We start from the raw sequence: 115,343 nt of genomic DNA on the forward strand, positions 1-115,343 counted from the left end.
GTACCTGCGTCGGCGCAACCCACCCGCCCGTTTGTCCAAAGGCCCGTGGATGCGCCTGCCGAAAAGCCTGTTGGCCTTCTCCGCATCGTTCTTCCTGGTGACCCTGCCGGTGGCGGGCATCCTTCCGGAAAACTTCGGTGGGTGGCTGTTGGCCGTCATTCTTGGCATCGGTGTGCTGTGGGGCGTCTCGGAGTTGTTCTTCGGCATGACGTGGGGCGGCCCAATGAAGCACGCCTTCGCCGGTGCGCTGCACCTGGCCTGGCACCGTCGCGCCGAACGCTTTAACGGAGGACGCTCCACCGGTTTGAAACCGTTGGATCTGAACGACCCGACCGCGCCGCTGGGCGTGGAAAAGCCCAAGGATTTCACCTGGAACCAACTGCTCGGTTTCGACGCCTGCGTGCAGTGCGGTAAGTGTGAGGCGGCGTGCCCGGCATTCGCCGCCGGCCAGCCGCTGAACCCGAAAAAACTGATTCAGGACATGGTGGTCGGCCTGGCGGGCGGCACCGATGCCAAGTTCGCCGGCAGCCCGTATCCGGGCAAAGCCATCGGTGAGCATGCCGGCAATCCGCATCAACCGATCGTCAACGGCCTGGTAGACGCGGAGACACTGTGGTCGTGCACCACGTGCCGCGCTTGCGTCGAGGAGTGCCCGATGATGATCGAGCACGTCGACGCCATCGTCGACATGCGCCGCCATCTGACCCTGGAAAAAGGCGCGACCCCGAACAAGGGCGCCGAAGTCCTGGAAAACCTGATCGCCACCGACAACCCTGGCGGCTTCGCCCCGGGCGGTCGGATGAACTGGGCGGCGGATTTGAACCTGAATCTGCTCAGTGACAAGAAATCCGTCGACGTGCTGTTCTGGGTCGGCGACGGTGCCTTCGACATGCGCAACCAACGCACCTTGCGCGCCTTCGTCAAAGTGCTGAAAGCGGCCAAGGTCGACTTTGCCGTGCTGGGCCTCGAAGAGCGCGACAGCGGTGACGTGGCCCGCCGTCTGGGCGATGAAGCGACATTCCAGCTGTTGGCCAAACGCAACATCCAGACCTTGGCCAAGTACAGCTTCAATCGCATCGTCACCTGCGACCCGCACAGCTTCCACGTGCTGAAAAACGAGTACGGCGCCTTCGATGGCAACTACCTCGTGCAGCACCACAGCACCTACATGGCGGAAATCATCGGCGCTGGCGCGCTCAACCTCGGTCAGCACAAAGGCAGCAGCGTGACGTATCACGATCCGTGCTACCTGGGCCGCTACAACGGCGAATACGAGGCGCCGCGTGAAGTGCTCCGTGCCCTGGGTATCGAGATCAAGGAAATGCAACGCTCCGGTTTCCGCTCGCGCTGCTGCGGCGGCGGCGGCGGTGCCCCAATCACCGACATTCCGGGCAAGCAACGGATTCCCGACATGCGCATGGAAGACATCCGCGAAACCGGCGCCGAGCTGGTGGCCGTGGGTTGTCCACAGTGCACAGCGATGCTTGAAGGCGTGGTCGAACCCCGGCCGCTGATCAAGGACATCGCCGAACTGGTGGCGGACGCGTTGCTCGAAGACGCGGCCCCAAGCAAGCCGAGCACACCGGCCCAACGTGAACCTGCGGAGGCTCACTGATGAGCGACATTATCCGCCGCGACCCTCGCGCCGAATGGATTGCCCGTAACCGCTTGCACCCGCTGCACGCGGCCATGCAACCGGCGCAACACAGCTGGATGGGCCCGAACGGCCTCATCCGCAAGAACGTGCATGGCCTCGGTTTTATCGGCCCTAACGGTATCAAACGGATTGACCGCAGCGGCGCTCAACAGGGCGGGGCGACCAAACGCTCGGCCACCGTTGAAGTGCAATTGCCACTGCATCAAGTGCCGCAACCCGCGTTCTACATCAGCGTGGTGCCGGACATGGTCGGCGGCCGTTTGAGCAGCCACGACCGCGACTTGCTGGGCCTGGCGCATCAACTGGCCGGCAAGGAAGGCGCGGTATTGGCTGTGGTCTTCGGCGAACACAAAGAGAATGCCTTTGCCACGGCGGGCGTCGATCGCCTGTTGGTACTGGCGGGCGAAGAATTCAGCGGTTATGCACCGGAACAACGGGTCCAGGGCCTGCGGGCTGTGGATAACCAGTTCAGCCCCCGTCACTGGCTGCTGCCGGACAGCCGCAGCGGTGGCGGCGAACTCGGTCGGCGCTTTGCCGCCGCACTGGGTGAGCGCCCGGCCACGCGGGTCTGGCAGGTCAAGGATCAGGAATGCATCGGCCGCGCCGGTGCCGGCCTGCAGGACCTTGCACGCCCGGTAGCGCGATTGATTCTGGCGGCTGCCGAATGCGCCGAACCGGTCAGCGAAACCCGTCACGAAGCGTTGCCGGTGGAGTTATCCACAGCCGTGGCTCGCAGTCTGTCGCGCATCGAGGATCTGGGCGCTGTGGCAGTGGACCCGGCGGCGATTCCAATGGCCGAAGCCGAGTTCATCTTCTCCGGCGGCAATGGCGTCAAGGACTGGGGACTGTTCCACAGGACGGCCGAAGCGTTGGGCGCCACCGAAGGCGCCTCCCGCGTGGCGGTGGACGATGGCTTCATGGCGCGCGACCGTCAGGTCGGTGCGTCCGGCACCTGGGTCACCGCGCGGGTTTATGTGGCGGTGGGTATTTCCGGGGCGATCCAGCACCTGCAAGGCATCGGTGCCTGCGACAAGGTGGTGGCCATCAACCTGGATCCTGGCTGCGACATGATCAAACGGGCCGACCTGTCGGTGATTGGCGAGAGCGCCGAGATTCTTCAAGCCTTGATCGATGCGGTAGCGGCTTACCGCGACGACGCCAAGCGCGATGCGGCTTAAGGGAAGGAAAGGGTTATGAGCACGAAAATCATCAGCCTGGTGTCCATCGGTGCCCACCCGACCTCCGGCCGGGCACGTCGCGCCGAGCAAGATGCACGGGCCGTGGAGCTGGGCTTGCAACTGGCTGGGGATAAGTTGCAAGTGCTGCATGCCGGCGATGTCGCGGAACCGGCATTGCGCGCGTATCTGGGCATGGGCCTGGACCAGTTGCATGTGCTGGAACAACCCGCAGGCGCCGATGCGCTGCCGGCGTTGACCGCGTATTTGCGTGACGCCGGGGCTCAGGTCGTGCTGACCGGTAGCCAGGCGGAAACCGGCGAAGGCTCGGGCATGCTGCCGTTCCTGCTGGCGGAAAGCCTCGGCTGGCCGCTGGTGGTGGGGTTGGCCCAGGTCGAGTCCATCGACGGCAGTTCGGCCCTGGTGCTGCAAGCCTTGCCACGTGGTCAGCGGCGTCGCTTGAAGGTTCGCCTGCCGTTTCTGGCGACTGTGGATAACGCCGCGCCCAATCCTCGGCAAAGCGCCTACGGCCCGGCCCGGCGCGGGGTATTGCAGGCTGACGACGTGGAGGTCGTCGACGATGAATTGCTCGCGGTGGCGACCCTGCAACCGGCCAAGCCACGGCCCAAACGCTTGAAGGTGATCAAAGCCAAGAGCGGCGCGGACCGGATGAAAGCTGCAACGGCCAAGGCCAGTGGCGGTGGCGGCCAAGTGCTCAAAGGTGTGACGGCACAAGCGGGAGCTGAAGCGATTCTCAAGTTGTTGATTGAAGAAGGCGTGGTTCGCTAACGCTTTTTGTAGGAGCTGCCGCAGGCTGCGATCTTTTGATCTTGTTTTCAAAAGTCAAAGTCAAAAGATCGCAGCCTGCGGCAGCTCCTACATAAATCTGAAAGCGAGGCTGCATTCGCGAGCAGGTTCGCTCCCACAAGGAAAAATAATGGCAGTTGAATTTCGTTTGGCCCTGCGCGCCGATGCGCGGGAGATTGCGCGTTTGTTTCAGATTTCATCAGAGGGCGCTGCGGATTACATCTGGAGCCAACTGGCTCAGCCCGGTCAGGACCTGTTGGACGTAGGCGCCAGTCGTTACGCCCGTGAGGGCGTCGATTTTTCCTATCAGAACTGCGTGATAGCGCAGGCAGAAGGGAAGGTCATTGGAATGATGCACAGCTACGTGATGCGTTACGATCCACAGGCGGCTCCCGTCACCGATCCAGTCCTGGCGCCGTACGCCACGATGGAAATCCCCGACACGCTTTATATTTCGAGCCTGGCGTTGCATGAGGGCTGGCGCAATCAGGGCCTGGGCCAACAATTCCTCGCCTACGCTTACGACCGTGCCAACCAGTTGGGACTCAACGGCTTGAGCCTGATCGACTATGCAGCTAATACCGGCGCCTGCCGGTTTTATCAACGGCATGGCTTCCGTATCGTCGATACCTGCCAGATCACGCCGCATCCGATGATTCGGGTGACGGGTGAAGCCTATTTGATGTATCGGCCGTAAGGCATAAGCAATTCCCTGTGGGATCGCCGCACCGCCGCTCCCACAGTTGTTATGAATTTACCCACAATCCCTGTTAGCGCTTCTGTGGATAACATGTTCGCCCTTCGCTGCACCCCCTGCAAACCAAGCCCTGCAAGCCTTCGTATAAAAAACAACCAGCCTAACACTCGGTTTTTTCGAGCTTTTTCCAGAGGATAAGTTTTCTGGGGCGCCCATACTTGCCCCCAATCTCTGTTGGCGCTTCTGTGGATAAGATGTTTGCTGTCCGCTGCAGGCCATATAAACCGGGGCTGTCAGGTTTGTGGTTGAAAAATGACCAAAGAGCCGTTTTAACCGGATAAATCTTGTGTAAGCCTTGATTTATCGCGGCTTGAGGTGGTTTTCCACAGAACCACCGAAGTTGCCCCCAAAGTCTGTTGGCGCTTCTGTGGATAAGGTGTTCGCCATCCTCTGCAGCCCACGCAAACCGTGCCTTACAAGCTATCGATCAAAAAACAGCCAATCGCCGTTAAAAACCCTGGTTCTGGATAAGTCACGGATTTTCTTCAGTTTCTGTGGAGAAATTTTTCAGCAAAACCACACTTGTCCCCATTAGCTGTGGGTGGAGGTGTGGATAACTTGTTTGCTGAAGGCTGGAAGCCACGTTGCGTATAGGCCTGAACGGAATAGATCATATTTCGTACAGTTCTAAAACGAGCAAGCCCCTGTAGGAGCGAGCTTGCTCGCGATGGTCGTTAACGATAACGCGTCAAGTCTGATACCCCGCGGCGCTCTGGGGTTTTTCGCGAGCAAGCTCGCTCCTACAGGGGGAGTTAACCCTGAACCGGAACGCCTTTCAGGTACGGCGCAGGCTCGGCACCGAGGTTGTTCAGCAGGCGCTCGCTGTACCAATCCACGAAATTCACCACACCAAACTCATAGGTCTTGGAGTAAGGCCCTGGCTGGTACGCAGTGGAGTTGATGCCGCGCTGATTCTCTTCGGCCAGGCGACGGTCCTCGTTGTTGGTTTCGTCCCACACCTTGCGCATGCGGTCGACGTCGTAATCCACGCCTTCGACCGCGTCCTTGTGCACGATCCACTTGGTGGAGACCATGGTTTCCTGCGCGCTGATCGGCCACACGGTGAACACAATGATGTGATCGCCCATGCAGTGGTTCCACGAGTGCGGCAGGTGCAGGATGCGCATTGAGCCCAGGTCCGGGTTCTGGATCCGGCCCATGAGTTTCTTGCAGGCTTGCTTGCCGTCCAGGGTCATCGACACGGTGCCCTTGAGCAGCGGCATGCGCACGATGCGGTTACGCAGGCCGAAGCTGGCGTGCGCGTATGGAATCTTCTCGGCTTCCCAGGCAGCGGCAGAGGCGGCCACGTGGTCCTTGAACGCCTGGTCGGCGCGTGGGTCGGTAACGTCGTCCCATTCCAGCAGGGTTTTCAGCAGTGCCGGGTGCGACGCGTTGCAGTGGTAGCACTCGCGGTTGTTTTCCAGCACCAGTTTCCAGTTGGCCTGTTCCACCAAGGTGGTTTGCACCGCCACCTTGGTGTTTTCCATGTCGTACGGTTCCATGTAATGGCTCAGCGTCGACAGGAAGTCATCAATGGCCGGCGGGTTCTCCGACAGGCTGATGAAGATGTACCCACCGGCGGTCTTCACGTTGACCGGTTTGAGGCCGTACTCCTTCATGTCGAAGTCGGCGCCCATTTCGGTGCCGGCGAACAGCAGGCGACCGTCCAGTTCGTACGTCCACTGGTGGTAGTGGCAAACCAGTTTGGCGACTTTGCCTTTTTCACTGGTGCACAGCCGCGAACCGCGATGGCGGCAGACGTTGTGGAACGCATGCACCACGCCGTCGGCGCCGCGAATCACGATGATCGGGTTCTTGCCGACTTGCAGGGTCAGGTAGTTGCCCTTGGTCGGGATCTCGCAGGTCATGCCGGCGATCAACCACTCTTTCTGGAAGATTTCCTGCATGTCGATATCAAACAGCCGCTCGTCAGAGTAAAACGGCTGCGGCAGCGAGAAAGTACGCTCGCGCTCTTGCAGCATCTGCGCGGTGGCCTTGCGTGCGGGTTCCAGTGGATCGCCCAGGCTCAGGGTAGTGGTGACGTCCATCGTTTAATCCTCAAGGCCATCTGCGTGGCCGGCGAAAGTGGCTGATCAGGGTTGCTACGCAAGGTGTAAAGGTTGTGTCTTGGTATGAGGCGAGTGTGGGGCCGACGCTGACCAGAACCTTATCCATGGGCGACATGGCCCAATCTGATCCCGACGCGCAACCCCCGGTAGTTGCGGGCTGGTCGCGATAAGTATGTGAATGTCGCAGATAGGTAAATGGGTGATCTGCGCTATACGCAGAATCGCCATCATAAGGCCGACCATCGGCGGTGGAGAACAGCATGTCCAACAGCTTCCTGAATCCGGTAACCACCCAGACCTGGGCCAATGGTCGACACATTGTCCGTTGCGTCAAAGTCATCCAGGAAACCTGGGATGTGCGCACCTTCTGCTTTATGGCCGATCAGCCGATCCTGTTCTTTTTCAAGCCGGGGCAGTTTGTCACCCTGGAGCTGGAAATCGAAGGCGTGCCGATTATGCGTTCCTACACGATCTCCAGCTCTCCGTCGGTGCCCTACAGCTTTTCGGTGACGATCAAGCGCGTCCCGGGCGGCAAGGTCTCCAACTGGCTGCACGACACGCTGCATGAAGGCCAGGAGCTGGCGGTGCACGGGCCGGTCGGGCTGTTTAACGCGATGGATTTCACGGCGCCGAAGGTTCTGTACCTCAGCGGCGGTGTCGGCATCACGCCCGTCATGTCGATGGCTCGCTGGTTCTACGACACCAACGGCAATGTCGACATGGTGTTTATCCACAGCGCCCGTTCGCCCAAAGACATCATTTACCACCGTGAGCTGGAACACATGGCGTCGCGGATCGATAACTTCAGCCTGCACCTGATTTGCGAGAAACATGGTCTGGGCGAACCTTGGGCCGGTTATCGCGGTTACCTTAACCACAAGATGCTGGAGTTGATGGCGCCTGATTTCCTTGAGCGTGAGGTGTTCTGCTGCGGTCCGACGCCGTACATGAACGCGGTGAAACGCATGCTCGAGACCGCTGGTTTCGACATGTCGCGTTATCACGAGGAGTCTTTCGGTGCTACACCTCCGGAAGCCCGTGCCGATGCGGTGGAACAAGCAGAAATTGCCGCAGACGCCCCGGAAATCGATCTGGCGGATCTGCATCAGGTGGAATTCACCGCGTCCGGCAAGAGCATTCGTGTGGCACCCGGTGAAACCGTGCATGCGGCGGCGGCCAAGCTGGGCCTGCTGATTCCGAAAGCGTGCGGGATGGGGATTTGCGGGACGTGCAAGGTGATGAAGCTGGGTGGCGAGGTCGAGATGGAGCACAACGGCGGAATTACCGAGGAAGACGAAGCAGAAGGTTTCATTCTTTCTTGCTGCAGCGTGCCGAAGGGCGACGTGCGGATCGAGTTCTAATCGGTATCTACGCATCCTTGATGGCTGCTGAGTAACCCCTGTAGGAGCTGCCGCAGGCTGCGATCTTTTGACTTTGCTTCTTAAGGCAAGATCAAAAGATCGCAGCCTCCGGCAGCTCCTACAGTGGTCGTGTCACTTAGTCGACAAACAGATCCGGCATCAGCGGGTCGGTGGTGTCCGGCGTGAAACGGTACGGTTCAAAATCCGTCACGCCGTGTTCACCCAGAATCTCTTCATCAATCAGCAACCGCCCGGTAATACTGCGGCCGCTGCTGTCCAGAATGACGTGGGCGGCATCCGCCATGATCGCCGGCGTGCGCGCATGCTTGAACGACTCGCGTGAACCCAGCTGAAATTCAATGGCGGCGGTGGCGATCATCGTCTGTGGCCACAACGAATTGACACTGATGCCGTAGTTCTTGAATTCCTCGCTCATGCCCAGGGTCAGCATGCTCATGCCGTATTTAGTCACGGTGTAAGGGCTGTACTGCGCGAACCATTTTGTCGCCAGATTCAGCGGTGGGGAAATGCTGAGGATATGGCCGCTGCTTTTCTTCAGATAAGGCAACGCTGCCTGGCTGCACAGCAACACGGCGCGGGTGTTGATCTGGTGCATCAGGTCGAAGCGTTTGAGTTCGAGGTGTTGAACACCGGTTAACTTGATCGCGCCGGCATTGTTGATCAGCGCATCAATGCCGCCGAAATGTTCGTTGGCCTGGGCCAATGCTTCACGTACCGCCATTTCATCGCGCACATCCACCTGCAACGCCAGTGCCTTGCCGCCCGTGTCTTCGACTTCTTTCGCCACGCTGAAAATCGTGCCCGGTAACTTGGGATGCGGCTTGGCACTTTTGGCCGCAATCACAATGTTGGCCCCATCCTGCGCGGCCCGTATCGCGATCTCGCGCCCAATGCCACGGCTGGCGCCAGTGATGAATAGGGTTTTGCCTTTCAATGACATGCGTACGCTCCTGATTATTGTTATCTGAAAGGAGGCTCGACAAACAATGTAGACCAAGTCTTTCAGGACGAACGATCAGGGGAGGGCGCGCGGCCCCTGTAGGAGCTGCCGCAGGCTGCGATCTTTTGATCTTAAAAATTAAAATCAAAAGATCGCAGCCTGCGGCAGCTCCTACAGGTGGGGATTAGCGGGACATTACTTCGCGAATATCCGCCGCCAATTCACGTACTCGCTCTTCTTCGGTGTCCCACGAGCACATGAAGCGTGCGCCGCCGTTGCCGATAAAGGTGTAGAAGCGCCAGCTCTTGGCGGTCAGTGCGGCGATGGCCGGTTCCGACAGTTGCAGGAACACGCCGTTGGCCTGCACCGGGAACATCAGCTCCACGCCGGGAATGTCGCTCACCAGCTCCGCGAGCAACTGCGCGCAGCGGTTGGCGTGGCGGGCGTATTTGAGCCAGGCGTCGTTTTCCAGAATCCCGACCCACGGCGCCGACAGGAAGCGCATCTTTGACGCCAGCTGACCGGCCTGTTTGCAGCGATAGTCGAAGTCTTCGGCCAGTTTGTGGTTGAAGAACAGAATCGCCTCACCCACGGCCATGCCGTTTTTCGTGCCGCCGAAGCACAACACGTCGACGCCAGCCTTCCAGGTCAGGTCCGCCGGGGAGCAGCCGAGGAATGCGCAGGCGTTGGAGAAACGCGCACCGTCCATGTGCAGGTTCAGGCCCAGCTCTTTGCACGTAGCGCTGATGGCGCGGATTTCTTCCGGGGTGTAGACGCTGCCGACTTCAGTGGCTTGGGTCAGGGTCACGACGCGCGGTTTCGGGTAGTGAATGTCCTGACGCTTGAGGGCGACTTCGCGGATCGATTCCGGGGTCAGCTTGCCGTTTTCGGTGCGGGCGACGAGCAACTTGGAACCGTTGGAGAAAAATTCCGGTGCGCCGCATTCGTCGGTTTCGACGTGGGCGGTTTCCGAGCAGATCACGCTGTGGTAACTCTGGCACAGCGACGACAGGGCCAGGGAGTTGGCGGCAGTGCCGTTGAAGGCGAAGAATACTTCGCAGTCGGTTTCGAACAGTTTGCGGAAATCGTCGGACGCGCGGGCGGTCCATTCGTCGTCGCCATAAGCGCGTTGGTGGCCGTGGTTGGCCTGTTCCATGGCCGCCCAGGCTTCAGGGCAGATACCGGAATAGTTGTCGCTGGCGAATTGTTGGCTCTTATCGGTCATGGCCCTGCTTTCCGTAATCGAGACGCCTATGGTGAAGCGTCCCGTGGTCAATGATGGTGCGCACTTTACCGAAGATCATCCGGGGAGCACACGCGATGTGTCTGACAGAAAAATACAAAGACGACGGGCAATTATGCACGTGACTCAACGGGACGGTGCACTGGATCTGCTCAAGTGGCTGGCATTGTTGAGCATGGTGCTCGATCACCTGCGATATATTGGTTATTCCATTGATCTGCTGTATGTGCCCGGCAGGCTGGCGTTTCCCTGGTTCTGTCTGGCGATGGCGGCGAACCTGGCGCGGGCCCGCGCAGCCGTGCCCGACGAGCCGTGGCGCTATCTGGGCTGGCTGTTGCTGTTCAGCGCCGTCAGCGAAATCCCTTACCGGATGTTCATTCTTGAGCACGACACCTTAAATGTGCTGCCCACGTTGGCGATGGGGCTGCTGGTGGCGCGCGGCTGGCAGCACAAGACGCTGCAGTCGCGACTGCTGGCGATCGGCGCTCTAACGTTGGCGGCGCTGTTCTCGGAACGACTGATGTTCGGCTTCTTTGGTGTTTTGTTGCCGCTGGCGATGCTGCTGGTGATCAACCGCCCTTGGTATTTCGGCCTGTTGCCAGGGGTGATCTGCCTGGCGGCCAATCAATGGCACGTGTTGATTTACGCCGCCAGGCTCGGCAACAGTTCCGCCGTCCCCGGCATCGCCGCGTGCCTGATCGCGCCACTGCTTGGACTGTTGCTATTGCGACACGCCCGAGGCATCCAGCCACCACCCATGCGCCGCTGGGCGTATGCGCTCTATCCCGTGCATTTCCTCGCTCTGTTGGCATTACGTCAGGTTCTCGCGTGACCCCCTGTAGGAGCTGCCGCAGGCTGCGATCTTTTGATCTTCAAAACAGCAAAATCAAAAGATCGCAGCCTGCGGCAGCTCCTACAAGTGCGTGTCAAACCGTGTGAAAGCGGGCTATGTCGTAAACGCACCTTTGCGTGGCGTCCATAGGCATTTGACCTGTCTGCGCCGGTCATACCATCGCATCAAAGGGCACGACCGCAAGGTACGTGCCTCACCGAGACGAAAGGCGCACCGCCGCCGCTGGGAGAGACGCGATGTTCAGCAAGCAAGACCAGATCCAGGGTTACGACGATGCACTGCTGGCGGCGATGAATGCCGAGGAGCAACGCCAGGAAGATCACATCGAGCTGATCGCGTCAGAGAACTACACCAGCAAACGCGTCATGGAAGCGCAAGGCAGTGGCCTGACCAACAAGTACGCCGAAGGCTATCCGGGCAAGCGCTACTACGGTGGCTGCGAGCACGTCGACAAGGTTGAAGCCCTGGCCATCGAGCGCGCCAAGCAACTGTTCGGTGCTGACTACGCCAACGTGCAACCGCACTCCGGCAGCCAGGCCAACGCCGCTGTTTACCTGGCGCTGCTGAATGCTGGCGACACCGTGCTGGGCATGAGCCTGGCCCACGGCGGTCACCTGACCCACGGCGCCAAAGTCAGCTTCTCCGGCAAACTCTACAACGCTGTTCAGTACGGCATCGACACCACCACCGGCCTGATCGATTACGACGAAGTCGAGCGTCTGGCGGTCGAGCACAAGCCGAAAATGATCATCGCCGGGTTCTCCGCTTACTCCAAGACCCTGGACTTTCCGCGCTTCCGTCAGATCGCTGACAAGGTTGGCGCGTACTTCTTCGTCGACATGGCGCACGTGGCCGGTCTGGTCGCTGCCGGCCTGTACCCGAACCCGCTGCCATACGCCGACGTGGTCACGACCACCACCCACAAAACCCTGCGCGGTCCACGTGGTGGCCTGATCCTGGCCAAGGCCAACGAAGAGTTGGAAAAGAAATTCAACGCGGCGGTGTTCCCCGGCGGCCAGGGCGGCCCGCTGATGCACGTGATCGCCGGTAAAGCGGTGTGCTTCAAGGAAGCGCTGGAGCCTGGTTTCAAGGCTTACCAACAACAAGTGATCGACAACGCCCAGGCCATGGCCGGCGTATTTATCAAACGCGGCTACGATGTAGTGTCCGGCGGTACCGATAACCACCTGTTCCTGGTCAGCCTGATCCGTCAGGGCCTTACCGGCAAAGAGGCGGATGCAGCACTCGGTCGCGCCCACATCACCGTGAACAAGAATGCTGTCCCGAACGATCCACAGTCGCCGTTCGTGACCTCCGGCCTGCGTATCGGCACCCCGGCGGTCACCACGCGCGGCTTCAAGGTGACCCAGTGCGTCACGCTGGCCGGCTGGATCTGCGACATCCTCGACAACCTCGGCGACGCCGATGTCGAGGCCAATGTCGCCGAGCAGGTTTCGGCCCTGTGCGCGGACTTCCCGGTTTATCGCTGAGCGCGGTTTTGGAGTAAATGACTATGCAACGCTACTCGGGCTTCGGCCTCTTCAAACACTCCCTCAGCCATCACGAAAACTGGCAGAAGATGTGGCGCACGCCGACCCCGAAAAAGGTCTATGACGTGGTCATCGTCGGCGGTGGCGGGCATGGTCTGGCGACCGCCTACTACCTGGCCAAAGAGCACGGCATCACCAACGTGGCCGTGGTCGAAAAGGGCTGGCTGGGCGGCGGTAACACCGCGCGCAACACCACCATCGTTCGCTCCAACTACCTGTGGGACGAGTCGGCGCACCTGTACGAACACGCGATGAAACTGTGGGAAGGCCTGTCCCAGGACCTGAACTACAACGTGATGTTCTCCCAGCGCGGCGTTTACAACCTGTGCCACACCCTGCAGGACATTCGTGATTCCGAGCGTCGGGTCAGCGCCAACCGCCTCAACGGCGTGGACGGCGAACTGCTCGATGCCAAACAAGTGGCCGACGAGATTCCGTACCTCGACTGCTCTAAGAACACCCGTTACCCGGTGATGGGCGCAACCGTCCAGCGCCGCGGCGGCGTGGCACGTCACGATGCCGTGGCGTGGGGTTTTGCCCGTGCCGCTGACGCCTTGGGCGTGGACCTGATCCAGCAGACCGAAGTGATCGGCTTCCGCAAGGAAAACGGTGTGTGCATCGGTGTTGAAACCAATAAAGGCTTCATCGGCGCCAAGCGCGTCGGTGTAGTGACCGCCGGTAACTCCGGGCACATGGCCAAGCTCGCCGGTTTCCGTCTGCCGATCGAATCCCACCCGCTGCAAGCGCTGGTGTCTGAGCCGATCAAGCCGATTATCGACAGCGTGATCATGTCCAACGCCGTACACGGTTACATCAGCCAGTCCGACAAGGGCGACCTGGTGATCGGCGCCGGTATCGACGGCTACAACGGCTACGGCCAGCGGGGTTCGTACCCAGTGATCGAGCACACCATTCAAGCCATCGTCGAGATGTTCCCGGTGTTGTCCCGCGTACGCATGAACCGTCAGTGGGGCGGCATCGTCGACACCACGCCAGATGCGTGCCCGATCATCTCGAAAACCCCGGTACCGAACATGTTCTTCAACTGCGGTTGGGGCACCGGTGGCTTCAAGGCAACACCTGGCTCGGGCAACGTCTTTGCCGCGAGCCTGGCCAAGGGTGAAATGCACCCATTGGCCGCACCTTTCTCCATCGACCGTTTCCACAACGGTGCGTTGATCGATGAACACGGCGCTGCTGCGGTTGCCCACTAACAGGAGAAATCCCCATGTTGCATATCTTCTGTCCTCACTGCGGCGAACTGCGCTCCGAAGAGGAATTCCACGCATCCGGCCAGGCGCACATCCCGCGTCCACTGGACCCGACCAACTGCACCGACGAGGAGTGGGGCGACTACATGTTCTTCCGCGATAACCCTCGTGGCCTGCACCACGAGCTGTGGGATCACGTCGCCGGTTGCCGTCAGTATTTCAACGCCACCCGTGACACCGTGACTTACGAGATTCTCGAAACCTACAAGATCGGCACCAAGCCGCAGTTCACTGACAAGACCGATAGCCCGAAAGCGGCCACGACGGCTCTGGGAGAGAAGGTATGAGCCAGATCAATCGCCTGTCCAACGGCGGACGGATCGACCGCAACAAAGTGCTGAGCTTCACTTTCAACGGCCAGATCTACAAAGGCTTTGAAGGTGATTCCCTGGCCGCAGCCTTGCTGGCCAACGGTGTCGACATCATCGGTCGCAGCTTCAAGTATTCCCGTCCGCGCGGCATCTTCGCCGCCGGTGCCGAAGAGCCGAACGCCGTGCTGCAGATCGGCGCGACCGAAGCCACGCAAATTCCGAACGTACGCGCCACGCAACAAGCGCTGTACCAAGGGTTGGTCGCTACCAGCACCAACGGCTGGCCGAGCGTGAACAACGACATGATGGGGATTCTCGGCAAGGTCGGCGGCAAGCTGATGCCGCCGGGCTTCTACTACAAAACCTTCATGTACCCGCAATCGTTCTGGATGACTTACGAGAAGTACATTCGTAAGGCTGCCGGTCTTGGCCGCTCGCCGACCGAGAACGATCCGGACACCTACGACTACATGAACCAGCACTGCGACGTGCTGATCGTCGGCGGTGGCCCGGCAGGTCTGGCCGCTGCACTGGCAGCCGCTCGCAGTGGTGCCCGCGTGATCCTCGCCGATGAGCAGGAAGAGTTCGGCGGCAGCCTGCTCGATTCCCGCGAAAGTCTCGACGGCAAGCCTGCGACCGAGTGGGTTGCCAGCGTGATCGCCGAACTGAAAGACACCCCGGACGTGCTGCTGTTGCCGCGCGCCACGGTCAACGGCTACCACGACCATAACTTCCTGACCATTCACGAGCGCCTGACCGATCACCTCGGCGACCGCGCCCCGATTGGCCAGGTGCGTCAGCGCATCCACCGTGTTCGTGCCAAACGCGTGGTGCTGGCGACCGGCGCTCATGAGCGTCCACTGGTTTACGGCAACAACGACGTGCCGGGCAACATGCTCGCTGGCGCTGTCTCGACTTACGTTCGTCGTTACGGCGTGGCACCGGGCAAGAAACTGGTGCTGTCGACCAACAACGACCACGCCTACCGCGTTGCTCTGGATTGGCTCGACGCCAGCCTGCAAGTCGTCGCCATCGCCGATGCACGCAGCAATCCGCGCGGCGCGCTGGTTGAGGAAGCGCGCGCCAAAGGCATCCGCATCCTGACCGGCAGCGCCGTGATCGAGGCCCGTGGCAGCAAGCACGTCACCGCCGCTCGCGTTGCCGCGATCGATGTCAAAGCGCACGCCGTGACCAGCCCTGGCGAGTGGCTTGAATGCGACCTGGTTGCCAGCTCCGGTGGTTACAGCCCAGTGGTTCACTTGGCATCGCACCTGGGCGGCAAGCCGATCTGGCGTGAAGACATCCTCGGTTTCGTACCGGGCGAAGCACCGCAGAAACGCGTGTGCGTCGGCGGCATCAACGGCGTCTACGGTCTTGGCGATTCCCTGGCCGATGGTTTTGAAGGTGGCGCTCGTGCCGCCAGCGAAGCCGGTTTCAGCGTGGTTGCAGGCACACTTCCGAAAGCCCTGAGCCGTCTCGAAGAGTCGACGCTGGCGCTGTTCCAGGTGCCGCACGAAAAGAACACCGCACGTGCGCCGAAGCAATTCGTCGACCTGCAAAACGACGTCACCGCGGCGGCCATCGAACTGGCAACCCGCGAAGGCTTCGAGTCGGTCGAGCACGTCAAGCGCTACACCGCACTGGGCTTCGGTACTGACCAGGGCAAACTCGGCAACGTCAACGGCCTGGCCATCGCCGCCCGTTCGCTGAACGTGACCATCCCGCAAATGGGCACCACCATGTTCCGCCCGAACTACACGCCGGTGACCTTCGGCGCCGTAGCCGGTCGTCACTGTGGGCACATCTTCGAGCCTGTCCGTCACACCGCGCTGCATCACTGGCACGTGAAGAACGGCGCCGAGTTCGAAGACGTCGGTCAGTGGAAACGTCCGTGGTACTTCCCGAAAAACGGTGAAGACCTGCATACCGCGGTCAAGCGCGAATGCAAAGCCGTGCGCGACAGCGTCGGCCTGCTGGACGCGTCGACCCTGGGCAAGATCGACATCCAGGGCCCGGACTGCCGCGAGTTCCTCAACCGCATCTACACCAACGCCTGGACCAAGCTTGATGTGGGCAAGGCCCGTTATGGCCTGATGTGCAAAGAAGACGGCATGGTGTTCGACGACGGCGTGACGGCATGCCTGGCCGACAACCATTTCGTGATGACCACCACCACCGGCGGCGCTGCACGCGTGCTGCAATGGCTGGAAATCTACCACCAGACCGAATGGCCAGACCTGAAGGTGTACTTCACTTCCGTGACGGACCACTGGGCAACCATGACCCTGTCCGGGCCGAACAGCCGCAAGCTGCTCAGCCAGGTCACCGACATCGACCTGAGCAACGAAGCCTTCCCGTTCATGACCTGGAAAGAAGGCCTGGTCGGCGGTGTGCCGGCACGGGTATTCCGGATTTCGTTTACCGGTGAACTGTCGTACGAAGTCAACGTGCAGGCCGACTACGCCATGGGCGTGCTGGAAAAAATCGTCGAGGCGGGCAAGCAGTACAACCTGACCCCTTACGGCACCGAAACCATGCACGTTTTGCGCGCCGAGAAGGGCTTCATCATCGTCGGCCAGGACACCGATGGCTCGATGACTCCGGACGACCTGAACATGGGCTGGTGTGTGGGCCGCACCAAACCGTTCTCGTGGATTGGCCAGCGTGGCATGAACCGCGAAGACTGCGTGCGTGATCAGCGCAAACAGTTGGTCGGTCTGAAACCGATCGATCCGACCAAATGGCTGCCGGAAGGTGCGCAACTGGTGTTCAACACCAAGCAAGCCATCCCGATGAGCATGGTCGGTCACGTCACCTCCAGTTATGCCCATAACTCCCTTGGCTATTCGTTTGCCATGGGCGTGGTCAAGGGCGGCTTGAGTCGCATGGGTGAGCGCGTGTTCGCACCGCTGGCCGACGGCAGCGTGATCGAGGCGGAAATCGTTTCTTCGGTGTTCTTCGATCCGAAGGGTGATCGCCAGAACATCTGACACCACAACCCCTGTAGGAGCGAGCTTGCTCGCGAAGGACTTGAGGGCGACGCGTTAAACCAGAAAGTACGCGTAATCGTTGGCCTTCATCGCGAGCAAGCTCGCTCCTACAGGTGAGATGCAAGAATTCAGGAAAGGTGCTTTATGACCGCAGCCAATGTTTACCAACAACGCCCAACCACTGGGGCCAAGGCCGAGTCGTCGCTGCATCATGCCGACCTCGCCAGCCTGGTGGGCAAGGGCCGCAAAAACGCCGGCGTGATCGTGCGTGAGAAAAAACTCCTCGGCCACCTGACCATTCGTGGCGATGGCCACGATGCGGCGTTCGCCGCGGGTGTGCACAAGGCACTCGGCATCGAATTGCCGGGCGCACTGACTGTCATGGTCAAAGGCGAAACCAGCCTGCAATGGATGGGGCCGGATGAATGGCTGCTGATCGTGCCGACCGGTGAAGAGTTCGCTGTCGAGCAAAAACTGCGTAAAGCGCTGGGCGACCTGCACATCGCCATCACCAACGTCAGTGGCGGCCAGCAACTGCTCGAACTGAGCGGCCCGAAGGTGCGTCAGGTACTGATGAAATCCACCAGCTATGACGTCCACCCGAACAGCTTCCCGGTGGGCAAGGCTGTCGGCACGGTGTTCGCCAAGTCGCAACTGGTGATCCGCCATACCGCTGAAGACACCTGGGAACTGCTGATCCGTCGCAGCTTCTCGGATTACTGGTGGTTGTGGTTGCAGGATGCGGCGGCTGAGTACGGCCTTAGCGTTCAGGCTTGATCACAACCTTCCTGTAGGAGCGAGCTTGCTCGCGATGGGCTTGAGGACGACGCGTTAACCCAGGCAGTACGCGTTATCGTTGACGCCCATCGCGAGCAAGCTCGCTCCCACAGGAGGTAGCGTCGTTTAAAGACCACTCAGGAGTCACCGCACTATGAGCCGCGCCCCAGACACATGGATTCTGACCGCCGACTGCCCAAGCGTTCTCGGCACCGTGGACGCGGTGACGCGCTTTCTGTTCGAGCAGGGCTGCTACGTCACGGAACACCATTCCTTCGATGACCGGCTCTCGGGCCGTTTCTTCATTCGTGTGGAGTTCCGTCAGCCTGATGGCTTCGATGAACAGTCGTTCCGCACAGGCCTGGCCGAACGGGGTGAAGCCTTCGGCATGGTTTTCGAACTGACCCCGCCACACCACCGGCCGAAAGTGGTGATCATGGTGTCCAAGGCCGATCACTGCCTGAACGATTTGCTCTACCGTCAGCGTATCGGCCAACTGTCGATGGACGTGGTCGCCGTGGTGTCCAACCACCCGGACCTCAAGCCGTTGGCGGACTGGCACCAGATTCCGTATTACCACTTCCCGCTGGACCCGAATGACAAACCGTCCCAGGAGCGTCAGGTCTGGCAGGTCATCGAAGAGTCCGGCGCCGAGCTGGTGATCCTTGCCCGCTACATGCAAGTCCTGTCGCCGGAGCTGTGCCGGAAACTCGACGGCAAGGCCATCAACATTCACCACTCCCTGCTGCCGGGTTTCAAGGGTGCCAAGCCGTATCACCAGGCCTACAACAAGGGCGTGAAACTGGTGGGCGCCACGGCGCACTACATCAACAACGACCTGGACGAAGGGCCGATCATCGCCCAGGGCGTGGAGGTGGTGGACCACAGTCATTACCCGGAAGACTTGATCGCCAAGGGGCGCGATATCGAAGGGCTGACGCTGGCGCGGGCGGTGGGCTATCACATTGAAAGAAGGGTTTTCTTGAACGCGAACAGAACCGTCGTTCTGTAGATCGCCATCGCGAGCAGGCTCGCTCCCACAAGGGATTTGTGCCGTACACAAATTCCGGTTACACCCCGATCCACTGTGGGAGCGAGCCTGCTCGCGAAGAGGCCCTCCCAGGCAACACAAGACACACAGGCAATAACCCGAGCAATCAACGCGCCGCCGATCCAGGGCGACGCGACCGCTACATAAAAACAACAGCGAGGTGAAAGCATGTCTGGTAATCGTGGTGTCGTGTATCTCGGCAATGGCCAGGTCGAAGTACAGAAAATCGACTATCCCAAAATGCAGGACCCGCGCGGCAGGAAGATCGAACACGCTGTCATCCTGCGCGTGGTGTCCACCAACATCTGTGGTTCCGACCAGCACATGGTGCGTGGCCGTACCACTGCTCAAACCGGCCTGGTACTGGGCCACGAAATCACCGGTGAAGTGATCGAGAAGGGCCGCGACGTCGAAAACCTGCAGATCGGCGACCTGGTATCGGTGCCGTTCAACGTCGCTTGCGGGCGCTGCCGTTCCTGCAAGGAAATGCACACCGGCGTCTGCCTCAGTGTTAACCCGGCGCGTCCGGGCGGTGCCTACGGTTATGTCGACATGGGCGACTGGACCGGCGGCCAGGCTGAATACGCGATGGTGCCGTACGCTGACTTCAACCTGCTGAAACTGCCGGATCGCGATCGCGCCATGGAAAAAATCCGTGACCTGACCTGCCTCTCCGACATCCTGCCGACCGGTTACCACGGCGCAGTGACGGCTGGAGTTGGCCCAGGCAGCACCGTGTACATCGCTGGCGCCGGCCCGGTCGGTCTGGCGGCTGCCGCTTCCGCTCGCTTACTGGGCGCAGCCGTGGTGATCATCGGCGACGTCAACACCGTCCGCCTGGCACACGCCAAGGCCCAAGGTTTCGAAATCGCCGACCTGTCCCTGGACACCCCGCTGCACGAACAAATCGCCGCACTGCTGGGCGAACCCGAAGTGGATTGCGCCGTCGACGCCGTGGGCTTCGAAGCACGCGGTCACGGCCATGACGGGGTGAAACACGAAGCTCCGGCCACTGTGCTCAACTCGTTGATGGGCGTGGTCCGTGTGGCGGGAAAAATCGGTATCCCTGGCCTGTACGTGACTGAAGATCCAGGTGCTGTGGATGCCGCCGCGAAAATGGGAAGCCTGAGCATTCGCTTCGGTCTGGGCTGGGCCAAATCCCACAGCTTCCACACTGGCCAGACGCCTGTGATGAAGTACAACCGCCAGTTGATGCAGGCGATTATGTGGGACCGCATTCATATTGCTGACATCGTTGGCGTGGAAGTCATCAGCCTGGATGACGCGCCACGTGGGTATGGCGAGTTTGATGCGGGCGTGCCGAAGAAGTTTGTGATTGATCCGCATAAGTTGTTTAGTGCGGCGTAGTTTTGTTTGAGTCAATAGGAGGGCGACTTAATGTCGCCCTCTTTAGGTGTGAGTTTTAGTGTTACGAGAGTTTCAGCTCATTTTTTCGCCTAATAATTTGCTCTATAGTTGCTTTCTGAATTGCATGATCCCGTGGCTAATAGATTCTTGTTCTGACATGAATCGGTTGAGGTTTGAGCTTACGTATCCGCTGTTTGTAATTTCGAACTTTAAAGAGGTGTGTGCTGCTTTTGAAATTTTTACTTGCTCTATCTGTATCGTGCCTGCCTTCGCCGTTCCACGTGCAGAGTTCGAGTAAGTCATATCGAAATCATCAGTATAAACAGCAACCACTGCTCCTTTTTTGTGGAGGTTGGCGTAGCTTTGTGCTCCCTCAAATGTATTGGTTATAAAGAAGGAGTTACTGCTGTCATGAACTCCTGTGCTTAACATGTTGGTTGCCTTTTCCATGCTTGTGCCGTGAAATCCAAGGAAATTAGATTTTTTATCACTCAGGCTGAACGCCGGGTATTGAGATAGTGCGGTACTTATAGTTTTTTGTGCGGGATCTATAACTCCAGCAATATTTTTAACTTTAGGAGACGATTTCATTATTCCCGCCCCGCGTAGGAAGGATTTTAGAAAAACCGGCGTATGGCCGTTGCGATCTCGTCGATTGATAGGATCCCCCACGCAATACGCATACGCATTCAACCCACCCTCCCCAAACGGACTCCAACTGTCTGGGCTGTTAAACCGCATCAACACCGGGTTAAACGCTCGATAGCCATTCCCCAACAAATAACACCCCGTCACCGGGTCCGGCCATTCGCCGTTGAAGCCGAGCAGGCTGAGCAAGCCGTTTTCTGGTGGGCGATGACCGTAGGGTGTGTAGGCAAGGAAATGAGTTCGGGTTGCGTCGATCACTTTCAACACCGAGCGTTGCTGGTCGGTGGCGAGCAGGCGGGTTTCCACGGTGCCGCTCTGGCGCTGTTGTTGCGCCAGCAGTTGATCGTCGTGCTGCATGATCGAACGCTGCACCGCGCCCTGAATCTCGGTGGCGAGACGATCTTTCAGGTAGAAGTGCCAGATTTTGGCTCGTTCTGACGGTTCGCAATCAACCAGTCGATCCAGCGGGTCGTAGCGATAGCGGCAGAGCAAGGTTTCGTGGTTGGGGTGCATGGGACGGGTTCCCTGAGATGTGCGTCGGTTCAGGATTTTACTGTGGCGTAATGATCTGGGTCTGGGTACTACAGAACTGATAGGGATGAGCGGATCGGGAAGCGGACGTGACGCGGAGCCTCATGGGTGGCACTCCCAGGCAGGACGTGGAAATGCTCAATTATTGGCGTAATGCCTTACCCGTTTTTTGCAGGGCATGATCCTGTACTCCGCTCAACAGAGTCCCTCCAAGGCCATTGAAAACAACGCCGACGACGCCGCTGGGTCTTCGGTCTGTAACGTATTTTTCGGCCCACATAGATGCGGAAGCAGCGTGAGCGCCAGTGTTACTGAGTTCCCCGGAACTCACTTTCGTGACGAGTTGTTCATAACGCAAGGCGTGCTCCATCGTTAGCGTGCCATTCCCATGACTGGCTAAATTTGCATTGACTGATCCAAGTCTTTGAACGAACGGTTGAGGGTCAGCAACGTTACTAACCACTTGGTCGACATGATGTCTTGCAGACGATATTGGTTCGATCGAAGGTGCCGAATTTCGTCGTAGTGATTGCTTGGTAGTTGTCCAAATACCCTTGAGAAAACCCGAATTGGTGTTAGTCGGGGGGAAGAGAGGCGTACTACTTAGAAGGGAGGGCCGTGTGACCGGAACATTAACCGCATTGGAGGCGCCAAACAGCTTTGCAAAAAATGGTGGAACATGCCCCGTTGGATCGCTCCGATTCACCGGATCCCCCTTGCAATACGCATACGCATTCACGCCCCCCGCCCCAAACGGACTCCAACTGTCCGGGCTGTTAAACCGCATCAACGCCGGGTTAAACGCTCGATAGCCATTACCCAGCAAATAATGCTCCGTCACCGGATCCGGACGTTCGCCGTTGAAGCCGAGGAGGCTGAGCAAGCCGTTCTCTGGTGGGCGATGACCATAGGGTATGTAGGCGAGGAAATGAGTTCGGGTTGCATCAATTACGTTCAACACGGAGCGTTGCTGGTCGGTGGCGAGCAGACGGGTTTCCACGGTGTCGCTCTGGCGTTCTTGCTGCGCCAACAATTGATCGTCGTGCTGCATGATCGAGCGCTGCACCGCGCCTTGCACCTCGGTGGCGAGGCGATCCTTGAGGTAGAAGCGCTGAGTGCTTGCCTCCTTTGAAGGCGTACAAGCGGTTAGCCGATCCAGCGGATCGTAGAGATAGTGACAGAGCAGCGTTTCGCGGTTGGACTGCATGGGCTGGGCTCCCTGAAAATCCTTTGGTTCAGGGTTTCACTGTGAGGTAATCGGGCGGGGCTGGCTACTATCAGAACTGATAGGGGCGGGTGAGGGGGCAAGCTTAAGCCGCAACGCAATCCGTAGCAGCTGGCGAAGCCTGCTGCTAAAAAGGGTGGTTTTCGTTCCCTGGCTAAAATCGATTACAGAGCTGCCAGCGCACCTTGATACAACACCGGCCCCGTCGGTTGCCCGGTTGGCGATCCCCCCTTCGGTTCAAGACTGACCGCCAGCGCAATCGGTTTGCCGATCAGCGCTTTCTGCGTATCGCTCAGCTCAACCTTGCCACTGCCGCCCACCGGAATCACCCCGAGGGAAATCGGTTTACCGTCCGCCGGAATGGCCCACAATTCCAGACTGCGCCCCTGATCAACCGCGGCCAGCGCCAGCGCTTCGACTTTCAGATAATCCTCGTGCGCTTCGACCTTCAGCGCAGGCTGTGCGTCGGCGCTGAGCAGCGTGGCGCTGTAACGGGCGTTGTCGCGGTTGTAGATCACGCCCAAGGCCACCGCGACCACCAGCGAACACACCGCCGCCGTCAGCCGCAACCAGTTCCAGAATGGACGTTTCTCAGGTACGTGCAGCATTTGCGGTTCTATCCGCGCAGCAATCCCTTGCCACACGCGATCCGGCACCGGTTGCTCGGGCAGCGCCTCGGTCAGGCTGGCGAGGCTTTCCTGCCACTGCGCCAGTTCCACACGAAGCGCCGCGTCTTCCAGTAACAGCTGTTCAAAACGTCGACGCGCGGCAGAGGGCATCAAGCCAATGGCGTAGTCGGCGGCGAGGGCGCGGCGCAGGGTCGGGGTTTGATAGTTCATGATTCAAGGCACCTGCGCAGGCGCTCCATGCCGCGACGGATCCAGGATTTCACCGAGCCCAGCGGCGCGGCCAGGTGTTCGGCCAGTTCGGAGCACGACAACCCCTGAAAGTAGGCGACGGTGATCGATTGACGCTGCATGCCTTCGAGGCTTTCCAGGCAGCGGTTCAAGGCACTGGCCTCGCGGGCACTGCTTAATTGTTCGTCGGCCGAGGGACTTTCATCCTCCAGCGCCTGTTCTTCGAGATCGGTCAGCGGCCGGTCGCGGTGTTTGCGCAATTGATCGATGGCTTGGTTGCGGGTGATGTTGATCATCCACGTCAGCGGCGCCGACAGATGCGATTCGTAGCGCGAGGCGTTATTCCAGATGCGCACGAAGCTTTCCTGCAGCACTTCTTCCGCCAGATCCGAACGTCCCATGAAACGCAGAGCCACGCCATGCAAGCGCGGGCCGACGCTGCGGTAAAGCGTCTCGAAAGCGCGGCGGTCGCCCAGTGAGCACTGGGCCAGAAGCTGCCTGAGCTGATCGGCGTCGGCGATGGAAATAAGGGTTCTCCTGGCAGTCGAGGCAGTGACGGTAGGCGGCGTGCGGTGCCGGTTGCAGGCAGAGGTTAGTTCACGGCGCGCCGTTGTTCCATTCACGGGTGGACACCTCGGAACACCGTCGCCCCCGCTGTGCGAGGGCGACGGCATTGCTCAGCTTTTTGGCATCAACACTTTGTCGATGACCTGAATCACGCCGTTGGACTGGTACACGTCGTAGGTGGTGATGTCGGCGACGTCACCTTTTTCATCCTTGATGGTGATGTTATGCGGGCCGTTCATCATCGCCCACAGCTTGCCGCCCGCGACGGTGGTGAGTTCGGTCTTGCCGCCACCGGCCTTGATCTTCTCGGCCAGGGTCATCATGTCGAGTTTCCCGGCGACCACGTGGTACGTGAGGATTTTGGTCAGGGTGGCTTTGTTTTCCGGCTTCAGCAGGGTATCGACGGTGCCAGCGGGCAGGGCGGCGAAGGCCGAGTTGACCGGGGCAAATACAGTGAATGGGCCTTTGCCCTTGAGGGTGTCGACCAGGCCGGCCGCTTTCACCGCTGCCACCAGTGTGGTGTGGTCGGAGGAGTTCACCGCGTTATCGACGATGTCCTTGCTCGGCAGCATGGTTTGGCCGCCGACCATGACGGTGTCGTGGCTCAGGGTTGCCGCTTGCACGGTGTTCAGGGCGAATCCGCCGCCAAGGGCCAGGGTCAGCAGGCTGGCAATCAACGGGGTTTTGATCGAAGTGCGTTTCATGGTGATGATCCTTTGTGGGGAGAATCGGCCAGGAATGTCTGTCCGTGCTTGATATACGTGGCGGGGACTAGACCGGATGCAGCAGAGGAAAAATTCTTTTGATTGCTCGTTTTGGCGGGCCTGGCACAACACTTGACCCTGTAGGAGCTGGCGCAGCCTGCGATCTTTTGATCTTGATTTTGATTGTTAGCGGGAGTGAAGGCTCTAAAGATCAAAAGATCGCAGCCTTCGGCAGCTCCTACAGGGGTTGGGAACAATCCCCCGGGATACCAGTCCAACGGACAGTTTTTTCGCCGCCCATCGATGGGCGGTTTTCATGACACAAGAGGATGTCTGGATGAAGATTTCACGCGGTTTTGCACTGGCTTCGCTGATGAGTCTGGCGGCCAGCCCGGTCTTCGCCGGTTTCAGCCTGGACGATGTGACCAAGGCAGCCTCGAGTATGCAGGGCGGCAACGCAGCAACAACCGCCGCACCCACCTCGGAAACGGCAGGTCTGCTCGATGTGCTGACCTCGCAACTGAACATCACTCCAGAGCAGGCCATTGGCGGCACCGGGGCGATGCTGGGCCTGGCGAAGAATCAATTGAGCTCCACTGACTACTCGCAATTGGCCAAAAACGTGCCGGGGCTGGACATGCTGTCGGGGGTCGGTCAATTGGGGGCACTCAGCGGTTTGCTCGGATCGTCCGGCCAGTCGACTGGCCTGGAGAACGCACTGGGCAACGTGAAAAACACCAGTGACCTGGACAGCGCGTTCGGCGCTCTGGGCATGGACGACAGCATGGTCGGCCAGTTTGCCCCGGTGATCCTCAAATACCTCGGCGATCAGGGCCTTGGCGGTTCACTGCTGGAAAACCTTGGCGGAATCTGGGGCGCCGGTACCGGCAGCTGATTCAATGACTTCGGCGCGCAACGCGTCGATGCGCTGGTCCTTCTCGATCCAGAGCTGGTTGACCCAGTTCTGGATGGTTTCGCGAAACACCGGGTCGTTTTCATAATCGCCCTGCCACAGTGCCGGGTCGAGTTCGCGAGTCTTGATGTCGATGATGATCCTCGGCACATTGCCGCTGAGCAAATCCCAGAACCCCGGAATCTGCTGTTGCGGATACACCACCGTCACATCAAGGATGGCGTCCAGCTGTTCACCCATTGCCGCCAGCACAAACGCTACGCCACCGGCCTTGGGCTTGAGCAAGTGAGTAAACGGTGATTGCTGCTGAACGCTTTTCGCCGCAGTGAACCGGGTGCCTTCCAGGTAGTTGACCACCGTCACCGGTTGACGCTTGAACAACTCGCAGGCCTCTTTGGTGATCTCCAGATCCTTGCCCGCCCATTTGGGATGCTTCGCCAGAAACGCCTTGGTGTAGCGCTTCATGAACGGATAGTCCAGTGCCCACCAGGCCAGGCCCAGGAACGGCACCCAGATCAGCTCTTTCTTGAGGAAGAATTTGAAGAACGGCGTGCGCCGGTTGAGGGTCTGGATCAACGCCGGAATGTCGACCCAGGATTGATGGTTGCTGATCACCAGATACGACGTGTCGCAGCGCAAGTCATCGCCGCGGCGGATGTCCCATTGCGTGGGGATGCACAGGCGGAAGATCAGCTTGTCGATTTCGGCCCAGGTCTCGGCGATCCACATCACTGTCCACGAGGCGTAATCCCGGAAACGACCGGGCAGGACCAGTTTGAGCAAGGCAAACACCATCAACGGCCCGAACAGGACCAGAGTATTGAGCAACAGCAGCAGGGTAACGAAACAGCCGGTGAGCAGGCGGCGCATAAGTAACTCTTGTAAGCATTTGGGCGCGCCATGATAAGCAGCTTCAGGCAGCAGGCCAAATCGGTGGTGACGAATGTTTCACTTCTGCAGCGCTATGCTGGAAAAGCCATACCGGTAGGAGCTGCCGAAGGCTGCGATCTCTTGATCTTGATTCTGAAAAGCAAGATCAAGAGATCGCAGCCTTCGGCAGCTCCTACAAGGCTGCGGTTTTCTGATCTTCATTTTCGCCGAACGAATTCGAAGGCAACGGTCTAAAATTCCGCTGCCCATTTCCCAAGGATGCCCATTACGTGAAATCCCTTCTTGCACTGCTTTCCCTCGTAGCCTTGCCCATCATGGCCGCCGAGCCGACCCTGTACGGGCGCTACGAATACATCGCGTTGCCGGAAATCGGCGGCGAAGTGCTCAAGGCCAAAATGGACACCGGCGCCCTGACCGCGTCGCTGTCGGCCAAAGACATCGAAACCTTCACCCGCGACGGCGAGAACTGGGTACGTTTCCGCCTCGGCACCAAGGACGCCAGCAATAAGGTCTACGAACACAAGGTCGCACGGATCAGCAAGATCAAGACCCGCTCCGAAGAAGAAGAGGATGACAGCGAGGTCATCGCGCCCACCAAGCGTCCGGTGGTCGATCTGGAACTGTGCCTGGGCAACGTCAAGCGCACGGTCGAGGTCAACCTGACGGATCGCAGTAGTTTTAATTACCCGCTATTGATAGGTGCCAAGGCGTTGCGCGAGTTTGGCGCGGCGGTGAATCCGGCTCGACGGTTTACGGCGGATAAGCCGGATTGTTGAGGGTTTTGGCGGATATGGGTTTCACCTCCGTAAATTGATACCCGGATTCCGCCTTATTCGTCTTATTAATATTTAAGGCCTCAATTGGCTAGGTAAGCTGGCGGTCTATGTTTTTCCTTATCTTGTTTAGTGTGTAGTTGGTTTTTTCTGCTAGGCGGGATGGTCCGGGAGTTTCAGTTAGCCAGGTGTGGTTAGTGAGAAGCTCATCGATAGGGGCAGTGGTTGCGCTGCCCATTGCGTTATTTAGATAGTTGTCATATTGAAGCGGGCCAAGCGGGTGTGAAGAAAAAATACTTTCCTCTGGGTGCGAAGAAATGGAAGCACGCCTTCCTGGTTGTGGAATGGACTGCGATGGATGATTGGGAGGAGCTAGCTCATTCCATCTATTTGTTTGTTCGATTCTCTGAAACTCTGATGCTTGCGCGTTGATCTCTTGTTGTGTGAATTTTTTTATGTCGACCTTAGAAGGTTCTTGGCGCAATGGTACGTGTTGATTAGCCTTAGGCTTAGTTCCCATTGCGACAGTTTTTGATACTGCAGTTTTTGTCTGAGGGATTTTTGGCTTCATGCCAAATAGCTGCCTGAAAAATTTCCCTATTCCCCAAAAATGCCCAGTCGGATCTACTCGATTCCTTGGATCCCCCCCACAATACCCATACGCATTCAACCCACCCTCCCCAAACGGACTCCAACTGTCCGGGCTGTTAAACCGCATCAACACCGGGTTGAACTGCCGATACCCATTCCCCAAATGATAGTGCCCGGTCACCGAATCCGGCTGCTCGCCGTTAAACCCAAGCAGGCTGAGCAAGCCGTTTTCGCGTGGTCGATGACCATAGGGCGTGTAGGCGATCGGATGAGGTCGATTTGCGTCGAGGGCGATCAACACCGAGCGCTGTTGATCGGTTGCCAGGAGGATTGTTTTGCTTGAATGGGTAGGCATTGGCTGAGCTCCGAGCAAGATCCATAAAGCCGGACCCTCAGCATCGGAGTTTTCTCAGTCTTTGCCTACTATCAGAACTGATAGGGTTGTTGCGCTGAATCAAAAGATCGCAGCCTTCGGCAGCTCCTACAGGTGTACACATTCCAATGTAGGAGCTGCCGAAGGCTGCGATCTTTTCAGGCCGGTAAACCTGCGAAGATCTAAACTTTCGGCATCGTCGCCAGCATCGAAGGTCGTTGACTCACCTCGAAATACCACGCTGCCAGCTGCGGATTTGCGTCACGCCATGCCAGATCCGGATGGCGCAAATCCAGGTAACCCAGCGCACAGGCGACGCTAATTGCCGCCACGTCGAAATGGCTGGTCAGCTCGGCAATCGCGTCTTTCTCCAGCAGTGCCAGGGCACGGCGGATCTTGTCACGCTGGCCGTCGAGCCATTGGTCCCACTGTTTCTCCGGGGCGCGCAGGACGACTTCGTAACGCACCATCACTGAGGCATCCATGATCCCGTCGGCCAGGGAGGCCAGGGTCAGACGGCGCCAGCGGGCGGAGCCTTCGCGGGGGATCAGCGGGTTACCGACGTGCTGGTGATCAAGGTAATCGAGGATCACGCGGCTGTCATGGATGACGCTGCCATCAGCCAGGCGCAGGGCGGGGATTTTGCTCAGCGGGTTATCGTCGATCAGCGTCTGGTCCGGGTCGACCGGTGTGAGTACGCAGTTTTGCAGGGCGACGCGGTCCTGTTGACCGGTTTCGTGCAACAGCACCATGACTTTGCGAACGAAAGGCGAGAGTGAGTTGTGGTACAGGGTCATGCTCGGGGTGGACATGGCGGCGTCTCGGTCGATAACAGTGTCGGCAGCATAGCGCGTTGATGCGAGAGCTCAAGATGGCAAATAAACCCTGAACCCTGTGGGAGCGAGCCTGCTCGCGAAAGCGGTGTCTCAATCAACATTGATGTTGAAGGTGACGGCCTCTTCGCGAGCAGGCTCGCTCCCACATTTTTTTGCGTTTTAGCTGACGGGTTGCAGCGTTTGCTGTCCGGATTGAGGACCTGGAACCGCCTGAGACTTCAGTTCACGGGCGACGGTCCAGACGATGAACGCGGCGACGATGTCGAAAATCGCCAGCACCACGAACAACGGGCTGTAGCCGATCTTGGTCACCATCACACCGAACACCAGGGTGAAAGCGGCGGCGCCGAGGTAGCCGAACATTCCGCCCATGCCCGTGGCGGTGGCCACTTCATTTTTGCCGAACGAGTCGGAGGTGATCGCATACAGCGCGCCGGACAATGTCTGGTGGGCGAAACCACCGATGCACAACAGCGCAATGGCGGTGTACGGGCTGGCTACCAGGCCGATGCAGGCCGGGCCGATCATGCACGAGGCGCCGAACAGCAGGACCATTTTGCGCGAAGTGAACAACGATACTTTCAGGTGCTTGTGGAACAGCGGGCTTAAATAACCGCCGAGTACGCAGCCAAGGTCGGCGGCGAGAAACGGCAGCCAGGCAAACATCGCGATCTCTTTGATGTTCATGTGCCGTTCCGTCATCAGGTACAGCGGAATCCACGCGTTGAAGGTCTGCCAGGCAGGTTCGGAGAGCATCCGGGCGCTGGCGATGGCGTAGAAATTTCGGCTGCCGATGATCTTTTTCCAGCTGCCTTTTTGGGCCGTTGGGTCTTTGAAGTGTTCTTCCTGGCCGTTGAGGATGTAATCCCGTTCTTCTTCGCTCAGGCGCTTTTGGTCGCGCGGATGCTTGTAGAGGATCACCCACAGGAAACTCCAGGCTACGCCCAGACCGCCGACGATCAGGAACGCCAGTTCCCAGCCGCTGTGCAGAATCGCCCAGACCACCAGTGGCGGCGCCAGCAGTGCGCCAATCGAGGAACCGATGTTGAACCAGCCGATGGCGACCGAACGCTCCTTGGCCGGAAACCATTCGGTAGAGGCTTTGACCGCCGCCGGCAGCCCCGCGGCTTCGGTCAATCCGAGCAGGCCCCGGACAAACGCCAGCCCTTGCCAACCCGTCGCCAGCGCCGCGAGTGCGCAGGCAATCGACCAGGCGAACGCGAAAATCGCAAACCCCATCTTCGTGCCAATGGCATCAATGATGTACCCGGCCACCGGTTGCATCAGCGCGTAGCACACCTGCCAGGCGACCACGATGTGCGAGTACTGCTCGGTGGAGATGTTCATTTCGCTCATCAGGGTCGGAGCGGCCACTGACAAGGTATTACGAGCGAGGTAGTTAACCATCAGGCCAGCCGTCACGAGGCCGACCATCCACCAGCGGATGCCTTTGACTTTCATCATTTCACCATGATTGTTTTTGGATTTTTGGTGTAAATCATTTGTTGTAGGTTGTCGTACAACATGCGCCTTTATAGGAGTACAAGGGTAAAACTGTCAATGAATATGTCAGGGATTTTGCGGGGTGAGGTGACAGGTGGGGGAAGTGGTCGTCATATGACTACTGTGACGACGGGTTCTGTAGCAGCTGCCGAGCCCGCGAGGCTGCGTCCGGTCGCGCAGCGGCCGCAGTCCGGCAAACACGGTTTGCCTGAAACAGTACGGTTGCAGGATTGACGACTGCTACGCAGTCGAACGCAGCCTCGCAGGCTCGGCAGCTGCTACAAGTCAGTGGTGTTGCAGCAGGCCTCGCAGGCTCGGCAGCTGCTACAGAAGTCCGCGTATCGATTTAGACCAGGGGCGTTGCAGCAGGCCGCGCAGGGCGAGGACAGCAGGGACGCCGAGGCCAAGCCAGCTCAAGGCGTCCCACACGCCATCCCCCAGCAACGCGGCAAACAATCCCGCTGCGCTGAACAGGGCGATGACGATCGGGGTGGCGAAGACATTCCAGGCATTCGACTGGCGGGGCTTCATGCCAGTGCCTGCGCTTTTTCCAGCACAGGTTTTGTAGCCTTGCGCCGTACCACCCAGAGGTAAACCCCACTGCCGAGCACGATGATGGTCAGCCCATCCAGGGTTGCCCAGAGGATCTTCATCGGCATGCCACCGTAATCACCGAAATGCAGCGGCTGCGACATGCCCATGGCGTCCATGTACCACGGCCGTTCGGCCACGGCAGTGACTTGCAGGGTGAGGGCGTCGATCAGCACCGGCGTCAACAGGTGCGACGTCAGGTGGGTGCTGCCTTTCATGAACACGGCGTAATGGTGTTCGCTGGAGAACCGCGTGCCGGGGAAGGCGATGAAGTCTGGCTGCATGTCGGGTGCAACTTCTTTGGCGATGTCGAGCAATCGGGTGGCCGGCGCCCGTTGCGTCAGGGGTGGCGCATCGCGGTAGGGCGCGATCATCGCGCTCAGGCTGTCATTGCGCCACGCGTCGATCAGCAGGTCGGCGCAGGCACTAATGACGCCCGTCACGCCCACCACCAATGCCCAGGTCAGTGTGACCACACCGATCAGGTTATGCAGATCGAGCCAGCGCAGGCGGGTGGATTTGTCCTGGCGCACGGTGGCGAATTTCAATCGGCGCATGAACGGCAAGTACAACACCGTTCCGGAAACGATCGCCACCACGAACAGGATTCCCATGAAGGCCAGCAACAACTTGCCTGGCAGACCGGCAAACAGGTCCACGTGCAGGCGCAGCATGATCATCATGAAACCGCCATTGGCCGACGGCATCTCCAGCGCTTCACCGGTGCGAGCGTCGAGCATGAAGGTGTGAGACGAATTCGGCTCGGTCCCAGCGCTGGGCGCCATGATCGCGATGATGCCGTTGGGGTCTTCTTCGTCATAGCCAAAATACTGCACGACCTCACCCGGACGATGCAGTTGCGCGGCCAGAACAAGCTGCTGTAAATCCAGCGACGGAGTGTCCACCGGCATCTGCTTCAGCTCGGCGACATCGCCCAGCAAGTGGTCGATTTCGTGGTGGAAAATCAACGGCAAACCGGTCAGCGCCAGCATCAGCAGAAAGACGGTGCAGATCAGGCTGGTCCAGGTGTGGACGAACGACCAGCGACGAATTGTTTTACTTTTCATTTCATTGCCTTCAGAAAAACCAAAGCCGTCCTCGAAGGGCGGCCGGGTCATAGGGCGTGTCAGGTCAAGCCATTACCACTTGTAAGTTGCGCTCGCGACGACGCTGCGTTGGTCGCCGTAGTAGCAATAGAAACTGTCACAAGTGGAGATGTAATCCTTGTCAAACAGGTTGGTGGCATTCAGCGCCAACGAGGCGCCTTTCAGGCTGTTGTCCAGACGGCCGAGGTCGTAATGGACGGCAGCGTCGAACACGGTGTAGGCGTTGGCTTTGCCCAGAAAGGTGTTGCCCTGGTCGCCGTAAGTGTTGCCGGTGTAACGCGCGCCGGCACCGATGCCGAAACCGTCCAGCACGCCGTTGTGCCAGGTGTAATCGGTCCACAGCGAAGCCTGTTGGTTCGGCATCAGTTGCAGGCGATTGCCTTTGAAATCGCCTTTTTGCACGTCGGACTTGGCCAGGGTGTAAGCGGCGATGACCTTGAGGTTCTCGGTCACGTCGGAAACGGCCTCCAGTTCCAGGCCCTTCACTTTCACTTCGCCGGTCTGGCTGGTGATCGGGACGTTGTCCACGGTGGTGGTGACGGAGACGTTTTTCTGGGTCAGGTCGTAGATCGCAGCACTCAGCAGAGTGTTGCTGCCCGGCGGCTGGTACTTGATGCCCAGTTCCCACTGCTTGCCTTGCGTGGGTTTGAAGGATTGATCTGGCGTGGCGGTGGCGTTGCTGGTCGGCTGGAACGACTCGGCGTAAGACAGATAAGGCACGAAGCCCGAGTCGAATACGTAGCTGATCGCTGCGTTGCCGCTGAAGTTCTTGTCCCGCTCGGTGTTGGTGGCATCGCCTTTATTGAAGAACGTGGTGCCGGTGTGAACCCAGTCCTCACGGCCACCCAGGGTCAGGCGCCATTGATCGAGGGCCATCTGGTCCTGGAGATACAGACCGGTCTGATGGGTTTTCTGGTCATAGTCGAAGAAGGCAGCGGAGCGCGGTGGGCGAGTGATTGGCAAGCCATACACCGGGTGGTTGACGTTGATGCTCGGCGCGGTACCGAAGATTGAGGTGTAGTTGGTGTTGTTGCGCTGATGGTCCAGCCCGATCAGCAGGGTATGGCGCAAATCACCGGTGGAAAAATCGCCCTGGAAGTTGTTATCCACAGCGAACTGACTGATGTCTTCGTCCACATTGGTGGTGCCTCGCCCGGTATTGCCTTCATCGTCGACAACAAAACCGATCGCCGGGAAGTAGCTGTTGACCGTCACGGCCTGGAACGACAGGTCCGACTTGGTGTACCGCAGGTTTTGCCGGAATTGCCAGACATCATTCAGGCGATGTTCAAAGGCATAACCCAGCGCGTAGTAGGTGCGGTCGTAGTAGTCGTAGTCCGGATCACCCAGGTTCTTGTGGTGGGAGACCTTGCCGAATGGCATGTCGATCTTGGTGCCCTGAATCGGGTAGAACTGGCTGGTAATCCCGGTATCGTCACGGGTGAATTGCGTGAGCAGCGTGAGGGTAGTGTCGTCGTCGATGTTCCAGGTCAGGCTCGGCGCGATGTTGTAACGCTTGTCATCGATATGGTCGATTTGGGTGCCGCCATCCCGCAGGACACCACTGAGGCTGTACAGGAACTGACCTTCATCGTCGACCTTGCCAGTGCTGGCGAAGTTGATCTGGCGATGATTGTCGCTGCCGTATTGCAGCTGAATTTCATTGCTGGATTCGGCACTTGGGCGGCGACTGACCATGTCCAGCAGACCGCCCGGCGGGGTCTGGCCGTACACCGACGACGCCGGACCGCGCAGCAGGGCGAGGCGTTCGAGGTTCCAGGTTTCCTGTTTCGGGTTGGCGTACACGCCCTTTGGCAGCGGCAGACCGTCGAGGAATTGAGTCGGCTCAAACCCGCGCACGCGTAACCAGTCGGCACGGGTATCGCTGCCGTAGCTACTGGCGGTGATCCCGGGCATATAGCGCACGGCATCATCCAGGGTATGCACGTTGCGGTCGTCCATCTGCTCACGAGTGGCGACCGAAATCGAACGCGGTACTTCGACCAGTGCGGTGTCGGTCTTGGTGCCGGCGGCGGTGCGCTTGGCAACGTAGCCTTCCACCGGTCCCCAGGCACTTTCGGTATTTTCCACGCCGATTACGCTGGTGGTCGGCAGGGCCAAAACACCCTCGGGCACGGCCACCAGGCTGTAGGTGCCAGCGCTGCTTTGTTCCAGTTGCAACCCGGTGCCGCGCAAGGCTTCGCGCAAGGCGCCGGCAGCGTCGAACTGGCCTGTGACCGGTGCCGACGACTTGCCTGCCGCCAAGGACGGATTCAATGACAGCGCCAGGCCAGACTGGCTGGCGATCTGGTTCAGCGTGCTGGCCAATGGCGCGGCCGGCAGATCGTAGGCACGAACGGTGGACGCCTGTTCAGCGGCAATGAGCTGAGTGCTGGCCAAAGGCGTGCAACAGGCAATGGCAACCGCCAGCAAACTGGGGCGCAACAAGGTGTCTAGCGAACGGGACATACAGCGGCTCCTGAAAGGGAATACTTCTCAATGCCTAGGTGCCGAACGAAAGTCAGAAAGTGATAGGGCTGATTGAAAATAATTTAGATTCATCATTTGCGGTGGCGCTGATGGCCTCTTCGCGGGCAAGCCACGCTCCCACAGGGTTTTATGTCGAACGGTCATTTTGCGAAGGACACAATACTTGTGGGAGCGTGGCTTGCCCGCGAAGGCGTCGTGTCAGGCACAGAAAATATCAGGGCTTGGTATCCGCCTTCGCCACGGTGACCCACCACTCCGTGTGCTGCACAATCTGCACTGGCAAAGTCGGCAGCAGGGCATTCAGGGCTTTGTCGGTGTCCTGCAACGGGAAGCTGCCGGTGATTCGCAGGTCGGCGATTTCTGGGGCAACGCCCAAATGCCCGCGGCGATAACGGCCAAGTTCGTGGATCAAATCTTCCAGCCGCGCGTTATCCACCACCAGCATGCCGCGCGTCCAGGCATCGGCGCCGAAGCCGAGTGCAGCGATTGGCCCAAGACCATTACTGCGCATCAGCACTTGCTGGCCTTCGCGCAGAATCTGTTCCTCGGGGCTCGACTCGGGATGGGCGGCCACGGCGGATTGCAAGACGCTCAGGCGCGTGCCTTCTGCCTCACGCTTGACCAGGAATCGCGTCCCCAAAGCGCGCAGGCTGCCGTCGCGGGTTTCGACGATAAAGGGCCGGGCATCGCCATGGCCGGTTTCGACGAGGATTTCCCCTTCCTGAAGAATGATCCGACGCTGCTTCTCATCGAATCGCACATCCAGGGCGCTGTGGGTGTTGAGGTTGATTAGCGTGCCGTCACTCAGGCGCAAGGTGCGCTGTTCGCCGGTGTCGGTGCGCTGGTCGGCCAGCCAATAGTCGATGGGCAGATAACGATCCCCCGCGAACAGCGCCAACCCGATCACCACGACGATGCTGGCCACGCCGCTGCCCAGTTTGCGCACGCGCCGACGAATGCTTTCGCGCGATTGCAGCAAGGCCGTGCGAGCCGGGCCGCTGGCCACGCTGAAACGCTGGTCAAGCAGGCCCAGCTGACGCCAGGCGCGAGCATGTTCTTCATGGGCAGCGAGCCATTTGGCGAAGGCTTCCCGCTCCACCGGGTTGGCTGAATCCAGAGACAATTGCCAGGCAATCGCCGCGTCCAGCACCTGTGCCGACACCGGTTTGGAGCTGACAGGGCTCATACCGGCTCACCGTACAGCGCGATGTAGCACTGACGAATGCCCTGAGCCAGGTACTGCCGCACGCGCGGCACTGACACCCCCAGGCGCTCGGCGATTTCGGCGTGGCTGAAACCGTCGAGACGGCTATACAGAAACGCAGTCCGGGCCTTGCTCGACAGCTTACCGAGCAGGCGGTCGATGGCTTTGAGGTCTTCGAGGATCAGCTGCTGTTCTTCCACCGACGGGTGTTCGTCGACGGGGATCAGCATTAATTCGGTGAGGTAGGCCTGCTCCAGCGCGGCGCGGCGGAAATAGTCGAACAGCAAGCCCTTGGCAATCGCCACCAGAAACGCCCGAGGTTCACGCGGCTCTTTCAGTTCATCACGGCCCAGCAAGCGTACGAAAGTGTCCTGACTCAGGTCTTCGGCCCGCTGTGGACACGCCACATTGCGTCGCAGCCAAGCCAATAGCCAACCGCGATGGTCACGATATAACGCACCGACGAGTTCACTGTGGGGGCTTTGGACTGACGACACGCAGCATCACCGATTGGGAAATGTTAACTAACGAGAATTATTCGCGATTGTGTCAGAGGCGGGGAAGGTAAGCAATTGGCGCTGGTCGGGTAGGAGTTCGGCGAAGGATCTGTAGGAGCGAGCTTGCTCGCGATAAACCTGAGAACGCCGTGGCGTGTCTGACTTGACGCGTTATCGTTGACGACCATCGCGAGCAAGCTCGCTCCTACATGGGGGGCGTGGATGTCAAAACGAAGGGGCTTGCTGCCGCCGCTTCCACTGATTCAATCGCTGCTGCAGATTCAACGGGCTATGAATCTGTTGCTGTCGCGCCCGGCTGAACAAAATCAATGCGAGCTCCGCCGTGGCCAGCGCATCGGCGCTGGCATTGTGGCGTTCGAACACTTCCAGCTTGAACCAGTTGATCCATTCATCCAGCCCGGCTTCACGGAAGTTCGCCTGAGGGCAAAGCATCGGCGCGATATCCGCCACGTCCAGAAACGGATGCTGCAACTTGTAACCCAGATGATCTTTCAACGCGCGCCCGAGCATGTGCTGATCGAATGGTGCATGAAACGCCAGCACTGGGCTGCCGCCCACAAATTCCATGAATTCGAGCAACGCCAGAACCGGATCGCTGCCCGCCGCAATCGCACTCGGGCCCAAGCCATGGATCAGCATGCTGGGGGCCCGTTTCATATCGGCGCATTGCAGCGTTCGTTCGAACTGCTGACTGAAGTCGATCGCGCCGTCTTCAATCACCACCGCACCGATGGACAGCACCCGATCTTTATTCAGGTTCAACCCGGTGGTTTCCAGATCGAGCACCACCCAGCGTTGCTCACGCAGGCTGCATTCGCTCAGCTCGGCAGCCGTCGGCAAGCGTTCCAGACGTTGTTGCAGTTCGCCAGAAAGGGCCGGGCCTGCCGGGCGCAGCCATGAAAACAGGCTCATAGTTGATACCGCAGGGTCAGGCTGCTTTGCAGACGTTGCGCCTGGCGCAAGGATTCACGCAGGATCCGTCGATCAAGGTGATTGAGACTGTCAGGATCGACCCGGTTGGAGTAGGGCAAGTTCTCGCGGGTCTGCAGTTGATGTTGCTGCATGCGGGTTTGCTGGATGAAGTGATAGGCCTCTTCGTACGCCGCGCCATCCAGCCGTTCGATGACCCCTTTGGCCACCAATTGGCGAAAGCGCTCCAGCGTGTTGTTGGCTTCGATGCCATGGGCCAGCGCCAACAGTCGGGCGCCGTCGACGAAAGGGGTAAGGCCCTGGACTTTCAGGTCCAGCGTGGCTTTCTCACCATTCTTGCGTGCCAACACGAACTCTCGGAAACGCCCTACAGGCGGACGGTTGCGCAGGGCGTTGTCGGCCATCATTCGCTGGAACAGCCGGTTGTCAGCCACTTGATCGAGAATCCCCCGACGCAGTTGCTCGCAACCTTGCTCATCGCCCCAGACCACCCGCAAGTCGAAATAGATGCTCGAACCCAACAGGTTCTCCGGCGTTGCTTCGCGGATAAACGCCGCAAAACGCCGCGCCCATTCGGCCCGGGACAAACACAGCTCAGGATTGCCGGCCATGATGTTGCCCTTGCACAGGGTGAAGCCGCAGAGCGCCAGGCTCTGATTGATCTGCTGGGCGATGGGCAGCAACTTGCCGCGTATTTGCGCCGCTTCGGCCGCATCCCGCGCTTCGAACAAAATGCCGTTGTCCTGATCGGTGTGTAGTGTCTGCTCGCGACGCCCTTCGCTGCCAAAGCACAGCCAACTGAACGGCACGCCGGGGTCGCCTTTCTCGGCTAAGGTAAGTTCGATCACCCGGCAGACGGTGTGGTCGTTGAGCAGGGTAATGATGTGCGTGATCTGGGTCGAAGACGCGCCGTGTGCCAGCATGCGCTCCACCAGTTGGCCGATTTCGCCGCGCATCGCCACCAGGTTTTCTACGCGTTGGGCGCTGCGAATCGTCCGCGCCAGGTGCACCAGATCGACTCGTTGCAAGGAAAACAGATCGCGTTCCGAAACCACGCCACACAGGCGTTGATCCTTGACCAGGCAGACGTGGGCGATATGCCGTTCGGTCATGGCGATCGCCGCGTCGAAGGCGCTGTGGTCCGGCGTCAGGTAAAACGGCGCTTGGATCATGTGCCGTTCGATGGCTTCGTTGAAGTCATTGGTGCCGTCGGCGACCACTTGGCGCAAGTCGCGCAAGGTAAAAATCCCCAGCGGCGCTTTGTGTTCATCGACCACTACAATGCTGCCGACCTGCTGCTCGTGCATCTGGGTCACGGCTTCACGCAGGGGCGTGGCCGGGCTGCAGGTCACCGGATGGCGCATGGCCAATTCGCCCAGACGGGTATTGAGCGAGTATTGAGTGCCGAGGGTTTCCACGGCTTTTTGCTGGACTTGCTGGTTGACCTGATCCAGCAGGCTGCTGACACCGCGTAGGGCAAAGTCACGAAACGCGTTGGAAAGTGCGAACAGTTTGATGAACGCCAGCTTGTTCAGCTGTAGGCAAAAGGTGTCTTCGGCGGCCAGGTGTTCGGTGCGTGTCGCGCGTTCCCCCAGCAGCGCGGCGAGCGGGAAACACTCGCCCGTGGTGATTTCGAACGTGGTTTCGGTCCCGCCTTTGGCAGAATGAGGCCGTTCACCCACGACTCGGCCTTGTTTGACGATGTAGAAATGCTCAACCGGGCCGTCGGCGGGTTTGATGATGCTCTCGCCGGGGGCATAAAAACGCAGCTGACATTGCTCGACCAGGTACGCCAGGTGAGCGTGTTCCATTTGATTGAAGGGCGGGAAGCGCTGAAGGAATTGCAGAGTGCCCTGAATGTTTTGCAATACCGCGGTTTTTCCTGCCTGTGTGAAGGCGTCCGCTTTACTCATAACCATGACCGCAATCTTTTATTGATTTGTTGTTGGATGTTTCGGCCATGGTCGGCCCCTACGCGTAGCGTGCCCATTGGACGTAAGTCTAGGTAGGGCGTGTAGAGGATGAAATGTCGGAAGAACCCTACGCAACTGTCAGAAAAACCTCTCTGTTCCCCTCTTGGAAAAATATCCGACGAAGTGCACATTGGAGGTCTGCTTAGCGATGTCTCACCACTGTGCTAGGGAATTGAAATTGAGAACGTAGAGATAACCATGTCCGACCACGATATTTTGAGTGACGCCGAGCGCGAAGCGCTCAGTGCCGTCATGCTGGAGCCTGACCTGCCGCCGCAACGGGTGCTGATCGTCGACGACGATAAAGATGCGCGTGAGCTGCTTTCAGAGATTCTTGCCCTCGACGGCATTCGTTGCCTGACCGCTGCCAGCGGTGAAACGGCACTCAAGATGTTGGACGAAAAGCCATCGATTGGCCTGGTCATCACCGATCTGCGGATGGGACATATCGATGGTCTGGACTTGATCCGCCAAGTGCGCAATTCGGTTCGGGCGGCGATGCCGGTCATCATCGTATCCGGCGACGCCGATGTGAAAGATGCCATCACCGCCATGCACTTGAGCGTGGTGGACTTCCTGCTCAAACCCATTGATTCCGGCAAGCTGTTGGCGCTGGTCAAGCATGAGCTGGGGATGGATGTGTGAATTGCTAAAAGATCGCAGCCTGCGGCAGCTCCTACAGGGAAACGCGAATCCCCTGTAGGAGCTGCCGCAGGCTGCGATCTTTTGATCTTGCTTGTCTAGTCCTGAAATAGGTTTACACCTGTTTCACCCCAACGCCCGATGCATCGCATCGGGCGTTTTGTATTTCAACGACAGGTGCGGACGCTCGCGGTTGTAGATCGATACCGACTCGCTCACCATTTTCTTCGCCTGCGTTAAATCCTGTGGTCGCTGGAGCAAAAGCTCCGTCTTCAATATCCCGTTGACCCGCTCTGCCAGGGCGTTTTGATAACAGTCGTAGCCGTCCGTCATCGAACACCTGATGCCGTGTTTTGCGTGCAGTTCCTGGTACATTCCCGAGCAATACTGGCTGCCTCTGTCCGAGTGATGAACCAGTGGCTGCTCCGTTCGACGGTGCTTCACCGCCCGGCGCAGCGCCTGCGCGACCGACTCGGTGTGCAGGCTTTCATGGACGTGATAGCCCACGATCTTTCGCGAAAAAGCATCCGTCACAAGGCTCAGATAGGCCACGCCTTCCTGAGTGGGCAGATAGGTGATGTCAGCCACCCAGACCTGTTCCGGGCCGCTGGGAACAACCTGTTCAGGCCCCGGTTTGAGCAGGTTCGGATGGCGTCGAAAGCGATGATGACTGTCGGTTGTCTTGTGATACGCCCGCTTACGGGCTACCAATAAACGCCGTTCGCGCAGAATCGAAAACAGGCGATCTCGCCCTACTTGCAGCTCAAGCAGCGGCTGACATTGCAGCAGGTAATGCAGCTTTCTAGTGCCCAACCGCGGCTGCCGCAGGCGCTTTTGCTGAACGAAATCGGCAACTTTCTGATCCAGAATCAGACGAGCAGCATCGGCGCGATTGCGTTTGTAGTAAGCCTGTCGGCTTATCCCCATGAACTGGCAAGCCCTGCTGATGCTCAGGTTTTGGATTCGTTTTTGCGCGAGGACTTGCCGGGACGCTTTTTTACGACAGAGAGACCGTAGTCATTTTTTAAGACGTCCACGACGGCCTCGAAAAACTGCGCTTTCTGATTGGACAGCGCCAACTGCTCTTCAAGCTCTTTGATGCGCTGCTCTGGCGTTAATGGTCGGTTTTTGTCGGGCATAGACCCCATCCTCGGCGAGCCAATGTAGGTGCCGGGGCTCCAATCTTGACGACCGTGCTTGCGTAACCATGTCAGAACGGTCGTTTTGCCTTGAATCCCGTAGCGCTCCTGAGCCTCTTTATAACTCAGCTCGCCTTTTTCGACCTGGTCGACGACCGACAATTTAAAGGTCAGCGTGTAGTCTCGCTGACTACGCCTTTTTGCGGATTCCATTACGTCCTCCTGAAAAACAGATCAGAAGGTGTAAACCTTATTCAGGACGGGACAGCTCCAACAAAAAAAGGCCCTGATCTTTCGATCAGGGCCTTTTTTTGTCCAGCGTCAGCGATCAGTTACAGGCCATTGGCAGCCTTGAACTCGCGACGACGACGGTGCAGTACCGGCTCGGTATAACCGTTCGGCTGCGTCGTGCCTTCGACCACCAGTTCGACCGCTGCCTGGAAGGCAATGTTGCTGTCGAAGTCTGGAGCCAGCGGGCGATACAGCGGGTCATTGGCGTTCTGACGGTCAACCACCGGCGCCATGCGCTTGAGGCTTTCCATCACTTGCTCTTCAGTGACGATACCGTGACGCAGCCAGTTGGCGATATGCTGGCTGGAGATACGCAGCGTTGCACGGTCTTCCATCAGGCCGACGTCGTTGATATCCGGCACTTTCGAACAGCCCACGCCTTGATCGATCCAGCGCACCACGTAGCCAAGAATGCCCTGGGCGTTGTTGTCCAGTTCGTTCTTGATCTGCTCTGCGGTCCAGCTCGGATTGACGGCCAGCGGGATGGTCAAAATGTCGTCCACCGAGGCGCGAGCACGTTTGGCCAGTTCGGCCTGACGGGCGAACACATCGACCTTGTGGTAATGCAGCGCGTGCAGCGCAGCAGCGGTCGGCGACGGAACCCAGGCAGTGTTGGCACCGGCCAGCGGGTGAGCGATTTTCTGTTCGAGCATCGCGGCCATCAGGTCGGGCATGGCCCACATGCCTTTACCGATCTGGGCACGACCCTGCAGGCCGGTGCTCAAACCGATATCGACGTTCCAGTTTTCGTACGCGCCGATCCACTTCTCGGCCTTCATGTCCGCCTTGCGCACCATCGGGCCGGCTTCCATGGAGGTATGGATTTCGTCGCCCGTGCGATCGAGGAAACCGGTGTTGATGAACACCACACGCTCGCTGGCAGCCTTGATGCAGGCCTTGAGGTTGATCGTGGTACGGCGTTCCTCGTCCATGATCCCGACTTTCAGGGTGTTGCGCGGCAGGTCGAGCACGTCTTCGATGCGACCGAACAGCTCATTGGTGAACGCGGCTTCTTCCGGGCCGTGCATCTTCGGCTTCACGATGTAGACCGAGCCAGTGCGGCTGTTCTTGCGCGAGTTGTGGCCGTTGAGGCTGTGGATGGCCGCGAGGCACGTCACCAGGCCGTCGAGAATACCTTCCGGCACTTCGTTGCCATCTTTGTCGAGGATCGCGTCGATGGTCATCAGGTGACCGACGTTGCGCACGAACAACAACGAACGACCGTGCAGGCTCAGTTCTTTACCGTTGACGCCGGTGTAGGTGCGGTCGGCGTTCATGGTGCGGGTAAAGGTCTGACCGCCCTTGGAGACTTCTTCCGACAGGTCGCCCTTCATCAGGCCGAGCCAGTTGCGGTAGATCACCACTTTGTCATCAGCATCGACGGCGGCGACAGAGTCTTCGCAGTCCATGATGGTGGTCAGCGCGGCTTCCATCAGAATGTCTTTGACGCCGGCAGCATCGGTCTGGCCGACCGGAGTGTTGGCATCGATCTGGATCTCGAAATGCAGGCCGTTGTTCTTCAGCAGGATCGCGGTCGGTGCGGCTGCATCGCCATGGAAGCCGATCAGCTGAGCATCGTTGCGCAGGCCGGTGTTACTGCCTCCTTTAAGGGCGACCACCAGTTTGCCGTCAACGATCTTGTAGCCGGTGGAATCGACATGAGAGCCCGCCGCCAATGGCGCCGCTTCGTCGAGGAAAGCGCGGGCGAAGGCAATCACCTTGTCGCCACGAACCTTGTTGTAGCCTTTGCCTTTTTCCGCGCCGTCAGCTTCGCTGATCGCGTCGGTGCCGTAGAGCGCGTCGTACAGCGAACCCCAGCGGGCGTTCGAAGCATTGAGCGCGAAACGGGCATTCATCACCGGCACCACGAGCTGTGGGCCGGCCATGCGGGCGATTTCGTCATCGACGTTTTGCGTCGTTGCCTGGAAATCGGCCGCTTCTGGCAGCAGATAACCGATGTCTTGCAAGAAGGCTTTATAAGCCACGGCGTCGTGCGCCTGGCCGGCACGGGATTGGTGCCAGCCGTCGATACGAGCCTGGAAATCATCGCGTTTGGCGAGTAGGGCTTTGTTCTTCGGCGCCAGGTCATGGATGACCTTGTCGGCACCGGCCCAGAACTTATCGGCGGTGAGGCCGGTACCGGGAATGGCTTCGTTGTTCACGAAGTCGAACAGGACTTTGGCGACCTGCAGGCCACCGACTTGAACGTGTTCAGTCATTGCTTGCCTCACTCTGCTCAGCTATTTCGCTTTTCAGCTCTTCAAATTAACAATGAAGCCTCTGGCTATTTAAACCACAAACCCCTTCCACCAGTACATGCCATTTCGGGCGGCTGGGATGGAACCGATCAACGGCGTTGAGGCCTTGCTGATAGGGCTTTCAGGGCTGCGACTGCGCCTATAGGCAGACATCGATCCAACGTTATGTAGTGCGCGCTGCGGCATACTACATGATGAATTGCGGTTGTGAAAATTAGACTAATTACGTCGTTCTGCGACCCTGTGACGCATTGCAGTCACGCCGGGGAACGGGATGTTCTCAAAAAACTATTGGATTGTTCCAGTTAAATATAAAAACTTGTACACGATTTGTTTTCGGCAGGCTTGTTGGCGGTGATCCAATCGCGAGCAAGCTCGCTCCTACAAAGGTCCGCGCAATCCCTGTGGGAGCGAGCCTGCTCGCGAAGGCGTCAGGAGATTCACCACAGGACCAACACGGAATCGCCCCTTGCCTATACTTGGTCTTCTATAACAAAAGTCATGACCAGAGGGCTGCGCCATGGACCACCTCGTACTCACTGTATTCGCACCGGACAAGCCTGGGCAGGTCGAGCGCATCGCCCAATGCATTGCCGAGCACGGCGGCAACTGGCTGGAAAGCCGCATGTCGCGCATGGCCGGACAGTTCGCCGGCATTCTTCGGGTGGGCGTGCCGGCCGAGGCCTACGACGAATTGGTCGATGCCCTGCAGGCGTTGTCCGCTCAAGGCATTCGTGTGCTGATCGCTGAAAGCGGCATCGAACAATCCTGCACCTGGAAGCCGATTGCCATGGAGTTGGTCGGCAATGATCGCCCGGGCATCGTGCGTGACATTACGCGTTTGCTCAGTGAGCAGGGGGTGAACCTGGAACGACTGGTGACCGAAGTACGGCCGGCGCCGATGAGCAGCGAGCCACTGTTTCACGCCGAAGCGATTCTTGCCGTGCCGCTGACCTTGTCACTCGACGTGCTGCAATCACGACTGGAAACCCTGGCAGACGACTTGATGGTGGAATTGGTGCTGCGCAGCGAACCCTGACAGGGTTATCCAAGTTATACGTGCACCTGCCTGTGGATAACCTGTAGAGACAGCCCGCCAGCCCACGCCGGCCGGGCTTCTTCAAGATCTGATCAAAAAACCATCAGTTTCAACAAGTTGCGCACAAACGCCGGGGATGACGTTGTGGATAACCTTGGGAGCGATGGTTGCAGGCCACGAGGGACGTGGCCTGTAGAGGTTTGTATGATTTTTGATCAGCTGCGGCGGCGCAGACTTATCCACGCATCGACGCTGTAAACCGCGAGACCGGCCCAGATAAAGATAAACGCCACCAAGGTGCTGGACGACAAGTGTTCGCCAAACAACAGCACGGCTTGCAACAGCACCAGCGTCGGCGCTATGTACTGGAGGAATCCAAGCGTGGTGTAGGGTAAATGCCGTGCTGCGGCGTTGAAACACACCAGCGGCACCAGCGTGACCGGGCCAGCGGCCACCAGCCACCAGGCTTCGGACGTGGTCCAGAATTCAGGTTGAGCGCTCGCTGCCGACGGGTTGAACAACAACCAGGCGACCGCAATCGGCACCAGCATCCAGGTTTCCACCACCAGGCCAGGCAACGCCTTGACCGGTGCCTGTTTGCGGATTAAGCCGTAGAAACCAAAGGATACCGCCAGCACCAGGGACACCCACGGCAAGCTGCCGACTTGCCACACTTGTTGCGCGACGCCAATCGCCGCCAGGGCAACCGCCAACCATTGCATGCGCCGCAGCCGTTCGCCGAGGATCACCATGCCCAGCAGCACGTTCACCAGCGGGTTGATGTAGTAACCGAGGCTGGCTTCGACCATGCGCCCGTTGTTGACCGACCAGACGTAGGTCAGCCAGTTGGCGGCGATCAGCGTGCCGCTCAAGGCCAGGATCGCCAAGCGTTTCGGGTTGTCACGCAACTCGCGCCACCAGCCCGGATGCTTCCAGACCATCAGCAGCAAGGCGCCGAACAGCGCGGACCAGAGCACGCGATGGATGATGATCTCCACGGCGGGCACGTTGGCGATGGCTTTGAAGTAAAGCGGGAACAATCCCCAGATGATGTAGGCACTCAGGCCCAGAATGTACCCGCGACGCAGGTTGGCAGCTTGCATGCAGAATCCTTGCTTAGGCAGCTAACAAAGAGGGGATTGTAGGGATATTTTGCGCGATGTGTTGATCCCTGTAGGAGCGAGCTTGCTCGCGATGGACGCGAACGATAACGCGTGCTGTCTCGAAAATGCGGCGACTTCTAATTCATCGCGAGCAAGCTCGCTCCTACAAGGGCGGCGTGGTGGTTAGAAGAGTTTCAGGGGTTCTTCGTTTAGCGCGGCCAATTGCTCACGCAGCGCCAACACCTGATCCCCCCAATACCGCTCCGTACCGAACCAGGGAAAACTGTGCGGGAACGCCGGGTCGTCCCAGCGGCGGGCCAGCCAGGCGCTGTAGTGCATCAGGCGCAACGCGCGCAGCGGCTCGATCAACGCCAATTCGCGCGGGTCGAAGTCATGAAACTCGTTGTAGCCGTCCATCAATTCCGACAACTGGCCGAGACATTCCTGACGATCACCCGCCAGCATCATCCAGATGTCTTGCACTGCCGGGCCCATGCGGCAGTCGTCGAGGTCGACGATGTGGAACATCTCGTCGCGGCACATCATGTTGCCGGGGTGGCAATCACCGTGCATGCGGATGTTCTGGTGTGGCGTGGCCTTGTAGACCTCTTCCACACGTTTGAGCAGGTCGCGTGCCACGGACTCGTAGGCCGGTAGCAGACTTTTGGGTACGAAATTGCCCTCAAGCAAGGTCGTCAGCGAGGCATGACCAAAATTATTCACGCCCAGCGCTTCACGGTGTTCGAACGGTTTGGTAGCGCCGACTGCGTGCAGGCGCCCGAGCAGCTGGCCCAGGCGATACAGCTGATCGAGATTGCCAGGCTCCGGCGCACGGCCACCACGGCGGGGAAACAGAGTGAAACGGAAACCGTTGTGTTCGTGCAGGCTCGCGCCGTTGTGGATCATCGGCGCGACGACGGGCACGTCGCATTCGGCGAGTTCGAAGGTGAATTGGTGCTCTTCGAGAATCGCTTCATTGGTCCAGCGCTGGGGGCGGTAGAACTTGGCAATCAGCGGCTCGGAGTCTTCGATGCCGACCTGGTAAACGCGGTTTTCGTAGCTGTTGAGTGCCAGAATGCGGGCATCGCTGAGAAAACCGATGCTTTCAACGGCATCGAGCACGAGGTCTGGGGTGAGGGTTGCAAACGGGTGGGCCATGCTGACTCCTGCGCGCAGCAGGCTGCCGCGTCCGGCCAAGCATGGTAGCGCAGACGGGGAGGTTTTAGTGGTTGGGCTTCATATGAGTGGTGTCTGGGCTGACGCTTTCGCGAGCAAGCCCGCTCCCACATTGGATCTTGGGTGTGCACAATCTGGGGCACACAGAAGATCCAATGTGGGAGCGGGCTTGCTCGCGAAGGGGCCTTATCAGGCGCCGACGATGCCACCATCATCACGCGTGATGGCCATCACCGAAGACCGCGGTTTGCCATTCGGCAAATGCTCAGGGAACGTTGAACCACCGTTTTCCCCCGGATGCTGAATTCCGACAAACAAGGTCTTCTGATCCGGCGAAAAACTGATCCCGGTAACTTCGCAGCCAATCGGCCCGACCATGAACCGGCGGATCTCCCCGGTCACCGGGTCGGCGCATAGCATCTGGTTATTGCCCATGCCCGCGAAGTCGCCGGCATTGCTCGCATCGCCATCGGTCAGAATCCATAACCGCCCAGCCTTGTCGAAGCCCAGGCCATCCGGGCTGTTGAACATGTTCTGCGGGGTGATGTTCGACGAACCGCCCTTCGGCGTGCCGGCATGGACGCCCGGGTTGCCGGCGACCACAAACAGGTCCCAGGCAAAGCTATTCGAGCCGTGATCGTCGCGGTCGGTGCGCCAGCGCAGGATCTGCCCGTAGATGTTTTTCTCGCGAGGGTTCGGCCCGCCTACCGGTTGACCGTCCTCTCCGCGTTTGGCGTTGTTGGTCAGCGTGCAATAGACCTGGCCATCCTTGGGGCTGACCACGATCCATTCCGGACGGTCCATGCGCGTGGCTTTCACCACGCTGGCCGCGAGGCGCGCGTGAATCAACACGTCGCCCTGATCGGCAAAACCGCTGCTGGCGTCGATGCCGTTTTTACCATGGGTCAGTTCGATCCACTCGCCCTGGCCTTTCGGGTGATCGGCATTGCTGTCGCCCGCGTCGAAGCGCGCCACGTACAAGGTGCCGTGGTCCAGCAGGTCACGGTTGGCCTTGGGGTTTTTGTGGTTGATCTTGTCGCGGCTGACGAACTTGTAGATAAATTCGCCGCGTTCGTCGTCGCCCATGTACACCACGGCGTGACCCTCACTGGTTTCGGTGAGGGCGGCGTTTTCATGTTTGAAACGACCCAGTGCCGTGCGTTTGACGGGCGTCGAGTGCGGGTCGAACGGATCGATTTCCACGACCCAGCCGTGGCGGTTGAGCTCGTTCGGGTTTGTCGCCAGGTCGAAGCGTGGGTCGTGCTGGTGCCAGTTGATCTCCTTGCTGGCCGCCACCGCGCCGTAGCGTTTCTGCGCGGCATCGAACGTTTGCTCGGCGTTGGTACTGCCGAAGCAGTCGGTGAAGTTCTCTTCGCACGTCAGGTAAGTGCCCCACGGGGTCTTACCGTTGGCGCAGTTCTGGAAGGTGCCGAGGACGTTCTCGCCGTGCGGGTCGGCGCTGGTTTTCAGCAAGGCGTGGCCGGCCGCCGGGCCGCTCAGCTTGATCGGTGCATTGCCGTGAATCCGGCGGTTGTAACGCGAGCCCTGGACGAATTGCCACTGACCGTTCTTGCGCTGCACTTCGATCACCGACACGCCTTCACAGGCCAATGCCTTGCGCACTTCCTTGGCCGACTGCGGCATGCCGCCGTGAGGGTAGAGGTAACGGTAATTGGTGTATTCGTTGTTGATTGCCATCAGCGCCCGGTCTTTTTCGCCCGGAAACTCGAACAGGCTCATGCCGTCGTTGTTGTCGCCGAACTGGACTTCCTGGTGTTCGGCGGTGCCGTTGCCACTCGGGTCGAATGCCGGGCCGTTTTTCTGCAGTGGCTGGCCCCAACTGATCAACACCGAGGAGGTGTAGCCCGGTGGCAGGCTGATGGCGTCGTGGGTGGCGGCGGGTATGCTGTCAAAACCCAACAGTTCACTGGTGCCTGCGCTGACACTGTCGGCCAGTACGCTTCGACTCAGCAGGTTGCCGCCGAGGAACATCGCTGCACCGCACAGGGCGCCGGCGCTGATGAAACCTCGACGGCTGAGGCCGACCATTTTCTCGAGGTCGGTGGATTGGTTGTCTTCTAATAGGCTCACATCAGGCTCCCTGCGGGTTTTTGCAGTCACCTTAGTGATGGTCGATGAAGGTTTTGTTTCAGTTGCCGCACACGATCCCTGTAGGAGCTGCCGAAGGCTGCGATCTTTTGATTTGTTTTTAAAAGCAAAGTCAAAAGATCGCAGCCTTCGGCAGCTCCTACACGGGTTGTGGAACGCCTGAGTTAGAGCGGTGTGCCAAGCAGAACGTTGGAGGGTGAGAACTGCACGAGTACCGGTTTATCAACGAGCAGGCCAAGGGTTCTCAAGTGCAGCGGCTCGGCCAGGGCGCAGAGTGTCTGGCCATTGGGCAGGCCGATGCGCACTTCACTGGGGCCGTCTTCTGCGTCGAGAATTTCTTCGATGATGCCCTTCAAACAATTGTTACCAGGTGTTGTCGGCTGATCGATGCCCAACAATTCAAGCCAGCCGGCTTTGATCAATGCAACCACTTCGGTGCCGGTTTCCAGTTCCAGCCGCAGCGTGCTGTCATGGGTGATCTGCGCGTCGATGCTCAAGCCTTCCGCCAATTCAAGGCGGATAAGGTCGTTGCGCCCTTGGGTATCGATGGCCAGGACCTTGCCGTGCAACTGGTTGCGCGCGCTGGTTCTGAGCATCAGCCGACCGAGCAGGTCGAGGTCGCTCGCGTCTTCCGCCGCGTCCAGCACCTGAGCCTGCAAGACTTGCAGCTTTTGATAGAGCCGCAATACACGCTCACCCTCGCTGGAGAGTTTGGCGCCACCGCCGCCCTTGCCGCCGACACTGCGCTCCACCAGCGGTTTCTGCGCCAGGTTGTTCAGCTCGTCGATAGCGTCCCAGGCCGCTTTGTAACTGAGGCCTGCGCTTTTCGCCGCGCGGGTAATCGAGCCTTGTTCGGCGATGTGTTGCAGCAACGCGATGCGCTGCGGGCGACGGACAATGTGCTGGGACAACAAGGTAGGCAAGGACATGGCGAGACGCTTTGGGCTGGGACAATGGGAGGACGTTGGCGGCTGGAGGCTTGGGAGTCAAGTCAGACCCTATCCTTGTGGGAGCGACGGTGCGACGATTCGACCTGCTCGCGAAGAGGCCATAACATTCAACTCCCATGTTGAATATTAAATCGCTTTCGCGAGCAGGCTCGCTCCCACCCGGAATACCACTAAGTCAGGTCACATCGCCGGGTTTGGGCGTGCGCGACAGGCAATACACGTCAACCCTTGCCGCGCCCGCGTCCATCAACAGTCGAGCCTGCGCCTGAGCCGTGGCGCCGGTGGTCAGCACGTCGTCGACCAGCGCCAGATGCCGGCCCTTGATGGACGCATCGGGTGCCAGGGCGAAGGCGTTGCGTAGGTTCTTTTTGCGCGCGTCGGCGTTCAGATCCTGTTGCGCGCTGGTGTCCTGAATCCTGCGCAGCAACGCTTCATCGCAAGGAATGTCGAGGCCGGCGCTCAGCCATCGGCCCAGCATTGCCGCCTGGTTGAAGCCCCGTTGGCGTAGACGCTTGGCGGCCAGCGGCACGGGAATCAACAGGTCAGGGCGTTCAAGGTCTTCATCGAAGCGATGTTGCAGGAACTGAGCGAGCAGTTCGGCGAGCAGGCGACCCAACGGCCACTTCGCGCTGTGCTTGAAGCGGGTGATCAAACCGTCTATCGGAAAGCTGTAGAGCCAGGGCGCGGCGACTCGTTCGAAGGCCGGCGGTTGCTTCAGGCATTGACCACAGGTCAGCCCCGAGGCGGGTAAGGGCAGGGCGCAGGTCTGGCAGTGGTCGCCTAGCCAGGGCAAGTCGGTTTCACAGGCCGTGCAAATGGGTAGGTCGCCGTCGGACGTTTCCGAACACAGTAAACAGAATTGATCATTGTTTAACCAGATGTAGACCGGTCCTACGCGTGGTGGTTGACAGCGCATCGCTCTTCCTTAAATATGCCGAACATCCGTGTAGCGGCTGTGGGTATTCCATTTCCGCAGCCGCAAGCCATGCATACAACAAGGAAACGCCCATGAGCGCCAGCACCACTGCAAACCTGCGTCATGACTGGTCTTTGGCCGAAGTCAAAGCACTCTTCGTTCAGCCATTCAACGACTTGTTGTTCCAGGCGCAAACGGTGCACCGCGCGCATTTCGATGCCAACCGGGTCCAGGTGTCGACACTGCTGTCGATCAAAACCGGCGCTTGCCCGGAAGATTGCAAATATTGTCCGCAGTCCGGTCACTACAACACCGGTCTGGAAAAAGAAAAACTGATGGAAGTGCAGAAGGTCCTCGAAGAGGCCGCTCGCGCCAAGGCCATCGGTTCGACCCGTTTCTGCATGGGCGCTGCCTGGAAGCACCCGTCGGCGAAAGACATGCCTTACGTGCTGGAAATGGTCAAAGGCGTGAAAGCCATGGGCCTGGAAACCTGCATGACCCTCGGTCGTCTCGACCAGGACCAGACCGTTGCGCTGGCCCAGGCTGGCCTCGATTACTACAACCACAACCTCGATACCTCGCCGGAGTTCTACGGCAGCATCATCACCACCCGCACCTACAGCGAGCGCCTGCAAACCCTGGCCTACGTGCGTGAGTCGGGGATGAAGATCTGCTCGGGCGGCATTCTGGGTATGGGTGAATCGCTGGATGACCGTGCCAATCTGCTGATCCAGCTGGCCAACCTGCCGGAGCATCCGGAGTCGGTGCCGATCAACATGCTGGTGAAAGTGGCCGGTACGCCGCTGGAAAACGCCGACGATATCGACCCGTTCGACTTCATCCGCATGCTCGCCGTCGCCCGCATCCTGATGCCGCAATCCCACGTGCGCCTGTCCGCTGGCCGCGAAGCCATGAACGAGCAGATGCAAGCGCTGGCCTTCTTTGCCGGCGCCAACTCGATTTTCTACGGCGACAAACTGCTGACCACCGCCAACCCGCAGGCTGACAAGGACATGCAACTGTTCGAGCGCTTGGGGATCCTGCCGGAGGCCCGCGAAGAGCACGCCGACGAAGTGCATCAAGCGGCCATCGAACAGGCGCTGGTTGAGCAGAAGAGCAGCGAGCAGTTTTATAACGCGGCTGTTTAACCACGCCCGGGCTTCTTCTGTAGGAGCTGCCGCAGGCTGCGATCTTTTGATTTTGTTTTTAAGGGCAAGATCAAAAGATCGCAGCCTGCGGCAGCTCCTACAGGGGGGGCGTGTTCCTTTCCTACTCGCGAGGCCTGCATGTCTTTCGATCTCGCCGCACGCCTTGCTGCTCGTCGTGCCGAACATCTCTACCGCCAGCGCCCATTACTCGAAAGCCCTCAAGGCCCGGAAGTGGTGGTCGACGGGCAACCGTTGCTGGCGTTCTGTAACAACGACTATCTGGGACTGGCCAATCACCCGCAAGTGATCGAAGCCTGGCGCGCCGGTGCGGCGCGTTGGGGAGTCGGCGGCGGCGCCTCGCACCTGGTCATCGGCCACAGCAGCCCGCATCACGCGCTGGAAGAAGCCCTGGCCGACCTGACCGGGCGCCCGCGTGCGTTATTGTTCACCACGGGGTACATGGCCAACCTTGGCGCGGTCACGGCACTGGTGGGGCAGGGCGACACGGTGCTGGAAGACCGGCTCAATCACGCGTCGTTGCTCGATGCCGGTCTGCTGTCCGGTGCGCGCTTCAATCGTTATTTGCACAACGATGCGCACAGCCTGGCCAAGCGCTTGGAGAAGGCCACCGGCAATACGCTGGTGGTCACCGACGGGGTGTTCAGCATGGACGGCGACCTCGCCGACCTGCCGGCGCTGGCTCGCGAAGCGAAAGCCAAAGGCGCGTGGCTGATGGTCGATGATGCTCACGGTTTCGGTCCGCTGGGCGCAAATGGCGGCGGAATTGTCGAGCATTTCGGTTTGAGTCAGGAAGACGTGCCGGTCCTGGTCGGCACCCTTGGCAAGGCGTTCGGCACCGCCGGCGCTTTCGTGGCCGGCAGCGAAGATCTGATTGAAAGCCTGATCCAGTTCGCCCGCCCCTACATTTACACCACAAGCCAGCCGCCGGCGCTGGCCTGCGCGACGCTGAAAAGCCTTGAACTGTTGCGCAGCGAACATTGGCGCCGTGAGCATCTGAAAACGTTGATTCGCCAGTTCCGTCAGGGCGCCGAGCAGATCGGGCTGGCGTTGATGGACAGCTTCACGCCGATCCAGCCGATCATGATTGGCGACGCCGGACGTGCCGTTCGACTGTCGCAGATGCTGCGCGAGCGCGGGCTGATGGTGACGGCGATCCGTCCGCCAACCGTGCCCGCCGGCAGCGCCCGCCTACGTGTGACCCTGACCGCCGCCCACAGCGAAGCGCAGGTGCAGCTATTGTTAAACGGACTGGCCGATTGTTTTGCACAACTGGGACCGGAGCCAAGCCATGCGTGATCGTCTGATTCTGCTACCCGGCTGGGGCCTCGGAATTTCGCCGCTGGAGCCTTTGGCAGCCGCGTTGCAGGGGCTGGATGAGCACCTGCGGGTCGAGATCGAACCGTTGCCAGAATTGGCGTCGAGCAATCTTGAAGAATGGCTCGATGAGCTGGATTCGACCTTGCCTCAGGATGCCTGGCTCGGTGGCTGGTCCCTGGGTGGCATGCTCGCCTCCGAGTTGGCGGCCCGGCGCGGCGATCGTTGCTGCGGCTTGCTGACCCTGGCGAGCAACCCTTCTTTTGTCGCCCATGAGCAATGGCCGAGCGCGATGCCCGGTGAGATCTTCGATGCGTTTCTTGCGGGCTGTAATGCTGATCCGCGCATGACGTTGAAACGCTTCTCGCTGCTCTGCGCTCAAGGCGCCGAAGACCCGCGCGGGTTGTCGCGGCTGTTGCTCGGTGGCGCGCCACACACGGCAACAGAGGTGCTGATGAGTGGCCTGGAGTTGCTCGCCCAACTGGACACCCGCGAGGCATTGCAAGCATTCCGCGGACCGCAATTACATTTGTTCGCCGGTCTCGACGGACTGGTTCCGGCCGAAGCGGCGGGGGACCTGCTGACGTTGCTGCCGGATATCGAAATCGGTCTGATTGAACAGGCCAGTCACGCATTTCTTCTGGAAGACCCCCACGGTGTGGCGGGGGCGATTCAGGCCTTTTTGCACGAGTCCGGTGATGACTGATCTATCCCTTCCCAACCTGCCCGGCGGTTTGCCTGACAAACGCCAGGTGGCAGCGTCCTTTTCCCGCGCGGCGGCGAGCTACGACAGCGTGGCCGAGTTGCAGCGTGATGTTGGCCGCCAATTGTCGAACCGTTTGCCGGAAGAATTTGTGCCGGGTCGTTGGCTGGACCTGGGCTGCGGCACCGGGTATTTCAGTCGTGCGCTAGGTGAGCGGTTTCCGACCGGTCATGGGGTGGCGCTGGACATTGCTGAAGGCATGCTCAATCACGCCCGCCCATTGGGCGGCGCCACGCATTTCATCGCCGGCGATGCCGAGCGTTTGCCATTGCAGGATTCGACCTGCGACCTGATCTTCTCCAGCCTCGCTGTGCAATGGTGCGCGGACTTTGCCTCGGTGCTCAGTGAGGCGCATCGGGTGCTGAAACCGGGCGGTATTTTTGCGTTTGCTAGTCTGTGCGTGGGCACCTTGTTTGAGCTGCGTGACAGCTGGCGTCAGGTGGACGGCATGGTGCACGTCAACCGCTTCCGCGAGTTCGGCGTTTATCAACAGTTGTGCGCGGCCAGCGGTTTAAACGTCGTCAGTCTGGAGAACCGTCCTCATGTGTTGCACTACCCGGATGTACGCAGCTTGACCCATGAACTCAAAGCGTTGGGTGCCCATAACCTGAACCCCGGTCGGCCGGGTGGTTTGACCGGCAGGGCACGCATCCTCGGTTTGATCGAGGCTTATGAGCAGTTTCGTCAGGCCAAAGGTCTGCCGGCGACTTATCAAGTGGTCTACGCCGTTTTGGAGAAACCCTTATGAGCGCAGCCTATTTCATCACCGGCACTGACACTGATGTCGGCAAAACGACGATCGCCGCCGGCCTGCTGCATGCCGCGCGGTTGGCAGGCATGAGCACGGCGGCGGGCAAGCCGGTCGCTTCTGGCTGCGAGGTGACGCCCAAGGGCTTGCGTAACGCTGATGCGTTGGCGTTGTTGGCAGAATGCTCGGTGCCGTTGACGTATGCACAGGTCAATCCGGTGGCGTTCGAACCTGCCATCGCTCCGCATCTGGCGGCGCGGGAGGCGGGCGTGGCATTGACGGTGCAATCACTGTTGACCCCGATGCTGCAACTTCTGGATATGCAGGCCGACTTTACCTTGATCGAAGGCGCGGGTGGCTGGCGCGTGCCGTTGGCGGATCAAGACAACCTGTCGGACCTGGCGATGGCGCTGGATCTGCCGGTGATTTTGGTGGTCGGCGTGCGCTTGGGTTGCATCAACCATGCGTTGCTGACCGCCGAGGCGATTGCTCAGGACGGTTTGCAGTTGGCGGGTTGGGTGGCGAACATTATCGATCCGAAGACTTCACGCCTGGAAGAGAACCTCGCGACGCTCGCCGAGCGAATTCCCGCACCGTGTCTGGGACGCGTACCGAAACTCAAACTGGTGACGGCTGAAGCGGTCGCCGAACATCTGCAACTGGATCTGCTGGACTAGGGTTTTAACTATGGCAAGGCACTGTGCCATTAGTGTTTTTGTCGAGCCTTTTGCTGGCGTGTCTGGTTCAATGGCCGCTGTTGATCCTTCTTAAGGACGAGTTTTCCCATGGAAATCTCAGGAAGCACCGCTTTTTATGCCGGTCTGAGCACTATTCAGACAGGACAGAACCGAGTCGATCAAGCCGCTGGCCAGATCGCCAATACGACGGTTGAGCGCTCAGTGACCAGCCAGTCTTCCGAGGCCCAGGTTGATCGCCTGCGTTCGGTTGATCGCAGCCAGCAGTCGGACCTGACCAGCAATGTGGTCGAGATGGCCCAGGGCAAATTTCAAGTTGAGGCCGGGGTAAAAGTCGCCAAGGCTTCCGATGAAGTGCTCGGCACGTTGATTGATACCTTCGCCTGATCCTTGCTGACATCGCACCTAAAATGCCGCGACCATTCGCGGCATTTTTTTGCCTAAGTCCTTCTCCCGGCTCTAATCTTTCCTGCACCGTCTGTGACTCCGTCAACGGCGGGGAACGGCTGTGGGCGCTGTATTCCCATGACATGATGACGAACGGAAAAAGATCGGCGCTTGACAAGATTTAGGCGTAAACGTATGTTTCAAACAACTGTTTGACCGCACAACAAATCATCGCGGTTGTTTATTCCCGGTTACATCAGCAGAGGTTTATCGCTATGCCTGACTACAAGGCCCCCTTGCGTGATATTCGCTTCGTTCGTGACGAACTGCTCGGCTACGAAGCGCACTATCAGAGCCTTCCGGCTTGCCAGGACGCAACTCCAGACATGGTTGACGCCATTCTCGAAGAAGGCGCCAAATTTTGTGAGCAGGTACTGGCTCCGCTGAACCGCGTGGGTGACATCGAAGGGTGCACCTGGAGCGAGTCCGGCGTTAAAACCCCGACGGGTTTCAAAGAAGCCTACAAACAGTTCGTCGAAGGCGGCTGGCCAAGCCTGGCTCACGACGTAGAGCACGGCGGCCAAGGCCTGCCGGAGTCTCTGGGGCTGGCGGTCAGCGAAATGGTTGGCGAAGCCAACTGGTCGTGGGGCATGTACCCAGGCCTGTCCCATGGCGCGATGAACACCATCTCCGAGCACGGCACGCCTGAGCAACAAGAGGCTTACCTGACTAAACTGGTTTCCGGCGAATGGACCGGCACCATGTGCCTGACCGAACCGCACTGCGGCACCGACCTGGGCATGCTGCGCACCAAGGCCGAACCTCAGGCTGACGGCTCCTACAAAGTCTCCGGCACCAAGATCTTCATCTCGGCCGGTGAACACGACATGGCCGACAACATCGTCCACATCGTGCTGGCGCGTCTGCCGGATGCACCGGCGGGCACCAAAGGTATTTCGCTGTTCATCGTTCCGAAGTTCTTGCCCAACGCTGACGGTTCGATCGGCGCCCGCAACGCGGTGACCTGCGGTTCCCTGGAACACAAAATGGGCATCCACGGTAACGCCACCTGCGTGATGAACTTCGATGCAGCCACCGGTTTCCTGATCGGCCCGGCGAACAAAGGCCTGAACTGCATGTTCACCTTTATGAACACCGCTCGCCTGGGCACCGCGTTGCAAGGTCTGGCGCACGCCGAGATCGGCTTCCAGGGCGGCCTGAAATACGCTCGTGATCGTCTGCAAATGCGTTCGCTGACTGGCCCGAAAGCGCCGGAAAAAGCCGCTGACCCGATCATCGTTCACCCCGACGTACGTCGTATGTTGTTGACCATGAAAGCGTTCGCCGAAGGCAACCGCGCGATGGTTTACTTCACCGCCAAGCAAGTCGATATCGTCAAATATGGCGTGGACGAAGAAGAGAAGAAGAAGGCCGACGCACTGCTGGCGTTCATGACGCCAATCGCCAAAGCGTTCATGACCGAAGTCGGCTTCGAGTCCGCCAACCACGGCGTGCAAATCTACGGCGGCCACGGCTTCATCGCCGAGTGGGGCATGGAGCAGAACGTTCGCGACAGCCGCATTTCGATGCTGTACGAAGGCACCACTGGCATTCAGGCACTCGACCTGCTGGGCCGTAAAGTGCTGATGACTCAAGGCGAAGCGCTGAAAGGCTTCACCAAGATCGTCCATAAGTTCTGCCAGACCAACGAAGGCAACGAAGCGGTCAAAGAGTTCGTCGAGCCTCTGGCTGCGCTGAACAAAGAGTGGGGCGAGCTGACCATGAAGGTCGGTATGGCCGCCATGAAAGACCGCGAAGAAGTCGGTGCGGCCTCGGTGGACTACCTGATGTACTCCGGTTACGCCTGCCTGGCCTACTTCTGGGCTGACATGGCGCGCCTGGCGGCCGAGAAACTAGCTGCCGGCACAACCGAAGAGGCGTTCTACACCGCCAAGTTGCAGACGGCGCGCTTCTACTTCCAGCGCATCCTGCCGCGTACTCGCACTCATGTTGTCACCATGCTGTCAGGCGCTAACAACCTGATGGACATGAAAGAAGAGAACTTCTCGCTGGGCTACTAAGCCTTAACGCAGTTCTTCAAAGAAACCGCTGCTCCTTCGGGAGTGGCGGTTTTTTTTTGCCTTGAACTTGAAACCCCCACTACTGGGGCTCCTTCCCCAGTAAAAACGGTGTCAAGGCACACGCAACGACGCATTGACAGGGCCAGCGCCTGACGGAAGGCCCTATTAACGGTCTGGCAGATTAATTGCAAAACACTTGATAACCGACAGCAAAGCGGAATCTTGTGCTGTTTAATATCAGGGGGAAGCGCATGAACACCTCTCAAATTGTTCGTTTGGCCTGCCTGTTCGTGCTGTCTGTCCAGAGTGCGCTTGGCGCTACGGCTCCAGCGATTAATGTCCCCGCGCTGGACGTACCCGCGTTGCAATCACTGCGCGGCATGACACCGCCGGACCCTTCGGGAACCGAAGGCGGGCGCAAAGTCGACCTGATGACCGACTACGTCCTCAACCGCGGGGCGGCGATTCTGTTGGGCAAGGCGCTGTTCTGGGACATGGAGGTCGGCAGTGACAGCGCCACCGCCTGTGCGTCTTGTCACTTTCACGCGGGCGTCGATCACCGCATCACCAACCAGATCAACCCCGGCCAGGCTCACACTAACGCGAACGTCGCGTCGATCTTCAACAAACCCTTTGTAGCGTCGGATATTCCGGGCGATGTCGCTTCCTACGCGACCCTGTCAGGCGGCAAGGGCGGCCCGAATTACACGCTCAAGAAAACCGACTTTCCAACCCACGTGCTGGCGGATCCGCTGAATCGCAATTCACCCATCCTCTATTCGACGGACGATGTGATCGGCTCGCAAGGCGTGTTCGACGCCAACTTCGTCAAACCGAATCAACCGCGCTTCGACAAGTGCACGCAGCAGCCGGACGGCATCTTTCAGGTGGGCGGCATCAATGTCCGTCGCAGTACCGGGCGTAACGCGCCGTCGGTGATCAATGCAGCGTTCAACGTGCGCAACTTCTGGGATGGCCGGGCCAATAACGTTTTTAACGGTTTCTCCCCGTTCGGTAATCGAGATCCTGACGCCGGGATCTTTGTGACCAGCGATCGCAGTGGCGTTGCGGTGAAGGTGAAACTGGCACTCAACAATGCTTCTGCCGCCTCGCAGGCTGTGGGGCCACCGGGCAGCGCAGTCGAAATGTCTTGCGGCGGGCGGACCTTCGCCGACATTGGTCGACGTATGCTCGACACATTGATGCTCAAGCAGCAGCGGATTTCATCCACCGATTCGGTCCTTGGCCCGGTTTCCGGTGCGCGTCGACCCACCTATCGTGAACTGATCAAGGCAGCCTTCCAGCCTCGGCTGTGGAACGCCACGCAGCAGGTCTCGCTGGGCGGCGCACCGTATAGCCAGATCGAGGCCAACTTTCCGCTGTTCTTCGGGCTGGCGATTCAGATGTACGAAGCCACGCTGATCTCGGATCAGGCACCGCTGGATGCCTATTTGCAGGGAGATCATTCGGCCATGAATGATCAACAGGTACAGGGCATGAATCTGTTCCTCGGCAAGGGCAAGTGTGTCAGTTGCCACGGTGGGGCCGAGTTGACCAACGCTGGCAGCCGTTTGCTGTTTCATCCTCGCGAGCGCATCGAACGAATGGTGATGGCCGACAACCTGACCACGCTCTACGACAATGGCTTTTACAACACAGGTGTGCGCCCGACGTCGGAGGATTTGGCGCTGGGTGGGGCGGACGCGTGGGGCAATCCGCTGTCCTTCACCCGTCAATACAACACCGCACTGAAAGGCGGCAAAGTACCTGACCCGCTGGACGTTGACGTGTGCACGTTTGAAGCCCCCTTGAGCGCGGCGATTCCCTGTGACGCTACGCTCACACCCAATGTCGGTTTCCGTGATGCGGTCGATGGTGCCTTCAAGACACCGACGTTGCGTAACATCGCGTTGACCGGGCCCTATTTCCACAATGGCAGCCGGGCGACACTCAAGCAGGTCATGGAGTTTTACAACCGCGGCGGTGACCGGCGCGGCGAGGATGCGAACAACACCAGTGGATTCGAACACCCTGCCGTGAATCAGCACAATACCTCCAACCTCGATCCGGACATGACCGCCCTGAACCTCACCCCTGATGAAATGGATGCGCTGGTCAAATTCATGGAAGTCGGGTTGACCGATCCGCGAGTCGCGTGGGAGCAAGCACCGTTCGATCATCCATCGCTGGTCCTGCCACAAGGTCACGTCGGTGACGAAAACGCCGTCACGCAACGGCCTGCCAGCCCCAAGATAACGACCCGGCAGGCGCTGGATGCACCTTTGGCGCTCAAACCCACTGGTGCCGAAGGCCGCAGCCTCAGCGAGGGGCCTTTGCAGCCGTTCTATAACGACCTTTGAGGGCGTAATCGGAGTCCATATTGGCGTTACTGGCTGCACCGGTTGCAGTCAGTAACGCGCTCGATAAAAAAATCTGGCAAATCATTCAGAAAATCAGCCAATCGGCCGCTAAAGTGAGGGCACAATGCCATCTATTGCTATGACGGTCGGAGCTCTACCCCTTGCCGCGTTCTTCTGCTGTACGTTTCAGTCATTTTTTGCCCTCATTACTGTTGTTGCTCGCGGGGCTTGCGGCTGCGTACGTGAAAGATCTCAACGTCTTCTTCACCTCGCTGTTCAACGTGCTGCCCACCCTGGTCCTGCTGCTCGGCGGTGCTTACTGCGCGGTTTACCGACGTCAGCGTGAACTGTTTCTGATGGTGACGGTGTACATCGCCTACTTTCTGCTCGACACCCAGACCGACTACTACCGCGACAACGGCAAGGTGCGTGACGACGCCGCCGTGGTGTTTCATTTGTGTTGCCTGTTACTGCCGCTGCTGTTTGGCATATTCGCCGCCTGGCAGGAGCGTACCCATCTGTTTCAGGACATGGTGGCGCGTTTCGCCGTGTTGCTGGCGATCGGCAGCGTTACGCTGGGGCTGGAGCAAAGTTACCCACATGCGCTGTTGATGTGGTTGTCGGAGATCCGTTGGCCCGCCTTGCACGGCGCCTGGATGAACTTGATCCAGTTGTCTTACCCGGTATTCATTGCCTCGTTCGTATTGTTGAGCTGGCAATACTGGCGTAACCCAAGGCCTCTGCACGCTGCGCAATGGGTGGGCCTGCTCGGTTTATTCTGGATGTTACCGAAAACCTTCATCTTGCCGTTCACGCTGAACATCATGTGCAGCCAAGTGATGCTGATGATCGCCGCTGCCGTGGCCCATGAGGCTTATCAAATGGCCTTCCGCGATGAACTCACCGGCCTTCCTGGCCGCCGCGCCTTGAACGAGCGCATGCAGCGGCTAGGGCGCAATTACGTGCTGGCCATGAGCGACGTCGACCACTTCAAGAAATTCAACGACACCCACGGTCACGATGTTGGCGACCAAGTGCTGCGACTGGTTGCCAGCAAACTGTCGAAAATCGGTGGGGGCGGTAGGGCGTATCGCTACGGCGGTGAGGAATTTGCGCTGGTGTTCGCGGGCAAAACCCTTGAAGAGTGCATGCCGCACCTGGAAGTCATCCGTGAGTCCATCGCCACCTACAACATTCAACTGCGCAATCAGGACAACCGTCCTCAGGATGATCAACAGGGGCGCCAGCGCCGCACGGGTTCAGGTGCCTCAAGCGTGTCGGTGACCGTCAGCATCGGTGTTGCCGAGCGCGTGGAGCAGCGTACCCCCGAAAAAGTGCTGAAGTCCGCGGACGAGGCGCTCTACAGCGCGAAGGGCGCCGGGCGAAACTGTGTGGTGGCCTTCGGTCAGACCCGTCGTGGCGCGGTGCGTATGGATGCCGCTGCGGGTTGAGTAATGATGGCGCATTCAGCGTCTGGACTGTGATTGTGGGGCACGGTCGACGGCAGTAGGTTTGAGCAATCTGCTGCCGGAGAAATGACCATGCCTGAGTACAAAGCCCCCCTGCGCGACATGCACTTTCTGATCGACCATGTCTTCGATTTCCATAGCAACTACGCCGCGCTGGGCGCCACTGACGCCAGTCCGGACATGGTCAACGCGATCCTCGAAGAAGGCGCGAAGTTCTGTGAGAACGTTCTCGCGCCGTTAAATCGCAGCTGCGACGAAGAAGGCTGCCATTTCGACAATGGCGTGGTCACCACGCCGACAGGTTTCAAGCAGGCATTTGCACACTACGTTGAAGGTGGCTGGCACGGTCTGGCGGCCGACCCGGTTTACGGCGGCCAGGGTTTGCCGAGTTCACTGGGGCTGGTCATCAGCGAGATGATCGGTTCCAGCAACACCTCTTGGGGCATGTACCCCGGACTGACCCACGGTGCGATGTCGGCGATCCATGCCCACGGCACCGAAGCGCAAAAGCAGACGTACCTGAGCAAACTCACCGCCGGCCAATGGACCGGCACCATGTGCCTGACCGAAGCCCATTGCGGCACCGACCTGGGCATCATCAAGACCCGCGCCGTGCCTGAGGGGGATGGCAGTTACGCGATCTCCGGCAGCAAGATTTTCATCTCGGCCGGCGAGCACGACCTGAGCGACAACATCATTCACCTGGTGCTGGCGAAACTGCCGGATGCTCCGGCCGGCACCAAGGGCATTTCGCTGTTCATCGTTCCCAAGTTCCTACCCGATGCCGAGGGTGAAGCGGGTGAGCGTAACGGTGTTTCCTGTGGCTCCATCGAACACAAGATGGGCATCAAGGCGTCGGCCACCTGTGTGCTGAACTTTGACGAGGCCAAGGGTTTCCTGATCGGTGAGCCGAACAAGGGCCTGAACTGCATGTTCACCATGATGAACCACGCACGCCTGGGCACCGGCATGCAGGGAATGTGTTTGGGGGAGGCGAGTTTTCAGGGCGCGATCAAGTACGCCAATGACCGGCTGCAGATGCGTTCGCTGACCGGCCCGAAAGCGCCGGAGAAAGCCGCCGATCCGATCATCGTTCACCCTGATGTGCGCCGGATGTTGTTGACCATGAAGGCCTTCAATGAGGGCAACCGCGCACTCACCTATTTCACTGCGCAACTGTTGGACGTGGCACATCTGAGCCCGGATGAGTCGGCGCGTCAGGACGCTGAAGACCTGCTGGCGTTCCTGACGCCGATCTGCAAAGCCTTCATGACCGACACCGGGCTGGAAGTGACCAACCACGGCATGCAAGTGTTTGGTGGTCACGGGTTCATTCGTGAATGGGGCATGGAGCAGTTGGTTCGCGACTGCCGGATCGCCCCGATCTACGAAGGCACCAACGGGATTCAGGCACTGGATCTGCTGGGGCGAAAGGTGCTCGGTAGCCAGGGCAAACTGCTGCGCGGCTTTACCAAAATCGTCCACAGGTTCTGCGCGGCAAACGCCGGGCATCCGCAACTCGCCAGTTATGTAGCGCAGCTCAACGACCTGAATCGACAGTGGGGCGAGTTGACCACGCAGGTCGGCATGGCAGCGATGAAAAATCCGGACGAAGTCGGCGCGGCGTCGGTGGATTACTTGATGTACAGCGGCTACATCATCCTCGGCTACTTGTGGCTGCGCATGGCGCTGGTGGCTCAGGCGCAGCTCGATTCGGGCAGTGGTGATGCCGATTTCTGCCGAGGCAAACTGGCAACCTGCGAGTTTTACTTCAAGCGTCTTTTGCCGCGCACCACCGCTCATCGGGCGGCTGTCGAGGCGGGTAGCGATTGCCTGATGAAGCTGCCAGCGGAGCTGTTTGCGCTTTAGTCTTTTAAAACCAGTCACAAAGAAGCCCGCCTGACTGCGGGCTTTTTTTATGACTGAATAGTCAGTGACTAAAGTTTACAAAATGGTCATGGGTTGACCCTATGTGTCGTAAAAGTTGTTGGGGTACACTCCGGCCCAACGAAAGCACCATTCCTACGAATCACCTGTTTAGATCTTACGAGGTTTGCCATGGCTGACTACAAAGCGCCCCTGCGCGATATGCGCTTCGTCCTCAATGAAGTTTTCGAGGTCGCCAAACTCTGGGCCGAGTTGCCGGCACTGGCGGATACCGTTGACGCGGAAACCGTTGAAGCCATTCTTGAGGAGGCCGGCAAGGTCACCAGCAAAAGCATCGCGCCCCTGAGCCGTGCAGCTGACGAAGAAGGTTGCCACTGGGCGGACGGTGCGGTCACCACGCCGGCAGGTTTCCCACAGGCTTATCAGACTTACGCTGAAGGCGGTTGGGTCGGTGTCGGTGGCGATCCGACCTATGGCGGCATGGGCATGCCCAAGGCTGTTTCGGCCCAGGTCGAAGAAATGGTCAACTCCGCCAGCCTGTCGTTCGGTTTGTACCCGATGCTGACCGCGGGCGCCTGCCTGTCGATCAATGCCCACGCCAGCGAAGCGCTGAAAGCGGCGTACCTGCCGAACATGTACGCCGGTGTCTGGGCCGGCTCCATGTGCCTGACCGAGCCGCACGCCGGTACAGACCTGGGGATCATCCGCACCAAGGCCGAACCTCAGGCCGACGGTTCTTACAAAGTCAGCGGCACCAAGATCTTCATCACCGGCGGCGAACACGACCTGACCGAGAACATCATTCACCTGGTACTGGCCAAACTGCCGGACGCGCCGGCGGGGCCAAAAGGCATTTCGCTGTTCCTGGTGCCGAAGTTCATGGTCAATGCCGATGGCAGCCTGGGTGCACGTAACCCGGCGAACTGCGGTTCGATCGAACACAAGATGGGTATCCAGGCGTCCGCGACCTGCGTGATGAACTTCGACGAAGCGGTGGGTTATCTGGTCGGCGAGCCGAACAAAGGCCTGGCCGCGATGTTCACCATGATGAACTACGAGCGTCTTGGGGTTGGTATTCAAGGCCTGGCCAGTGGCGAGCGCTCGTACCAGAACGCCGTTGAATACGCGCGTGACCGTCTGCAAAGCCGTTCGCCGACTGGCGCGCAGAACAAAGACAAAGTCGCTGACCCGATCATCGTCCACCCGGACGTGCGTCGCATGCTGCTGACCATGAAGGCCTCGAACGAAGGCGGCCGAGCCTTCTCGACGTACGTGGCCATGCAACTCGACACGGCCAAGTTCAGCGAAGACGCCACCACCCGCAAACGCGCGGAAGATCTGGTGGCCTTGCTGACCCCGGTGGCCAAGGCGTTCCTGACCGACCTCGGTCTGGAAACCACGATTCACGGCCAGCAGGTGTTCGGCGGCCACGGTTACATCCGTGAGTGGGGCCAAGAGCAACTGGTGCGCGATGTGCGCATCACGCAGATCTACGAAGGCACCAACGGCATTCAGGCGCTGGACCTGGTCGGACGCAAGATCGTCGGCACCGGCGGGGCGTTCTATAACCTGTTTGCTGACGAGATTCGTCATTTCACCGCGACTGCCAGCGCTGATTTGGCCGAGTTCACCAAACCGCTGAACAATGCCGTGACCACACTCGACGAATTGACCGCGTGGTTGCTGGACAAGGCGAAAAACAATCCGAACGAAATCGGCGCGGCCTCGGTCGAGTACCTGCAAACCTTCGGTTATGTGGCTTACGCCTACATGTGGGCATTGATGGCCAAGGCGGCCTTGGGCAAAGAAGCACAGGACGATTTCTACGCGAGCAAGTTGGGCACGGCACGGTTCTATTTCGCCCGCCTGCTGCCGCGCATTCACTCGTTGAGTGCGTCGGTGAAGGCCGGTAGCGAGTCGCTGTTCCTGCTGGACGCTGCACAGTTCTGACAACGTAACGTTATGTAAGCATTCTCCTACATAACGTACTGCTGTTCTCCCATAGAAGCAGATTGGATCCACGGCTAATCTACTGCTCATGGATGTCGCGCAGGAAGCGCAAAGCAACAACACGGACACGTAGGATTCTGCCAGGACGGCGGAGTGAAATGGATGTCAGGGAAACAGTCTGCAAAGCCCCGCTTCGGCGGGGTTTTCTTTTGCCTGCAGAAAAGTGGCCGGGCTCAGCCCATCAAGGGTTTTCGAGCCTCATCCGGTCCGTTCATCACTTCTTCCAACAGCGTGCGCAATAAGGCCAGCGAGGCTTGTTGTCGCTGCACATCGCGACACACCAATCCGACTTTGAGCGGTACCCGTGGCTCGGTCAGCGGTTTCCACAGCAGTTCGTGGGTGTCGAGGGTCTTTTGCGAGCGCCCGGGCAGCACCGTGGCGAGTCGAGTGTGAGGCAGACTGTCGAGAATCCCCGCCATGTTGTTCAGTTCCGCCTGAACGTGTGGGCGTCGACCCAGATTGGCCAGTTGTGCCTGCCAGATCTGCCGCACCTGAAACTCCTCACCCAGCAGCAACATCGGCAGTTCGGCGGCCTGGCTCATCGAGACTTTCTTGAATTCGCGTAACGGGTGGTCTGCCGGGATGACCAGCGTCAACTCATCCTCGTACAGCATCACGCCGTGCAACCCCGGCTGCCGCGGCGGCAGATAGCTGATGCCGATGTCGAGCGAGCCATTGAGCAGGCGCCGTTCGATTTCCAGCCCCGACAATTCGTAGATTTGCACCACCAGATGCGGTTGCGCCTTGCGCACCCGTTCGAGCATCTGCGGCACCAGGCTGCTGTGGACGGTCTGCAATACACCGATGGCCAGCGTGCGCAGCGCCTGTCCCTTGAAATTGCCAAGGGCTTCCCGCGCCCGTTGCAGACCGTCGAGCAATGGCAGGGCATGGTCGTACAGCGTGTGGGCCGCCAGTGTTGGCAGCAGGCGTTTGCTGCTGCGCTCGAACAGACTGACATCGAGGTTCTGTTCAAGGTGACGAATCTGTTGCGACAACGCCGGTTGGGAGATCGAAAGTCGCTCGGCAGCCCGGCCTACATGGCCTTCCTCGTAGACCGCGACGAAATAACGCAGTTGCTTGAAATCCATAAGTAACACTTATCGAAAATGCTGAAAAATCGAAATGGCTGAACGCCTCGCCTGAGCCTAGTCTAACCGCATTCACAAGGCTTACAGGGCCACAGAACGCTATGAATACCGTTTACGTCGGTGGTGTTTACATAGGTAAGGCAAAAAACCTCAGGCGAGGTGTTTTCAATTGAATCTGTTCAGTTTGCGTCGCAATCCACCCAGTCTTGATGACCTGTTCGTGGACCCTACTCAGGCGTCCTGGGGCGATAACCTTAGCAGCGAGTGCCTGATGCCCAGTGTTGAGCGGCCGAAACACATTTTTGTACGTGGCCAAGGCTCCTGGTTGTGGGACAGCGACGATCGCGCTTATCTGGATTTTTCCCAGGGTAGCGGGGCCAATAGCCTTGGACACAGCCCCTCGGTACTGGTCAACGCCATCACGGCGCAGGCGCATTCGCTGATCAATCCCGGCTTCGGCGTACATAACCGCGGCATGCTCAACCTCGCTGAACGTCTGTGCGCAAGCACCGGCAGTGACCAGGCGTACCTGCTCAACAGCGGCAGTGAAGCCTGTGAGGCGGCGATCAAGCTGGCGCGTAAATGGGGTCAACGACATCGCGGCGGCGCTTCGCGGATTATCGTTGCCAGCAAGGGCTGCCATGGTCGTAGTCCGGGGGTGATTTCGACGCCGGACTTCCACCACGTGCCATTCAATGATCTTCGCGCATTGCATGCGGCCGTCGACGCCCAGACCGTCGCGATCATGCTCGAACCCATCCAGAGCTACGCCGGTGTAATCCCCGCCACCGAACATTACCTCAAGGGTGTCGAACGCCTGTGTCGTGAGCTGGGTATCCTGCTGATCTTCGACGAAGTGCAAACCGGCATGGGGCGTTGTGGCACGTTGCTCGCCGAACAGTCCTACGGCGTTCGGGCAGACATTATTGCCCTTGGCAAAGGGCTCGGCGGTGGCGTGCCATTGGCCGCGTTGCTGGCGCGGGGCAAGGCCTGCTGTTTCGACGTCGGCGAAATGATGGGCACCCATCATGGCAATGCATTGATGACGGCGGCGGGGCTTGCCGTGTTCGACAGCGTTCAGGACAAGGGTTTTCTCGACCATGTTAAGGACACCGGTCAGCACCTGCGCGAAGGCCTGGAGCGTTTGTCCAATCGATACGGTCACGGCGAATTACGCGGGCAAGGACTGCTCTGGGGACTGACACTGTCTGAAGATTCGTCTGACGCCGTCGTAAAAGCGGCGTTGTACGAAGGCTTGCTGCTCGATACCCCACAGCCCGATTGCCTGCGCTTTACCCCGGCCCTCACTGTCAGCAAAGCCAACATCGACGAAATGCTCCTGCGCCTGGCCCGCGCGTTTTCCCGTGTACGCACCGCGCAACTGCAGTGCCGCAAAGGGATTGCGGTCTGATCGGACCTTACCTACATACATTCCCGAACCGTCTCGCGGTATAACGCGTCGCCCCACGTTTGATGTTTTCGCGTGGGGCGTTTTTTTGTCCGCGAATTCACATTCGGCGAAGATTCGTACTGAACCCTGACGAACGGCGCGGGTCGATTAGTTGTATGGCTCCCAAGAGCCCACTTCAAATCAGGAGCTGCCCCCATGGACTTTATTCGCATCATCATCGCCATTCTGTTGCCGCCATTGGGTGTGTTTCTGCAAGTCGGTTTCGCCGGCGCGTTCTGGCTGAATATTCTGCTGACGTTGTGCGGTTATATTCCGGGGATCGTGCATGCGGTGTACATCATCGCCAAGCGTTGAGTTCAGCCGCGTCAGATAGATCGCTTTCGCGAGCAGGCTCGCTCCCACACTCGACCGGGTTCTCCTGGTGGAGCACGATTAAATGTGGGAGCGAGCCTGCTCGCGAAGGGGGCGCCACAATTCCAGTACAAAACACAGCCTTCAGTCCGCCAGCTCCATCACCCGCCGATAAAACAACCACTCCTGCTCCAGCGCATGGGCCTGGTTGCCGGCCTTGCGAAAGCCGTGGCGTTCATCCGCGTAATAATGAGCTTCAACCAGCAAGCCGTTACCTTCCAGCGCCGTGACCATGTCCCGCGTCTGTTGCGGCACAACCACCGCATCCAGTTCCCCCTGAAAGAAAATCACCGGCACCTTGATATTGCTCGCGTGCAATAACGGCGTCCGTGCGGCATAGCGCTCGGCATCCTGCACCGGATCGCCAATCAGCCAATCCAGGTAATCACCTTCAAATTTGTGGGTCGACCGGCCGAGCGCAACAGGGTCGCTGACGCCATAAAGACTGGCGCCGGCGCGGAACACGTTGTGGAAGGCCAGCGCGCAAAGGGTGGTGTAACCCCCGGCACTGCCGCCGCGAATAAACGCTTTGTCGCCGTCGATCAACCCGCGTTCGGCGAGATGGGCGACAACCGCGCAGGCGTCTTCCACATCCACCTCGCCCCAACTCAAATGCAGCGCCTGGCGATAGGCCCGGCCATAGCCACTGCTGCCACGGTAGTTGAGGTCCGCGACAGCGAAGCCGCGTTGCGCCCAGTACTGGATGCGCGGATCGAGCATCGGGTAGCACGCTGATGTCGGACCCCCGTGGATAAACACCACCAGCGGCGGTTTCGCATCGCCGTTCATTGCCGGATAGAAGAAGCCGTGGGCCTCACCCGAGCCGCTGGGATAACGCAGGGTTTGCGGGACGCTGATCTGCTCGGCAGGTAACGGTGCAACCCCGCCGGCCAGTACCTTGACCTGTCGGGTATCGCGGTCGATGGCAATGACCGCCGCCGAACTGATCGGCGATGCGGCGATGCAGTAAATGAACTGCTTATCCAGTGCGAGATGGCGGAAACGGCTGTAAGCACCGGTGAAATCTTCATCGGTGTCACCGCAAAGGCTCAGTCGGCCAAACCCGCCTTCGGTCCAGCTTGCCAGATAGCTGCTTTCGCTCAGTGGCAACCAAGTGCTGCCACCCAGCTGCCACGGTGCTGGCCCATGATCAGCAGCGGCACTCGGCAGCGGGCTCAGACCGTTTGCCGATTCCATCCAGGGTTGCCAAAAACTACCGCGATCCGTCAAGCAAAACAGACGGCCGCTGTTATCGAAACGAGGTTGTTGCAGCGACTCCTGAACACTATCGCCAGCCACGCAACGCGATTGAGCAAAACTGCCATCGCTCTGGCGATCGGCAACCATCAGGCGGGTCGCTGTCCATGGCTGATCCGGACGGCTCCATTCGATCCACGCCAAGCGTTGCGCGTCCGGACTCAACGTCGGCGCAGCATAGAAGTCGGCGCCTTCGGCCAGCAGATGACGCCTGCCGTCAGCCAGATCAATAGCCACCAAGCGATGCCGATCACGGTTCTCTTCAACCGCGAGCACCTGTCCATTGGCGAACTGCAGATCGCCGTAGCGGCAATCGCTTGAAGTCAGCACCTCAGGTGTCTCGCCCTTCAGCGATTGTCGATACAGCTGCTGGTCCGCCTCGTTGACGAAAACTATCCCGTCATCGGCCAGACAAAACGCTCCGCCGCCATATTCGTACACCCGACTGCGCACACTGAAGCCCGCCGGTGTCAGGCAATGGGCCTGGCCATCACGCCAATGCCAGATGCGGCAGGCAGCATCCTCGGGACGGTATTCGTTCCAGAACAGGCCATGGCGGCCCAGCTGCAACTCGGCAAAGTCGATACCGGCGGCGACAGCCCTGATGGCGCTGAAAGGTTCAGCTTTTAGCGATGAGTCGTGAGTTTCGTTCATTGCGAAAGGCCAATTGTTTGATGGTCTGGGTCGCGTGCTCGGCTTCTTCGCGGGCCTTGAGGATCACGCCGTGATGTTCTGATTTGCTGCACACCGGGTCGGCGTTGCTCGCATCACCCGTGAGCATGAACGCCTGGCACCGGCAGCCGCCGAAGTCTTTTTCTTTCTCATCGCAGGAGCGGCACGGCTCGGGCATCCAGTCGTAGCCGCGAAAGCGGTTGAAGCCGAACGAGTCGTACCAGATGTGCTGCATGCTGTGGTCGCGCACGTTGGGAAATTGCACTGGCATCTGTCGGGCGCCATGACAAGGCAAGGCAGTTCCGTCCGGCGTGACCGTCAGAAAAATACTCCCCCAGCCATTCATGCAGGCTTTCGGGCGTTCTTCGTAATAGTCCGGTGTGACGAATATCAGCTTGCACGGATGCCCTTCGGCTTCCAGTTTGGCGCGGTATTCATTGGTGATGCGTTCGGCCCGGACCAGTTGCTCCCGGGTCGGCAACAGACCGACGCGATTGAGCTGCGCCCACCCGTAAAACTGGCAGGTGGCGAGTTCGACGAAGTCCGCCTCAAGGGCGATGCACAGTTCGATAATGCGGTCGATCTTGTCGATATTGTGCCGATGGGTCACGAAGTTCAGCACCATCGGATAGCCGTGGGCCTTCACCGCACGGGCCATGTCGAGCTTCTGGGCAAACGCCTTTTTTGAGCCGGCCAGCAGGTTGTTCACTTGCTCGTCGCTGGCCTGAAAACTGATCTGGATATGATCCAGACCGGCCTTTTTGAAGTCGCTGATTTTTTGCTCGGTCAAACCGATGCCGGAGGTGATCAGGTTGGTGTAGAAACCCAGCTTGCGCGCCTCGGCGATCAGTTCCGCGAGGTCTTGGCGCACCAACGGTTCGCCACCGGAGAAACCCAACTGCGCCGCACCCATCTCCCGTGCTTCACGAAAGACCTTGATCCACTGTTCTGTGCTCAGTTCTTTGCCTTGCTCGGCGAAATCCAGTGGATTGGAACAGTAGGGGCATTGCAGCGGACAGCGATAGGTCAGCTCGGCCAGCAGCCACAGCGGCAGGCCGATGTCCGGTTTGGGCGGTAACGTGTCTGACACGGAATCAGGCAAGTTCGATCCAGTGCTGAGCACGGGCGACCTCCATGAATTGCTCGATGTCCTCAGCGAGCTCGGGCACGCCGGGGAACTGCGCGTCCAGTTCGGCAATGATCGCCGAGACGTTGCGTTGGCCGTCGATCAAACCGCCAATCAGCGCGGCGCTTTCATTGAGTTTGATCATGCCTTCCGGGTACAGCAGCACGTGGCCTTTCTGCGCCGGTTCGTATTGGTAACGGTAGCCAGGACGCCAGGTCGGGGTCTTGCTGCGATCGAAACTCATAAAGTGATTCCTTTGTGCCAGACCCGCTGGCCGGTGACGCTGTGATACGGCGGGCGGTTCAGTTCGTAGGCCATGCTCATGGCATCGAGCATGCTCCAAAGAATGTCCAGTTTGAACTGGAGAATTTCCAGCATGCGCTCCTGGCCTTCCCGCGTCGTGTAGTGCTGCAAAGTAATGGCCAGGCCGTGCTCTACGTCGCGTCGCGCCTGACCCAGGCGGGTACGGAAATACGCGTAACCGGCCGGGTCGATCCACGGGTAATGCTGCGGCCAGCTGTCCAGGCGCGATTGGTGGATTTGTGGTGCAAACAGTTCGGTCAGCGAGCTGCTGGCGGCTTCCTGCCAACTGGCCCGGCGGGCGAAGTTGACGTAGGCATCCACGGCGAAACGCACACCGGGCAGCACCAGTTCCTGCGAGCGTAGCTGATCCGGGTCGAGGCCGACGGCCTGGCCCAGACGCAGCCAGGCTTCGATACCGCCGTCTTCACCAGGGGCACCGTCGTGGTCCAGCAGACGCTGAATCCACTCGCGACGAACCTCCCGGTCCGGGCAGTTGGCGAGGATCGCGGCGTCCTTCAGGGGAATGTTCACCTGATAATAGAAGCGGTTGGCGACCCAACCCTGGATCTGTTCGCGGGTCGCCCGGCCTTCATACATCGCCACGTGGTAGGGGTGATGGATGTGGTAGTAGGCACCCTTCGCTCGCAGGGCGGCTTCGAAATCGGCGGGGGACATTGCGGTGTCAGTCATTTCGGTTCTCCGGGAACAACCGCTAGATTCTGTGGTGTCTGGTCTGATGTCTTCGCGAGCAGGCTCGCTCCCACATTGGAATGCGATCCCCTGTGGGAGCGAGCCTGCTCGCGATAGACCGCGCAGCGGTCTCGATGTCCTACAACACAATACTCATGCCGTCATACGCCACTTCAACATCCCGCCGAACCAGCTCGGCGCGCTCCGGCGAATCCTCATCGAGAATCGGGTTGGTGTTATTGATATGGATAAGCACTTTGCGCGGTTGTGGCAGTTGTTCCAGTACCTCCAGCATGCCGCCGGGGCCGTTCTGCGCCAGGTGGCCCATTTCCCGGCCAGTGCGGGTGCCGACGCCACGGCGTTGCATTTCGTCGTCATCCCACATCGTGCCGTCGACCAACAGGCAATCGCTGCTGGCCATGATGTCCAGCAGTGGCGCATCGACCTTGCCCAGGCCCGGCGCATAAAACAGTTTGCCACCCGTGTTCAGGTCTTCGACGATCAGGCCGATGTTGTCGCCCGGGTGCGGGTCGAAGCGGTGCGGCGAGTAGGGTGGTGCGGCGCTGCGTAGCGGTAACGGGGTGAACCGCAGGTTCGGGCAGGCCGGGATGATGAAACTGCGGTCGAGCTCGATGCGGTTCCAGGTCAGCCCGCCGTTCCAGTGGGTCAGCATGGTGAACAGCGGGAAGCCGGTGCTCAGGTCTTCATGGACCATGTCAGTGCACCAGACCTGATGCGGGCAACCTTCACGCAGACTGAGCAGGCCGGTGGTGTGGTCGATCTGGCTGTCCATCAGGATGATCGCGCTGATGCCGGTATCGCGCAGGGCTCGGCCCGGTTGCATCGGGGCGAAGCCCTGGAGTTGAGCGCGGATGTCCGGCGAGGCATTGCACAGCACCCAGTTCACGCCGTCATCGGAAATCGCGATGGACGACTGGGTCCGCGCCTGGGCCCGCAGGGTCCCGCTGCGAAAACCTGCGCAGTTCACACAGTTGCAGTTCCACTGGGGGAAACCACCGCCGGCGGCGGAACCTAGAATCTGGACAAACATGGGTGCTCCATCTTTTCAACGCTGTAAATAAAAACGCCTCGGCAAACCGAGGCGCTGGACCAAGCTTTCTACCTGACGGCAGAACTCAGCGGCTTGCGAAGTACATGGTGACTTCAAAGCCGATACGCAGGTCGGTGTAAGCAGGTTTGGACCAGGACATGGGAGCGCTCCTTCAGGTGATGGGACAGTTGTGATCTATACATATAGTCCACCTCCAGCCGGAGATGTTCAGATAGTTAGGTGGCTATGTTACTCAAAACTACAGCGTGCTCGCCCGTGAAACTTTGAGAAAGCTCATTGCAGCGTCGGTAATGATCATTTTGTCACTTGCCAGGACGTGTTCGGGCAAGGCCCGCTGGCCAGGCAGCGCCAACCGCCCTCGGCGTGATTCAGACGTCGGACCGCGGCCACTAGCGCCGAGCGATCGATGAGTAGAATCGCCTGGGGCAATTGCATCAGATAATCCGACGAGTGGCCGGCCAATTTGCCCTGCCACAGCAGCTCGGCGGCCTGTGTATCAGGCAGCGCCGCGCTATCGAATTGATTGGCCAGTGCCTGGCGCTGGCCGTTGAAAGTCACGTCATCGATGTTGTCGATCATCCCTTCCAGGCCCCGCAGGAAATGTTCGATATGTCCCAGCAGGTCCAAAGTGGCGACGCCGGGTGATTGCACACCAAACACAATCCCGGTCTGGCCATGGATCTGGCGCAGGCCGCTGAATACGGCATAGCCCAGTTGCATCTCCACTCGCAGGCGCTGATAGAACGGCGTCTGACACACATGAGCGAGTAAACGCCAGGCGGCTTCATCGGCCATATCCAGGCTAGCGGTCGGACAGAAGAGCAGCAATGCATGTTCGCTGGAATCCACATCGAGTTGGGTCCAGAGGCGTTGTGAGTTGATCGAGAGGGCAGGCAACGCTTGAATACCCGCAGTACCGGGCATGCGGCTCAACGCAAACGCCATCGCCGCTTGAGTCTGCGCCGACAGGCCGGTCGCCAGACCCTCCCAGCGTGCACTGGACCAGAGCTGCTGCAAATCATCAGAGACAGCCGTGGGCGCCAGACAATAATCGGGCAGGGCCTTCAGCAGTTGTTTAATGGGCAACAGCGCAGTGCTTTTCGATGCTTCTGGTGAGAAACCGGCATCAGCGTTTGTCAGTTCTTTCAGTGCATGTTCGAGGACTGTTGGCATCGGCTCCTGCAGCCCGGTCATTTTGAGCAGCCACTCATTGCCTGATGCACTGAAGGAAAAATCCACGCCTGCCTGGCGAGCCTCTTCACGCAATGGTTGCAGGCGGTTTTCCAGGCTCGATTGCAGGCGTGGGTGAGGTTTGGACTCGAGTCGCCAACGCAGGTAAATCGCACCGTCAGCCGTGTTATCCGACAAGGCCTGATTGAACTGCATCGAAGAGTTTTCGCGACGGCTGCGCGAGCGATCCTGGGCAAATGTGCGCAGACCCCGGTGTTTGCTGGTTTGGCCGCGAATCAGCCCGGCGCTGGGCGCGGGTGTCTCGGTGCGTAAAAACGGATTGGGTGTCGGCAATTGCCATTCGCTGCTGAAGTTATCCACAGCGCCGATTTTAATCAGGATGTCCTTGAGTGCGACAACGCCCGTTTCGGATAGCCCGGCTTCAATCTGCTCCATGTCTTGTTGGGCCCGTTGCAACGCAGCGCTGACTTGCCGTTGGCGCTGGAGCACGGCGGCGTATTCTTCGCGCAGGTTTTCCCAATCGTGATGTGAGGCAAAAAAACCCAGCCAATCCAGAAGCCGTTCTTGAATCACCTTCGCGGGTTGAGTCGTTGCGAATTCGATGTGCAGCAAGGCTTGCCCGGCGAATTGATACAGCGGCACGGCTTTGAGGCTGTCAGCCAAACCGTCCTCTCGCAGTTTCGCCAGCAGCCCGCCAGACTTTGCGGCATTCAACCAATGACACAGAAATGCTAATGCTTGCGTCGATGACTCAGGCAGCGCTTCGAACGTGAACAGAAGATCGAGGCGCCGCTCGTTCACCTGTTGATAACTGGTTGCAGCAGACGCCATCAGCCGCGTAGGCGTTTGTTGCGGGACATCTTCCCCTACAGGAATCGCAGCGCCAAAGCGCTGAGCCATCGCCGTCAACTCATCGAGACTCTGCGGGCCGACGAGGCTCAAGGACATCTGGCCGGTTCGATAAAACCGCTGATAAAACTCGTCCAGCGCTTGCTGAAATTCAGATCGAAGCACCGGCAGACTGTCGCGGTTGCCGGCATGAAACCCGCGCAAGGGGTGAGCAGGCGAAAGCCCATCGAACAAGGCCAACTGCTGTTGCGCGTTAGCGTCTTGCGACCAGGCGACAAACTCAGCGTGCAGCACTTCCCGTTCCCGCTGCTGATCGTCCAGGTTCATGCGCGGATGAGCGAGCATGTCTGACAGACGCTCCAGCCCGCCGCTAAAGGCGAGAGGTGGCAGTTCGAAAAAGAAGTCGGTGGTGTGTTCGCGGGTCCGCGCGTTCACCTGCCCGCCATGCCCCTGAACGTAGGCCATCAGCGCGTTGTCGGCAGGAAAGCGCTCTGTACCCAGAAACAGCAGATGCTCAAGAAAATGCGCCAGACCGGGCCACGCCAATGACACATCGTGACTGCCAGCGTAAACCCGTAACGCGGCAGCGCAACGCTTCAACTCGGGAACGTGACGCAGCGTCACCCGCAGGCCGTTGGCCAGGGTTTCAGTGCAGGGGCGAGGGTGATTCAGCGCAGGCATGAGCACTTCCAGTACAGAGAAGCGCTAATGCTAGCGGATAACGGTGTATCAGCGCTTGTTCAGCTCGCTGTAAAGCTCGGGACGGCGGTCGAGAAAGTAGCGATTGGCGGCGCGGGAATCGATCATCAACTGGCGATCGAGTTCGCCAACAATCAATGCTTCATCCAGACCTGCCTGGGCGATGCGGTTGCCATCCGGCGCAGCGATGCTGCTCTGGCCGCAGTAGTGGATTTCGCCTTCGTGGCCACAGTAGTTGGCATACGCCACGTAGCACTGGTTTTCGAACGCCCGGGCACGGACGGTGACGTCGGCGATAAAGTCGTAGGGAATCATGTTCGCCGTCGGCACCAGAATCAGCTCGGCGCCGGCCAAAGCCAGGCGCCGGGCGTTTTCCGGGAACTCCAGGTCGTAACAGATCAGGAATCCAAGCGTCCAGCCATTGAGCTCTACCAGCGGAAAGTCATCCCCGCCTGCGCTGAACATCGAGTGATCGAGCTCGCCGAACAGGTGAGTTTTGCGGTAGTTGCACAGGCGCTCGCCGTTGGCGTCGATCAACTGCACGGCGTTGTAGATTTGCCCGTCTTCGGTGCGCTCGGGGTAGCCATATAAAATGGCGATTCCGGTGGTCTTGGCGATGCGCGCGATCTGCTGCGCCGATTCACCGTCGTGCACCTCAGCCAGCACGCTGACGGCATCGACGCCGATGTTGTAGCCGGTCAGGAACATCTCCGGCAGCACCAGCAAATCTGCGCCCTTGGCCTCCAGCGCCAGTTGATGCAGGCGTTGCAGGTTGCCAGCGACATCCAGAGGCAGCGGTGGACATTGGTAAAGGGCTACGCGCATTTCGGATTCCTCTTACTCGGGCAGGGCGATCGGACCGATCTCGTTGAACACATCTCCTGGGCCCGGGTTCTCGGCGTGAGTTTCACCGCCGAAGTGTTTCATGATGCCCCACACCGCGTTCAGCGAAGTCTGTACCGCACCTTCAACCCAGGCTGGCGTCCACGAAACGTCGTCGCCGGCGATGAAAATCCCGCGCTGCTCGGCCGGCATATCGTCCTGCATGAAGTGTGCGTACATACGCTGGTTATAACGGTAATGACCGGGCAGGGCGCCTTTGAAAGCACCGAGGAAATGCGGGTCGGCTTCCCAGGACACGGTGATCGGATCACCGATGATTCGCGCGGCAATGTCGACTTTCGGGTAGATCTTTTTCAGCGCATCCAGCGCCAGCTTCACGCGCTTTTCAACCGGGTGCGGGAGCATTTTCAGCGCATCGCTCATCCACGAGTACGACAGGCAAATAACGCCGGGCTTGTCGTCGCCATTGTCGAACAGATAAGTGCCACGGGTCAGGCGATCGGTGAGGGTCATGCTCATCAGGTCGCGGCCGGTTTCCGGATCCTTGTCCTTCCAGAATGGCCGGTCGACCATCACGAAGGTTTTCGACGATTGCATGTAGCGAGTGCGGTCCAGGGCCATCCACATCTTTTGCGAGAACAGGGTTTCGTCGCATTCAATCTGGGTGGTCAACAGCCAGCTTTGGCAGGTGGTCAGTACCGCCGCGTATTCGCGTGTGTCGCCATAGTTGTCGGTGACCGCGAAGCGGCCATTCGCTGCGTGGGCAATTTTCTTCACGCCGGAGCGCGGGGCACCCCTGTGCAGTGAACTGAGGCTGGTGCCTTCGGGCCAATGTACGCAGCGTTCCGGAACATGACGCCAGATGCCCTGCGGAACTTGTTCCACGCCACCCACAACCAGGTGTTGATGGTCATCGCAGTTGGTCATGACCACGCGGAAGATTTCCAGCATCGAGTTCGGGAAGTCCGAGTCCCAGCCACCGGTGCCGAAACCGACCTGGCCGAACACTTCGCGGTGATGGAACGAGAGCTTGGCGAAAGCTTTGGAGGTGGCAACGAAGTCGTAGAACGTGCGGTCGTCCCACAGCGGAACCAGGGTGTTCCACAACGACTTGAGGCGTGGCACGTCGCGGTCGCGTATCGCTTGCTGGATGTCGGAGAACTGCGAACCCGCTTCCAGTGCGTCTGCCCACGCGTCAGCCACTTCCTGGAACAGTGCAGGAAGATCTGCCAGTTTCTGTGCGTAATGGGTCTTGCCTTCCAGATCGATGACGGTGCTGCCGGAAGCAGGTGTCAGCGGGTTAGGAAAAGGTTTGGTTTCGAGGCCGAGCTTGTCGACGTAGTGATAAAACGCCGTGGACGACACCGGGAAACGCATCCCGCCGAGCTCGGCGATGATGCCATCGGCACCATTGAATGCCTGGGAGCGCAGACGGCCACCCATTTTCGAGGCTTCGTAGACGACGGGCTTGAGGCCCAGTTTCATCAATTCGTAGGCGGCCACCAAGCCGGCGATACCTGCGCCGACGATCGCCACTTCGGCGCCGTGGTTGTGCGCAGGAATACTGCCGAGGCCAGCCGGGTGTTCGATCCAGTCGTCGAAGGCGAAAGGAAAGTCCGGGCCGAAAATGGTGACTGGTTTTTTACCGTCTGCAGGATGGCGATTGTTCTTGTTCATGGCTGACCTTGCTGGCGACCGGACGCGGGATGCGCGTCTGAGTATAGGAAATGATGGCAGCCATTCTAGAGAGCGTAGAACACGTTAATAAGACGCAATGTGTCGTCGTTTTGCCAGTTACTTGATCAATGTGACGATCTGTCGATACACACTGTTCAATGTGGGAGCGGGCTTGCTCGCGAAGGCGGTGTGTCAGTGAACATTGAAGCTGACTGACACACCGCCTTCGCGAGCAAGCCCGCTCCCAAACTGGATTGCGCTTAAACCGGCTGCCCGCGATCAATCTTGCTGCTGAGGATGATCGACGTCGTGGTCTTCTCCACCCCATCCACACTGCCGATCTGATCCAGCAACTGATCCAGCTGCTCTGGCGAGTCCGTACGCAACCACGCCACATAATCAAATTCGCCACTGACGGCACACAACTGCTGGACCTGCGCCATCGCACTGAGGCGCCGCAGCACTTCCTTGCCGGAGCGCGGCTGTACGGTGATTCCGACGTACGCCTGCAAGCCGCCATCCACCACGCGCTGACCCAAACGCACGCCGTAACCGGTGATCACCTTGGCTTTTTCCAGCCGTGCCAGCCGCGACGTGACGGTAGTGCGGGCGATGCCCAGTTGCCGGGCGAGCATGGCCACGCTTTCGCGAGCATTGATCTGCAGGGCCGCAATCAATTGGCGGTCGATTTCGTCAAGCGCGGGCGGGCGAGTGTCAGGCAAAGGTTGTCTCCGGTAGCACAGTTCAATGGGTCAGCATGTTACAGGCACAGCCCATATAGCGGATGTTTGATCTAGTCTCAGTACCGCTCATGCCATTGTTTGCCTGCGATAAATTGCCATAAGTAACTAGGTAGTACATTATCCCGCGCTTGTCACAAATGGGGAAAACTTCCGACATGAATAATTATGGGGCTGCTGGCGGCGGCAAAGGGTGGCTGTTGGGGCTGGGTGTCCTGATTGCATTAATCGGACTCGGTCTGGCCGGTGGCGGTGGTTACCTCGTTTCACTGGGAGGCAGCTGGTATTTCCTGCTGATGGGCCTGGCGATGCTGGTGTCCGGGCTGATGATCGCCCGTCGTAAACCGCAAGGCGCATGGCTGTATGGCGCAGCGTTGATCCTGACCGCGATCTGGGCGGTATGGGACGCCGGGTTCGAATACTGGCCGCTGGTTTCGCGCGTGCTGACCTTTGCCGTGATCGGCCTGGTTGTCGCACTGATCTACCCGACGCTGGTACGTGCTTCGGGCGCGACGGCGGGCCGTGGTGCTTATGGCCTCGCCGGTATTTTGGGCGTCGGCGTTGTCGCCACGCTGGCCTACATGTTTGTGCCGACCCCTGTGGTCAAGGCCAGCAGTGAACCGCTTGTGACTCCGGTCGCACCAGGCACCGAACAGAAAGACTGGGCCCATTGGGGCAATACCACCGCCGGCAACCGCTTCGCCGCGCTGGAGCAGATCAACAAGGGCAATATCAACACGTTGCAAGTCGCGTGGACCTTCCGCACCGGCGACATCCCGCAAAGCAACGGTGCTGGTGCTGAAGACCAAAACACGCCGCTGCAAATCGGCGACACGGTCTACACCTGCACGGCCTACGGCAAAGTCTTCGCCCTCGACGCCGATACCGGCGCTCAGCGCTGGAAGTTCGACCCGCAAGGCTCCGCGCCAAACTGGCAACGCTGCCGTGGACTGGGTTATTCCGAAGTCCCCGTCTCCTTGGGCAGCAAGGCGACAGCCTGTACGAAACGTCTGTTTCTACCGACGGGCGATGCGCGACTGATCGCGATCAATGCTGAAACCGGCAAACCGTGCGAAGAGTTTGGCGCCAAGGACACCGTCGACCTGAAAATCGACATGGGCGAAATCAAGCCGGGTTACTACCAGCAGACGTCGACCCCTCTGGTCGCAGGCAACGTAGTGATCGTCGGCGGTCGTGTAGCCGATAATTACTCCACCGGCGAACCACCGGGCGTCGTCCGCGCCTATGACGTGCGTAGCGGCGAGTTGGTGTGGGCGTGGGATCCGGGCAACCCGAACACCACCAAACGTCCGCCGGCCGGTGAAACCTATACCCGTGGCACGCCGAATGTGTGGTCGGCCATGTCCTACGACGCCAAACTGGGTCTGGTGTACCTGCCAACCGGCAACGCCACCCCGGACTTTTTCGGCGGCCAGCGCACGGCATTCGATGACAAGTGGAATTCGTCCATCGTCGCCATCGACGTGAAGACCGGTCAGGTGCGCTGGCACTTCCAGACCACTCACCACGACCTGTGGGACTTCGACCTGCCGGCGCAGCCGCTGCTGTACGACGTGCCGGACGACAAGGGCGGCCTGCAACCGGCCTTGGCGCAAGTGACCAAACAGGGTGAAATTTTCCTGCTCAACCGTGAAACCGGCGTGCCGATCGCGCGTGTCGAAGAGCGTCCTGTACCGCAGGGCAACGTGCCTGGCGAACGCTATTCGCCGACCCAGCCGTTCTCGGTAGACATGCCGTCAATCGGTAACAAGACCCTGACCGAATCCGACATGTGGGGCGCCACGCCGTTCGATCAGTTGATGTGCCGGATTCAGTTCAAAGGCATGCGCCACGAAGGCGTCTACACCCCGCCAGGCCTTGACCGCGCGTTGCAGTTCCCGGGGTCGTTGGGTGGCATGAACTGGGGCAGCGTCTCGGTGGACCCGAACACGAACTACATGTTCGTCAATGACATGCGCCTGGGCCTGGCCAACTACATGATCCCGCGTGACAAGATCGCCGCCGGGGCCAGTGGTATCGAAATGGGCGTGGTTCCGCAGGAAGGCACGCCGTTCGGTGCGATGCGCGAGCGCTTCCTCTCGGCGGCCGGCATTCCCTGCCAGAAGCCACCGTTCGGCACCCTGTCCGCCATTGACCTCAAAACCCACAAACTGATGTGGCAGGTTCCGGTCGGCACGGTGCAGGACACTGGTCCGTTGGGTATCCGCATGCACTTGCCGATCCCGATCGGCATGCCGACCCTCGGCGCTTCCCTGGCTACCCAGTCCGGTCTGCTGTTCTTCGCCGGGACTCAGGATTTCTACCTGCGTGCGTTTGATACTGGCAACGGTAATGAAATCTGGAAAGCTCGGTTGCCGGTAGGCAGTCAGTCCGGGCCGATGACCTATGTGTCGCCGAAAACCGGCAAGCAGTACATCCTGCTGACGGTGGGTGGTGCACGCCAGTCGCCGGATCGTGGGGACTACGTGATTGCGTATGCGTTGCCCAAGTAAAGGCTGAATTGCAGGTAATGCCGATCAGTTAAGCCGTAATGCGATCTGTAATTGAATGGACTCGCCCAAGCCGAGGCGTCTATGCGCCACGGTGGCATTCTATGAAAGCCAACGACAGCGAGGGCGAGGCCATGAGCAAGCATACGACGTTCAACAAATCCTTGTCGCCATCCGATATTGCGACACCTTAAGTAAACGTAACTAAATACAGCGAGTGATTTTACAAAACGCTGGAGTTACTGAGCAGTTGAGTCAAACGCCTACCCCCCGCGCTGTCACGGTTACTTTTCGAGCGATTGGCGATGGGTAAACGATCTGCCGAAATCATCGTTAACAATTGTCACTGGAATCAGGGTAGTCGAACGGCCCTTGGAGCTCATACGTTTATTCCTTTGAGGTTATATTCCTTTGGTGGCATATTTGTATGAAGTGGGACGTTGAATATACCGATGAGTTTGAGGCCTGGTGGATCGCCTCAATGATGCTGAGCAGGACTCGGTCCAGGTCACGGTCATGTTGCTGGGCGATGACGGACCACATTTGGGTTTTCCGCACACCAGCGATATCAAGGGGTCGCGGCATGGCAGCCTCCGTGAGTTGCGAGTGCAACACGCTGGCAGGCCTTACCGTGTGCTGTATGCCTTTGATCCACGACGCTGCGCGATCCTGCTGATCGGCGGTGACAAAACTGGTCAGGATCGTTGGTATCTGGAGTCTGTACCGCTAGCCGAACGTCTGTACGACGAGCATTTGGAAACATTGAAGAAAGAGGGCTATGAGAATGGCTAAAAAATTCGCTGATTTGGTGGCGCGGCGCTCTCCTGAATCCCAAGAGCGTGTCGACGCGTTGTTTCAGAAACTGCGGGCGGAAATGCCGTTACACGAGTTGCGCCAGGCTCAGGCATTGAGCCAAGAAACGCTGGCCAAGACGCTGCATGTCAATCAGGCGGCAATTTCCAAGATGGAGCGACGCACCGACATGTACATCAGCACTTTGCGCAACTACATACGCGCAATGGGGGGCGAGCTGGAAATCATCGCTACCTTTCCTGAGGGACAGGTAAAGATCGAGAACTTTGCGAACTGAGAGATGCACAAAATAGTTCTACAAAAACTAGCTGACACGAAAAAGCCGCGCATTGCGCGGCTTTCTTGTTTGGTGGGCCCACACGGACTTGAACCGTGGACCAAAGGATTATGAGTCCTCTGCTCTAACCAACTGAGCTATAGGCCCTCAGTAGGCCGCGGATTATAGCGATGGTTTCTCGGCTGTGCTATCCGAAAAGTCTGAAACAGCTATACGAAGAAACGTCGCGGCGAATTCTTCCGGTGGCAAGGGCAGGCTGACGATGTAGCCCTGGATCTGCTCGCACCCTTCCATGGCCAGAAATTCCTGCTGCGCCTGGGTCTCAACGCCCTCGGCAATCACGGTAAATTGCATGCTGCGGCCCAAGGCGATAATGGCGCGGACGATCGCCGCATCATGGGGGTCATCCGGCAAGCCACGGACGAAAGACTGGTCGATCTTGAGAATGTCCAGTGGAAGGCGTTTGAGGTAACTCAGGGATGAGTAGCCGGTACCGAAATCGTCGATCGCCAATTGCACGCCCAGGCGTTTGAGTTGATGCAGCACCGCCAGCGCTTCTTCGGCCTGGCTCATGATGAAGTTTTCGGTGATTTCCAGTTGCAGGAAGCCGGGCTTGAGTCGGTTGTCCCTGAGCAACTGTTCGATCCGCACGAGCAAGTTCGGCTGGCGCAACTGTGCGCCCGCGAGGTTGACCGACAGTGGGCCGAGGCATTCGTAGAGCTGATTCCATTCGAACATCTGCCGGCAGGCCGTCTCGAGAACCCAGTCGCCGATTTGCAGAATCATGCCATTTTCTTCGGCCAGCGGGATGAAGTGTTCCGGCGGAACATCGCCAAAGGTCGGGTGACGCCAGCGAATAAGCGCTTCTGCGCCGACCAGGCGATTGTCTTCGAGGCTGATTTTTGGTTGGTAGTGCAGGTGCAACTCATCGCGCTCGATGGCGCGTCGCAGTTCATGTTCCAGCGCCACCCGCTCGCTGGCCTGTGCGGTGAGGTCACGGGTATAGCTTTCGACCCGGTTGCGGCCCTTGGCCTTGGAGCGATACATCGCCGCGTCGGCGTTCTTGACCAGTGTGGCGACATCGATCCCGTCCTTGGGATAGAGACTGGTGCCGATGCTGGCGCTGATGAAAAACTCGTGTTCGCCGGCCTGGAATGGCGCGCCGAAGCAATTGAGTAACTTAGTCGCGATGTTGTCGGCATCGCTGGACTGTTGCAGGCCGGGCAGCAGGATGATGAACTCGTCGCCGCCCAGACGCGCCACGGTGTCGATGTCGCGTAGCTGCTCCTTGAGGCGTACGGCAATGCCCTTGAGCAGCAAGTCGCCGACCGGATGGCCGAGACTGTCGTTGATGTGCTTGAAACGGTCCAGGTCGAGGAACAGCACTGCGCCCTGGCCACCGTTTTCCTGCTGGTTATTGAGTGCAGTCAGCAATCGACTCTCGAACAGCGTGCGGTTTGGCAGGCCGGTCAACGGATCGTGGTGGGCTTGATAATCGAGTTTCGCCTGGGCGTGCTTGAGGCTGGAAATGTCCGCGAACACGGCGACAAAGTGGGTGATGAACTTGTCGCGGTTGCGCACCGCGCTGATGGTCAGCCAGCTCGGATAGAGTTCGCCATTCTTGCGCCGGTTGGAAATTTCGCCCTGCCAATGGCCTTCGGCGGTCAGTTGATGCCACATGGCCGCGTAGAACGCGCTGTCATGCAGGCCCGAAGCGAGCAGACGAGGGGTGTGGCCCAGTGCTTCGCTCTCGCTGTAGCCGGTGATTTCGGTAAACGCGCGGTTCACCGCGCTGATGTGCTGTTGAGTGTCGGTGATCAAGACGCCCTCGGCCGTGCTCTCGAACACCGTGGCGGCTTGCTGCAGCTTCTCCTGCATCAGGTGTCGCTCGGTGATGTCGCGGGCGATGGTCAGCATGCAGTCTTCCTCGCCGATCGGCAGCGGACGGCTGGACACTTCGCAGAGGCGAATCTGCCCGTCGCTGCGGCGTATATGGCAAGTGAAGTCGCGGACGAAGCCGTCCCGGTGCAGCAGGTCGAGCATCTGTTTGCGTTCGTTGAGGTTGACCCAGATCCCCAGGTCCAGCGCCGAGCGATCGACAGACATGGCGCTGTTGAAACCGGTGATGCGACTGAAGCCCTCGTTGACTTCCAGCAGCAGACCGTCGCTCTGCCGGGACAGCAACAAGCCATCGGGAGAGGCATGGAAGGCCTTGGCGAATTTCTCTTCGGAGGTTTGCAGTTGCTGCTGGGTTTCCTTGAGCTGGCTGATGTCTCGTACGACCACCACCAGCGCCGGCGTGGTATCGAGATCGAACGGTTCAGCGGAGATGAGGCCGGTAAATACCTGCCCGTTGCTGCGACGAAAGGGCATCTCCAGGTTGCGGATGCTGCCGGCCTGCAATCGCTGTAATAAGCCCGGCCCTACACCGGGTATGCCCCAGATGTTCAGGTCGGTGGCGGTCTGCCCGATGACGTCTTCGGCCTTGAGTCCAATCTGTTCTTCAAATGCTTTATTGACCTCCAGCAGGCAGCCATCGGAGAGTCGCGCGATGACCAGAAGGTCTGGGCATTGCTGGAAAACCGATGCGAACTTCTGCTCTGACAGGCGCAGCGCTTCTTCGGTGCGCTTGGCTTCGCTGATGTCGATCATCAGCCCGCGCAACACCGGTTCATTTCCGTGTTCGATCAGGCTGACGATGTCACGTACCCAAATGCAGCGCCCATCGGCCGTGATGACTCGGTAATCGAGGCTGTGATCGCGGCCGGCCAATACTTCGTGGTCGCAGAAAGTCTGGGCACGGGTCAGGTCGGCGGGGTGAATGATGTTGCGCCAGAAGCCCGGAATCAGCCAATGAGACAGCGGGTATCCGAGCAAATCCTCGGCATGGGGCGACACATAGCTGTAAGTGAAATCGGTGATTCGCGCTTCCCAGGCAATAGCCGAAAGGCTCTCCACCAGCCCGCGATAATGATATTCGCTGCTGCGCAGCTCCTGTTCCAGGTCCACCCGGCGGGCGATTTCAGAGCTCAATCGACGGTTGATCCGGATGACCACCGCCAATACGGTGATCAGCAGCAACATTCCCGGCAGGCCGTAAACCAGCAGATCGGACCAGAACGTTCGATGATCGAGCACGTTGCCGACCCAGTGCTCCTGGATCGCGCTGATTTCACTTGGGCTCATGTCTGCGAGGACTTTGTCGAGGATACCGACCAGCATCTTGTTGCTCTTCGGTACGCCCATGGCCAGTTGATAGCGATAGGGGGTTTCGCCGCTGACATAGAGCCCGTCCAGCTTGAGCTGTCGCAAGCTCCAGACGCTGGAGGCGAGATCGCCAACCACGGCGTCCACTTCATCGGTTGCCAATGCTTGCAACGCTGACGTGACGTTCGGCATCGCCACCAGGTTCAGGTCGGGGTTGTGGGTGCGCAACAGTTCGTGGGGCGCGTAGTTTTCCACCACGGCGATTTTCAAGCCATACAGGTCTTCGAGTTTGCGCGGCTGGGGGCCACCGACATGAGCAAGAATGACAATCGGAAAGTCCAGGTAGGGACGGGTGAATGACAAGTAAGACTGGCGCTCAGGGGTCGACATGATGCCCGGCAACAGGTCCAGCTTCGCTTGTTTGGCTTGCTCCAGGACGACCGTCCAGCTGACCGGCTCGATAGGTGTGAGCTTGATGGCCAGGCGCCGACGGATCAGGTCGATATAGTCCGCTGCAAGGCCCTGATAGCGCCCCTGTTCGTCGCGAAACTCAAAGGGTGGCCACGACGCATCGACACCCAGGCGTAAGTCCGGGTGGGCTGTCAGCCAGCTACGTTCATCGTCGGTCAGAGTCAGCGCGCCAGCCGTTGCGGTCCAGGTCATCAGCGACAGTAAAAAAAGCACGGTCGGCAGTCTGGGCATAACGGTCTCGTTATGGCTCGGGGAATGTTTCGAGTGTAGACGGGCAATTCGGCGGAGGGGGGCGTGCGAGGGATTTAATCTGCATAAAGCAAAACCCCCGGCCTGGGCCGGGGGTTTTGTTATTACTCGTCGAGGAAGGAGCGCAAGTGCTCGCTTCTCGTCGGGTGGCGCAGCTTGCGCAACGCCTTGGCTTCGATCTGACGAATCCGTTCACGGGTCACGTCGAACTGCTTACCAACCTCCTCAAGGGTGTGGTCGGTATTCATGTCGATACCGAAGCGCATGCGCAGAACCTTGGCTTCACGGGCAGTGAGGCCGGACAGAACTTCGCGAGTCGCTTCTTTAAGGCTCTCAACAGTGGCGACATCGATTGGCGACTGCATGGTCGAGTCTTCGATGAAGTCACCCAGGTGGGAGTCTTCGTCATCACCGATCGGGGTTTCCATGGAGATCGGCTCTTTAGCGATCTTCAATACCTTGCGGATCTTGTCCTCAGGCATTTCCATGCGTTCGCCCAGCTCTTCCGGGGTCGGTTCGCGACCCATTTCCTGCAACATCTGACGGGAAATACGGTTGAGCTTGTTGATCGTCTCGATCATGTGCACCGGAATACGGATGGTGCGGGCCTGGTCGGCGATCGAGCGAGTGATCGCCTGACGGATCCACCAGGTGGCATAAGTCGAGAATTTGTAGCCGCGGCGGTATTCGAACTTGTCTACCGCTTTCATCAAGCCAATGTTGCCTTCCTGGATCAGATCGAGGAATTGCAGGCCACGGTTGGTGTACTTCTTGGCGATGGAGATCACCAGACGCAAGTTCGCTTCAACCATCTCTTTCTTCGCGCGGCGGGCCTTGGCCTCACCGATCGACATGCGACGGTTGATGTCCTTGATCTCGGCGATCGTCAAACCGGTTTCGGTTTGCAGCGCGGTCAGCTTCTGCTGGCAACGAATGATGTCCGGCTGCAGGCGACCAATGGCTTCAGCGTATTTGCCTTTGCCTTTGGCCAGTGCATCGGTCCAGCTTTCGTCGACTTCGTTGCCCGGGAACTGGCGCAGGAAGTCGGCACGCGGCATGCGGGCATCACGAACGCAGAGCTGCATGATTGCGCGCTCTTGCTGACGCAAACGATCCAGGGCACTGCGAACACGCTCAACCAGGCCTTCGAATTGCTTCGGCACCAGTTTGATTGGCATGAACAGCTCTGCCAGGGCCAACAGCTCGGCGATAGCCAGCTTGTTGCCACGACCGTGCTTTTTCAGCGCCTTGCGGGTGATTTCCATCTGATCGGAGACAGCGCCAAAACGCTGTGCTGCGATGACCGGATCCGGACCGCTTTCGGCTTCTTCTTCGTCATCAGTCGATGCTTCGGCGTCATCGTCGTCGGTGTCGTCATCCGCTTTCACGGCTTTCGGATCGACAGGCGGTGGCACTTCGGCAGCAGGTGGCGCAATGCCGTCGTCCGGGTCGATATAACCGCTCAGGACGTCGGACAGGCGGCCACCTTCGGTGGTGACGCGAGTGTATTCGGAGAGAATATGATCAACCGTGCCAGGGAAGTGCGCGATTGCGCCCATCACTTCACGGATGCCCTCTTCAATACGTTTGGCGATTTCGATTTCGCCTTCACGTGTGAGGAGCTCTACCGTACCCATTTCACGCATGTACATGCGCACTGGGTCGGTGGTGCGACCAATGTCGGTCTCGACCGCTGCCAACGCTGCTGCTGCCTCTTCGGCCGCGGCTTCGTCGGTATCGGCGTCGGCCAGCATAAGGGAATCCTTATCTGGCGCAACCTCGAATACGTTGATCCCCATGTCATTGATCATGCGGATGATGTCTTCCACCTGTTCCGGATCTGAAATATCCTCCGGCAGGTGGTCGTTGACCTCCGCGTAAGTCAGGTAACCCTGCTCACGACCAAGTGTGATCAACTCTTTGATACGAGACTGCTGTTGCGCTTTTCCGGACATAACACCCTATCCACTGAAGGTCTTGGCGGGCAAAAAACAAGCCGAGGATTATACCTGAGCTATGACCTCACGCGCCAGTTGAGGTCGGGCTTGATGCGGAAACATTGCGACTTAAAAGGTCGCGCAGTTCATTTTTCTCTTCGGTACTCAGTTCACTTTGACGTGCTTTCCTGAGAAGTTGTTCCAGGTTTCGCTCGCGTTGGCGGGCTGACAAGCTAGTAATGGTGTCGAAAAACTGTTGTTCAAGGTTATCTCCATCAATCAGCCATTCCTTTTCCGCCAGCGCCTTGAGCAAACGTCCTTGCTCCGTACCGTGCCAGCGTGCAATCAACTGAAATGAGTTTAGCTTGGGATTCTTCTGTACGGCTTCGAGCAGTGCCACCAGCAGCTGAGTGTTGGTATGGTCCTCGGCGGCGAAGTGCCCGGCATCCTCGACTTTTTCGGCCAGTTGCGGGTGATGCAGCAAGGTGCGCAAGGCGGCCAGGGTGGGCGGTTCTACAGCGGCCGGCACCCGTGGCGCGCGGGGTTGATCACGATCGCCGCCGCGCTTGCCATTCTTGTCCCAGGGTTTCTTGTCCCATTTTTTGCCGCCAGCGCCAGGCTTTTTCGGCGTCCATTCCTGCTGCGGCACATACATCTCTTGTGCCTGCGGCTGATGGTAGTCGCTGTAATCCGGCATGGCGTCGTAATCGATGCCTGGATCGTAAGCCGGAGGGGCTTCCTGGGGCGCGCTTTGCACCAGTTGGCTGACGGCTTCACCGCTGAGGCCGGTGATTTCAGTCAGGCGCTGACGCATCAGGATGCGCAGGTTTGCGCCGGGAACCTTGTCGATCAACGGCGCAGCGAGGGTGGCCATGTGGGCCTTGCCTTCGAGCGAGCGCGGATCCGATTCCTCGGTCAGTTGCTGAAAAAAATAATCGGCCAGCGGCTGCGCGTGCTGGTTGATTCGCGCGCGAAAAGCATCGGTACCTTCGGAGCGGACCAGTGTATCCGGGTCTTCGCCCTCGGGCAGGAACAGGAAGCGTGCCCGTCGCCCGTCTTGCAAGCAGGGAAGGGTAGCTTCCAGCGCGCGCCAGGCGGCGTTGCGGCCGGCCTGATCGCCATCGAAACAGAACAGCACGTTGGGCACGACGCGAAACAGTCGCTTCAAGTGCTCTTCGCTGGTGGCTGTACCTAGCGTGGCGACAGCGTTTCGCAGGCCTTGCTGGGCGAGCGCGATGACGTCCATGTAGCCTTCGACGACGATAATTTCATCGAGGTTACGGTTGTTTTTGCGTGCTTCATAAAGACCGTAGAGTTCCTGGCCCTTATGGAATACCGGGGTTTCCGGTGAGTTCAGGTATTTCGGTTTGTCGTCGCCCAGTACCCGACCGCCGAAAGCAATGATGCGCCCGCGACTGTCGCGGATCGGGAACATTACGCGGTCGCGAAAGCGATCATAGCGTTTGCCGGTTTCGGCGTTCTCGATGAGCAGGCCGGCATCGACCATGGCTTTTTGTTGCAGGGTGTCGCTGCTCAAGTGCTTGAACAGATTGTCCCAGCCGGGTGGAGCGAAGCCGAGGCCAAAGTCTCGAGCGATTTCGCCCGTCAGCCCGCGACCTTTCAAGTAATCCACAGCGGCTTTGCGCGATGGGTGGCTTTTCAGTGCCTGACGGTAAAAGTCGGCGGCGGCGGTGAGCAGCGGGTACAAGGGCGAATCGGTCGGCTGCCGCGGTTTGTGCGGTCGGCCGCTTTCTTCGCGGGGGATTTCCATGCCAGCGGCTTTGGCCAGTTCTTCGACAGCCTGGATGAAATCCAGGTTGTCGTGGTCCATCATGAAGCCGAGGGCGTTACCGCCAGCGCCGCAACCGAAGCAGTAATAGAACTGTTTGTCGGGGCTGACGCTGAAGGAAGGGGTTTTTTCTTTGTGAAACGGGCAGCAGGCAGTGTAATTCTTGCCGGCTTTTTTCATTTGCAGGCGCGAGCTGACCACATCGACGATGTCGGTGCGGTTCAGAAGGTCGTCAATGAAGCTCTGGGGAATTAGCCCGGCCATGGCGTTCTCGTCATCTGAAATGGGCCCGAAACGAAGGCGGCCATACGCGGGTCGTTGTTTGAGGCACGCAAAATGTGCGGCTCGACCAGTGTCGTCTGCGTTATCGCTGTCGGGAAGTGTATCTGCCGAAAATCCACTGACGTTAATCACATTCAGTATTCGACTATTTGAAAGTGTTTCGCTGAGTCCGCTACGGCCAGTCGATGGCCCCGGATAGCTCAATAAGCGGGCACGCAAGAAGGTGCCTTGGGCTGATCGTCGTGAGAGGAATCAGTGGGTGTGCTCGTCAGTAGCCTTGGAAGGCTCGTCAGAAAAGACGTGCACCGCTGGCAAAAGAGCCAGGTCTGACGCTGTGAAGCAGATTTGTCTCAGTCGCGTCTGCGGCTTTGACGATGAAGCATCAAGCGTATTCCGCAAATGCCATTAGCCCGGCTGAGGGCCGGGCTTGGCAGAAGCTTGCTACGAACGTCTGTGTATTAGTACAGACGAACGGCGCGGCGCTGTTCGCGCTGAACTTTCTTGGCGTGACGCTTAACAGCGGCTGCTGCTTTGCGCTTACGCTCAGAAGTCGGCTTCTCGTAGAATTCGCGGCTACGAACTTCAGCCAGTACACCGGCTTTTTCGCAGGAGCGCTTGAAACGACGCAGAGCTACGTCGAAGGGTTCGTTCTCTTTTACTTTGACGGCTGGCATCCAGAGCTACCTTCATTCATTACCGGGGTCAACATCCTCGTGGCAAAAGAGCACTTGAAGACGTCGGTTTTTAAGGGTTGCGGATGTTAACCCCTCATCGCTCGGAATGCAAAGCCTCTGATCGAAAACCGCTGGTCGGGGCATCACGTGGCGACTATTATGCGCGCCTTCGAATTCAGCCTAAACAAGGCGCAAACCCATGCTAGTACTGGGATTAGAAACCTCCTGCGACGAAACCGGTGTCGCACTTTACGACAGTGAACGCGGCCTGCTGGCCGACGCGCTGTTCAGCCAGATCGACCTGCACCGTGCCTATGGCGGTGTGGTGCCGGAGCTGGCCTCGCGCGATCATGTAAAGCGCATGCTGCCCTTGATTCGTCAGGTGTTGGCCGAGGCTGACTGTGTGCCTACCGAGATCGACGCCATCGCCTACACCGCGGGTCCTGGCCTGGTCGGTGCCCTGCTTGTGGGCGCCTCCTGCGCTCAAGCACTGGCCTTTGCCTGGGGCATTCCGGCCTTGGGTGTGCACCACATGGAAGGTCACTTGCTGGCGCCGATGCTGGAGCCGCAACCGCCGGAATTTCCGTTCGTCGCTTTGTTGGTGTCGGGTGGTCATACACAGCTGGTTCAGGTCGACGGGATCGGTCAATACACGCTCTTGGGCGAGACCCTCGACGATGCCGCCGGTGAAGCGTTCGACAAAACAGCGAAGATGATGGGCCTCAATTACCCGGGTGGGCCGGAAATCGCTCGGCTGGCGGAGCAGGGCGTTGCAGGACGTTTCCTCTTCCCGCGTCCGATGTGCGACCGTCCGGGGCTGGCTTTCAGCTTCAGTGGCTTGAAAACCTTCGCGCTGAATACTTGGCAGCAGTGCGTCAGCGCCGGGGACGACAGCGATCAAGCCCGTTGCGACATCTCGCTGGCGTTCCAGCAGGCCGTGGTGGAGACTTTGACCATCAAGTGCAAGCGTGCCCTGAAACAGGCCGGTATGAAGCGTCTGGTGATCGCTGGGGGCGTTAGCGCCAACAAGGCGTTGCGGTCTTCGCTGGAAAAAATGCTTGGCGACATGAAAGGCGATGTGTTTTACGCCCGTCCGGAGTTTTGCACCGATAATGGCGCGATGATTGCGTTTGCCGGCTGCCAGCGCCTACAGGCCGGTCAACACGAAAGCCTGGCGATCAGCGTGCAGGCGCGTTGGCCGATGGAGCAGTTGTCAGGGCTGTGATGAGCGGCGCTCACGTCGGTATTTAAAAATGCCGTTCGCGCCCGGCAAACAGGTCGCGTAGATTGCCGCGATGGCGCCAGACGATCAGGCCCGTGAGCGCGCTCATGGGCAGCAGTGCTGCCGGTTCCTGCCAGGCCAGCAGCGGTAGGATCAGCGGTGTGGCGATCAATGCGGCCAGCGAGCTGGTGCGGGTCAGGTAGAACGTCAGCAGCCAGGCACAGACCGCGAGCAAAGCAGCGGGCGGATAGAGGCCCAGCAGCATGCCGGCAGCGGTGGCAACACCCTTGCCGCCGCGAAAGCGGAAGTACAGCGGGAACAGGTGGCCGATGACGGCGCAGATGCCGATCCAGGCCTGCTCTTGAAGCGAAAGCCCTGCGAGGCCTGCGATAAGCACTGGCAGCAGGCCTTTGCAGAGGTCGCCGAGCAAGGTCAGGACGGCGAGTTTTTTGCCGGCCAGGCGCAACATGTTGGTGGCACCGGCATTGCCCGAGCCACTCATTCGCGGATCGGGTTTACCGGTCAGGCGGCTGAGCAAAATGGCGAAGGACAGAGAGCCGAGCAGGTAGGCGAGGGTCGCCAATAACCAAAACATGCTAACTATTCCGGGCGAGGACGCCCTGATTCTAACGGCGCATTGCGCCCTTGTCGTGCAGCGGAGAAAAGTGCTTGGACAGAGTGTTTATCGAGGGCCTGGAAGTCGACACCGTGATTGGTGCCTACGACTGGGAGCGAGGCATCCGACAGTGCTTGCGACTTGATCTGAGCTTCGCTTGGGACAATCGCCCGGCAGCGGCGGGCGATGACCTGACCCTGGCGCTCGATTACGCCAGTGTATCGTCGCGTATCCAGGCCTTTGCCGAGCAGGCACAGTTTCAGCTGGTCGAGACCTTTGCCGAGCGTCTGGTCGAAGTGCTGATGAGCGAATTCCAGATCACCTGGGTGCGCCTCAAACTGACCAAGCCTGGTGCAGTTCCGGCTGCCACGGGTGGCGTGGGCGTGGAGATCGAGCGCGGATGTCGCTGACTCAGGTGTACCTCGGGCTCGGCAGTAATATCGAGCGTGAAACCCATTTGCAGGCCGGCCTGGAAGCCTTGTCGGGCTTTTTGGTGGATATACGCTGCTCAGCGGTGTTCGAAAGCCAGCCCGTAGGGATCAAGAGCGGACCGTTCTTCAATTTCGTGGTGTCGGGTTTTACCGATTTGCCGCTGATGGAACTGGACCGTCGACTGAAATTCATTGAGGCAGACAACGGTCGTTATGCGCCAGACCGCAAGGGTCTGCCGCTGGATATCGACGTTTTGTTGTTCGGCGATCTGGTGGGCAATTTTGATGGTCTGATTCTGCCGCGCGCAGAAATTCTGAAAAATGCCTTTGTGCTGTGGCCGCTGTCGCTGATTGCACCGGACCGTGTACATCCGGGCGTAGGCAAAAGCTTTGCAACCTTGTGGGGCGAAGCGCAGATCGATCAGGTGTTGGCGCCAGTGGCGTTTGAGTGGCGGGGGGAGCAATTGACCCCTCTGGATTTGCAATGAATCAAAAGATCGTCCGAACGCGGCCCGAGCCTTCGGCAGCTCCTACAGATCGAACACAATCCCCCTGTAGGAGCTGCCGAAGGCTGCGATCTTTTGATCTTTGTCTTACGCTTGTTCTTTGTAAGCCTTCAGCGCCTTAAGTCGTTCGCGCTTGATCGCCTCTCCCAACTCCGGCCCTTTAAATCCCTTCTCCAGCAACGGCTGAACCGCCACGCTCCGTGCCGCTGAAGCCGCCCCGCGCAAATAATCCGCCTGTGGATAACTTCTCTGCTCCAGCCCTTTGCGCCCTCGTGCATCCATCTCGCAGGCGGCGATGAACTCCTCGAACCGCTGCGGCCGGCGGTAAACATCGAAACTCTGCAACAACTCAAGCAAGGTCGACGGCTTCAGCTCCAGGGCGCGATGGCCATGAGTGTGATATTGGCCCACCAGCAGCGCCAGCTCCTGACAATCCTTCGGAGCCTTGAAGCGCTCGTTGACCGCTTTGATCAGCTTCAGGCCTTTGTGCTCATGGGCAATATGGCGTGGCCACTCTTCTTCCGGCGTCAGTCCTTTGCCCAGATCATGCAACAGGGATGCCCAGCGCACAGTCAGCGGTTGCTGGTGCAGCGCTGCTTGTTCCAGCACGCTCAGGGTGTGCACGCCAGTGTCGACTTCCGGGTGGTGGGCTTCAGGCTGCGGAACGCCAAACAGCGCGTCGACTTCCGGCATCAGCACTTTGAGTGCACCGCACTCGCGCAGCACTTCAATAAACACCTGAGGCTGGTCTTCCAACAGTGCGCGGGAAATTTCTTTCCAGCTTCGTTCTGCAGTCAAGGCTTCGAGTTCGCCTGACTCGCTGAGCTGGCGCATTAGCTCGAGCGTTTCCGGGGCTACGGTAAAGCCCAACTTGGCATAGCGTGCCGCAAAGCGCGCAACACGCAGAACCCTGAGCGGATCTTCGGCGAAAGCAGGGGAAACGTGACGAAGCAGCCGCGCTTTGAGATCGCGTTGGCCATGGTAAGGGTCGGTCAGGTTTTGTTGATCGTCTTCGGCCATGGCATTGATCGTCAGGTCGCGGCGGATCAGGTCTTCTTCGAGGGTGACTTCAGGGCTGGCGTGAAAGGTGAAGCCGCCATAACCGCGTCCGCTTTTACGTTCGGTCCGGGCAAGGGCGTATTCCTCACCGCTTTTTGGATGGAGGAACACAGGGAAGTCTGCGCCCACCGGACGAAAGCCTTTGGCGAGCATGTCTTCGGTCGTGGCGCCCACCACAACCCAGTCGATATCGGTGACAGGTTTGCCCAGCAGGCGATCGCGTACGGCCCCGCCGACTTTATAAATCTGCATAAAAAACCTCCGTTAGCTCGACAGAATAACCTTTGCGTCGAACTTCCGGAGGCAGAAACAGAATCAAAGGTGGATGACGGCCAAGTCCAGCCGACCGTAATCGCCTTCGCCGTGTTCGCTTCTCGGTGGTACGTGGTGGGTTTTCATCACCTGGTCCCCTTGCAGGGTCTCCAGGTGAATGTCGAAGCCCCAGAGGCGGTGCAGGTGTTTGAGCACTTCCTCGGTGGACTCTCCCAATGGTTTGCGGTCGTGTTGCTGGTGACGCAAGGTCAGGGAGCGGTCGCCGCGCCGGTCGATGCTGTAGATCTGCACGTTGGGTTCGCGGTTGCCCAGGTTGTACTGCGCCGCCAGGGTTTCCCGGATGGTGCGGTAGCCATCTTCATCGTGAATCGCTGGTACAAGCAGATCGTCCTTTTGGTCGTCATCGAGGATGCTGAACAACTTCAGGTCGCGGATCACCTTCGGAGACAAGTATTGCAGGATGAAACTCTCATCCTTGAAGCTGCTCATGGCGAACTTGATGGACGACAGCCAGTCGGTGCCGGCAATCTCTGGAAACCAGCGGTAGTCTTCCTCGGTTGGGCTTTCACACATGCGCCGGATGTCCCGGTACATGGCAAACCCCAGCGTGTAGGGGTTAATCCCGTTGTAGTACGGGCTGTCGAAGCCAGGCTGATAGACCACGCTGGTATGAGACGTCAGAAACTCCATCATGAAGCCGTCGGTGACCAGTCCTTCGTCGTACAGGTCGTTCATCAGGGTGTAGTGCCAGAACGTGGCCCACCCCTCGTTCATCACCTGGGTCTGACGTTGTGGATAAAAGTATTGGGCGATCTTGCGTACGATGCGCACGATTTCTCGTTGCCATGGCTCTAGCAGTGGCGCGTGTTTTTCGATGAAATAGAGGATGTTTTCCTGAGGTTCGGCGGGGAAGCGCGCATTGTCCTTGTCGCTGTACTTGTCAGCACCCTTGGGAATGGTCCGCCACAGATCGTTGATCTGTTTCTGCAAATGCTCCTCTCGGTCCTTCTGCCGACGACGTTCTTCTTCCGCCGAAATCGGATACGGGCGTTTGTAGCGATCCACGCCGTAATTCATCAATGCATGGCAGGAATCGAGCAGGTCTTCCACCGCGTCGATGCCATGGCGCTCTTCGCACTGCATGATGTACTGCTTGGCGAACACCAGGTAATCGATGATCGAACTGGCATCGGTCCAGGTGCGGAACAGGTAGTTACCTTTGAAGAAGCTGTTATGGCCATAACAGGCGTGTGCCACCACCAGGGCCTGCATGCAGATGGTGTTTTCTTCCATCAGATAGGCGATGCACGGGTCTGAATTGATCACGATCTCGTAGGCCAGCCCCATCTGGCCCCGGCTGTAGGATTTCTCGGTGCTAAGGAAGTGTTTGCCGTAGGACCAATGGTGATATCCCAGTGGCATGCCGACGGAGGCGTAGGCGTCCATCATCTGTTCGGCGGTGATCACCTCAATCTGGTTTGGGTAGGTGTCGAGCGCGTAGCCTGCCGCAATACGACTGATTTCGCGGTCGTAGGCCTGGATCAGCTCGAACGTCCATTCGGAGCCGGTAGAAATGGGGTGGCGCTTCTGCTCTTTGGCGGTCATGTCACTAACCTGCGCTGGAAGAGTTCACGGAAGACCGGATAAATATCCCCGGCCGAGACCAGTTGTTGCTGGGCAAAAGTGTCGGAAAAGGCTTCGGCGATGCGTTCGTACTCAAACCACAAGGCCTGATGTTCGCGCGGGGTTATCTCAACATAAGTGTAGTACTGCACGAACGGCATGATCTGGTTGATCAGGATGTCGCGGCAGATCGGCGAGTCGTCGTTCCAGTTGTCGCCATCGGAGGCCTGGGCGGCGTAGATGTTCCACTCATTGCTCGGATAGCGCTCGGCCATGATTTCCTGCATCAGTTTCAAGGCGCTGGAAACAATGGTGCCGCCGGTTTCGCGAGAATAGAAAAACTCCTCCTCATCGACTTCCCGGGCACTGGTGTGGTGGCGGATGAACACGACGTCGATCTTTTCGTAGTTACGCTTGAGGAACAGGTACAGCAAGATGAAAAAGCGCTTGGCGATGTCCTTGGTCGCCTGGGTCATCGAGCCGGAGACGTCCATCAGGCAGAACATCACTGCCTTCGAGCTGGGGTTGGGTTGCTTGATGAGCAGGTTGTACTTGAGGTCGAACGTATCGAGGAACGGCACGCGATGAATACGCGCACTGAGTTTTTCGATTTCGGTTTCGATTTCCTGAATATCGCCGAAGTTGTCCGGTTCATCGCGTTTAAGTCGCAACAATTCTTCTTTGGCTTCGCGCAATTTTGCCCGGCTGCTGCCGGACAGGGCGATTCGGCGTGCATGGGCCGAGCGCAAGGTACGGATGATGTTGATCCGCGACGGATTGCCCTCGTTGCTGATCCCGGCACGGACGGTCTTGAAGGTGTCGGTACCCGCCAGGTTGCGTTTGACCAGGTTCGGTAGCTCCAGGTCCTCGAACATGAATTCCAGAAACTCTTCCTGGGTGATCTGGAAGACGAATTCGTCCATCCCCTCGCCCGAGTTACCGGCCTTGCCGGGGCCTCTGCCGCCGCCACCTCCCGGCGGACGTGCAATGTGCTCGCCGCTGGTGAATTCCTTATTGCCCGGGTGCACGACGGTCTGCTTGCCGCCGCGCCCGTGGTGAAGCACCGGCTCGTCAATATCGCGGCCGGGGATGCTGATTTGCTCGCCGTGCTCCATATCGGTAATGGAGCGGCGGCTGACGGCCTCTTCAACGGCCTTTTTGATGTGATCACGGTACCGCCGCAGAAACCGCTGACGGTTCACCGTGCTCTTGTTCTTGCCATTGAGACGTCGGTCGATCACATAGCTCATAGGCCCTCCGGGGAGCTTCGAGTCATAAGCTTCAAGCTGCAAGACAGAAGCTTCAGAAACAAGCGGCGCGCGACATATGGCCACAATTACCACGCAAACTGCGCGCTTGTGACGGTAAGTTGTCGTTTGCCGCTTGCAGCTCCCTTATTGGGACTTTCTGACCCGCAGGTACCACTCGGACAGCAGTCGTACCTGTTTGTCGGTGTAACCGCGTTCGACCATTCGTGTGACGAAGTCGTTGTGTTTTTGCTGGTCCTCTTTGCTGGCCTTGGCGTTGAAGCTGATGACCGGCAGAAGGTCTTCGGTGTTGGAGAACATTTTCTTCTCGATGACCACCCGCAGTTTTTCGTAGCTGAGCCAGGTCGGGTTTTTGCCGTTGTTGTTGGCCCTGGCACGTAGTACGAAGTTGACGATCTCGTTGCGGAAATCTTTCGGATTGCTGATGCCCGCCGGTTTTTCGATTTTTTCCAGCTCTTCGTTCAGCGCTACGCGGTTGAGGATCTCGCCGGTTTCCGGGTCGCGGTATTCCTGGTCCTGGATCCAGAAGTCGGCGTACAGCACGTAGCGATCGAAGATGTTCTGGCCGTACTCGCTGTACGACTCGAGGTAGGCGGTCTGGATCTCCTTACCGATGAATTCGATATAACGCGGCGCCAGGTATTCCTTGAGGAAGCGCAGGTAGCGTTCGCGGGTTTCGGCCTGGAATTGTTCCTGTTCGATCTGTTGTTCCAGCACGTAGAGCAAGTGCACCGGGTTGGCGGCGATTTCGTGCGGGTCGAAGTTGAAGACTTTCGACAGAATCTTGAACGCGAAGCGGGTGGACAGGCCGTTCATGCCTTCGTCGACGCCAGCGTTGTCGCGGTATTCCTGGATCGACTTGGCCTTCGGATCGGTGTCCTTGAGGTTTTCGCCGTCATACACGCGCATCTTGGAGTAGATGTTGGAGTTTTCCGGTTCCTTGAGGCGCGAGAGCACGGTGAATTGGGCGAGCATCTTCAGGGTGTCCGGCGCGCAATGGGCCTTGGCCAGCGAGCTGTTGAACAAGAGCTTGTCGTAGATCTTCACTTCGTCGCTGACCCGCAGGCAGTACGGTACTTTGACGATATAGATCCGGTCGATGAAGGCTTCGTTGTTCTTGTTGTTGCGGAAGGTGTGCCATTCCGATTCGTTGGAGTGCGCGAGCAGGATCCCGGTGAACGGAATCGCCCCCAGGCCTTCGGTACTGTTGTAGTTGCCTTCCTGGGTGGCGGTCAGCAATGGGTGCAGCACCTTGATCGGTGCCTTGAACATTTCGACGAATTCCATCAAGCCCTGGTTGGACCGGCACAGGGCACCCGAGTAACTGTAGGCGTCGGCGTCGTTCTGTGGGAATTCTTCCAGTTTGCGGATATCGACCTTGCCCACCAGTGCCGAGATGTCCTGGTTGTTTTCATCTCCCGGCTCGGTTTTGGCCACGGCGATCTGGTTAAGGATCGACGGATAGAGTTTCACTACGCGGAACTGGCTGATGTCGCCACCGAATTCGGCCAGGCGTTTGGTGGCCCATGGCGACATGATGGTGTTGAGGTAGCGGCGGGGAATGCCGAAGTCTTCCTCGAGGATCGCGCCATCTTCAGTGGCGTTGAACAGACCCAAGGGTGATTCGAAAACCGGCGAGCCCTTGATTGCGTAGAAGGGCACCTTTTCGATCAGCTGTTTCAGCTTCTCGGCCAAGGACGATTTACCGCCACCGACGGGGCCGAGCAGATAAAGGATTTGTTTCTTCTCTTCCAGGCCCTGTGCGGCATGGCGGAAATACGACACGATCTGGTCGATGCATTCTTCCATCCCGTGGAAGTCTTCAAAGGCCGGATAGCGGCGGATCACCTTGTTGGAAAAGATTCGCGACAGTCTCGAGTTGGTCGAGGTGTCGAGCAATTCCGGTTCTCCGATGGCCAGCAATAGCCGCTCAGCGGAGGAGGCATAGGCGCTACGGTCCTGTTTGCACAGCTCAAGATACTCTTGCAGCGAGAGTTCTTCCTGGCGTGTGGACTCGAAGCGTTGTTGGAAGTGGCTAAAGATACTCATGACGTCACCTCGCTCGATACGTGGAGCCGACGCCGGATCATTCAGTCGATGCTGGCAGCAACCGAACAGGCGGTCGCTGTTTACCCCCCAGAACTCTTTCGGAGCTGACGACCCCAAAAGCTACTCCCGATGATCCGTGCGCCGGTGTACCGGCTCTCCCCTGTTTTGGATGGCCTGCGCTTAAGGATAGTTCGGAATCCGGGAGGTAAAGGCGAGATACGTAATTAGTTGTGGCAGACCGTTCGTCTGCCTGCGCGCAAGCCCGCAGGGGACGGGGCTTGCACGTTACAAAAAAATTATTCGGAACTGCCTTGCGCGGTTTCCGAAGGATAAGTCGTACGCCACAGCTCAAAACCGCCATCCATGCTGTAGACGTCGGAGAAGCCCTGGCTGATCAGGTAGGCGGCAGCGCCCTGGCTGGAGTTGCCGTGATAGCAGACCACCACGGTCGGTGCATCAAGGTCTGCGCCCTGGATGAAAGCGTGCAGGGAGTGGTTGTCCAGATGTTTCGAGCCACTGATGTGCAGCGCAGCGAAGGTCGCCGGGTCGCGGACGTCGACGACAACGGCGCCTTGTTCACGCAGGACCTGGGCCTGTTCTGGGGGGATACGTTTGAATTCGCTCATGGCGGGCTCCTGTGGCTCGGCTGAATGCGCAGTCTAGCGCCGGGCGTCGGCTGACGTTTGTTCGGAAATAGAGGGTGCGACTGGCGGTAGAGTTCGGCCGTGATCGTCGCATTTGCACTGCAGGCGGACGCCGGTGTCGACGTTCATCAGGGTCATCGCGCCACCCCAGACACAACCGGTATCGAGGGCAAAAATGCCTGGCTCGTCGCACTGGCCTTCAAGGGCTGCCCAATGGCCGAAGATGATTTTCAGACCCTTGGTCTTGCGTTCCTTGTACTTGAACCATGGCGCATAACCCGGTGGCGCGGTGTCGATGCCTTCCTTGCCCTTGAGGTCGAGTTTGCCTTCGCGGGTGCAGAAACGCATCCGGGTGAAATAGTTGGTGATCACTCGCAGGCGCTCGACACCCGTGAGGTCACTGTTCCATTTCGTGGGCTCGTTGCCGTACATGCCATCGAGGTAGGGGGTGATACGGTTATCGTCACGCAGGGCGTCTTCGACTTCGGCGGCGCATTTCAATGCTTTGCGCAGCGACCACTGTGGCGGTATGCCCGCATGCACGAGGACAATGTTTCGTTGTTCGTCGTAATGCATGAGCTTTTGCCGGCGCAGCCAATCCAGCAGTTCCGGGCGATCCGGGGCGTCGAGAATCTCACGCAGGGTGTCGGCTTTCTTCAGGCGTTCAATGTTATGCCCGACGGCCAGCAAGTGCAGGTCATGATTGCCGAGAACGCACACCAGGGACTCGCGAATGCTATAGAGGAAGCGCAAGGTTTCCAGCGACTGCGGGCCTCGGTTGACCAGATCGCCCACCAGCCACAGTTTGTCGTGGGCAGGGTCAAAGGCGACTTCCTTGAGCAGGCATTGCAGAGGTTCGAGGCAACCTTGCAAATCACCGACGGCATACGTCGTCATTAGTGCAGCGCTCCGGGCACCGCCAGGCGAAATGGCGCGATGATGGCGTCGAAGTGCTTACCGTCGTCGGCAAGCATTTGATAGGTGCCCTGCATGGTGCCGACTTTGGAGGTCATTACGGTGCCGCTGCTGTAAGTGTGGCTCTCACCCGCTTGAATCACTGGCTGCTGGCCAACGACACCGGCACCGCGAACTTCCTCGACATGCCCGTCACCATCGGTGATCACCCAGTGCCGCGACAACAGTTTGGCCGGTAACTCGCCATTGTTGTGCACGGTAATGGTGTAGGCGAAGGCAAAGCGGTCATGCTCGGGTTGCGATTGTTCTGCCAGATAGCGGGTGACGACGCTGACGTCGACCTGATAACGAGGATCGGACATGCAAGAGGCCTTAAAAACGAAGCGGGACGCGGGGCGTAGCTGATGAGACTCAGTCTAGGCCAAGTATCGGGTAGTAAACCAGACATGGGCGCTGGTGTCCTACCCGATAACGCCTGCGGTCTGTCAGATATCCGCAGGCTTCTGTAGGACCTGTTCGCTGAGCTTGTCGGCCAGGCGCACGAAGGCTGCCAGATCAAGTTGCTCAGGACGCAAGCTGCCATCGACGCCGGCGGCTGTGATCTCGTCATTGCTCAGCAGCAGTTTGAGGGTGTTGCGCAGGGTCTTGCGGCGCTGGTTGAAGGCTTCGCGAACGACGCGTTCCAGCACTTTGTGATCTTTGGCTGGATGCGGCAGTACCGCGTGGGGCACCAGACGCACGATGGCGGAGTCGACTTTCGGCGGCGGATTGAACGCGCCCGGGCCAACGTTGAACAGGTGCTCAACCCGGCAGTGGTACTGAACCATGATCGACAAGCGACCCCAGTCCCCACCGCCAGGGCCTGCCGCCATCCGCTGGACCACTTCCTTTTGCAGCATGAAGTGCATGTCGCGAATCAGCCTGGCGTTATGCAGCAGGTGGAAAATCAGTGGCGTAGAGATGTTGTACGGCAGGTTGCCAACGACCCGAAGGCTGCCTGGCGCTGCGTTCAGGCTGTTGAAGTCGAACTTCAGTGCGTCGCCCTGATGCAGGTTGAAGTTGCTCTTGCCGGCGAACTGCTGATTGAGGATCGGGATCAGGTCTTTGTCCAGTTCCACCACGTCGAGCTGGGCACCGCTGTTGAGCAGGCCTTGGGTCAGCGCGCCCTGGCCCGGACCGATTTCCAGCAGGCGGTCTTCGGGTTTGGCATGGATGGAGCGCAGGATGCGGTCGATAACACCGGCATCATGAAGGAAGTTCTGGCCGAAACGCTTGCGCGCCCGGTGTTGGTAATGCTCGGTCATAAACGGGTCTCGGCCATCTGGTAGGCGGTTTCCAGGGCGACTTGCAGGCTGCCGGTGTCGATTTTGCCGCTACCGGCCAAATCCAGGGCGGTGCCGTGGTCGACCGAAGTGCGGATGATCGGCAAGCCCAGGGTCACGTTGACGGCTGCGCCGAAGCCTTTGTACTTCAGCACGGGCAAGCCCTGGTCGTGGTACATCGCCAGCACCGCGTCGCAGTGCTCCAGATATTTGGGGGTGAACAGAGTGTCGGCGGGCAGGGGGCCGCGAAGGTCCATGCCCTCGCCACGCAGGCGCTCTAATGTAGGTTCGATGATGTCGATTTCTTCATGGCCCAGGTGGCCGCCTTCACCGGCATGGGGGTTGAGCCCACAAACCAGGATACGTGGCTGGGCAATGCCGAATTTTTGTTGCAGGTCGTTGTGCAAAATTCGCGTGACCCGTTCCAGTCGCTCCGGCGTGATCGCATCGGCAATCTCGCGAAGGGGCAGGTGTGTGGTGACCAGCGCCACGCGCAATCCGCGTGTGGCGAGCATCATCACCACTTGTGCGGTATGGGTCAGGTCAGCGAGAAATTCCGTGTGCCCGGAAAAGGCGATACCGGACTCGTTGATGACACCCTTATGCACCGGAGCGGTGATCATGCCGGCGAAATGCCCGTCCAGGCAGCCTTGGCCAGCGCGTGTCAGGGTTTCCAGAACGAAAGCCGCATTGGCTTTGTCCAGTTGCCCGGCGATGACTGGCGCATTCAGCGGCGTATCCCAGACATACAGGCTGTTAGCCGGCGCGGGAACATCCGGCCAGGCGTCCGGCGTTACCGCTAGCAAGTCGACAGACACGCCCAGTTGCGCGGCCCGCTCAAGGAGCAGGTCGCGGCTGGTAATGGCAATCAGGGGATGAGGCTGGGCTTGCGAGGCGAGCAGCAGGCACAGGTCAGGACCTATGCCGGCCGGTTCGCCGGGCGTCAGCGCGAAACGTTTGGGTTTCACTGCGCTGCCTGGTTTGCACCAGGGAGTTTGATCTCTACGTACGCTTCGTCACGGATCTGACGCAGCCAGGTTTGCAGCTCTTCGTCGTATTTGCGGTTACGCAGTACGGTCATGGCTTGCTGCTCACGGGCCTGGGTGGTGCTGTCAGTGGCGCGGCGGCCAAGGACTTCCAGGACGTGCCAGCCATATTGGGTCTTGAACGGCTTGGACAGCTGGCCCTGTGGGGTCTTGGCCATCACTTCGCGGAATTCAGGCACCAGTGCGTTCGGGTCGACCCAGTTCAGGTCGCCACCGTTGAGGGCGGAACCCGGGTCTTCCGAGTAGTTTTTCGCCAGATCGCCAAAATCTTCGCCCGCTTCGATACGGGTGTAGAGCGATTGAGCCAGGGCCTTGGTTTTTTCTTCGTCGCGAATCGGGCTCGGTTTGACCAGGATGTGACGAACATGCACTTCGTCACGCATCTGAGTCTCGCCGCCACGCTTCTCGAGGATCTTCAGGATGATGAAACCACCCGGGGTGCGCATTGGCTGAGTGACGTCGCCGACAGCCATGGTGCTCAGCATGCGGTCGAACGGAGGTGGCAACTGAGCGGCTTTACGCCAGCCCATTTCGCCGCCTTCCAGTGCGGTTTCGCTGGCGGATTTGGCGATTGCCAACTGACCGAAGTCAGCGCCTTGCTTGAGCTGCTGGTAAACAGCGTCTGCTTGTTTGGCGGCATTCTGAATGGCGTCGGAGTTGGCGCTTTCCGGGGTAGGAATCAGGATGTTGGCCAGACGGAACTCTTGGGACAGCTGCATTTTGCCCAGGTCGGAAGCGAGAAAGTTTTTCACTTCCTGCTCGGAGACCTGAATGCGCTCGGCCACGCGACGCTGACGCACACGGCTGATGATCATCTCGCGACGAATCTGGTCACGGGCGTCGTCGTAAGACAGACCGTCGTGAGTCAGCGCGGCGCGGAATTGATCCACCGTCATGTTGTTGCGCTGGGCAATGGTGCCGACAGCCTGGTTCAGTTCCTCATCGGTAATGCGGATGCCCGAACGTTCGCCGATCTGCAGTTGCAGGTTTTCGACGATCAGACGCTCAAGCACCTGCTGATCCAGGACGTCAGTCGGCGGTGCCGCAGCACCGCGTTTGGCGATGGTTTGCTGAACTTCATGGACGCGTTGGTCCAGTTGGCTCTGCATGACCACGTCGTTGTCGACAATGGCCACCACTTTATCGATGGACTGTACCGCGGCGTTGGCGGCGGTACCCAGGAACAGCGCGCCCAGCATCAGCGGGCGCAGACAATCAGAAAGCTTGGTCTTCACGTTCACGATAACCTTGGATGCCTTTGTCGAGGAAGCTCTCTACTTTGGCGCCGGTGAGGCCGCCGAGTCCCTTCAGTACAATTTGGAGGAATACGCCGTGGTCGCCTTTTTCGTTTTGCGGAGCTTCCTGACTGAATTCGTCATAGGAAACCCAGTAACGGTTGATCAGGCGCAATTTCCAGCAGCAGTTGTCGTACTCGAAACCACCAAAGGCCTCAAGTGTACGGTTGCGGTTGTAGTCGTACTGCCAGCGGCTGATGGCGTTCCATTGCGGCACGATCGGCCACATCACCGAGAAGTCGTGCTGTTCGATTTTGTAGTAGTCCTTTACGAAGCCAGGCGTGCCAGGGGTGCCGTAGTCACCGCCGAACTGCCATTGACCGGTGCTTTGGTTGTAGATCACCTGATCGTTACGATAGCGATAGCCGGCGTTGACGATCTTGTTCGGATTGTCTTCAGGCTGGTAGTGGAACATCGCGCTACCCGAGCGAGGGCTGTGGCTGTCCGGGTCCCAGTTGTAGTCGGCGGTAGTACGCCAATCGCGGTTCCAGCGATACTCGTATTCCAGCGCATAAGGCGAAACGTTGGCGTTCCCATCGGCGCGGGTTTTTGGGTCGACACCTGGCAACTGGACTTCGCGGTCCTTGAAGTACATAGCCTGACCTACGCTGATGCGTTGACGTTCGAAACCGTTGTCTTCGATCCAGCGGTTAGTCACGCCCAGCGACAGTTTGTTCTCGTCACCGACGCGGTCGGAGCCAGAGAAGCGGTTGTCACGGAACAGCGACGCGTAGCTAAAGGTGTATTCGCCTGTGTCGAACACAGGAATATTTTCCTGGTTCTTCTCAGGGACATAGAGGTAGTACAGACGCGGCTCAAGGGTTTGGCGATAGTTTTTGCCGAACCATTGGGTGTTGCGATCGAAATACAGGCCGCTATCGATGCTGGCGATCGGCACGGCACGATTCTGGTTGCTGCCGAACTGACCATTGATATTTTCAGTCCCGGCTGCAGCTGCCGCTTGATCTTGAGCCACGATTTGGCTCTTGCCAATGCTGTCCAGATCCAGTTGGTACTGCGTGTACTGGTACTTGAGTTTTGGTGTCAGGAAACCATACGTCCAGTTCATCGGCAGGCTCATGGACGGCGCAAGGTTGAGGCGGTCGCCGTTGGCGCGCGCCAGGCCTTGAACGTTGGTGTCCAGTTGCGGCGAGACATTGCCGTCTACGTCGGTGAAGGTGCCGTTTTTCAGATCCCGATCAAATCGCACGATTTCAGTTTCGTAGGCGAAATTCAACCCGTCCGGGTGAGTAGGCAGCTGACCGTTGAAGGTGATCTGCGGCAAGCGGTCATACGGCGTGATGTTGGAAACGGTCGCCAGCTGATAAGCCTGAGCGTTCACGCGAGCGGTGTAGCTGTCGCCACGGTAGGTGACGGAGCCCTGCTGATTCACGTAATCGGCGCTTTTCACACCAATTTGATCGGTCTGCAGATCCTGGAAGTAGTACGGGTCGCTGATCTTGGTGTAGTCGACTTGCGTGAAGACCCGAGAATCAAGGCCACCCTTGTGCTGCCAGTTGTACATGTAGCGGGTTTTTTCGTAGTCGGTCTGCTGGCTGCGCTCGGTGTCTTCGTCGTTGAGGTACGCGGCGCCGAACTGACCTTCGCTGGACTTGGTCAGGTAACGGAACTCGCCTTCCATCAGCAGGCCGTGCTTGCTCATGTAACGCGGGTACAACGTGGCATCGTAGTTCGGGGCCAGGTTGAAGTAATACGGTGTAACCAGCATAAAGCCGGTGTCGCTGCCGGTGCCGATGGTCGGTGGCAGGAAACCCGACTGGCGACGGTCGTCGATCGGGAAGTAGATGTACGGCGTGTAAAGAACCGGAATGTCCTTGACCCGCAGCGTCACGTTGGTCGCGGTACCAAAACCGGTGGCCGGGTTCAAGGTGATGTTGTTGCCCTTGAGCTGCCAGGCGTTGCTGTTTGGCTCGCACGTGGTGTACGTACCATCCTTGAGGCGGATGATCGCGTTTTCGGCACGCTTAGCGTACAGCGCGTTACCGCGAATACGGGATTTGTGCATCACGTATTCGGCGTTGTCGACCTTGGCTTCACCGGTGTCGAGTTGCACGTCGGCATGGTCACCCACGATCAGTGCGCCGTTGTCGCGAACACGGACGTTACCGCTCAGTTCGCCACGGCTCTCGGCCTGATACAGGCTTGCTTCGTCGGCTTCGACCTGCATGCTGCCCTGACGCATAACCACGTCACCGGCCAGCGTGCCGACCTGGTTTTCCGTGTCATAGCGGGAGGCCTTGGCACCCACAAAGGTCGGCGCGTCACTTTTATTCGTCTTGTCATTCATGCCAGGACGATTCGGTTCGATATAGGAACCAGAGCAGTAAGGTCCGGTTTCGGCCAATTGCGCTGCAGTAAGATTCTCGCGTGGAACCCAGTCGAGGTGACTGTAGTCTGCACTACGCGATTTCAGGCCGCGGCCTTTGGCCTCAGTAACGAGCGCAGGTTTTGCGCCGGTGTCTTCGCTGGAGCCGCTCTCGGCTGCAGTTTCGCCAGTGGCGCTGACGGCGTTGCCGTCATGGACAGGACGCGGTGGCAGTGCCGCCGCTGGCGCTTTTGGGGCACAGTCCCAGGCACCCGAAGCAGAGACTGAGCAGTCATACTGTTCCGCGGCGACCACGAATGAGGTGGCTAGAGGTTGCAGTGCCAGCAGACTGCCGGTTACTAACAACGGAAATTTTTTACGAAACGCGGGGGATTTCAATGCCATCTTATTAGTCCGGGCTTCCTGCGTGCCATCTGCCCGCGGTGTGGGCCGCACGCCTCTCGATGGTCTGAAAAAGATGCTGGATAATAAAGCATGACCCGCTTGACGGCTAGCGCCGTCGGAGACCCTTGCAATGCCTGACCAAGATGTACGTTTGCAACACCTGAAAGTTTGGCTCGATGAGCAATTGGCGACCCTCTATGCCGAGCAAGGCTGGGGCGCCGTCCCCCCGGCCACGTTGACTGCGGCCAGTAGCGATGCGAGTTTTCGGCGCTATTTCCGTTGGGAAGGCGAGGGCAAAAGCTTTGTCGTGATGGACGCGCCACCGCCACAGGAAAACTGCAAACCCTTCGTGGATATCGCCTTTTTGCTGGCGAAATCTGGAATTAATGTGCCGAAAATCTATGCCGAAGACCTCGAGCGTGGTTTTCTTTTGCTTAATGACTTGGGCAACAAGACTTACCTGGACGTGATCGACCGCGAAAATGCGGACGATTTGTTCAAGGATGCTCTGCAAGCGCTGCTGGCTTTTCAGCAGTTGCCGATGGTTGCACCGCTGCCGAGTTATGACGTGGCGTTGCTGCGTCGCGAGCTGGAATTGTTCCCGGAGTGGTACGTGAAACGTGAGCTGGGCATCGAGTTCGATTCCGCTCAGCAAATGCTCTGGCAGCAGGTCACCGACTTGCTGATCGACAGTGCCCTGGCCCAGCCAAAAGTGTTGGTTCATCGCGATTACATGCCGCGCAACCTCATGCTCAGTGAACCGAATCCCGGCGTGCTGGATTTCCAGGATGCGGTCTATGGCCCCGTGACCTACGACGTGACTTGCCTGTTCAAGGACGCTTTCCTCAGCTGGCCCGAAGAACGAGTACGCGGCTGGCTGGAAGACTATTGGCAGCAAGCGGGCGCGCTAGACATTCCGGTGCAGTCCGACTTCGAGGATTTCCTGCGCGCCAGCGACTTGATGGGCGTGCAGCGCCACCTGAAAGTGATCGGCATCTTCGCTCGCATCTGTCATCGTGACGGTAAGCCGCGCTACTTGGCCGACGTACCGCGGTTCTTTGCTTATATAGATGCGGTGGTCGTCCGTCGTCCCGAGTTGGCGGGACTGGATGTGTTGCTGCTGAGTTTGCGCGCTGGAGCGAATGCATGAAGGCAATGATTCTGGCGGCGGGGAAAGGCGAGCGCATGCGCCCGTTAACCCTGACGACACCCAAACCGCTGGTTCGCGCAGGCGGTGTTCCACTGATCGAGTATCACCTGCGCGCGCTGGCCGCTTGCGGCTTTACCGAGATCGTGATCAACCATGCCTGGCTCGGTCAGCAAATCGAAGACTATCTGGGCGATGGTTCGCGCTATGGCGTGAGCATCCAGTATTCGCCGGAAGGTGAGCCGCTGGAAACCGGCGGCGGCATTTTCCGCGCGTTACCTTTGTTGGGTGACAGCGCCTTCCTGGTGGTCAACGGTGACATCTGGACCGACTACGATTTCAGCGTATTGCACCAGCCGATTGCCGGTCTGGCTCACCTGGTGCTGGCGGACAACCCTGCTCACCACCCGACTGGCGATTTCAGTCTCGTCGACGGGCAGGTCCATGACGGTCAGCCGGACACCCCCAAGCTGACCTACAGCGGTATCGCAGTCCTTCATCCGCACCTGTTTGAAGGGTGTGCTGCCGGGGCGTTCAAGTTAGCCCCCCTGTTGCGTACGGCGATGGCGCAGGGGCAAGTGACGGGCGAGCACCTGAGTGGGCATTGGGTGGATGTCGGTACTCACGAACGTCTGGCTGAAGTTGAAACTCTGATAGAAGCGAGTCGCTGACATGCTGTGGCCAGGGACTCTGATTGGAGCCGGAGCAGGCTTTGCATTAGCCAGCATTCCGGGGGCCATGCTCGGCGCGTTACTGGGGCAGGCGCTGGATCGGCACCTGCGCCTGCAGAGCTGGGAGCATTTGCGTGAAAAGCTCGGCGGTCGCCCAGTGCTCCGCAACGATGAACTGTTGTTCGTGTTGCTGGGGCGGCTAGCCAAGTGCGATGGACGGGTGGTGGATGGCCATATTCAGCAGGCCCGTCAGGAAATGCACTCGCTGGAAATGAATGAACAGGCGCAGCTCCGCGCGATTGCCGCGTTCAATCGCGGCAAGTCGGGAAATGACCGGCTGCGCGGTTACCTGCGGCGTTTGAGTGCTCAGCCTTTTGCGGCTGAAGGCGTTTTGCGCGCCTGCTGGCGGATGGTGTGGGCGGATGGTCGCGCGGGGAGCAATGAGCTTCAACTGATCGCGCAATGGGGGAAATGGTTGGGTTGGACGCGACGTCAAGTGCAAGCACTGGCGACGGACTACGAACCGCAGAAGCGCTCATTGGTTAACAACGCACCTACCTATCAGGATGCCTTGCGGCTTTTGGGCGTGTCAGCCACCACTGAGCCCGCGCAGATCAAACGTGCCTATCGGCGCCTGCTCAGTCGTCATCACCCGGATAAAATTGCCGGCAGCGGTGCGACAGCGTTGCAGGTCCGTGAGGCTACCGACAAAACGCGCGAATTACATAACGCCTACAAGCTGATTCGTGATCGACGGGATTTTCGGTAGCAGGGCAGGGTTGTGTTGCCTGTGAAGCCGCCTTCGCGAGCAGGCTCGCTCCCACAGGGGGGATGCATTTCAACTGTGGGAGCGAGCCTGCTCGCGAAGGCGGCAACTCGGTCTATCAGTACGCCGCGTGCTGCGGATTCAACCAACCACGCACCCGGCGAACCAGCTGTTCTTGCTCTGCCTTGGCATCACCCGGCAATGCCTTCAGTGATACCTGACTGAACGCCGACGTCTTCAAGCGTTTGCTCGCTTGCAAGCGTTCCAGCGCCGCGCTGCGATCCAGCGGTTTGTCCATGTAGAAGAGGTCGGCGGTCGGCAGCTTCAATGTCGGGGTCAGTTCCGCCAGCGCGGGTGTCCCTGTCACCGGCGTCTGTGCCGCAATCATCACGAACTTTGCCACTTGCGATGGCTGCTTCTCGCTCAAATACCGCGCCGCCCAGTAAGCGCCGGTGCCATGACCCAATACGACAATGCTGCGAGCACTCTGCTGTTCGGCGAAAGCAATGGCAGCGTCGATGCGGGCAAAAATTCGCTCGGCATCGGCCTTGGCCTGTTCCTCGGTGGTTTCGGCGATCGCTTTGTCCGTCACATCCGCTTCACCGCCGGCAACTTGCTCGATGGGGGCGGCGGTGGTCGAATCTTTGCTGGCGGTAGTGGCGGCCTTGGGGGCTGGTGCCACGTCGACGACGCGTGGCGCAATGGCATCGCTTTGCAGGTCCGGCAAGGTGATACTCAGGCTGCTCCACTCGATGTCCGGTAATTTGCGGCGCAATGGACCGATTGCTTGCGGCCAGTCAACGGTTTCGCCGGCACCTGGGATGATAATCACCACGCCTTTGGGTTCGGCGGTATTGGCCGGTTTCCACAAGGCCAGGAATGTATCGGCGCCCGCTTGTAAGGGTTGCTGTTCCTGGGCGGGGATTTTTCGCTCAAGAGCGGTCGCTTCTTCCTGACTACGCTCAAGCAGCGGCTGGCGTTCGACTGGTTTTTCTGCTGCAGCTTTTTCCGCAGTGACCGGTGTCGGGACGGCCGCCTCGACGGAAAAGGCGCAAGGCAGGATCAGCGACAGGCACAATGCTGGCAGTGCCAGGCGGTAGACAGGGGGCATCGGATATTCCAGGCCAGAAGTTATTCCGGCAGCCTAATGGGTTGGTCAGTATTTGTCAGTGTGTGAGACTTCAATGATGCGTTTTCGCTGCCTATGGGTTATCGGCTGTTTGTGGTTCCCCTTGATGGGCTGGGCGGCTGCCGCGCCACCGGCACACGCCGCACAATTGTCCGCGGACCAGCAGCAATGGCTGGCGCAACATGACGAATTGCGGGTCGGGCTGGTGCTGCAAGCGCCCTACGCCCAATACGATCGCCGTTTACAGCGCCTGTCCGGGGTCAACGTCGAGCTGATGAAATGGCTGGCCAAGGCGCTTAACGTCGAGCTGAGTTGGCGCAATTTTCCTGATCTCGAACAGTTGGAAGCCGCTGCGCGCGAGGGTGAAATCGATATCGCGCCGGGACTGACCCAAACGCCCGGCGGTCTGCGCTTGTGGCAGTTTTCCGACCCGTATATGCGGGTGCCACAGCTGGTGGTCAGTGATCAGAAAAGCACCGGCGCGGTAGAGCTGGAAAAACTCGACAGCCAGACCCGCGTTGCCGTGCGCATGCCCAGCGCCACTGCCGACTACCTGCGCAGCACTTATCCGCACCTGAACCTTCAAGGCGTACCCATCGAGCGTCAAGCCTTACAGTTGCTGCTCAGTCAGCAGGCGAGTTACGCCGTGGTCGATGAGGCGCAGTTGGGGCGGTTGTCCATCGAGCCGGAGTTTTCCGAGCTGTTGGTGGTCGGCGATATTGGCTTGCCGCAACTATTGCGCGTCGCCACTCGCCGGGACTGGCCAGAACTCGCCGGCATCGTCGAAAACGCCCTGCGAGCCATCCCGGCCAAGGACCTGGAGCAATTGCACAGCCAGTGGCTGCAACCCAAATATCCAAGGCTGACCGAGTCCCTGGTGTTTTGGAAAAATCTCTGTCTACTCCTGGTGGTGTTGGGGTTGAGCAGCATGGCCATCGTCATCTGGCAGCGTCGGCAGCAGCACAGTCTGGAGCAGCGACTGCTGGCGGCGCGGGCGGACATTGCCCTGCGTGTCGCCAGCGAAGAAGCGTTACGCCTTACTCAGTTTTCCATCGATCAGAGTACCGTCGGCATCCTCTGGGTCAACTGGGACAGCCATGTGCGCTACGCCAACCGTGCGGCCGAAACCATGCTGGGTTATTCGGCGGGAGGGATCATCGACCGGCCACTGATCGACTTCGAACCCGGTCTGCACATGGACCGCTGGCTGAACCTGTGGAAGCGCGCCCGTGCCAGCGATGACGGGCCGCAAAGTTTCGAAACCAACTGTGTGCGTGCGGACGGCAGCATCCTGCCAACGGATGTTTCGTTGAGCTTTTTGCGATTTCGCGGGGGCGAATACCTGGTGGTCTACCTCAACGACGTCACCGAGCGTCGTCGCGCGTTGGCCGCGTTGCAGGAAAGCGAGGCGCGGCTGCAAGGGATCGCCGCCAACGTTCCCGGATTGGTCTTTCGATTGGAGCGGGCACCGGTGACAGGGCAAATCGATTTTGCCTACATCAGTGAAGGCAGCGAGAGCCTGTCGGGATATTCGCCGGCCACCCTGGCCCATCGTGACAAAGGCCTGCGCAGCCTGGTGCATCCAGATGACAAGGCCAGCTATCACCAAACGCAGGACCATGCACTGGATACCGACAGTGACTGGTCTTGGCAGGGACGGATTCTCACCCGTTCGGGCGAGCAACGCTGGGCGGAGATCAAAGCCATCACCCGTCGGCTTGAGGACGGCGCCTACGTCTGGGACGGTATCGTCTGGGACATCAGCGAGAGCAAGCGCATCGAACTGGAACTGGCCAGCTCCCGGGAACAGCTGCGTGAGTTGTCGGCTCATTTGGAGAGCGTCCGGGAAGAGGAAAAAGCCCGCATCGCCCGGGAAGTTCACGACGAACTGGGTCAGATGTTGACCGTGTTGAAGCTGGAAACGTCGATGTGCGAACTGGCCTACGCTCAGCTCGACCCTGGTCTGAACGAACGCCTGAACAGCATGAAGCGCCTGATCGCTCAGCTGTTTCAGCTGGTGCGCGACGTGGCCACGGCGCTGCGACCACCGATTCTCGATGCCGGGATCGCTTCGGCCATCGAATGGCAGGCCCGTCGTTTCGAGGCGCGCACGCAGATTCCGTGCCTGGTGCAGGTGCCGGACAATTTACCGGCGCTCAGCGATGCCAAGGCGATTGGCTTGTTCCGGATCCTTCAGGAAGCGCTGACCAATGTCATGCGCCATGCCCAGGCGCATACTGTTGAGCTGACACTGGCACTGGAAGGCAACGAGCTGAGCCTGACCGTCAGCGATGATGGCGTAGGATTTGTCGCCACCACTGGCCGGCCAACATCCTTTGGGGTTGTGGGCATGCGCGAGCGGGTGCTGATCATGGGTGGTCAGTTGTCGCTTGAAAGTGAGCCGGGTGAAGGCACGACGTTGAGTGTGCGAGTGCCTCTGGATTGATAAAAGATCGCAGCC

At 59.1% G+C, this 115,343-nt stretch carries 92 protein-coding genes, 1 tRNA gene and 2 pseudogenes (1 of these 95 cut by a window edge); 40 read left to right on the forward strand and 55 right to left on the reverse strand.

Annotated features, from left to right (window positions below):
* The 4 genes from dgcB to JFU37_RS14640 form a co-directional block, all read left to right on the forward strand.
* Nucleotides 1-1,615, forward strand: the 3' portion of a protein-coding gene (gene dgcB / locus JFU37_RS14625) for a dimethylglycine demethylation protein DgcB (RefSeq protein ID WP_201115944.1). It extends 335 nt beyond the left edge of the window; only the last 1,615 of its 1,950 coding nucleotides appear in the window; its start codon lies beyond the left edge, outside the window; the stop codon is at nucleotides 1,613-1,615.
* Nucleotides 1,615-2,835: an electron transfer flavoprotein subunit alpha gene (gene etfA / locus JFU37_RS14630; protein ID WP_201115945.1), complete on the forward strand. Its 1,221-nt coding sequence runs from the start codon at nucleotides 1,615-1,617 to the stop codon at nucleotides 2,833-2,835. The genes dgcB and etfA overlap by 1 nt, the downstream gene beginning before the upstream one ends.
* Nucleotides 2,836-2,850: 15 nt before the next feature.
* A complete protein-coding gene (gene etfB, locus JFU37_RS14635) occupies nucleotides 2,851-3,621 on the forward strand; it encodes an electron transfer flavoprotein subunit beta (protein ID WP_201115946.1) in 771 nt (256 codons plus the stop codon).
* A 148-nt stretch (nucleotides 3,622-3,769) separates the two neighbouring features.
* A complete protein-coding gene (locus JFU37_RS14640) occupies nucleotides 3,770-4,336 on the forward strand; it encodes a GNAT family N-acetyltransferase (protein ID WP_201115947.1) in 567 nt (188 codons plus the stop codon).
* 812 nt (nucleotides 4,337-5,148) lie between these two features.
* Here JFU37_RS14640 and gbcA read toward each other — a convergent pair.
* On the reverse strand, nucleotides 5,149-6,444 hold the full coding sequence (gene gbcA, locus JFU37_RS14645) for a glycine-betaine demethylase subunit GbcA (RefSeq protein ID WP_201115948.1): 1,296 nt from the start codon (nucleotides 6,442-6,444) through the stop codon (nucleotides 5,149-5,151).
* Between the two features lie 281 nt (nucleotides 6,445-6,725).
* On the opposite strand from gbcA, the gene gbcB reads away from it, so the two are divergent.
* Nucleotides 6,726-7,826: a glycine-betaine demethylase subunit GbcB gene (gene gbcB, locus JFU37_RS14650; protein WP_201115949.1), complete on the forward strand. Its 1,101-nt coding sequence runs from the start codon at nucleotides 6,726-6,728 to the stop codon at nucleotides 7,824-7,826.
* Between the two features lie 136 nt (nucleotides 7,827-7,962).
* On the opposite strand, the gene JFU37_RS14655 is transcribed toward gbcB, so the two are convergent.
* The gene (locus JFU37_RS14655) at nucleotides 7,963-8,787 is read right to left on the reverse strand and encodes an SDR family oxidoreductase (RefSeq protein WP_201115950.1); all 825 of its coding nucleotides are present in this window, start codon (nucleotides 8,785-8,787) and stop codon (nucleotides 7,963-7,965) included.
* 184 nt (nucleotides 8,788-8,971) lie between these two features.
* A complete protein-coding gene (locus tag JFU37_RS14660) occupies nucleotides 8,972-10,012 on the reverse strand; it encodes a threonine aldolase family protein (RefSeq protein ID WP_201115951.1) in 1,041 nt (346 codons plus the stop codon).
* 133 nt (nucleotides 10,013-10,145) lie between these two features.
* Here JFU37_RS14660 and JFU37_RS14665 point away from each other — a divergent pair, with 133 nt between their 5' ends.
* The 8 genes from JFU37_RS14665 to fdhA all read left to right on the forward strand — a co-directional run bounded on the left by JFU37_RS14665 (nucleotide 10,146) and on the right by fdhA (nucleotide 20,201).
* Entirely contained in the window at nucleotides 10,146-10,862 is a 717-nt protein-coding gene (locus JFU37_RS14665) for a TraX family protein (RefSeq protein WP_201115952.1), read from the forward strand.
* A gap of 257 nt (nucleotides 10,863-11,119) precedes the next feature.
* Entirely contained in the window at nucleotides 11,120-12,373 is a 1,254-nt protein-coding gene (glyA, locus tag JFU37_RS14670; protein ID WP_201115953.1) for a serine hydroxymethyltransferase, read from the forward strand.
* Between the two features lie 23 nt (nucleotides 12,374-12,396).
* Nucleotides 12,397-13,647: a sarcosine oxidase subunit beta gene (locus JFU37_RS14675; protein WP_007947735.1), complete on the forward strand. Its 1,251-nt coding sequence runs from the start codon at nucleotides 12,397-12,399 to the stop codon at nucleotides 13,645-13,647.
* A 14-nt stretch (nucleotides 13,648-13,661) separates the two neighbouring features.
* Nucleotides 13,662-13,991 carry a sarcosine oxidase subunit delta gene (locus JFU37_RS14680; protein ID WP_046045315.1) on the forward strand — a complete coding sequence of 110 codons (330 nt, stop codon included), beginning with the start codon at nucleotides 13,662-13,664 and terminating at the stop codon, nucleotides 13,989-13,991.
* Nucleotides 13,988-17,005: a sarcosine oxidase subunit alpha gene (locus JFU37_RS14685; protein ID WP_201115954.1), complete on the forward strand. Its 3,018-nt coding sequence runs from the start codon at nucleotides 13,988-13,990 to the stop codon at nucleotides 17,003-17,005. The genes JFU37_RS14680 and JFU37_RS14685 overlap by 4 nt, the downstream gene beginning before the upstream one ends.
* 144 nt (nucleotides 17,006-17,149) lie before the next feature.
* Complete coding sequence (locus tag JFU37_RS14690; RefSeq protein WP_201115955.1) at nucleotides 17,150-17,782, forward strand: sarcosine oxidase subunit gamma; 633 nt, start codon at nucleotides 17,150-17,152, stop codon at nucleotides 17,780-17,782.
* Nucleotides 17,783-17,936: 154 nt separating this feature from the next.
* Complete coding sequence (purU, locus tag JFU37_RS14695) at nucleotides 17,937-18,794, forward strand: formyltetrahydrofolate deformylase (protein ID WP_201115956.1); 858 nt, start codon at nucleotides 17,937-17,939, stop codon at nucleotides 18,792-18,794.
* A gap of 207 nt (nucleotides 18,795-19,001) precedes the next feature.
* Complete coding sequence (gene fdhA / locus JFU37_RS14700; protein WP_201115957.1) at nucleotides 19,002-20,201, forward strand: formaldehyde dehydrogenase, glutathione-independent; 1,200 nt, start codon at nucleotides 19,002-19,004, stop codon at nucleotides 20,199-20,201.
* Between the two features lie 102 nt (nucleotides 20,202-20,303).
* Here fdhA and JFU37_RS30670 read toward each other — a convergent pair whose 3' ends face one another.
* The 5 genes from JFU37_RS30670 to JFU37_RS14725 all read right to left on the reverse strand — a co-directional run bounded on the left by JFU37_RS30670 (nucleotide 20,304) and on the right by JFU37_RS14725 (nucleotide 24,733).
* A complete protein-coding gene (locus JFU37_RS30670; RefSeq protein ID WP_242485730.1) occupies nucleotides 20,304-21,362 on the reverse strand; it encodes an RHS repeat-associated core domain-containing protein in 1,059 nt (352 codons plus the stop codon).
* Between the two features lie 160 nt (nucleotides 21,363-21,522).
* Nucleotides 21,523-22,587, reverse strand: a complete 1,065-nt coding sequence (locus tag JFU37_RS30675; protein WP_242485731.1) for an RHS repeat-associated core domain-containing protein — start codon at nucleotides 22,585-22,587, stop codon at nucleotides 21,523-21,525.
* A gap of 182 nt (nucleotides 22,588-22,769) precedes the next feature.
* On the reverse strand, nucleotides 22,770-23,444 hold the full coding sequence (locus tag JFU37_RS14715; RefSeq protein WP_201115958.1) for an anti-sigma factor: 675 nt from the start codon (nucleotides 23,442-23,444) through the stop codon (nucleotides 22,770-22,772).
* Nucleotides 23,441-24,085 carry a sigma-70 family RNA polymerase sigma factor gene (locus tag JFU37_RS14720; protein WP_201115959.1) on the reverse strand — a complete coding sequence of 215 codons (645 nt, stop codon included), beginning with the start codon at nucleotides 24,083-24,085 and terminating at the stop codon, nucleotides 23,441-23,443. Before JFU37_RS14720 ends, JFU37_RS14715 begins: the two co-directional genes overlap by 4 nt.
* A 54-nt stretch (nucleotides 24,086-24,139) precedes the next feature.
* The gene (locus JFU37_RS14725) at nucleotides 24,140-24,733 is read right to left on the reverse strand and encodes a fasciclin domain-containing protein (RefSeq protein WP_201115960.1); all 594 of its coding nucleotides are present in this window, start codon (nucleotides 24,731-24,733) and stop codon (nucleotides 24,140-24,142) included.
* Between the two features lie 337 nt (nucleotides 24,734-25,070).
* Between JFU37_RS14725 and JFU37_RS14730 the strand changes: the two genes are divergently transcribed.
* Nucleotides 25,071-25,628 carry a DUF2780 domain-containing protein gene (locus tag JFU37_RS14730; RefSeq protein ID WP_201115961.1) on the forward strand — a complete coding sequence of 186 codons (558 nt, stop codon included), beginning with the start codon at nucleotides 25,071-25,073 and terminating at the stop codon, nucleotides 25,626-25,628.
* On the opposite strand, the gene JFU37_RS14735 is transcribed toward JFU37_RS14730, so the two are convergent.
* On the reverse strand, nucleotides 25,578-26,516 hold the full coding sequence (locus JFU37_RS14735) for an acyltransferase (protein WP_201115962.1): 939 nt from the start codon (nucleotides 26,514-26,516) through the stop codon (nucleotides 25,578-25,580). The two genes, JFU37_RS14730 and JFU37_RS14735, sit on opposite strands and share 51 nt — an antisense overlap.
* A gap of 290 nt (nucleotides 26,517-26,806) precedes the next feature.
* Between JFU37_RS14735 and rloA2 the strand changes: the two genes are divergently transcribed.
* Nucleotides 26,807-27,313 (forward strand): retropepsin-like aspartic peptidase RloA2, encoded by a 507-nt coding sequence (gene rloA2, locus JFU37_RS14740; protein WP_201115963.1) that lies wholly within the window; start codon nucleotides 26,807-26,809, stop codon nucleotides 27,311-27,313.
* A gap of 88 nt (nucleotides 27,314-27,401) precedes the next feature.
* Here the strand turns inward: rloA2 and JFU37_RS30680 are convergent, their stop codons facing one another.
* From JFU37_RS30680 to JFU37_RS14790, 10 genes are all read right to left on the reverse strand, one after another.
* Complete coding sequence (locus JFU37_RS30680) at nucleotides 27,402-28,256, reverse strand: RHS repeat-associated core domain-containing protein (protein WP_242485732.1); 855 nt, start codon at nucleotides 28,254-28,256, stop codon at nucleotides 27,402-27,404.
* Nucleotides 28,257-28,456: 200 nt separating this feature from the next.
* Complete coding sequence (locus JFU37_RS14750; protein ID WP_201115964.1) at nucleotides 28,457-29,086, reverse strand: glutathione S-transferase; 630 nt, start codon at nucleotides 29,084-29,086, stop codon at nucleotides 28,457-28,459.
* 183 nt (nucleotides 29,087-29,269) lie between these two features.
* Nucleotides 29,270-30,571 (reverse strand): MFS transporter, encoded by a 1,302-nt coding sequence (locus tag JFU37_RS14755; protein WP_201115965.1) that lies wholly within the window; start codon nucleotides 30,569-30,571, stop codon nucleotides 29,270-29,272.
* A gap of 366 nt (nucleotides 30,572-30,937) precedes the next feature.
* On the reverse strand, nucleotides 30,938-31,144 hold the full coding sequence (locus tag JFU37_RS14760; RefSeq protein WP_201115966.1) for a hypothetical protein: 207 nt from the start codon (nucleotides 31,142-31,144) through the stop codon (nucleotides 30,938-30,940).
* Nucleotides 31,141-32,271 carry a PepSY-associated TM helix domain-containing protein gene (locus JFU37_RS14765; protein WP_201115967.1) on the reverse strand — a complete coding sequence of 377 codons (1,131 nt, stop codon included), beginning with the start codon at nucleotides 32,269-32,271 and terminating at the stop codon, nucleotides 31,141-31,143. Before JFU37_RS14765 ends, JFU37_RS14760 begins: the two co-directional genes overlap by 4 nt.
* Nucleotides 32,272-32,343: 72 nt before the next feature.
* Nucleotides 32,344-34,779 (reverse strand): TonB-dependent siderophore receptor, encoded by a 2,436-nt coding sequence (locus JFU37_RS14770; RefSeq protein ID WP_201115968.1) that lies wholly within the window; start codon nucleotides 34,777-34,779, stop codon nucleotides 32,344-32,346.
* A 235-nt stretch (nucleotides 34,780-35,014) separates the two neighbouring features.
* Nucleotides 35,015-35,986 carry a FecR domain-containing protein gene (locus tag JFU37_RS14775; protein WP_201115969.1) on the reverse strand — a complete coding sequence of 324 codons (972 nt, stop codon included), beginning with the start codon at nucleotides 35,984-35,986 and terminating at the stop codon, nucleotides 35,015-35,017.
* Entirely contained in the window at nucleotides 35,983-36,501 is a 519-nt protein-coding gene (locus JFU37_RS14780) for an RNA polymerase sigma factor (protein WP_201115970.1), read from the reverse strand. The genes JFU37_RS14775 and JFU37_RS14780 overlap by 4 nt, the downstream gene beginning before the upstream one ends.
* 225 nt (nucleotides 36,502-36,726) lie before the next feature.
* On the reverse strand, nucleotides 36,727-37,434 hold the full coding sequence (locus JFU37_RS14785; protein ID WP_201115971.1) for a 3'-5' exonuclease: 708 nt from the start codon (nucleotides 37,432-37,434) through the stop codon (nucleotides 36,727-36,729).
* Complete coding sequence (locus JFU37_RS14790) at nucleotides 37,431-39,371, reverse strand: putative nucleotidyltransferase substrate binding domain-containing protein (protein WP_201115972.1); 1,941 nt, start codon at nucleotides 39,369-39,371, stop codon at nucleotides 37,431-37,433. The genes JFU37_RS14785 and JFU37_RS14790 overlap by 4 nt, the downstream gene beginning before the upstream one ends.
* A gap of 252 nt (nucleotides 39,372-39,623) precedes the next feature.
* Here JFU37_RS14790 and JFU37_RS14795 point away from each other — a divergent pair, with 252 nt between their 5' ends.
* Nucleotides 39,624-40,070, forward strand: coding sequence for a response regulator (locus tag JFU37_RS14795; RefSeq protein ID WP_201115973.1), 447 nt, complete (start codon nucleotides 39,624-39,626; stop codon nucleotides 40,068-40,070).
* Between the two features lie 95 nt (nucleotides 40,071-40,165).
* On the opposite strand, the pseudogene JFU37_RS14800 reads toward JFU37_RS14795, so the two are convergent.
* Nucleotides 40,166-41,419 (reverse strand): annotated as a pseudogene (locus tag JFU37_RS14800) (IS3 family transposase).
* A gap of 119 nt (nucleotides 41,420-41,538) precedes the next feature.
* Nucleotides 41,539-43,716 (reverse strand): malate synthase G, encoded by a 2,178-nt coding sequence (locus tag JFU37_RS14805; protein ID WP_201115974.1) that lies wholly within the window; start codon nucleotides 43,714-43,716, stop codon nucleotides 41,539-41,541.
* A gap of 559 nt (nucleotides 43,717-44,275) precedes the next feature.
* Here JFU37_RS14805 and JFU37_RS14810 point away from each other — a divergent pair.
* Nucleotides 44,276-44,794, forward strand: coding sequence for a glycine cleavage system protein R (locus JFU37_RS14810; protein ID WP_046029919.1), 519 nt, complete (start codon nucleotides 44,276-44,278; stop codon nucleotides 44,792-44,794).
* Between the two features lie 215 nt (nucleotides 44,795-45,009).
* Here the strand turns inward: JFU37_RS14810 and rarD are convergent, their stop codons facing one another.
* The 5 genes from rarD to JFU37_RS14835 all read right to left on the reverse strand — a co-directional run bounded on the left by rarD (nucleotide 45,010) and on the right by JFU37_RS14835 (nucleotide 51,048).
* A complete protein-coding gene (gene rarD / locus JFU37_RS14815; protein WP_201115975.1) occupies nucleotides 45,010-45,897 on the reverse strand; it encodes an EamA family transporter RarD in 888 nt (295 codons plus the stop codon).
* Between the two features lie 183 nt (nucleotides 45,898-46,080).
* Nucleotides 46,081-47,055, reverse strand: coding sequence for a serine/threonine protein kinase (locus tag JFU37_RS14820; RefSeq protein WP_201115976.1), 975 nt, complete (start codon nucleotides 47,053-47,055; stop codon nucleotides 46,081-46,083).
* Between the two features lie 207 nt (nucleotides 47,056-47,262).
* Nucleotides 47,263-49,164, reverse strand: coding sequence for an alkaline phosphatase PhoX (locus JFU37_RS14825; protein ID WP_201115977.1), 1,902 nt, complete (start codon nucleotides 49,162-49,164; stop codon nucleotides 47,263-47,265).
* Between the two features lie 182 nt (nucleotides 49,165-49,346).
* Entirely contained in the window at nucleotides 49,347-50,111 is a 765-nt protein-coding gene (locus tag JFU37_RS14830) for a TOBE domain-containing protein (protein WP_201115978.1), read from the reverse strand.
* Nucleotides 50,112-50,307: 196 nt separating this feature from the next.
* On the reverse strand, nucleotides 50,308-51,048 hold the full coding sequence (locus JFU37_RS14835) for a ComF family protein (protein ID WP_201115979.1): 741 nt from the start codon (nucleotides 51,046-51,048) through the stop codon (nucleotides 50,308-50,310).
* Between the two features lie 92 nt (nucleotides 51,049-51,140).
* Here JFU37_RS14835 and bioB point away from each other — a divergent pair, with 92 nt between their 5' ends.
* The 11 genes from bioB (at nucleotide 51,141) to JFU37_RS14890 (ending at nucleotide 65,871) form a co-directional block, all read left to right on the forward strand.
* A complete protein-coding gene (bioB, locus tag JFU37_RS14840) occupies nucleotides 51,141-52,196 on the forward strand; it encodes a biotin synthase BioB (RefSeq protein WP_201115980.1) in 1,056 nt (351 codons plus the stop codon).
* A gap of 138 nt (nucleotides 52,197-52,334) precedes the next feature.
* Nucleotides 52,335-53,513 (forward strand): 8-amino-7-oxononanoate synthase, encoded by a 1,179-nt coding sequence (gene bioF, locus JFU37_RS14845; protein WP_201115981.1) that lies wholly within the window; start codon nucleotides 52,335-52,337, stop codon nucleotides 53,511-53,513.
* On the forward strand, nucleotides 53,506-54,237 hold the full coding sequence (locus JFU37_RS14850) for an alpha/beta fold hydrolase (protein WP_201115982.1): 732 nt from the start codon (nucleotides 53,506-53,508) through the stop codon (nucleotides 54,235-54,237). Before bioF ends, JFU37_RS14850 begins: the two co-directional genes overlap by 8 nt.
* A complete protein-coding gene (gene bioC, locus JFU37_RS14855) occupies nucleotides 54,230-55,042 on the forward strand; it encodes a malonyl-ACP O-methyltransferase BioC (RefSeq protein ID WP_201115983.1) in 813 nt (270 codons plus the stop codon). Before JFU37_RS14850 ends, bioC begins: the two co-directional genes overlap by 8 nt.
* Entirely contained in the window at nucleotides 55,039-55,719 is a 681-nt protein-coding gene (gene bioD / locus JFU37_RS14860) for a dethiobiotin synthase (protein WP_201115984.1), read from the forward strand. Before bioC ends, bioD begins: the two co-directional genes overlap by 4 nt.
* 108 nt (nucleotides 55,720-55,827) lie before the next feature.
* Nucleotides 55,828-56,124, forward strand: coding sequence for a pyrroloquinoline quinone biosynthesis protein PqqE (locus JFU37_RS14865; RefSeq protein WP_201115985.1), 297 nt, complete (start codon nucleotides 55,828-55,830; stop codon nucleotides 56,122-56,124).
* Between the two features lie 275 nt (nucleotides 56,125-56,399).
* Nucleotides 56,400-58,205, forward strand: a complete 1,806-nt coding sequence (locus JFU37_RS14870; RefSeq protein WP_201115986.1) for a phenylacyl-CoA dehydrogenase — start codon at nucleotides 56,400-56,402, stop codon at nucleotides 58,203-58,205.
* Between the two features lie 251 nt (nucleotides 58,206-58,456).
* Nucleotides 58,457-60,565, forward strand: coding sequence for a cytochrome-c peroxidase (locus tag JFU37_RS14875; RefSeq protein WP_201115987.1), 2,109 nt, complete (start codon nucleotides 58,457-58,459; stop codon nucleotides 60,563-60,565).
* Between the two features lie 161 nt (nucleotides 60,566-60,726).
* The gene (locus JFU37_RS14880; protein ID WP_201115988.1) at nucleotides 60,727-62,016 is read left to right on the forward strand and encodes a GGDEF domain-containing protein; all 1,290 of its coding nucleotides are present in this window, start codon (nucleotides 60,727-60,729) and stop codon (nucleotides 62,014-62,016) included.
* Between the two features lie 90 nt (nucleotides 62,017-62,106).
* Nucleotides 62,107-63,903, forward strand: a complete 1,797-nt coding sequence (locus tag JFU37_RS14885; RefSeq protein WP_201115989.1) for an acyl-CoA dehydrogenase C-terminal domain-containing protein — start codon at nucleotides 62,107-62,109, stop codon at nucleotides 63,901-63,903.
* Nucleotides 63,904-64,092: 189 nt separating this feature from the next.
* Complete coding sequence (locus tag JFU37_RS14890; protein WP_201115990.1) at nucleotides 64,093-65,871, forward strand: acyl-CoA dehydrogenase C-terminal domain-containing protein; 1,779 nt, start codon at nucleotides 64,093-64,095, stop codon at nucleotides 65,869-65,871.
* 233 nt (nucleotides 65,872-66,104) lie between these two features.
* Here JFU37_RS14890 and JFU37_RS14895 read toward each other — a convergent pair whose 3' ends face one another.
* Entirely contained in the window at nucleotides 66,105-67,019 is a 915-nt protein-coding gene (locus tag JFU37_RS14895; protein ID WP_201115991.1) for a LysR family transcriptional regulator, read from the reverse strand.
* Nucleotides 67,020-67,188: 169 nt separating this feature from the next.
* On the opposite strand from JFU37_RS14895, the gene JFU37_RS14900 reads away from it, so the two are divergent.
* Together JFU37_RS14900 and JFU37_RS14905 are read left to right on the forward strand one after the other, a co-directional pair.
* The gene (locus tag JFU37_RS14900; protein WP_201115992.1) at nucleotides 67,189-68,430 is read left to right on the forward strand and encodes an aspartate aminotransferase family protein; all 1,242 of its coding nucleotides are present in this window, start codon (nucleotides 67,189-67,191) and stop codon (nucleotides 68,428-68,430) included.
* Between the two features lie 195 nt (nucleotides 68,431-68,625).
* Nucleotides 68,626-68,784, forward strand: coding sequence for a YqaE/Pmp3 family membrane protein (locus JFU37_RS14905; RefSeq protein WP_007904205.1), 159 nt, complete (start codon nucleotides 68,626-68,628; stop codon nucleotides 68,782-68,784).
* 141 nt (nucleotides 68,785-68,925) lie between these two features.
* Here JFU37_RS14905 and JFU37_RS14910 read toward each other — a convergent pair whose 3' ends face one another.
* From JFU37_RS14910 to JFU37_RS14955, 10 genes are all read right to left on the reverse strand, one after another.
* Nucleotides 68,926-70,752 (reverse strand): S9 family peptidase, encoded by a 1,827-nt coding sequence (locus tag JFU37_RS14910; RefSeq protein ID WP_201115993.1) that lies wholly within the window; start codon nucleotides 70,750-70,752, stop codon nucleotides 68,926-68,928.
* Nucleotides 70,718-71,860 (reverse strand): pyrroloquinoline quinone biosynthesis protein PqqE, encoded by a 1,143-nt coding sequence (pqqE, locus tag JFU37_RS14915; protein ID WP_201116500.1) that lies wholly within the window; start codon nucleotides 71,858-71,860, stop codon nucleotides 70,718-70,720. The genes JFU37_RS14910 and pqqE overlap by 35 nt, the downstream gene beginning before the upstream one ends.
* A gap of 4 nt (nucleotides 71,861-71,864) precedes the next feature.
* Complete coding sequence (gene pqqD, locus JFU37_RS14920) at nucleotides 71,865-72,140, reverse strand: pyrroloquinoline quinone biosynthesis peptide chaperone PqqD (protein WP_201115994.1); 276 nt, start codon at nucleotides 72,138-72,140, stop codon at nucleotides 71,865-71,867.
* Nucleotides 72,137-72,889 carry a pyrroloquinoline-quinone synthase PqqC gene (pqqC, locus tag JFU37_RS14925; protein ID WP_201115995.1) on the reverse strand — a complete coding sequence of 251 codons (753 nt, stop codon included), beginning with the start codon at nucleotides 72,887-72,889 and terminating at the stop codon, nucleotides 72,137-72,139. Before pqqC ends, pqqD begins: the two co-directional genes overlap by 4 nt.
* 139 nt (nucleotides 72,890-73,028) lie before the next feature.
* Nucleotides 73,029-73,940, reverse strand: a complete 912-nt coding sequence (gene pqqB, locus JFU37_RS14930) for a pyrroloquinoline quinone biosynthesis protein PqqB (RefSeq protein ID WP_201115996.1) — start codon at nucleotides 73,938-73,940, stop codon at nucleotides 73,029-73,031.
* 85 nt (nucleotides 73,941-74,025) lie between these two features.
* Nucleotides 74,026-74,100: a pyrroloquinoline quinone precursor peptide PqqA gene (pqqA, locus tag JFU37_RS14935; RefSeq protein WP_009045898.1), complete on the reverse strand. Its 75-nt coding sequence runs from the start codon at nucleotides 74,098-74,100 to the stop codon at nucleotides 74,026-74,028.
* Between the two features lie 155 nt (nucleotides 74,101-74,255).
* Nucleotides 74,256-76,682 (reverse strand): pyrroloquinoline quinone biosynthesis protein PqqF, encoded by a 2,427-nt coding sequence (gene pqqF, locus JFU37_RS14940; protein WP_201115997.1) that lies wholly within the window; start codon nucleotides 76,680-76,682, stop codon nucleotides 74,256-74,258.
* Between the two features lie 48 nt (nucleotides 76,683-76,730).
* The gene (locus tag JFU37_RS14945) at nucleotides 76,731-77,525 is read right to left on the reverse strand and encodes a carbon-nitrogen hydrolase family protein (RefSeq protein WP_201115998.1); all 795 of its coding nucleotides are present in this window, start codon (nucleotides 77,523-77,525) and stop codon (nucleotides 76,731-76,733) included.
* 12 nt (nucleotides 77,526-77,537) lie between these two features.
* A complete protein-coding gene (locus JFU37_RS14950) occupies nucleotides 77,538-79,220 on the reverse strand; it encodes a flavin monoamine oxidase family protein (RefSeq protein ID WP_201115999.1) in 1,683 nt (560 codons plus the stop codon).
* A 260-nt stretch (nucleotides 79,221-79,480) separates the two neighbouring features.
* Nucleotides 79,481-79,942 (reverse strand): Lrp/AsnC family transcriptional regulator, encoded by a 462-nt coding sequence (locus JFU37_RS14955; RefSeq protein ID WP_007904219.1) that lies wholly within the window; start codon nucleotides 79,940-79,942, stop codon nucleotides 79,481-79,483.
* Between the two features lie 176 nt (nucleotides 79,943-80,118).
* On the opposite strand from JFU37_RS14955, the gene JFU37_RS14960 reads away from it, so the two are divergent.
* The 3 genes and pseudogenes from JFU37_RS14960 to JFU37_RS14970 all read left to right on the forward strand — a co-directional run bounded on the left by JFU37_RS14960 (nucleotide 80,119) and on the right by JFU37_RS14970 (nucleotide 83,560).
* Nucleotides 80,119-82,473, forward strand: coding sequence for a glucose/quinate/shikimate family membrane-bound PQQ-dependent dehydrogenase (locus JFU37_RS14960; protein WP_201116000.1), 2,355 nt, complete (start codon nucleotides 80,119-80,121; stop codon nucleotides 82,471-82,473).
* A gap of 424 nt (nucleotides 82,474-82,897) precedes the next feature.
* Nucleotides 82,898-83,262, forward strand: a pseudogene (locus JFU37_RS14965) (type II toxin-antitoxin system RelE/ParE family toxin).
* Nucleotides 83,255-83,560, forward strand: a complete 306-nt coding sequence (locus JFU37_RS14970; protein ID WP_201116001.1) for an XRE family transcriptional regulator — start codon at nucleotides 83,255-83,257, stop codon at nucleotides 83,558-83,560. Before JFU37_RS14965 ends, JFU37_RS14970 begins: the two are co-directional and overlap by 8 nt.
* A 70-nt stretch (nucleotides 83,561-83,630) precedes the next feature.
* On the opposite strand, the gene JFU37_RS14975 is transcribed toward JFU37_RS14970, so the two are convergent.
* The 5 genes from JFU37_RS14975 to rpsU form a co-directional block, all read right to left on the reverse strand.
* Nucleotides 83,631-83,707: transfer RNA gene (locus JFU37_RS14975), tRNA-Ile, on the reverse strand.
* Nucleotides 83,708-83,722: 15 nt separating this feature from the next.
* On the reverse strand, nucleotides 83,723-87,469 hold the full coding sequence (locus tag JFU37_RS14980; RefSeq protein ID WP_201116002.1) for a bifunctional diguanylate cyclase/phosphodiesterase: 3,747 nt from the start codon (nucleotides 87,467-87,469) through the stop codon (nucleotides 83,723-83,725).
* Nucleotides 87,470-87,591: 122 nt separating this feature from the next.
* Nucleotides 87,592-89,442 carry an RNA polymerase sigma factor RpoD gene (gene rpoD, locus JFU37_RS14985; protein ID WP_201116003.1) on the reverse strand — a complete coding sequence of 617 codons (1,851 nt, stop codon included), beginning with the start codon at nucleotides 89,440-89,442 and terminating at the stop codon, nucleotides 87,592-87,594.
* A gap of 67 nt (nucleotides 89,443-89,509) precedes the next feature.
* The gene (gene dnaG / locus JFU37_RS14990) at nucleotides 89,510-91,477 is read right to left on the reverse strand and encodes a DNA primase (RefSeq protein WP_201116004.1); all 1,968 of its coding nucleotides are present in this window, start codon (nucleotides 91,475-91,477) and stop codon (nucleotides 89,510-89,512) included.
* Nucleotides 91,478-91,953: 476 nt separating this feature from the next.
* Nucleotides 91,954-92,169, reverse strand: coding sequence for a 30S ribosomal protein S21 (gene rpsU, locus JFU37_RS14995; protein WP_002551877.1), 216 nt, complete (start codon nucleotides 92,167-92,169; stop codon nucleotides 91,954-91,956).
* Between the two features lie 199 nt (nucleotides 92,170-92,368).
* Between rpsU and tsaD the strand changes: the two genes are divergently transcribed.
* Complete coding sequence (gene tsaD / locus JFU37_RS15000) at nucleotides 92,369-93,394, forward strand: tRNA (adenosine(37)-N6)-threonylcarbamoyltransferase complex transferase subunit TsaD (protein ID WP_201116005.1); 1,026 nt, start codon at nucleotides 92,369-92,371, stop codon at nucleotides 93,392-93,394.
* A 22-nt stretch (nucleotides 93,395-93,416) separates the two neighbouring features.
* Here tsaD and plsY read toward each other — a convergent pair whose 3' ends face one another.
* The gene (plsY, locus tag JFU37_RS15005) at nucleotides 93,417-93,986 is read right to left on the reverse strand and encodes a glycerol-3-phosphate 1-O-acyltransferase PlsY (protein ID WP_201116006.1); all 570 of its coding nucleotides are present in this window, start codon (nucleotides 93,984-93,986) and stop codon (nucleotides 93,417-93,419) included.
* 74 nt (nucleotides 93,987-94,060) lie between these two features.
* Between plsY and folB the strand changes: the two genes are divergently transcribed.
* Complete coding sequence (folB, locus tag JFU37_RS15010; protein ID WP_149416525.1) at nucleotides 94,061-94,417, forward strand: dihydroneopterin aldolase; 357 nt, start codon at nucleotides 94,061-94,063, stop codon at nucleotides 94,415-94,417.
* Nucleotides 94,408-94,926: a 2-amino-4-hydroxy-6-hydroxymethyldihydropteridine diphosphokinase gene (folK, locus tag JFU37_RS15015; protein WP_201116007.1), complete on the forward strand. Its 519-nt coding sequence runs from the start codon at nucleotides 94,408-94,410 to the stop codon at nucleotides 94,924-94,926. Before folB ends, folK begins: the two co-directional genes overlap by 10 nt.
* Before the next feature lie 105 nt (nucleotides 94,927-95,031).
* Here the strand turns inward: folK and JFU37_RS15020 are convergent, their stop codons facing one another.
* The 11 genes from JFU37_RS15020 to JFU37_RS15070 all read right to left on the reverse strand — a co-directional run bounded on the left by JFU37_RS15020 (nucleotide 95,032) and on the right by JFU37_RS15070 (nucleotide 109,169).
* Nucleotides 95,032-96,255, reverse strand: coding sequence for a multifunctional CCA addition/repair protein (locus tag JFU37_RS15020; RefSeq protein WP_201116008.1), 1,224 nt, complete (start codon nucleotides 96,253-96,255; stop codon nucleotides 95,032-95,034).
* Between the two features lie 63 nt (nucleotides 96,256-96,318).
* Nucleotides 96,319-97,881: a SpoVR family protein gene (locus JFU37_RS15025; protein WP_201116009.1), complete on the reverse strand. Its 1,563-nt coding sequence runs from the start codon at nucleotides 97,879-97,881 to the stop codon at nucleotides 96,319-96,321.
* Nucleotides 97,878-99,149, reverse strand: a complete 1,272-nt coding sequence (locus JFU37_RS15030; RefSeq protein WP_201116010.1) for a YeaH/YhbH family protein — start codon at nucleotides 99,147-99,149, stop codon at nucleotides 97,878-97,880. The genes JFU37_RS15025 and JFU37_RS15030 overlap by 4 nt, the downstream gene beginning before the upstream one ends.
* A gap of 144 nt (nucleotides 99,150-99,293) precedes the next feature.
* Entirely contained in the window at nucleotides 99,294-101,216 is a 1,923-nt protein-coding gene (locus tag JFU37_RS15035) for a PrkA family serine protein kinase (RefSeq protein ID WP_201116011.1), read from the reverse strand.
* 296 nt (nucleotides 101,217-101,512) lie between these two features.
* Nucleotides 101,513-101,842, reverse strand: coding sequence for a thiosulfate sulfurtransferase GlpE (gene glpE, locus JFU37_RS15040; RefSeq protein WP_201116012.1), 330 nt, complete (start codon nucleotides 101,840-101,842; stop codon nucleotides 101,513-101,515).
* 33 nt (nucleotides 101,843-101,875) lie between these two features.
* Nucleotides 101,876-102,757 carry a symmetrical bis(5'-nucleosyl)-tetraphosphatase gene (locus tag JFU37_RS15045; RefSeq protein WP_201116013.1) on the reverse strand — a complete coding sequence of 294 codons (882 nt, stop codon included), beginning with the start codon at nucleotides 102,755-102,757 and terminating at the stop codon, nucleotides 101,876-101,878.
* Nucleotides 102,757-103,137, reverse strand: coding sequence for a Co2+/Mg2+ efflux protein ApaG (gene apaG, locus JFU37_RS15050; protein ID WP_201116014.1), 381 nt, complete (start codon nucleotides 103,135-103,137; stop codon nucleotides 102,757-102,759). Before apaG ends, JFU37_RS15045 begins: the two co-directional genes overlap by 1 nt.
* Before the next feature lie 123 nt (nucleotides 103,138-103,260).
* The gene (rsmA, locus tag JFU37_RS15055; protein WP_201116015.1) at nucleotides 103,261-104,079 is read right to left on the reverse strand and encodes a 16S rRNA (adenine(1518)-N(6)/adenine(1519)-N(6))-dimethyltransferase RsmA; all 819 of its coding nucleotides are present in this window, start codon (nucleotides 104,077-104,079) and stop codon (nucleotides 103,261-103,263) included.
* The gene (gene pdxA, locus JFU37_RS15060) at nucleotides 104,076-105,065 is read right to left on the reverse strand and encodes a 4-hydroxythreonine-4-phosphate dehydrogenase PdxA (RefSeq protein WP_201116016.1); all 990 of its coding nucleotides are present in this window, start codon (nucleotides 105,063-105,065) and stop codon (nucleotides 104,076-104,078) included. Before pdxA ends, rsmA begins: the two co-directional genes overlap by 4 nt.
* Nucleotides 105,062-106,384 (reverse strand): peptidylprolyl isomerase SurA, encoded by a 1,323-nt coding sequence (gene surA, locus JFU37_RS15065; protein WP_201116017.1) that lies wholly within the window; start codon nucleotides 106,382-106,384, stop codon nucleotides 105,062-105,064. Before surA ends, pdxA begins: the two co-directional genes overlap by 4 nt.
* Entirely contained in the window at nucleotides 106,359-109,169 is a 2,811-nt protein-coding gene (locus JFU37_RS15070; RefSeq protein WP_201116018.1) for an LPS-assembly protein LptD, read from the reverse strand. The genes surA and JFU37_RS15070 overlap by 26 nt, the downstream gene beginning before the upstream one ends.
* 130 nt (nucleotides 109,170-109,299) lie before the next feature.
* Between JFU37_RS15070 and JFU37_RS15075 the strand changes: the two genes are divergently transcribed.
* The 3 genes from JFU37_RS15075 to JFU37_RS15085 are packed head-to-tail and all read left to right on the forward strand — an operon-like array spanning nucleotide 109,300 to nucleotide 111,756.
* Nucleotides 109,300-110,319, forward strand: a complete 1,020-nt coding sequence (locus tag JFU37_RS15075) for an aminoglycoside phosphotransferase family protein (RefSeq protein WP_201116019.1) — start codon at nucleotides 109,300-109,302, stop codon at nucleotides 110,317-110,319.
* Nucleotides 110,316-110,987: an N-acetylmuramate alpha-1-phosphate uridylyltransferase MurU gene (gene murU / locus JFU37_RS15080; RefSeq protein ID WP_201116020.1), complete on the forward strand. Its 672-nt coding sequence runs from the start codon at nucleotides 110,316-110,318 to the stop codon at nucleotides 110,985-110,987. The genes JFU37_RS15075 and murU overlap by 4 nt, the downstream gene beginning before the upstream one ends.
* Nucleotide 110,988: 1 nt before the next feature.
* Nucleotides 110,989-111,756, forward strand: coding sequence for a TerB family tellurite resistance protein (locus JFU37_RS15085; protein ID WP_201116021.1), 768 nt, complete (start codon nucleotides 110,989-110,991; stop codon nucleotides 111,754-111,756).
* Nucleotides 111,757-111,871: 115 nt separating this feature from the next.
* Here the strand turns inward: JFU37_RS15085 and JFU37_RS15090 are convergent, their stop codons facing one another.
* Complete coding sequence (locus tag JFU37_RS15090; RefSeq protein ID WP_201116022.1) at nucleotides 111,872-112,864, reverse strand: alpha/beta hydrolase family protein; 993 nt, start codon at nucleotides 112,862-112,864, stop codon at nucleotides 111,872-111,874.
* Between the two features lie 73 nt (nucleotides 112,865-112,937).
* Here JFU37_RS15090 and JFU37_RS15095 point away from each other — a divergent pair, with 73 nt between their 5' ends.
* Nucleotides 112,938-115,328, forward strand: coding sequence for a PAS domain-containing sensor histidine kinase (locus tag JFU37_RS15095; RefSeq protein WP_201116023.1), 2,391 nt, complete (start codon nucleotides 112,938-112,940; stop codon nucleotides 115,326-115,328).
* The last annotated feature ends 15 nt before the right edge of the window (nucleotides 115,329-115,343 follow it).

The sequence above is a fragment of the Pseudomonas sp. TH41 genome (genome assembly GCF_016650695.1).
Taxonomy (GTDB): Bacteria; Pseudomonadota; Gammaproteobacteria; order Pseudomonadales; family Pseudomonadaceae; genus Aquipseudomonas.

Excerpts from the sequence above, each read along its gene's own strand:
- etfA (WP_201115945.1), top strand. The coding sequence starts at position 1,615 with ATGAGCGACATTATCCGCCGCGACCCTCGCGCCGAATGGATTGCCCGT.
- etfB (WP_201115946.1), top strand. The coding sequence starts at position 2,851 with ATGAGCACGAAAATCATCAGCCTGGTGTCCATCGGTGCCCACCCGACC.
- JFU37_RS14640 (WP_201115947.1), top strand. The coding sequence starts at position 3,770 with ATGGCAGTTGAATTTCGTTTGGCCCTGCGCGCCGATGCGCGGGAGATT.
- gbcA (WP_201115948.1), bottom strand. The coding sequence starts at position 6,444 with ATGGACGTCACCACTACCCTGAGCCTGGGCGATCCACTGGAACCCGCA.
- gbcB (WP_201115949.1), top strand. The coding sequence starts at position 6,726 with ATGTCCAACAGCTTCCTGAATCCGGTAACCACCCAGACCTGGGCCAAT.
- JFU37_RS14655 (WP_201115950.1), bottom strand. The coding sequence starts at position 8,787 with ATGTCATTGAAAGGCAAAACCCTATTCATCACTGGCGCCAGCCGTGGC.
- JFU37_RS14660 (WP_201115951.1), bottom strand. The coding sequence starts at position 10,012 with ATGACCGATAAGAGCCAACAATTCGCCAGCGACAACTATTCCGGTATC.
- JFU37_RS14665 (WP_201115952.1), top strand. The coding sequence starts at position 10,146 with ATGCACGTGACTCAACGGGACGGTGCACTGGATCTGCTCAAGTGGCTG.
- glyA (WP_201115953.1), top strand. The coding sequence starts at position 11,120 with ATGTTCAGCAAGCAAGACCAGATCCAGGGTTACGACGATGCACTGCTG.
- JFU37_RS14675 (WP_007947735.1), top strand. The coding sequence starts at position 12,397 with ATGCAACGCTACTCGGGCTTCGGCCTCTTCAAACACTCCCTCAGCCAT.
- JFU37_RS14680 (WP_046045315.1), top strand. The coding sequence starts at position 13,662 with ATGTTGCATATCTTCTGTCCTCACTGCGGCGAACTGCGCTCCGAAGAG.
- JFU37_RS14685 (WP_201115954.1), top strand. The coding sequence starts at position 13,988 with ATGAGCCAGATCAATCGCCTGTCCAACGGCGGACGGATCGACCGCAAC.
- JFU37_RS14690 (WP_201115955.1), top strand. The coding sequence starts at position 17,150 with ATGACCGCAGCCAATGTTTACCAACAACGCCCAACCACTGGGGCCAAG.
- purU (WP_201115956.1), top strand. The coding sequence starts at position 17,937 with ATGAGCCGCGCCCCAGACACATGGATTCTGACCGCCGACTGCCCAAGC.
- fdhA (WP_201115957.1), top strand. The coding sequence starts at position 19,002 with ATGTCTGGTAATCGTGGTGTCGTGTATCTCGGCAATGGCCAGGTCGAA.
- JFU37_RS30670 (WP_242485730.1), bottom strand. The coding sequence starts at position 21,362 with ATGCACCCCAACCACGAAACCTTGCTCTGCCGCTATCGCTACGACCCG.
- JFU37_RS30675 (WP_242485731.1), bottom strand. The coding sequence starts at position 22,587 with ATGCAGTCCAACCGCGAAACGCTGCTCTGTCACTATCTCTACGATCCG.
- JFU37_RS14715 (WP_201115958.1), bottom strand. The coding sequence starts at position 23,444 with ATGAACTATCAAACCCCGACCCTGCGCCGCGCCCTCGCCGCCGACTAC.
- JFU37_RS14725 (WP_201115960.1), bottom strand. The coding sequence starts at position 24,733 with ATGAAACGCACTTCGATCAAAACCCCGTTGATTGCCAGCCTGCTGACC.
- JFU37_RS14730 (WP_201115961.1), top strand. The coding sequence starts at position 25,071 with ATGAAGATTTCACGCGGTTTTGCACTGGCTTCGCTGATGAGTCTGGCG.
- JFU37_RS14735 (WP_201115962.1), bottom strand. The coding sequence starts at position 26,516 with ATGCGCCGCCTGCTCACCGGCTGTTTCGTTACCCTGCTGCTGTTGCTC.
- JFU37_RS30680 (WP_242485732.1), bottom strand. The coding sequence starts at position 28,256 with ATGCCTACCCATTCAAGCAAAACAATCCTCCTGGCAACCGATCAACAG.
- JFU37_RS14750 (WP_201115964.1), bottom strand. The coding sequence starts at position 29,086 with ATGTCCACCCCGAGCATGACCCTGTACCACAACTCACTCTCGCCTTTC.
- JFU37_RS14755 (WP_201115965.1), bottom strand. The coding sequence starts at position 30,571 with ATGAAAGTCAAAGGCATCCGCTGGTGGATGGTCGGCCTCGTGACGGCT.
- JFU37_RS14760 (WP_201115966.1), bottom strand. The coding sequence starts at position 31,144 with ATGAAGCCCCGCCAGTCGAATGCCTGGAATGTCTTCGCCACCCCGATC.
- JFU37_RS14765 (WP_201115967.1), bottom strand. The coding sequence starts at position 32,271 with ATGAAAAGTAAAACAATTCGTCGCTGGTCGTTCGTCCACACCTGGACC.
- JFU37_RS14770 (WP_201115968.1), bottom strand. The coding sequence starts at position 34,779 with ATGTCCCGTTCGCTAGACACCTTGTTGCGCCCCAGTTTGCTGGCGGTT.
- JFU37_RS14775 (WP_201115969.1), bottom strand. The coding sequence starts at position 35,986 with ATGAGCCCTGTCAGCTCCAAACCGGTGTCGGCACAGGTGCTGGACGCG.
- JFU37_RS14785 (WP_201115971.1), bottom strand. The coding sequence starts at position 37,434 with ATGAGCCTGTTTTCATGGCTGCGCCCGGCAGGCCCGGCCCTTTCTGGC.
- JFU37_RS14790 (WP_201115972.1), bottom strand. The coding sequence starts at position 39,371 with ATGGTTATGAGTAAAGCGGACGCCTTCACACAGGCAGGAAAAACCGCG.
- JFU37_RS14795 (WP_201115973.1), top strand. The coding sequence starts at position 39,624 with ATGTCCGACCACGATATTTTGAGTGACGCCGAGCGCGAAGCGCTCAGT.
- JFU37_RS14805 (WP_201115974.1), bottom strand. The coding sequence starts at position 43,716 with ATGACTGAACACGTTCAAGTCGGTGGCCTGCAGGTCGCCAAAGTCCTG.
- JFU37_RS14810 (WP_046029919.1), top strand. The coding sequence starts at position 44,276 with ATGGACCACCTCGTACTCACTGTATTCGCACCGGACAAGCCTGGGCAG.
- rarD (WP_201115975.1), bottom strand. The coding sequence starts at position 45,897 with ATGCAAGCTGCCAACCTGCGTCGCGGGTACATTCTGGGCCTGAGTGCC.
- JFU37_RS14820 (WP_201115976.1), bottom strand. The coding sequence starts at position 47,055 with ATGGCCCACCCGTTTGCAACCCTCACCCCAGACCTCGTGCTCGATGCC.
- JFU37_RS14830 (WP_201115978.1), bottom strand. The coding sequence starts at position 50,111 with ATGTCCTTGCCTACCTTGTTGTCCCAGCACATTGTCCGTCGCCCGCAG.
- JFU37_RS14835 (WP_201115979.1), bottom strand. The coding sequence starts at position 51,048 with ATGCGCTGTCAACCACCACGCGTAGGACCGGTCTACATCTGGTTAAAC.
- bioB (WP_201115980.1), top strand. The coding sequence starts at position 51,141 with ATGAGCGCCAGCACCACTGCAAACCTGCGTCATGACTGGTCTTTGGCC.
- bioF (WP_201115981.1), top strand. The coding sequence starts at position 52,335 with ATGTCTTTCGATCTCGCCGCACGCCTTGCTGCTCGTCGTGCCGAACAT.
- JFU37_RS14850 (WP_201115982.1), top strand. The coding sequence starts at position 53,506 with ATGCGTGATCGTCTGATTCTGCTACCCGGCTGGGGCCTCGGAATTTCG.
- bioC (WP_201115983.1), top strand. The coding sequence starts at position 54,230 with ATGACTGATCTATCCCTTCCCAACCTGCCCGGCGGTTTGCCTGACAAA.
- bioD (WP_201115984.1), top strand. The coding sequence starts at position 55,039 with ATGAGCGCAGCCTATTTCATCACCGGCACTGACACTGATGTCGGCAAA.
- JFU37_RS14865 (WP_201115985.1), top strand. The coding sequence starts at position 55,828 with ATGGAAATCTCAGGAAGCACCGCTTTTTATGCCGGTCTGAGCACTATT.
- JFU37_RS14870 (WP_201115986.1), top strand. The coding sequence starts at position 56,400 with ATGCCTGACTACAAGGCCCCCTTGCGTGATATTCGCTTCGTTCGTGAC.
- JFU37_RS14875 (WP_201115987.1), top strand. The coding sequence starts at position 58,457 with ATGAACACCTCTCAAATTGTTCGTTTGGCCTGCCTGTTCGTGCTGTCT.
- JFU37_RS14885 (WP_201115989.1), top strand. The coding sequence starts at position 62,107 with ATGCCTGAGTACAAAGCCCCCCTGCGCGACATGCACTTTCTGATCGAC.
- JFU37_RS14890 (WP_201115990.1), top strand. The coding sequence starts at position 64,093 with ATGGCTGACTACAAAGCGCCCCTGCGCGATATGCGCTTCGTCCTCAAT.
- JFU37_RS14895 (WP_201115991.1), bottom strand. The coding sequence starts at position 67,019 with ATGGATTTCAAGCAACTGCGTTATTTCGTCGCGGTCTACGAGGAAGGC.
- JFU37_RS14905 (WP_007904205.1), top strand. The coding sequence starts at position 68,626 with ATGGACTTTATTCGCATCATCATCGCCATTCTGTTGCCGCCATTGGGT.
- JFU37_RS14910 (WP_201115993.1), bottom strand. The coding sequence starts at position 70,752 with ATGAACGAAACTCACGACTCATCGCTAAAAGCTGAACCTTTCAGCGCC.
- pqqD (WP_201115994.1), bottom strand. The coding sequence starts at position 72,140 with ATGAGTTTCGATCGCAGCAAGACCCCGACCTGGCGTCCTGGCTACCGT.
- pqqC (WP_201115995.1), bottom strand. The coding sequence starts at position 72,889 with ATGACTGACACCGCAATGTCCCCCGCCGATTTCGAAGCCGCCCTGCGA.
- pqqB (WP_201115996.1), bottom strand. The coding sequence starts at position 73,940 with ATGTTTGTCCAGATTCTAGGTTCCGCCGCCGGCGGTGGTTTCCCCCAG.
- pqqF (WP_201115997.1), bottom strand. The coding sequence starts at position 76,682 with ATGCCTGCGCTGAATCACCCTCGCCCCTGCACTGAAACCCTGGCCAAC.
- JFU37_RS14945 (WP_201115998.1), bottom strand. The coding sequence starts at position 77,525 with ATGCGCGTAGCCCTTTACCAATGTCCACCGCTGCCTCTGGATGTCGCT.
- JFU37_RS14950 (WP_201115999.1), bottom strand. The coding sequence starts at position 79,220 with ATGAACAAGAACAATCGCCATCCTGCAGACGGTAAAAAACCAGTCACC.
- JFU37_RS14960 (WP_201116000.1), top strand. The coding sequence starts at position 80,119 with ATGAATAATTATGGGGCTGCTGGCGGCGGCAAAGGGTGGCTGTTGGGG.
- JFU37_RS14970 (WP_201116001.1), top strand. The coding sequence starts at position 83,255 with ATGGCTAAAAAATTCGCTGATTTGGTGGCGCGGCGCTCTCCTGAATCC.
- JFU37_RS14980 (WP_201116002.1), bottom strand. The coding sequence starts at position 87,469 with ATGCCCAGACTGCCGACCGTGCTTTTTTTACTGTCGCTGATGACCTGG.
- rpoD (WP_201116003.1), bottom strand. The coding sequence starts at position 89,442 with ATGTCCGGAAAAGCGCAACAGCAGTCTCGTATCAAAGAGTTGATCACA.
- dnaG (WP_201116004.1), bottom strand. The coding sequence starts at position 91,477 with ATGGCCGGGCTAATTCCCCAGAGCTTCATTGACGACCTTCTGAACCGC.
- rpsU (WP_002551877.1), bottom strand. The coding sequence starts at position 92,169 with ATGCCAGCCGTCAAAGTAAAAGAGAACGAACCCTTCGACGTAGCTCTG.
- tsaD (WP_201116005.1), top strand. The coding sequence starts at position 92,369 with ATGCTAGTACTGGGATTAGAAACCTCCTGCGACGAAACCGGTGTCGCA.
- plsY (WP_201116006.1), bottom strand. The coding sequence starts at position 93,986 with ATGTTTTGGTTATTGGCGACCCTCGCCTACCTGCTCGGCTCTCTGTCC.
- folK (WP_201116007.1), top strand. The coding sequence starts at position 94,408 with ATGTCGCTGACTCAGGTGTACCTCGGGCTCGGCAGTAATATCGAGCGT.
- JFU37_RS15020 (WP_201116008.1), bottom strand. The coding sequence starts at position 96,255 with ATGCAGATTTATAAAGTCGGCGGGGCCGTACGCGATCGCCTGCTGGGC.
- JFU37_RS15025 (WP_201116009.1), bottom strand. The coding sequence starts at position 97,881 with ATGACCGCCAAAGAGCAGAAGCGCCACCCCATTTCTACCGGCTCCGAA.
- JFU37_RS15030 (WP_201116010.1), bottom strand. The coding sequence starts at position 99,149 with ATGAGCTATGTGATCGACCGACGTCTCAATGGCAAGAACAAGAGCACG.
- JFU37_RS15035 (WP_201116011.1), bottom strand. The coding sequence starts at position 101,216 with ATGAGTATCTTTAGCCACTTCCAACAACGCTTCGAGTCCACACGCCAG.
- glpE (WP_201116012.1), bottom strand. The coding sequence starts at position 101,842 with ATGAGCGAATTCAAACGTATCCCCCCAGAACAGGCCCAGGTCCTGCGT.
- JFU37_RS15045 (WP_201116013.1), bottom strand. The coding sequence starts at position 102,757 with ATGACGACGTATGCCGTCGGTGATTTGCAAGGTTGCCTCGAACCTCTG.
- apaG (WP_201116014.1), bottom strand. The coding sequence starts at position 103,137 with ATGTCCGATCCTCGTTATCAGGTCGACGTCAGCGTCGTCACCCGCTAT.
- rsmA (WP_201116015.1), bottom strand. The coding sequence starts at position 104,079 with ATGACCGAGCATTACCAACACCGGGCGCGCAAGCGTTTCGGCCAGAAC.
- JFU37_RS15070 (WP_201116018.1), bottom strand. The coding sequence starts at position 109,169 with ATGGCATTGAAATCCCCCGCGTTTCGTAAAAAATTTCCGTTGTTAGTA.
- JFU37_RS15075 (WP_201116019.1), top strand. The coding sequence starts at position 109,300 with ATGCCTGACCAAGATGTACGTTTGCAACACCTGAAAGTTTGGCTCGAT.
- murU (WP_201116020.1), top strand. The coding sequence starts at position 110,316 with ATGAAGGCAATGATTCTGGCGGCGGGGAAAGGCGAGCGCATGCGCCCG.
- JFU37_RS15085 (WP_201116021.1), top strand. The coding sequence starts at position 110,989 with ATGCTGTGGCCAGGGACTCTGATTGGAGCCGGAGCAGGCTTTGCATTA.
- JFU37_RS15090 (WP_201116022.1), bottom strand. The coding sequence starts at position 112,864 with ATGCCCCCTGTCTACCGCCTGGCACTGCCAGCATTGTGCCTGTCGCTG.
- JFU37_RS15095 (WP_201116023.1), top strand. The coding sequence starts at position 112,938 with ATGATGCGTTTTCGCTGCCTATGGGTTATCGGCTGTTTGTGGTTCCCC.